Source organism: Mesorhizobium calcicola, assembly GCF_042682105.1.
In the GTDB taxonomy this organism is placed as follows: Bacteria; Pseudomonadota; Alphaproteobacteria; order Rhizobiales; family Rhizobiaceae; genus Mesorhizobium; species Mesorhizobium calcicola.
Window position 1 is genome coordinate 229,252 of the sequence record NZ_JBHUGY010000003.1, and the last position, 81,365, is coordinate 310,616.

Genomic DNA, 81,365 nt, shown 5'->3' on the forward strand with positions numbered 1-81,365 from the left:
ATGCGAAACCCGCAGCACGTCCAGCGTCCTTGCCGATATCTTCGTGGACGAAGCAGAGCCGCCAATCGAGCTTCAGCCCGCGATCGAGGAAATCGAGACGTCCAATGGGGATGCGCGCTTCGACGGACTGGAGCGACGCTATGCGTGGCTTCTGTCGCAACTGATCGAGCAGGAAACCTGGACGGCTTCGGATTTTGAGCGTTTGGTGCGCAATGCCGACCTGATGCCGGGCGCGGCGAAGCAAATACTGAACGATTGGTCGCTCGACCGCTTCGACGAACTAGTCCTGGATGGCGAGGACCCTGTCATCGTCAACGCCAGCCTGTCTTCCGAGGCTACTCCCCAATCTCCGTCGCTTACCGTATCCGTCGAAGGAATGTCAGCATGACGACAAAACCCCCGCCTATCAAACCGAGAGATCGAGACACCATTATCAGCGCCTTGCGCGCCGGTGTCGTGCCGCGCATCGGTCTCCAGCATATTCAGGTGGGGCGCCAGCGCGAGATCGAAGCGCTGATCCAGGACATCGAGCGGATCAGCAAGGGCGGGTCGAGTATCCGTCTCGTCATCGGCGCCTATGGTGCCGGCAAGACCTTCTTCCTGTTTCTCATCAGGCAAATCGCACTTCAGCGCAAGCTCGCTGTCTGCCAGGCCGACCTTTCTCCGGATCGCCGCATCCACGCCACCGGCGGGCAGGCGCGCACGCTCTATGCCGAGCTCGTCACCAGCCTTGCGACCCGCACGGCACCAGACGGAGGCGCGCTCAGAAACATTCTGGAAAGTTACATACAAAAGGCATCCGAACGCGCTTCCTCAAACGGGACGACTATTGAAATCGCCATCAAGGAAGGCCTTGGCGATCTTCGCGAGATGGTCGGTGGCTATGATTTCGCAACCGTCATCGTTGCCTATGCGCGGGGCTATGAGGAAGGAAATAGCAATTTGCAGGACGCCGCGCTGCGTTGGTTGCGCGGCGAATACACGACCAAGACAGAGGCGCGAGGCGATCTGGGCGTCCGCACCATCATCGATGACGCGTCCTTCTACGATGGCCTGAGACTGCTCGCTCGCTTCACAAGGCTGGCTGGCTTCGGCGGCCTGTTGGTCTGCCTCGACGAACTCGTCAACCTCTACAAGCTGCAGAGCGCCCAAGCCCGCAAACAGAATTACGAACAGATCCTGCGCATCTTTAACGATGTCCTGCAGGGTACGACGCAGGGTATCGGTTTCATTCTGGGCGGCACACCGGAATTTCTGCTCGACACACGGCGCGGCCTTTACTCCTACGAGGCCTTGCAATCCCGCCTTGCCGGGAACAGTTTTGCCGGGAATGGCCTGGCCGACTATTCCGGACCGGTGGTCAATCTGCCGAACCTGACGCCGGAGGAACTCTACCATCTCCTGGAGCGGCTACGCGACGTCTTCGCGGCCGGCGATCAGGAAAAATGGCTGGTGCCGGACGCGGCACTCCATGCCTTTATGGACCATTGCGCCAACCGGATCGGCGAGGCTTATTTTCGGACTCCGCGTAACACGGTGAAAGCCTTTGTCGATCTGCTCGCGATCCTCCAGCAAAACCCCGGCACAGATTGGAAAGACATGCTCGGCACAATGGACGTCGCGGAAGATCGAGGCGGTGCAGGTGATCAGCCAATCGATGACGCCGAAGGCGGAGCGGACGACGAGCTTGCAACCCTCCGCATTTGACACGCTTTCCGAGCCCGTCAGGCGCTGGATTTGGCAGCGGAAATGGCCGTCGCTACGGGATGTCCAGGAAAAAGCTATTCCGGCCATACTCGCGGGCGGCGATGTCGTGATCTCCGCACGCACCGCCGCCGGCAAGACTGAAGCCGCCTTCCTGCCGTTGTTGACCCGGCATGCCGAGCATGCAGTCAGTGCCGATGGGTTCGCCATCCTCTATGTCAGCCCGTTGAAGGCGCTGATCAACGATCAGCACCGGCGGCTGGAAAGCCTGTGCGAAGGGAGCGGCGTCCTCCTGCACAAATGGCATGGCGACGTGTCGGCGGACGCCAAAACCCGTGCACGAAAGCGACCGTCGGGTGTCGTGCTAATCACCCCGGAATCGCTTGAGGCGTTGCTCGTCCGCAGGGGCGGGGAGGTTGCGCAGATGTTTTCGCGCCTCGATGCGGTGGTCATCGATGAGTTACATGCCTTCATTGGCACCGAGCGAGGCATGCAGCTGCAGTCGATCCTGAACAGGATCGAAGTGGCGACCGCGCGAGACCGCATCGATCGAATTGGGCTGTCGGCAACACTTGGCGACATGAGCCTGGCTGCCGAGGCGCTGCGGCCCGGCAAGGGCGCTAGCGTCACGATCGTGGAAGGCAAGGACGAGGGAAACGGGGTCCGTTTGCAGATCCGCGGTTACCTGCTGGACGGCACCGCTCCAGGCGATCTCACGGCTACCGCAGACGATAGCGATCCGCCGGGAAAGCCGCCCGAACCTTTTGAACAATCGACGGTCCCAGCGGCGCTTGCGTCCGACTTGTTTCGTCTGCTGCGCGGCCAGAGCAATCTGCTGTTTGCCGGATCTCGCGCCAATGTCGAGGTCTATGCCGACATGCTGCGTTCGATGTGCGACGAAGCGAGCTTTCCAAATGAGTTCTTCCCCCATCATGGCAATCTCGCAAGGGCCATGCGCGAGGAGGTCGAAGCGCGGCTTCGAGACGATCCGCGCCCGACCACTGCGGTCGCGACCACCACCTTGGAACTCGGAATCGACATTGGCGAGGTGGAGACAATCGCCCAGATCGGGCCGGGTTTTTCGGTTGCGTCACTTCGCCAGCGCCTCGGCCGATCCGGCCGCAGGGCCGGAAAGCCCGCAGCGCTGCGCATGTTCGTCATCGAGCCTCCCATTGGTAAGGGGCGACATCCAATCGACCGGCTTCGCCTGGATCTGGTTCAGTCGATTGCGATGGTTGAGTGCCTGCGGGCGGGATGGTGTGAGCCGCCATTGCCAGCTGGCCTGCATCTTTCAACGCTCCTCCATCAAGTGATGGCACTGATAGTGCAGACAGGGGGCGTAAGCCCGACGGTCGCCTGGAACCTGTTATGCGAGCGCGGCCCTTTCCAAGCCGTGGACAGGACGCTGTTTGCCGAATTGCTTCGGTGCATGGCTACGCCTGAAAACCGGTTGCTTGAGCAATCTCCGCAAGGCTTGCTCATGATCGGAGAGACCGGGGAAAAGATCACGGAATCGTACGAATTCTATGCTGTTTTCGCCACGGAACGAGAGTACCGCATCATTCACGATGCACGCACGCTCGGCACCTATCCGCTGAGTTCCCCGGTTGCACGTGGCGAAACCATCATTTTTGCGGGGCGCCGCTGGCAAGTCAGCGAAATCGACGATCGCGCTAGGGTCATCATGGTCAAGCCGACACGGGCGGGAAAACCACCGCATTTCAATGGCAAGGGGGCGGCCGTCCACGATCACGTGGTGGCAACAATGCGCGCGGTTCTCGCATCCGATGAGGCGTACCCTTATCTCGATCCTGCCGCCAACCGGCTGCTGGATGAGGCGCGCAGTTCTTTCCTCGACCTGCAGCTGGATAGCCGTTCAATCATAGCGCATGGGGAGGGCGTCCTGATTTTCCCCTGGGTCGGAACCAGGAAATTACAGACGCTAACCCTGGCATTGCTGTCGCGCGAGTTCAAAGCATCGCATCTCGGGCATGGGATTGAACTTCAGGAATGCGAGGCCGAGAAAACCGTCGAAACTCTGCAGGACATAGCTGATTCGCCGGCGCCAGACGGTAAAGAACTTGCTGCACGACTGGCGCAACCGGCATTGGCAAAGTTCGACACGTTCCTGAGCGATCACCTGATGACATTGGTCACAATGGCGGAAAGAATCAGCGCCAAGGACTTGCCACTGATCGCCGCCAACGCACTGGGAATCGATACGACGCATGAAGTCTCATAACCGCCGGGATCGGTTGCTCGCACTCGGCGCTGGCAGCCTTTCGCATATGTCGAAGGCTGCCAGAGCGGACGCATCGGCAATTGACCGGGTTCTGCGTGCGCCAATTGCCGCCACTCAGCGGCACACAAGAGCGTCTCGTTTGGGGGCCGGAAGGGGAATGGCAGGTTTCGCGAGATCAACCTGGGAAGCTGCCTTCGACGAATAGACAAGCGGTTCCTTTTCGCAGCTTTTGAGTCGCTCAATTACCGAAGCTCCCAACCACGAGCCCTCGCTGGCTACAAAATATACATGAAGGGATCTATGCAGGCACGGCTTAGTCCCGATGGTTAAAACGAGTGAGACAGTTTTTGATCCGCCCAAACTGAGCGACGTCCAATCGATGGCTGTCCCTTTCAATCGCGGCTAGATAGTCGCGCCCGCGCGGAGTTCCGCTCAATCGACGCAACGTCTCGCTTTGGATACCTGCGGCAAGCGACGTGAGAAGCAGATCCGCCGGAGGCCACGACGAATACAGATAGGCGTCGACCAACTCGTGTCGCGCCGGTTTGGCGCGGTCCCAGTCGATGAAGATGCTGAGTGGTAGCGCCAGAAGAGCGGGTAATCGTTTGAAATCTTCTTCACCCGTCGATCTGAGGAGCTCGGCGTACACTGGCGGAAACGCCACACCGATAAGGGCACTGACCGGCCAGTCTCGCTTTCCCATCGCGAACGGTAGCGTGGGCAACGAAGCACGAAGCTGCATGTTGGGAGAGACTTTTCCCGACTCTCTCAGGATGGCGGCCCAAGCATTGTAGCCGGCTTCGCACAAGTTCTCGCCATACCGATGGATTAATCTCTCGCAGAGATCCTCGATGGCCGCGGCGGCCATACGACGGACGGGTTCGGATACCGTGCTCAGCAGCACAAGGTTTGCAGCCACCCGCTGCGTGGGTGCGCCATTTGGCGTCGCCAGAAGCACTAGTTGCCGAGGCGATACGATGCCGTGCGAATCCTCGACCACGGACGCGACTCGCGCGTCGCCCGGATCCGCTTGGGCCAACGCCCGAGCGAGCAATTCCAAAACGAATTTATCCCGCTGCTCAGACGCAAGGAAAGGCAGCACGGCTCGACCGATGTCCAGATAGCGATCGACGAGCAGGTCGCTCGAGCTACCTACACGGATCACCTGTTCCGCCGAGCCGGCTGGGTCCTCCATCAACAGCGCGAGAATACGATCTCTGTTTGTCGGATCGCGAAGAACCGAGACGAGCGCCTTCGATGATGCATTTTCGAGGAGTCGGCGCAGCAGCTCGACGGCTCTCGTTTTTTCCACTTCGCCGTCGAGCCATGCGAGGTCCGCAGCGGACAGATCCAAGGTCCACAGCAAAAAGCGATTGGCGTCCGCGCCGCGGAAGTTGGACACGATCGAAGCGCGAAGCGCGTTGAGCGATTCCGCATTCCGCGCGGCGTTCGCCATCGGTTCGTCGAACGCTGCGATACCGAAGCCAGTCTGCTTCCCGATCGCTACGGCAAAGCTCGCCAGATCGTCTCCGGATACGCCGTCGAGGGCTGCCACCATCATCGGCGCCTGGGCTTCCGTTTTCATCCACGCGGGAATCCTTCGGAGAAGATCCGCTCTCTCCTGCGAGCTCATCACACCGATCGCAGCCGTCGTTGCGGGCACCCATCCCGAAGCATCCGCCGCGCACCTTTCCCAGACTTCCCGCGCGTACGCATTGCTGCGCGAAATCATGACCGATGACAGGTCGGGAGGTAGCTGCAACAGGAAGTCCGAGGTCTCATCGTCGAAGTGCTGCTCACCGAGACCGTCGGCTATTCCCGCGACGATCGGAATTACAGGATCGCGACCGGCTTCGATTTCCGACCGAAGATACGACAACGCACGATGCGGCGAACGCCTGGTCAGATCCTTTGCCAAACGGGACAGACCGAGGTCGTCCAGCATTCCAATGTCGAAGTTCGCGACCTTGGCCGAAAGTGTCGCGAGGAAACGTAAGGCTTCGGCTTCGTCCGGCTCACTGACGGCGATCCGAGCCGCTCCTTGAACGACGTCCTGAAATCGGCTGCTGTCGAATTGAGGCCATGCACGGGAATTGAGGATATCCAACATGCCGAGAACGGCGGACGGCGTCGTACGCGACTTCGCAGCCAAGTCCTTCCACATCAACGCCAGTCTCAAGACGCCCTCGTCGCCCCTCCGGTCCGCTCGCAGCGCACCGAGCGTGTCGATCGTCCGTAGATCTGGATTCTCGGCGTCGAATATCTTTTCGGAGACCAAACGAGACCACGGATGCCGTTCCGACTTGGATCCGGCGTCGATGCGTCGGCCGCTCCAGTCGGAGAACCGAGCGCGTGCACCTCTCGGTGCGAAGATGAGGTCGAACGGTCGTCCCTCGATCTTGCGCGGCGCCAGCGCATAGGTTGAGACGGAGAAGTTCTGCTTCAGCGCCGGCCAGAACGCGGCGAGAAGTCGCTCGACGATCAACTCAGCCTCCGCGCTGTCGAAGACGACGATAGGTTGACGGGGCTCGAAGAACAAAGCCTCGGCCAATTCCGCCCGCCGTGGATCGGAAACCGTTCGTATCAACGGGAAAGAATCTGCCGGTGCCAGTTTTGCTGGCTTCTCGTCGAACTCCACCGGCACCAGCAGGGGCAAGAGAGAGCGGATACCTTCCATCAATAGCCATTCCGCCATCGGAACGATCAGGCTTCGGGTGCGGACGCAACCGGACCTCGGTGCGCTGAGATCCTGCCACGTGCGGGCAACAACGTAATCGCTTCCGGTCGGTAACGGATACGCGGACAGATAGGGCCTGAATGTTTCGCCCGGCCGCAATTGGCCACCGATGTCGGAAAGACGATCGATCAGATCCTGATCTTGACGCGGCAGACGCCTGGTCGACGCGATCAACTGATGGCCGCTTCGGTAGCCGTGGATCTGTTGGTCTATGAAGAGCGATTGCATCTAGCCCGCTTGATGCACGGCGATCGGCTTTCGGCGGCCTGCATGGCGATCTGGCCGCCCTCGGAGTGCATTTTGACAAGCCTCGTCGGGCGCCGGCGATGATCCGTCGTGGTGGAAGGCGGGGGTTTGCGGGTTGAGGTCGGCGGGTTTGTTTCGGGACGTCTGCGCCCCATCGTTTATGTCGCGAGTTGCGGGATGCGGCTGAGGACGATGCGCAGAATACGCTGGTCGGGGCAGGATGTCGGCAGGTGCAGGCGGATCTGGGTTTTCATCTCGACCACGCGGGCGGCGATCTTGATGAGGCGCAATCGCAGCGTGTCGAATTGGGCGACGGCAAAGCTCGAGCGTTTCGGCATCGCGGCGCGCAGGCCCCACATCAGCCAGTAGGCGCCGGCATGCAGGAACAGCCGGAACTGGTTGGCCGTCGCTCTTGTGCAGGAGGTGCGGTCGGCGGCGAGATGCGTCTTCCACGACTTGATGTGGTTCTCGGCAGCGCCGCGCCGGCAGTAGACATCCTCGTAGAGCGCCTTGGCCTTGCCACTTGCAAGGTTGGTGACGATGAAGCGGGTATCGGCACCTTGGGCGCCGACCTCGACGCGGGCGATGATGCGCTCTACGCGGCTCCAACTGGCGGCGCCGTCAAAAAACTCCTTGAAGCGGCGGACCTTGTTCGTCTTCGATGCTTCAAAGCGCGCCATCGTGCTGGTTTCCAGGTCCGCGACATGCTTGCGCAGGGTCGTGGTGGGCGCCACGCCGAGGATGAAGTCGACATCGTTGGCGCGGCACCAGTCGATGACCTGCGGGCTGCAGTAATGCCCGTCGGCCCGGATAAGGATGCCGGTGTCCGGCCAGTTGCTCCGGATCGCCCGCACCAGGCGGCGCAGGTGGGGGCGGATTTCTGCCCCGCTCGGCCGCTTCGCTGGTCGCAGGACCGCACCGACGAACCGGCCGTCGCCATCGAACACAACAATCGGCTGGAAGCCGTATTCGTCGTGATGGGCATTGAACAGGCGGAGCTGCTGGCCGCCATGCACGGCGTCAAAAGTGTCGTCAATGTCGAGCACGATCCGCTTCGGAACCTGGCGGAAGGAAGCGCAATAGAGGTCGACCATCGCCCGGCCCATAACGACCAGTTCCCGCACGCCAGGCAGGTTCTCAAGCCGGCACATCGTCGATTGCGAGGCCAGATCCCGACCCGAAGGCAGCGCATCCTGGGCCATCTTGAAGACCGGATCGCAGCGCAGCCGGTTGGCGTCGTTGCCATCCTCATAACCGGCGGCGATCATCTTCATGCGAAAGCCGATCATGTCCGCCAGGCTGTGGATGATCTGGTCCGGGCGGCGCGGATCGTCGATGCAACGCGCCACACGGTCGGCCACACGCAGCCGCTTTTCCACCTCGGCCAGAGCCAGAACACCACTGTTCGAGGACAACATGCCGCCGTCAAAACGGGCGACGACGGACTTGCCGCCGACTGATGACAAACCGCTCAGCGGCAGCGTAAGATCATTCATGGCGGGTGTGGTCTCCGGGAAATGGTTCGGATCGGCTTAAGCAACCAAATCCTACGTCATTTCAACGGCTTGCACCACATCCGCCAACCCCCATGAATTTTCCGGGCTAGCTCGTCATCACCCAGGAGACCGGCAGTGTCAGGTCCGAAACGAACTCGGCTGGCTTGTCGTCGGTGACGACGTATCCCGAGTTCTTTAGACCCTTTTCGAAGAATTCCGCCTTGAACACCGGATCGGAAAAATCGCCCGAGACGACGCTGACACCGAAGGTCTTCACATCAAGCGTTTCGATATCTTCGACGCGTCCCGCGAACATCGGATATTGAGTCCGCAGATACGCCATGGGGCCCTTCACCCGTTTCTCCTTGTCGAGCCTGTCCCACGCCGTGACGAGTACGGCGACGCGTGCCTTCGGTCCGACCGGTGTTCTCTTTAATCCGAATTCGAGAAATCGCAGGAATTCGCACAGGGCGATCTGCGTCGGTATTTTGATAGGCTTGCCTTCGTCATCGCCCGGATGGTCGGTCTGCGCCTGGCGGGCGCCGCGAGTTTCGGAACGAGCGGGCGGCTCTTTACTCGCCTCGGCTGGCGCGGCGGCACCTTCGCCGGCGCCGTCGTTGTCGGCATCGCTGGCCGCGTCGTCGCCAGCAGCGTTCCTGGCGTTGCGGGCCGCCCGCGCCTTCGCACGCTGGGCAAGAAATTTGCCACATGTCACCCAGTCGAGAGCCACCTCGTTCTCTTCAGAACCTTCGCGGACGAACAGCAAGGCCCCCGATGCGCCTTCGAGGCTTTGCATCCAGTCCTTGGGTATTTCGTACGTCTCGAGCGTCTTCTTCCACAATTCTCCCGTCACGTCGGGCACGACGATGTCCGAAAGCGGCCCGTTCGGATCGCTCGCATTACGCACCGATATCTCGAAGCTGTGGGTGGATTCCGCCACGTCCCGATTGGAGCGAGGAGCAAATTCACCCTTCAGAAGAAACTCCAGCGCCTTCTCAACGAATTCGACGTTCTGCGGCGGATGAGGTGCGACCAGCGCGCCGGCCTTCGAGCGGATCGACTCCCACAAGCGCGCGATGTAGTTCGTCTTGCCGCAGTCTGGCCCTCCGACCAGAATGTAGGTTCTTTCGTTCATCCCCGGTGCTCCAGGTGCCGGTAGCGCAGCATCGCCCTACTCTCCTCGATATCCGATCCCGATGCAGGCCAGGTCGGCGTGCTGTCCGGGGCGATGGCCCGGCAGTCCCGCATCAGAGCCTCGATGCCGTAGCCGGGATCGACCTTGCCTTGGTCGCCGAACGAAGCAATCTGAGCGACGGAAATCTTCAGGTTCTGTTGCTCAGCTTCCTGAATGATCGGCTCGACGAATGACGCTTGCACCTCGCCGCCGTCCCGCCTAGTCAGCACCAGCACCAGCGGCGGCACAGGATCGACCGAAGCGCGAAGGCGGTCGATGAGAAGCTGCATCCGGTGCACAACATATTGGCGTGTAGACGGCTCGCGAAGCTGCGATCCGTCCATCATTAGCCAGATGACGTCCGCTCTGCTCAGAAATTGAAGTCGATCCTTTCTGTTCTTGTCTATGAAGGACTGCGACCATTCGCCTGGCAAATCCGGTAGCAAGAAGTCGATCTTCTCTTCTCCTCGCCGCAAGCGCAAATGCAGAAAACCGGGCATCCGGTCGTCGGCCAGCTCAGTATGTTGCGTGAACTGCTGCGGCGGGTCGTCTTCGTTCCAGTCGAGAGCGCCTTGGCTGATTTCGTTGAACGCCATCAGGGTGCGGCTGTCAGCGAAGGAGAATTCCTTGAGTTTGGCCTTGGAGGCTAGCAGATAGAGGCTAACCAACGCTGCCGTCTTCCCGGCGTCCGGATCTCCCAGGATGCCGACTAGCGTGCAGTAACGCTCGCACATCAGGTCCTGCGCCAACTCGGGAGTCAGAGCCCGACTGTGAGGCAGGCTCGGATTCCGCTCGGGCTTCGGAAGCGGTGGCTCCGGCGACACCGGTACGTCGTCCGCCAGCTCCTTCATCCTGAACGAACACGTCGCCGGCGGATTCTCGGCGATGCAGATGCCGGTCTCCGCAACGGTGCAGTTGTCCTTGGTGCAGCCACGGGCCATCACACAGACACGCCGTTATGGTTGGAGCAGAAATGCGCGAGCGAGCTTTCCAGCAGAGCACGCGAGGCCCAATCGCCCAGCGGACGTTTGATCTTCGCGAGCGCATCAGTGGCCGCGCCGGTTTGCAAGGCCGTCGAGAGCGGGAAGACCGCAGGGCACTGCGAGATGTAACTTTGTGCCTCGGCAGGCGCGAGGGCGGCTCGATCTTTGCCGATCGCGGCCAGAAGTTCCTGCAACGACAGATCCTTTCCGTCTTGAACGTTGCGCAGGACCAGATGACGGTGTGATTCCGCAGGAGCCCTTCGAATCATGCGCCCGGCCTCGAGGCCCGAGGCAACCGCAACCGCCGCGCCGTTACTACCGTCGGAGAAGCGCCGTCCAAGCAGCGAACTCCAACCTGACAACACCCACCACAAGAGGTCGATCTCTTCGCGATCGATGGCGGCGTTCGACCTGAGATCGGCGATCGCGTCCTTGAAAGGCTTGAGACCGTCGTTCACCACCAAAGCGTCGAGAGAGGTTTCCGGGTCTCCTTCCTTTTTCTTGGCCGCGTCCTTGAATTCGGGGTTGAGCACTTTGATTCGTTGCCGGCTATCGCGCGCAACGGCGACGCAATGAGCCTGCGCGGCCTGCAAAAGTTCGCTGCGAAGCAGTTCCACTTTCGGGTCGGTCTGCGGCTTCTGGAACGAAAGCGCCGACCACAGTCCGAACGACAACACATCGGGAGTCGATAGGGCACCGTTATGCAGGGCCGAGCTACCCGATACCGATTGCAGAGCGCCCGACATGCCGCAGGCCAACATTTCGAGTCCATGTCCATCGGCGACGAATGCACTCGACGTCTTGCGGATAGCTCCCTCGATGGTCGCGGTGAGCGCCGCCGGAAGTTGCCCGCCCTGTTGAACGGCGACGGCAAGATCGTTCGCGGTCTGAAGCAACTCATTGATGTTTCGACGCGCCTTGAATAACCCTGCGATTTCACCAATCGCGGCTGTGCGCTTCTCGACAAGTTCGTCCGACGGATCGGCCGCAAAAATTCGGATGTGGGTGGCTATGTGCGACATGAAGTTCCCCCCGAAGGTATTCTTAATGTTGGTTACGTTCGATCGAGCTCTTATTAGCGTCAAGACGCCCGTCTTTCACAAGATCCTCAATGAGATTCCGCTCCATCATGAGGGTCAGCTCTTCATTCCAGTCGTCAGGCAGCGCATCGAGATCAATCAGGACCTTGAGGCGTTGAGCGGCCGTCAGGTCGCGGAAGAACTTGAGCAGGACAAGCTGAAATGCGGCGTCATTCATCGCGGCCACCGGCGCACTTTGAGACGGTGCGGGCTCGGGCGCCGCGACATATCCCGCAGGCAGGTCTTCGCGGCGCTCAAGTGCTGGATGTAGTGCATCGGGGACCAGTTGCACCGCCGGTTCAGCCTGGACTGCGACCACCGGCGGCGCCCCGCGACGAAAATTCGGACTCGCAAGCAGGTTTCGCGGTTTATGGCCTCCCAAACGAACATCGTCCGCCTCGAACCTCTTCTTGTCGTCGTTCCACGCTCGCGGCACGACTTCGACCGACAGCTTGTCCTCCTTCGAGCACCAGTCGAAAGTCAGCAGATTATATGTGTAAGTATATCCGTTCTCGACCTTCGGCGGAACGGTCGCCCCGGACGCAAGCATCATTAGGTCACATCCGTCTTCGATGGTTTCGATCTGCAGGTCCGGTTTGTGTTCGTGCCCGGAGATAAACACGCGCGCCCGATTGCGAACGTATTTCCGCGCGTCGACGCTATCTTGCAGACAGTGAAGAGGATGGTGACAGAGCACCACCAATTCGACGCCGGGGTCCATCGGCAAGACGCGCTGCGCAGCCCCCAGAATCAGCTTGCCTTCCTCGTCCTTTCTTTTCGAGCAGATCAGAGCGGAGTTAAGACCGAAGAAGCGGATGTAGCGGCCCGGAGCCAACTCCTCGCTCGAGTCGCTGGCGATGCCGCCGCCGGGATGAAGCGGGCAGTAGGTTTCGAGCGCAAACGGCTCATATCCGACGAAGCGATTGTAGAGGGCCTTGCAGTCGTCGGCGTCGGCGAGAAATTCGTCGAGCTTGGTCTCACCGCCGGTGAGGATCTCGTTGATCAGATAAGTACAGCCCGCGGAAATCCTGTCACGATCGATGTCATGGTTTCCCGGCACCAATTTGACGGCCGTGCGCGGACACCTGACGGCGCTCGCCAGGCGGTCCAGCCATTTCGCTGCGACGGCGTATTCTTCCGGCTTTCCTGCGTAGGCGATGTCGCCGGTCACAATCAGGCCTTTTGCGACTCCTCCGGCATGAATCCTCACCTGTTCCGCGGCATCCTCGATCAGCCGTTCTTTCGCGTCGTGATTAATGACGACGGCGGGTAATTATCCTTGCAAGTCATCGATTTGGTATGAACCGGGTGGCACCATCCCATCCGCAGCAGCTGGGCGATCCCGCGTGCATCTTTCCGGTCGGTCTTCACCGTCATAGCCGAGAGCGCCGCCTTCACGTGCCGCGTCTCGAGCAAAGCCGCATCGTGTCCGGCGGCCACAAGCCCGGCATGCAGCCATTGCGACAATGGCCCGGCCTCGAGCCCAATGCGACTAACAGACAATTCCAGTTCGTCGAAATAGCGGACCAGCGCCTCCGGCTCGCTGGCGATCTTGACCTCGCGCATGATCGTTCCGGTCGCGTCAACAATGCACACGCTGCTCTCTTCCAGAGAGACATCAATTCCCGCATAATATTCCATGGCTGTTCCTCTCGTGATGCGTGGAGCCGATCACTCGGACTCCGTTTCAACACCATCATTCTGAGGGAGGACAGCCACCCAACTTGGCTATGCTCGCGAAGGCCGGCCCATTACCGCATCTAGATGTCCAGCCAGGCATCCAGACCCACTTCATCGTATCGGGCCGAATTCCGCTCGGCAGGGTACCCGGTAGGACAATGCACCAACGAAGGAGGAGTTGATTTCTGCCGGAAAAGTTCGACGAACTCTCCAAGGTCGTTCAACAGGTTGAGAAGCCTCACTCTACTGACCTAAATGCGGCGGCCTAACGTTGTCCGCGAACAGAAGCGAGTGACCTACGGGGCGACATGCGAAAAAAATCAGGAGGAGCCTCACCTCAACGACCCAATCCCCAATCAGAGAAGGGTCTTTGGTATTATTTGCATGCCACAACTATGAGACGCGAGCTATCAGAAGTAAACGCTCCGCCTTCCTGCCCATAACATTCAACATTTTTGAACCCCGCAGTTTGCAACATGCGAACATAGTCAGAAAACCCATACTGCCTGAAGGAAAGGTACGTTCGTCGAACGCATCCATCGCGGACAACAATCCTTTCAATGTTCGAGCGATCGCTTAGCACATCGTCGCTATATATATCAATTCTTACATTGTCGTTACGACGCGTAACGTAACACATAGGCGACTTATGGCGCAGGAAATAATAGCGATTGGCGTGATCAATTAGCAGACGCCCGCCCTTTCGAAGTGAAGAAGCGGCTTCGCGAAGCACTCTCTCATTGTCCGCGTCATCGAAATAACCAAACGTCGTGAACCACAGAAAAGCCGCATCGAATCGGTCTCGCCAGGGAAGTGCGCGCATGTCGCCCAGAACATACTCAACTTTTACTCCACGTTCGGCCGCACCCTCTTCGGCTTCTTTGATCAATACCGGTGACAAATCAAGTCCGGTTACCTGCACTCCTTTTTCCGCCAACCGGTTAGTGATCCGCCCATAACCGCATCCAAGTTCGAGAACTTGGTCACCTTGTCTAAGGGCGAGAAGATCCACAATTAATTGGGCTTGTCGATCACTAATCTCCGGTGCATTTATTATGTCTCCAAAATATATATAGTCGTTACTGAAGTATGATCCAAGCTCATGTGACGACATAGTTCCGGAAATCTCGCTATTCATGTATGTTGCCTTCCTTCCAATGTCATGCTGTTGGGAGCGATATTGGCATTTCCAATTTTTTGTTTAAAGTATAAAATTGTAAATTTTTCAATACGATTTTTTTATCTTTTTGCAAAGTCATTCACCTCGTAGCGTTCGAGATTGTCGGGGCCAGTTGGGCGTCTCGCAGGACTGCTCCCAAAGCTTGACAAGATGACTGGGGATTTTGGTGCGAGCCGGACGACGCATACCGGCCTTGAGCATACGAGTTTGTTTCATCGCGCGGCGTAGCGAAGCGCACATTCCCATGTGCGTGTTACAACGACGCCCTGTCGCCGATGCCGTCGCAGCAACCCGACCGGACGATCCGGGGGGCGGAACAAGAGCAGTTCCCAACGACACGCCGCCTTTATCAACCAAAGACAGCATTTGTGTTGAGATCATTGCCTTTTCGTGCGAAACTTTCGCATGAGCTAAGGAGACGCAAATGCCTGAGACATTGATCGAATTGCTATCTGGCATCCGCACTGTCGAGGACATGGTCGCAGCCTTCAGCGATGAGGACCATTGCCGGCGGTTATTGGAGGGCATGGTATGGCCGGATGGTCGGGTCTGCTCGGCCTGTGGCTACAAGCGTTCGATCGCCATAGCCGGCCGGGACATGGGAAAACGCCGCGCCCGGCCTGGACTGTATCAATGCTCGAGCGGCGATTGCCGGTTCCAGTTCACGGTGACGACGCACACGCCTCTGCATTCCACAAAGTTGCCGCTGCGCACATGGCTGAAGGCGATGTGGTTGCTGCTGCAATCGGACAAGGGCCTGTCCTCGGTGCGGCTGGCGGAAACTCTTGGGGTGAGCCAACCGACCGCCTGGCGAATAGGCCACGCGTTGCGTCTCATGGTGGCGCGGGAAAACATGTTGGCCGGCACGGTGGAGATCGACCACTTCCATCTCGACGGCAGGCCAAGGAAGCGGCCCGACGAGCCGCCGCCGGGACGTGGCCGCAAAGGTCAGGCAAACACGGAGAAAACAACGGTTCTCGGCATGGTGCAGCGGCCCGCGGACAGGGTTCCCGGCACGCTTGCTGGCGATGCGCGCGCCGCGGTCGTCACCGGTCTCTCATTGCGAGCGGCAGAACGTGCGATCGAAACGCAGGTCTCGCCGGAGGCCCGTTTGATGAGCGATGAAGCGAAAGCATTCATGGCGATCGGCGAGGGCTTTACAGACCACGAGACGGTCAATCACTCCAGCCGCGAATATGTTCGCGACGCGGTTCACGTCAATTCGGTGGAAGGCTTCAATTCCCGGATCCGCCGCACTATCGCGGGAGTGTTTCATCACATCAGTCCACAGCATGCCGACCTCTATTTCCACGAGATGGGTTTCCGCTGGTCCCAGCGCATCGTTACCGGTCAGGCGGTCAGGAAGACACGGCGTGGCCGCCAGGTCGTGCGAACTCTTTGGTCACGTGTGTCGCCAGCGCTGCAATTGATGCAGGTCTTCCGATTCGCTACCGGGCGTCAGATGCGCCGAAGCCCGGATGGCGGAATCACCATCAAATCAGCAGTAGCTGTCTTTGGTTGATAAAGGCGCGACACGCTAAGGTCGAACGGAGCATGAACGTCATGCGGCGTGGCGCAACCGAGCTGGTAGTCTGAGCGACCGGAAGCCTTCAGGCATCTGATGTTCTGCATCCCAGGTGTAGATGCCGGTCAGATTGATGTGTTCCCAGCTCAGCGGCGATACGTGCTTGAGCAGGTGATCCGGAATCTCGCGATGCATTTTGCGCAAGTGGGTGACGGCCCGTTCGATATAGACCGTGTTCCAGTGTACGACCGCGCTGACGACGAGGTTGAGGCCGGATGCGCGGAACGCCTGGCTTTCGAACGATCGGTCACGGATCTCACCACGCTCGTGGAAGAAGACGGCCCGCTTCAGCTTATGCGCGGCCTCGCCCTTGTTGAGGCCGGCTTGGCACTGGGCTTGAGTACCATTCGATCATGAAGAGCGAGCGCTCGATTCGACCGAGTTCCCGTAGCGCCCTTGCGAGCTGGCTTTCCTTCGGAGATGCGGACAGCTTCTTCAGGATCGTAGACGGCACTACGGATCGCGTTGTGATCGACGCCGCCAGATGGAGCAGATCATCCCAGGGGTCGAGAATCAGAGTGGTGTTGATCGGCGCCCCGATGTGGTTCGACAGCGCCGGATATGCATCGCTTTTCTGGAACGTGTGGAACTTCCGATCTTTGAGATTGCGCAGTCGCGGTGCGAACCGTTTGCCGATCAGAACGAACAGCCCAAAGACGTGATCACTCGCGCCGCCCGTATCGGTAAAGTGTTCCTGGATGTCGAGGATTGTGTCCTGATCGAATAGCCCATCGAGCACATAGGCCGCCTCGCTTTCGGTCGGACTGATGGGCAGAATGCTGAAGTAGCCATACTGATCGGAAAGGTGGCTGTAGAATTTCGATCCGGGTTCGCTGCCGTAATGCAAATTGATGTCGCCGCGCTTTGCGGCTCGGTCGCTCGTGCGGAAGAATTGGCCGTCGGACGACGAGGTTGTTCCGTTGCCCCAAAGTCGAGAATGCGGATGCCGGGTGTGTGCATCGGTGATACATGCTTGCGCCGCGCGATAGGTCTCCGATCGAGCGTGGAACGTGCGCATCCAGCCGATCTGGTGAGCGCTGATCCCTTTGGCTGCGCTCGCCATTCGCTTCGGACCGAGGTTGGTAGCATCGGCCAGCACGCCGGCCAGCATGGCCGAGACATTTCTTGGGACGTCGCCGGTGCGAACATGCGTGAAGAAATCCGCAAAGCCGGTCCATTCATGCACCTCCCTCAGCAGGTCGGGAACCTCAACCAACGGATACATGTCGCTGATCTCGGCGTTCAGTTCCTCGGCGCCCGCCGGAACCTCGCCAGCCGTTGGCGTCACGATCAACGTCCCGGCCTCAAGACGAACACCTTCGAGCTTTCCGGACCGTGCTCTGTGCGCGAGGCGCTTCAGGTTGAAGTCGAGCATCTGACGCGCATCGGCAAGCCATTGCGCGCCGTCACCTTGGACGCCCAGTCCAAGGCGATCCTCCTCCTTCATGGTGGTGAATGTTGACCGCGGCATAAGATGCTCGTCGATCGGCCGGAAGGATCGGCTGCCATCGACCCAAATGTCCGCAGATCTAAGCCGGTCGCGCAAAGCCGCGAGCGTGGCGATCTCGTAAAGTCGGCGATCTGGTCTTCCCTGGCCGAAGACGAGCCTCCGATCAGTTTGGCTGAGGTGAGTGACCGGGACGCGATCCGGAAGTGTCCGCCGCTTCTCGGTGTAGAGCCGTTTCAGCAGCGAAATTGCCGCAAGAAGCGGATCGTGGCGGCGCGCTGAGCGGAACGTGAACGCCTGCAGGAACGCACCGGCATATTTGTTGACGGTCGCATATTGCTCTGCCGCCAAGGTCAAGGGCGACGCCTCGTTGTCTTCGACCATCGACTCAAGCTCAGGCTTGATCCGGAGCAACCGGTGCCACCCAACCTCTTGGTCGAGAACCTCCAATGCGTTCCGGTCATGGTCGTTCGCGGATTGCAGAGCAGTGATGGTCTGGAGGAACATGCGCAGCGCCTTGGCGGTATCCGGCCTGCAGTCCATGTGCCGTTGCTTCTTGCGGTTGTTGGCTTGGGAGAACAGCCGACCCATCAGCTTGATGAACATCGAAACTGCATCGTCCGTGAGCTTCTGGCCGAGCTTGATGACCTGTGCCACGATCAGAGCGTGCCGACGACTGGCATTGAAGTCGCAGGCCAGCCAGGCCGGCGTGGCGGTGCCCTCGCGGATCATCTGGTCCCATCGTCCCGACGAAATGCGCACCTGCAAATTCGGATCGATCTCCAATCTACGCAGGAAGGCAATACGGTCGGTCAGTGCGACCAGGATCGACGCACCTGGCGCATCCGGCGCCGATCGCAGCCAATGAAAGCGCGTCTGGCCGATGGCCGGGTCAACCTCCAACAGCCTGTCCAATGATGTAAGCCGATCGGGCGGGATACCTTCGACAAGTTCCTTCTCACCCCGTCGGCGAGCTATCGCGCGACCGCCGAGACCTATCTTCTCGATGGAATGCAACGACGGAAGGAGCGCATTTCGTTTCCGGAATTCGGCAATGACTGCTGTCGCGATCGGCAGTCCGTGATCCCCATTGGCGGCCGCATCGATTGCAGCCACAAGGGCGGCGCGACGATCGTCTCTGGAGGCAGTCCGCAGACAGAGGTACGCCATCAACGATCGGCTGTGATCGAAACGCGTCTGTACTCGATGTGCATATAAGGCGTAGAGGCGCGCGTCGATACCAAGCTGATCCGCAAGATAGTTGATCACAGCCGCGGGTGGCTGCTCGTTGTCCCACAAGATCCGTCCCGTTTGGCGCATTGTGCAGAGTTGAACGGCGAAGCCCAGTTTGTTCTGCGGTCGCCGGCGGAGTTCGCATTCCAACCGATCTGCCGGGTCCAGTGTAAAGTGACGGATCAGGCTATCCTCGTCCGTCGCTATGCCCAGGAGTATCGCCGCTTCCTTTGAACTGACAAGCTTTCTTCTACCCACTCGCGTTCTCCCTCGGAACACCAAATTCCCAGGGAAAGTGGTTCGCCATCGGCCGGAGGCTTTCAACCGGCCGGTGGCTTCATCTACAGATCAATGCGCATGTTCGCGCTTCGTTCGGTCTTAGCGTGTCTGCGGGAACAGTTCTTGTTCCGACCCCAGGCTGGCGCGGCAGCAAAGGCATTGGTCGGGATGATGATCGATGATGCGATCGGCATCCTCACTCATGGCGCGGCTGTGACCTTCATGACCCGCCTTGGCGCCGCCAGGCTTTGCCCTGTCCCGACGCGCCTTGCGATCGCTCGAAGGTGGCTTGGACGACGTGCGTGATGTCTTCTCTGGCCGCTGCATCCGCAGCACCAGATCGATCAACTCTTCCTTCGTCAGACGCTGCAAATCAGTGCGATCCATATCCCCATAGATTCAGGGATTCTTGCCCCTGACAAGGGCGTGGGTTGTCTAATCGCAGATCATTGATCAAGTCTTTTTTGAATAGCCCGAAGACGCCATTGCTGTTTTTTGGACAGACAGCGAACAGGAGGCGATGTTACGATCGCGCTGCCTGGTCTTCTTCGCGCTGTTGATGATCGTTTGCCGGGAGTCATGGTTGTCTTCGCGGTCGACATCTGTTCGCCGCATTATGGATATTCGCAAGGCGAGGCCTTCCAATGTAATTAACGCAGTTTGTGTGGACGTTACGCACCTGCAACCCACGATAGCGGAATGGCCCGACCTACGTCCCGGCAGGGACGTCTCGGCGTGTCCGAAGAAAGGACGCAATCTGGTTGTGGCTCAATTTCAAGTCATGAGTGGTCTCCCATGCCATGCGGTGCGATCTCAGGCGGTCGCGCCGGCGGACCGATCAAAAGGCTCGCCGGTTTTCAGCATTGTGTGCATGATGACAGCGAGTTTGCGCGCCACGGCGACCGCGGCCCGCTTGAAGCCGACCTTTTTCCTGAGCTTCAGTCCCCAGGTTCGAAGCGTGCTGTCAGCAAGGGTTCTCGTTAGGATCACCACGGCAGCTTGATAAAGCAGACCCCGCAGATGGTTGTCGCCACGCCGCGATATATGCCCGTCAAAATCAACTTCTCCCGACTGGTAGCGCCGGGTGGTGAGACCGAGCCACGCACCAACTGAACGAGATGTCCTGAAGTTTTCCGGAGCCTCGATCGCTGAAGCGAAGGAGGCTGCGACAACCGAGCCAACACCCGGTATCGACACCAGCAGCTGACATGGCGCGCTTTCCCGCGCAGCGGCGACAAGCTGCCGATCAAGTTCCGCCGCCCGGTCGCGCACGGTTCGCCAGGTCTCGAGCAGAGGCAGGATAATCCGCTCCAGTCCCTTGTTATCGACAATCAGGTTTCGGACATTGGCTTCGAATACGCGGCCGGCACCCTTGGGAACGACCAGCCCGAATGTCTTCATCAGCCCACGGATCTGATTGGACAGCTCGGTTACGATCTTGATCAGCTGGCTGCGCGCGGCTACCAGTGTGCGGGTCAGCATGCTGTCATACTGCTTGACCCGCACCTCCCGGTAAAAGCCAACTTCTGCAAGCTGCGCCAGACCGTCTGCATCGTTCGCATCGGTCTTGTTCGGCGCCATGTCGAGCGCCGCTTTGGCGTGACGGGCATCGATGCAGATCGCCGGCAGGCCTTCCCCCGTCAGCGCATGATAGAACCAGACCGATAAGGGGCCGGTCTCGAAGACGATCTTCTTCGCGTTGGGCGCACGCTTGCAGATCACTTCGGCCAGCAACTTCGGATCAGATGGGCATTTGCCGCGCCAGCTCCGCTTGCCATTCTGCCGCACCGAGATCGAGGTCTCTTTCAATGACACATCAAGGCCGATAAATTGGTCCATGGTTGTTGTTCTCCGATTGCTGCTGGGCCCGGGTCCGACTCGTGAGCCCGTTTTTCATCATATCGGGGAACAACCGCCGCCTATGCGCAAGGGCTACAAAGCGGCACGTGGACGCGGCTCCCGCGATTACCCCATGTAATTACGCAGCTTGGGCTGATTTGAGATCCGCTCCTGAAAGCCGATCTCGAGGGGCCTACCCTCATCTTTCACGCAGCTTCTCAGCATGTTGTCAGTTCACCATCGAACCTCCTTCTGCTTGCTGCAGCACACTATGGATGGAAACTAGACTAGCTACACTATGCAGGACCAGCCGTTATTGGCGGGATGAACAGCCGTGGCTATGCCGCTTGCATTTGAACATAAGAGTTCCAATGAGACGAAAATTGCGCCAAGATTGGTGCGAATAGCGGTCGGCGCTTGGGATCGGTCAGTGATAATTTGCGTGGCCACTCCCCATGGGATCTCTTTTCGTCAACCGACAGCACGATGGCATGCGCAGGCGGCGAGACGTAGAGCCCGACCACATCGTGAAGCTTCTCGGCAAAGGCTTTGTCGTTGGACAGCATGAAGCTGCGCCAGCGGAGGGGCGCAAGGCCGTGGTCGTGCCAGATCTTCACGACCGAGGACGCAGCAATACCAACCGCTCTTGCCATTGCGCGGACCGTCCAGTGGGTCGCCTCGTGGTCGGGCTGCTCCAGCGTCAGCGCCACGACCAGCGCGGTCTCGAGCGGCGCGATGCCCGGAGGCCGGGTCTTATCGCGCAGCAGGCCATCCACGCCCTCGGCCACGAACCGCTCCTGCCAGCGCCACACGCAGGTCTTCGACTTGGCCGTTGCCGCCATGTTCGCGACGGTGCCCAAGCCATCGTCGGTCAACAGGATGATCCGCGCCCTCCAAACGTGCTTTTGCGGCGAACCGCGCGCCGCGCAGAGCGCCTCAAGCCGGGCCCTATCCGATGCTGTGACGACGATGCTGATACCGGTACGCATCCCGCATCGTCGCACAGGCACGCAACATCGGGGATCCCCAATCGGACTCGTCTGTCCCGATCAATCCACTCTCATGATTGCTGACAATAGCCTTTGGCATAGGTCGCAGTCCGCCGAATCCGATCGGCGGCCGAGGTACTTGTACGGCGGATATGAGGTGCAAGAGGCGGGACTTGAACGTCGGTCAACAATCTCTCATCCGCGGGTCGAGCCGCATGACCTTGTTTCGTTTGGGGCTGCCTCTGTCTAGGTGGCGAGCGTCAAGGCTCATAGTGGAGACGAGGGCTCCCCGGCATTGTCCCGCCTCCAGCACCGTATATCGCGCCGAGGCTGATGTTGGATGTTGCGATCTCCTCTCCTGGCTGCCTGTCAAGTTGATGTCATGCCGCCTTTGGGGTGGATTGAACCGTGCAGGCGATCGACCAGATGAAGCCCACCATCTCGCGTGCGATGGCGACATTGACGACGTTGGCGTTCTTGCCGCGCGCGCTCAGCCGACGATATCGGGTGCACAGTCGAACTTGCGCTTTCCATCCGATGTCGCGAACGACTTTTGGCAGCGCCTCGATCCGATCGACCTTGTGACGGCCGATGCGCGGCCTCATCCGGTAAGCCCGGGCGCCTTCGACCAGCGCGCGCCGGGCATGGGTGTTGCCGGTCTTGGTGATGCCGCCGCGCCAGACGCTCTCGCCGCTCGATCGCTCGCCCGGGACCAAGCCGAAATAGGCCATGAGCTGACGTGGGTTTGAGAAGCGTGTGAAGTCACCGACCTCCGCGACCAGCACCACGGCATTGATCAGCGCGATCCCGCGCATCGCCTGCAAGGCGTCAACGACCGGGCGCTGGTCCCATTCCGGGAGAAGGCTGAGTATCTGTTCCTCGACCTGCCGCAGGCGCCGTTCCGCATCCATGACGGCATCGACGTAGTCCTGAAATGCGATCTGCTGAGCGGGATGTTCGAAGGCCAATGTCGAAAGCCATCGCCGATAAGCCATTCGCCAGGCGGTTCCCCGCTCGTGCTTGCGTCCGTGACGCAGCAGAAATCCTTGAAGATGTTGGCGCGCTCGCGTCACCACTTGTCGCACGACGCTGCGCAGCCGGATCAGGTCGCGCATGGCTTCATGATCGGCGTCGGGCACCCAGACCGGCGTCAACTCGCCGGCCCGGTGGAGGCGGGCGAGCATGGTCGCATCGCGACGGTTCGTCTTCACGCGATCGCCGGGCTTCTTCGGAATCAGTGACGGCGCCACCACGTCGCATCGATGGCCGAGGCTTGTCAGTTGGCGATGAACGCCATAGCCGCACGGTCCGGCCTCATAGCAAAACACCAGCGGTTTACCGGACTTCACGAGACGATCGCACAGCTTGCTGATGGCATCAGGGTCATTCGCAATCTCGCCAAGATACTCCACCGAACCGGAGCGCCCGTTCTCCGCCACCGCGATTGAAATCCGTTCTTTGTGAATATCCAAACCGACAAATCGGGTATGTTCCATGTGGCCCGTCTCCTATGCATGAGGCTCTGTGCCGGCCCAGCCGGCGTAACCCTCGTACCGTTGCATATCGGATGACGGGCCGCCCTCAGGCCCAGCAATCATAGGGACTAGGGCGCTACAGGCGCCCTAGTTGAGATGTTCACAATGCTATTTCCTTATCCAGTAAAATTCTCAAATTTTAGGTCGATAGCAAATTCAATCGAAATACCTTTCGCTAAGAAAATATCCTTCGTTGTCGGCCCAAACAATATTGGAAAATCTAATGTTCTTAGATTTCTGGCTATACTATTCAGAATACTGGATGCCGTCAGGCATTTCGCCCCAGTCGCCGCAAGGTGGTTCGGGAACCTCGTTGGGATCGGCAAGCGCTTTCAGCTCTTTCGCGCTCCCTTCGGCTGGCTTAAGAATCACTGGCAGCCCGATCTCCGCGGCAGAAGTCGAGAAGGGGAGCCAGGTCGACGAGTGAAACTTTGTCGAAGGAATGCCGCTGTACGCGAAGCCTGTCGTCGAGCTGTGTGACCATCGATTTAGCCATAGTATTGCATCCAAACTGAGTGGGTGTCGGCTTGCAGTTGTGAGGGGTTTGAAGCGCTGGAGCCCTTTATACAAAAGCGTCTCTCGGTTGCAGGGGAGAACTACGCTGCCCGATGCCACGCAGTCTTGGATTTCGGGAAGTTGAAGCCCTCCGCAAAGGCTTCATGGTCATCCGAACTCCTCATCGTGCGTATCGCCTCCATCACGTAGCCGACGGGATGACGCCTTAACGAGGACGAGGCGTGACAACCCTGGTGTCTCCTTGAACGCCCCCTTCACAGCACGGAAGAATTCATTCATCAGATCCAGGCCTCTCGCCAGCGGAAGGCGGTCGACCGCTAAGTGCATATCTTGCGACGGAAGGGCGCCGAGGAAGCCTGTTATATCCTGATTAGCAATCTCAAAGGCTTCGTCGACGGTCTTGCCGGCGATGAGTTCGGCAAACGCCGAGTAGGGGGTAACGGCCGACCCGCAGCCGAATGTGAGGAACTTGGCGGCAGTTATTGTCTCGCTCTTCGGGTCGATCCTCATCATGAACTTGAGATCGTCGCCGCAGGCGATCGCACCGATTTCGCCGGCCGCATTCGCAGTCTCCAGAATGTCCTCGTCGCTGTAGTCCCACATGGCGCCAATCTCAATCGTGTTGTTGGTGGGCCGTAGCTGCGCGCAGGCGCATTTTTCTGTACCTTCGGGTTGTCAACGGCAAACGATTCAACCCTCTGATTAAGTCGATGGTCATTCCAAAGACCTCGGGCTGGGAAGCGGCATCGATGTACACCTTGTTCGCCCTGCTTCGACAGCGATGTCGCCGGCACGCGAGGCGCCCGACGGCATTTTAAACTGGACAGTCGCCTTCGCGATCATGATGCATCATGGCGGCCGTCAGCGAGCATCGTCTTCTCGGCGGCATTTCGGTGAGCGTGATCACAGGAACGTCTCGCTAGAGTAATGCATTCCGGGACTTCAATGCAGGAGTCGTGCCCACAGAAAAAAATACGCTAAAGCAATGAGTTGCCGTGTTTGCTATCCTGTCGCATATCCGACATTGGCGGATATGCGACATTGACTCGCGTTGGGCGCAGTCGGGGACCTAAGGACCGGGAATAGGACATTGGTCTACCACCTCAGAAACTCATACCAACCGCAACGGCAGGCAAGCATGTAGCCGGGCTTCGGTTGCGGGACTGCGAGCCGCCCGTATTGTGCGGAAACCGTAGAACGCTTCTACTCCTCTGAGCGCGTCGCAACCGATCCCACGCCCCGTGCATATGCTAGCGGACTCAAATCTCACCGCCTTCTGACTTTCCTTAGCTGCCCGGTCATACCGCATTCAGCAGCTCCGTTTCACAGCGGACCGCTCACCCAAGCGGCGTCTTCGACAGTGTAGATCTGTTTGGGCGATGTGGTCATTCGGGCCGGCGCCGACGTCGGCCAGGATCATTTGGCCAGGATTATCCGCGCGGTCCGCCAGTCATGATCCCGGCCGGTGTGAAGGTGTTTGTCGCCAGCCATCCGGTTGATTTTAGAAAAGGTCCCGATGGCCTGTTGGCGCTGGTGCGTGATGCCGGCTCGGACCCCTTCAGTGGCGGGCCGATGGGCAAGGTCGGCTTGGAGCTTGAGCCGCTCGCCGAGTACGCACTGACCCGCATCAAGCAGGGCGAGCGGCTCTTTGCCGATGAGACCACGCTGCCCACGCTGGCGCCGGGATCGGGTAAGGCCAAGACGGCCTACCTCTGGACCTATCTGCGCGACGATCGGCCCTTCGGGGCAGCGGGCCGCCCATCGTCCCTATCGCTTCGAGGACAGTCGCGCCGGCGAATGTATGCCCGCCATATGGAAGGCTATCGCGGCATTCTGCAGGTCGATGGCTATGCCGCCTATAACCGGCTGGCCAAGCCCGAGCGGGCCAACGACAGCGTGACGCTGGCCGGATGTTGGAGCCACGTGCGGAGGAAGTTCTACGAACTGCATGTCGCAGGCTCGTCCGTCATCGCCACGCAGACGGTCGCGCAGATGGCTCCGCTCTGGGCGACTGAGGACCGTCCGCGGCAAGGATGCCGCAGCCCGGATGGAAGCCCGCCAGGACAAATCGGCATCGGTTGTCGCCGCGCTCTTTACCCGGTGGGAAAAGGAGCTGCCCAGGCTATCGGGCAAGTCGAAGCTTGCCGAGGCGATCCGCTATGCGCTGGGCCGCCGCGCTGCCATGTCGCCGACAGCACCTTGGTGACGGCGCTCTTGAGGCCCTCGTGGGCATCGGAGACGACGAGCTTGACGCCGCGCAGGCCGCGACGTGTCAGCTTGCGCAGGAACTCCGTCCAGATCAGCTCGGCCTCCGACGTGCCAATCTCCATGCCCAGAACCTCGCGCCGGCCGTCCGCGTTGACGCCGACGGCGATGATGACGGCGACCGAGACGATCCGGCCACCGCGGCGAACCTTAAGGTAAGTTGCATCGATCCACAGGTAGGGCCAATCGCCCTCGATCGGCCGCTCGAGGAAGGCCTTCACCTTGCCGTCGATCTCCTCGCACAGCCGCGAGACCTGGCTCTTGGAGATGCCGCTCATCCCCATGGCCTTGACCAGGTCGTCAACTGAGCGTGTCGAGATGCCTTGCACGTAGGCTTCCTGGATGACGGCGGTCAGCGCCTTCTCGGCCATGCGGCGCGGTTCGAGGAAACCCGGGAAGTAGCTTCCCTTCCTGAGCTTGGGGATGCGCAGCTCGACCGTGCCGGCCCGCGTCTCCCAGTCCCGCTCGTGGTAGCCATTGCGCTGGGCGAGCCGCAGCGGGTTCTTCTCGCCATAGGCGGCGCCGGTGGCCGCGCCCACCTCCATTTCCATCAGCCGCTCGGCGGCAAAGCCAATCATCTCCCGCAGCAGATCGGCATCCGCCGTTCACTCGCTACAGCGCTACTAACGGCGCGCTCGCGAGCGGCTTCGTAACCCCCAGCTACACCACCTGATGGGGCACGACCAGCAGAACCAGCAGATGCGTCAACTACCAGATGCCGTAGTTTCGCCGCTCACCCGACAACCCTAAAAATGAGCTCGTGTAAACCCACTGATCGAGAGGTTTCAGGATGCAGAGCAACATGACGACGGGAAAGAATCCTAAATGAATACCGACATTTTCACGGCCTATGAGTCCAATGTTCGCCGCTATGGGCGGTCGTTTCCCGCGGTCTTTACGAAGGCTCTTGGGGCGACAATCTGGGACGAGACGGGTAAGCCTCATATCGATTTCCTTGTAGGATCCGGCGCGCTCAACTACGGACACAACAATCCGCGCATTGTTGCACCAGCAATTGAATATCTTGTCGGCGAGAACATTCTTCTGTCGCTTGATATGTACACGGCGGCGAAGCGTGACTTCATTGAAGCCTTTGTCGACTCCATCCTGAAACCCAGAGGCCTCTCGTACAAGATACAGTTTCCCGGGCCGACCGGTACAAACGCCAACGAAGCGGCGCTGGCCCTGGCCCGAAAATATACCGGCCGCTCGAGCGTAATGGCCTTCACAAATGCGTTCCACGGCATGTCACTCGGCTCTCTGTCAGTGTCGGGTTCGGCGTCAACCAGGGAGCTGGGCGGCGTTGCTCGCCACGATGTGGTCCGTATCCCCTATCACGGCTATCCGGACGAGGCTTTCGATTCTGCGAGTTATATCGACTGGGTTTTGGACGACCCAGGGAGTGGCATAGAAAAGCCTGCCGCAATCATTCTGGAGACCATCCAGGCTGAAGGCGGCATGAACGCCGCATCCGCAGCTTGGCTCACAGAGATTCAGCGCATTTGCCGCAAGCACGGCGTCGTTTTCATCGTCGACGACATTCAGGCAGGTGCGGGGCGAACAGGCGACTTCTTTTCCTTCGAGTTCGCGAAAATCCAACCCGACATCGTCTGCCTGTCGAAGTCCTTAAGCGGATCAGGTAGTCCGTTCTCCATTGTTTTGATTCGCCCCGAAATGGACGTATGGAAACCCGGAGAACATAGCGGGACATTCAGAGGCAATAACTTTGCCTTCGTGACGGCGGGCGCTATGTGCAAAATGTGGACCGACAGCAAGTTTACTGAAGGCGTCGAGCGAACAGCCGTCAAACTGCAAGCACTCCTCGATCGCCTCGTTGCGAAATTTCCAAAGTGCATTGAACAAAAGCGCGGCCGCGGCCTCATGGCCGGCCTCAAGTGCCGTTCACCGGCCATTGTCGGCCGTGTGCACGATGTCGCGTTCGAAAAGGGCCTGCTGATCGAATCTTCAGGGCCAAATCGCGACGTCATCAAAGTCCTCCCGCCAATAACCATCAGCGATGACGAACTCCACGATGGCATCGCCATCCTCGATCAGGCACTCCAGGAGCAAGACAATGACGACTGACCAAATATCTCACGGGCTAACCATCTCGCCTCCTACGATTAGAGAACGAATCGGATCGATCAGCACGGCGGACATTATCTCGGTCCTTAAAGGGGCGCGCGGCATCTTGAGCGCCACCAGGCTGCTCTTGAGCGAAGACTGTACGATTCGGTCCAGATGTACGGCCGATCCACAAAACGGGCGCGGCGAAGCTACGAGGCCATCGGCTTTGTTGCCGAAGGCGTGGCGCGCAGCAGCGCTGTCTTCCGCCGCGGGCATCGCAACGTCAACTGGAACTGTCGCTGCTGAGGCCGGAATGGGATGCACAGTCGCGCAGGCCCCTGGAAGGTTGAAAAATTCATAGTTCACTTAACACCGCGGGGTTTGAAAGGCGCTAGCATCGAATTACATCGGTGGCGTTTCGGAAAATCAGCAATAACCTTGATAGAGCAGGTAGGCAGAATACAACTGGAAAGGATCGGATGTGGGTAACCATCGTAATATGTCAAAAAGTATCGTAAGAACAGTCGAGCACTCATATTTGTCTGAAAGTGATTTGCTCGATTCTGGCATCAAAGTGGTCGGAAGCAACGTTAGAATTTCAGAGTCATGTACAATTATGGGAGCAGAAAACGTTATTATTGGGAATAATGTAATAATAGATGCAGGAGTCGTCTTTAATTGCAAAACTGGGTCAATTACGATTGGAAATCACGTGCACGTTGCATCGGGGTGTTACCTGAGTGGGGCAGGGACAATTGCGCTCAGCGATTTTAGCGGCCTCGCCTCGGGTGTCCGCATTTATTCAGCGTCCGATGATTACATGGGAGAAACTCTGACGGGACCAACTGTTCCAGAAGAATTCGTTGGCGTTACTTATGCGCCAGTTCATCTTGGGAAGCATGTTATCATTGGATCAGGGACTGTCGTTCTCCCTGGGTGCGGTATAGGAGAGGGATCATCCGTTGGGGCGTTGTCTTTAGTTACAAAGGCTCTCGACAGCTGGGGTGTGTTCTGCGGCATTCCAGCGAAGCGCTTGAAGGACAGATCAAGAAAGCTTCTAGAGTTTGAACGATTGTGTACAGAGAGGGCAATCGGCTGACATTTCCTCGAGGGCTGGGTTCTACCTGCGTGTTCAGACGATCGTCAGCACGGCTTTCGGCGGAGAGAACGGTCGTTGCGATGTCGACGCAGCTCCATGTGACTGGCATATGTGCGGCGGACGCGTGCGATCCGATGAGCCGATGGTCAGCCCGTCTTGCGCTCGATGCCCGGAAGAAGGCCGTCAAGGAAATCTGCGCCCGCCTTACGAGATCGCACCTCGTGGCTTCCGCCATAACTCTCGAAGTGAATCATAGGGTCAAATGATCCGAACTGCAGTACGAATTGAGTTTTGCGAGAAACTTTGAACGGAATTTACAGAAACTTTACGCTCGCAGATCGGGGGTAATGGTAAGTTCGCCACAAGGATTGAGGTCACGCATGGCTTGAAAACCTAAAGCCGATGGACCCTCGGTTCTGCTGCAGAGCACGCAACGGAGGTCAACAGACAATGGCAAGAAGAGCGCTCATCTTGATTGAAGGCCATCCAAGGGGTAATGGTCTGCGATACGTTCAGGCAGCCAAGCATCTTGGCCTTTATCCAATTACCCTGACGGCCGATCCGGCCCAGTACGACTATTTGGCGGCGGAAGGGATTGAGTCAATCCACGTCGATACAGACAACCTAGATGCGCTTGCCCAACAATGTTCCCGGCTGCGTGCAACCTATGATATCGCTGGCATTACGGGTGCGTTGGACACCGTGTATGCGACAGTTGGCAAACTCTGCCGGCATTTCGATCTTCCGGGACCGAACCCCGCATCGATTGATCAATGTCTCGACAAATTCACTCAGCGCCATCTCCTCGCAGGCGGCGGCCTGCCGATACCTGCGTATCGCTTGGCAGCGAATGCAGCGGACGTGAAAAGCTCAGCCGCGGAGATCGGCCTGCCAGTGATTCTTAAGCCAGCCGAAGGCAGCGGTAGCTGCGGTGTCCGATTGTGCCGCAATGTGGATGAGTTGACTGAACATACGAGGTACCTGTTGAGTGGAAAGCACATAGGGCGGTCCCCTCCGAGGATACTCGTCGAAGAATTCGCAGAGGGCCCCTACTATTGCGCCCACACAATGGGAGATGAGGTCGTTGGGATCGAAAGCGGTGACTTGAGCCCTCCACCGTATTTCGTTTTTCACGGGACCGCCTGTCCGACCCTGCTAACCGATGATGAGCAAGAGCGCATCGCGAATGTTTCGCTGAGCTGCCTGCAAGCTCTCGGCCTTGGCTGGGGACCAGCCTGCATTGAATTCCGGTGGACGAAACGCGGCCCAGTCGTCATTGAAGTCAATCCTCGTCTAGGGGGTACGCCATCTCCTCAACTGATTGAGCTGGCTTACGGGGTCGACATCATCACGGAGCACGTCAAGCTTGTAATCGGCGACGAATGGGATCTGCGCAGAAAGCATTCCCATAATGCGGCGGCACGGTTCCTGGTTCCTGATCGCGATGGCACCCTCGATTGGATCAACGGCGACAGTCAGGCAGTTGCCGTACCAGGTGTAGCCGAGGTGAAATTGTATTTCCAACCCGCGACACGGATCGTCAGGAAAGGCGATATCGGGGACTGGATCGGACATATCACCGCCTCTTCACCCACGCTTGCTCAGACGGAGGCGGTACTTCAGCGTGCCGTCGACTTAATTGACTGGTCAATCACATCATGCCCTGACTAGGCAAAGGTGTATCTGCTCAACGAAAGTAGTTGGGGCCACGCAGGTTAGCGAGATCGACGAGGCCGCGCCTTCCATCTTGCCGGCGCAGGCGTGGAACTCGACGTAAGTGAACTTCGAAACTCTGTCGATGGCCAAGAACGTGGCCAGCTTGCCGTCCGTATGCCAGTTCGCAGCTGTCGATATGGACATAAGGCCTTTTTCAGGCATTTCATCCAGCGGGACGGTGCAGCCATATGTCCGGCCTTTCAACGCTGTCTAAGACCGCTGAAGGCCGCCGCGTAAAAGGGGACTAGCCATGCGGCGCTTTGTCGTCGCCTTTCACGCGTCCCAAGACCGCCGTCGCGCCACAAACGAGCAGCGAGCGGAGCGTCAGGTTGCTCATTTTCGATATGCCGCCGAGCCGCAGCCTCAAGCGTCCTGGATTGATCCGCAGGCAACCGGGCCTCGCGCGCAGCATTGAACTGCTCGTCGAACCCAATAGCCTACCTAGATGCCGTAATGGGCCGGCCTTCGCGAGCATAGCCAGGTTGGGTGGCTGTCCCTCAGAATGATGGTGTTGAAACGGAGGCCGAGCGATCGGCTCCAAACATCATGAGAGGAACAGCCATGGAACATTATGCGGGAATCGATGTCTCTCTGGAAGAGAGCAGCGTGTGCATTGTTGACGCGACCGGAACGATCATGCGCGAGGTCAAGATCGCCAGCGAGCCGGAGGCGCTGGTCCGCTATTTCGACGAACTGGAATTGTCTGTTAGTCGCATTGGGCTCGAGGCCGGGCCATTGTCGCAATGGCTGCATGCCGGGCTTGTGGCCGCCGGACGCGATGCGATTTTGCTCGAGACGCGGCACGTGAAGGCGGCGCTCTCGGCTATGACGGTGAAGACCGACCGGAAAGATGCACGCGGGATCGCCCAACTGCTGAGGATGGGATGGTACCGTCCGGTTCATGCCAAATCGGTGACTTGCAAGGATAGCCGAGCCCTTCTTGTTGGACGCAAGCTTCTGCAAGGCAAGCTTCTCGACGTCGAACTTAGCATCCGCGGGATCTTGCGCGGCTATGGGCTGAAGGTCGGAGAGGTCAGTCGTGGAAAGTTTGAGACGCGCATCCGGGAGCTGACAGCAGGCCACGTCACTTTGGAGACGGTGATTGGTGCGATGCTGGCGGCGCGGATGGCGTTGTGGTGCGAGTTCAGCAAGCTCCATCGCGAGATGCTGAAGATCGCGCGCGCTGATAAGGTCTGCCGGAGATTGATGAGCACACCTGGCGTTGGGGCCTTGGTCGCCCTGACCTATCGCTCGGCGGTGGACGACCCGATGCGGTTTGGGAAATCCAGTACGGTCGGAGCCTACTTCGGGCTTACGCCCAAAAAATATCAATCCGGTGAGACCGATCGGGACGGTGGTGTCAGCAAGGTCGGCGACGCCATGGTGCGAACTGCGCTCTTTGAAGCTGCGCACGTCATGCTGACGCGGGCGATCCGCTTCTCGAGCCTGAAGCACTGGGCGCTCGACGTGGCCAAACGTCGGGGCATGAAGCGCGCCAAGGTGGCCCTTGCCCGCAAGTTGGGCGTCGTGCTCCATCGCATGTGGGTGGATGCGACCGACTTCCGCTGGAGCAAGGCCGCAGCGATGGCATAGGAGATAGAGCGTTCGGAGCGAGCCGAAACGGCACCGCTCTCCTGGGGTCCCGTCGCCGGGACGAGGGCTTGGCAAGGTCGTGTGTAGTGCTGTGAATGCTTCGGCAAACCACGCTTCCTAGATTGACCTGTCAGCTCTGGATCTGATGGCATAGTGTGGCGGCCTTCGCGCTGACCACGGACAGAAGCATGATCCTGGCGACGAGATATCATTCAGAGGGGACTTGACGAACGAAGGCCCATTACAGAAGCACTACTTTGGCAGGTTTTTAGCGGCGGGCGCGTTTTTGGAATTCCCAAGAGAGAGTTTGCGTGATTCATAGGAGGTCGGCTTGTGGAGGGCCGATCAATGGATGTGGACTGGCAAGCCGATCTCGAGCGCTGGCTTCAACCGTTTTTGGCGGGTCTTTCGCATCCAGCTCGGCGCCGGATGTGTCCGCTGTACATTGCTGGTCTGATCGGGCCGGGCGACCGTAAGAGCGTACAACCGATGGCCGCGCGAGCGGGCGATGTCGGCTACGATCAGCTTCATCATTTTGTCGCGGCAGGGGTTTGGGACAGCGCTCCGCTCGAGGCCGCCCTGCTGAAGGAGGCAGATCGCCTGGTCGGCGATGAGGCGGGTTTTCTCGTCATTGACGACACAGCGTTACCGAAGAAGGGACAACATTCGGTTGGTGTCGCGCCTCAATACGCTTCGTCGCTTGGCAAGACGTCCAACTGCCAGTCGCTGGTGTCGGTGACCCTGGCCTCACGCGAAGTGCCGGTGATGGTGGGCCTTCGGCTCTTCTTGCCCGACACCTGGACGAATGATCCCGAGCGGATGATGCGGGCGCGCGTCCCGAAGGATCGACATGTCGCTCTGACAAAGCCGGAGATCGCCATCGAAGAGATCGATCGTGTCATCGCCTCCGGCGTGCGTTTCGGCTGCGTGCTTGCCGACGCGGGCTACGGGTCGAGCAGCTCTTTTCGTCAGGCTTTGAGTGAGCGCGGTCTGCTGTGGGCGGTAGGACTATCGCGGCGCCAAAACGTCTATCCGGCCGATGTTGATCTGATCTTCCCGGTCGCGACCACCGGCAGGCGCCGCCAATATCACATCCCGGACCAGCCGCCGGTCTCTGCCGAGGTGATGCTGTCTGGTGAGAGATGGCACAAGATAAGCTGGCGGCGCGGCACTAAAGGTCGGCTGACATGTTTGTTTGCGGCTCGCCGTGTCCGCGTTGCGGATGGTCATAAGCACCGGATGCTCGACAATCGCATGCAATGCATGCCAGGCGACGAGGTCTGGCTCGTCGGCGAACGCCGGTCGACTGGCGAGCAAAAATACTATGTGTCGAACTTACCGGCCGATGCGAGCCTCAAGATGCTCGCCGCCACGATCAAGGCCAGGTGGGTCTGTGAGCAGGCACATCAGCAATTGAAGGAGGAACTTGGCCTCGACCACTTTGAAGGCCGATCATGGACTGGATTACATCGACACGCCTTGATGTGTCGAAGACGGTCGAAACCCGCTGATAAACGACGACAAGATCTGAAGCGCTGGAAGAGCAAAGGCGGCCGCCCGCGCGCTCTTCAACTAGCGCTGTAGCGGGCGGCCGCCTTTGCGGCGCGGTGCTGATCATGGGAGGTTGAAGGGATAGACGCGGGGCACGTCTCCAGCCGCCCTGAGGCGGCTTTCGACGTACCCCGCCATGCGCGTGCCTTGTGGTAGATCTGCGGGTAATCAGCGCCGCAGAAACAATCCGGCGTAACACCGATCTCAACTGGCAAGTCCGGGCTCGGTGTCACGCTCCACTGACGGTGCGCGACTGCATTATCGCATTGTCAGCGCATTCCGTCGACCTTTTCCCCGAACTCCCAGCGGCGCTCCGAAAGGATCGTCGCGGATGCTCACGGGCCGCTTCTTTCTGTGCGGCCGCTGCCGTTCGCAGGTAGCGATCTGCCGCAGCTGCGACCGGGGACAGCGCTACTGCGGCCAGGACTGCGCCCGTGCTGCCCGCCGCGAGAGTGTGCGCGAGGCGGGGCGACGTTATCAGCGCAGCCGCCGGGGACGCCTGGCTCATGCGGTCCGGGCCCGACGATATCGGGCTCGGCACAATAAAGTGACGCATCATTCTCCACCTGCATCTCCTGCCGGTTCACTACTGGTCAGTCCCTCGAACGATGTCGTCGCTGCTTTTGCTGACGTCGCCGGGCGGGCGACGACATCGGTCATGCCCACGCCGTGCTGTCGGCGCTGCGACTGTCGACTGTCGCCGTTCGTTCGCACCGGCTTCGTGCGTCGCCGGGGGCCTCGTTATGCCCGTGAAGCTGACTACGCAGACGGAGAGCCCGTATCATGACCATCAGCCCCGAACTGGAAGCGCAGATCCTGCGCCTGTATCACGCCGAGAAGTGGCGCTGCGGCACCATCGCCAGGCAATTGCATGTCCATCACACGACGGTGCATCGCGTTCTGGCCCAGGCGGGATTGCCCCGGCACAAGCCGCTGCAGAGAGCCTCAATCATTGACCCGTATCTTCCATTCATTGAGCAGACGCTGGAAAAGTTCCCCTCGCTGACCGCCAGCCGCCTTTATGCGATGGTGCGCGAGCGCGGCTACCGGGGCTTGCCGACGCACTTTCGGCACCTGGTCGCCCTGCACCGTCCCCGCAAGCCGGCCGAGGCGTTCCTGCGGCTGCGCACATTGCCGGGCGAGCAGGGACAGGTCGACTGGGCCCACTTCGGTCACATCGAGATCGGCAACGCCCGCCGGCCGCTCATGGCGTTCGTGATGGTGCTTTCTTACTCACGCGACATCTACCTGCGCTTCTTCCTCGACGCGCGCATGGAAAACTTCCTGCGCGGTCACGTCGGCGCGTTCAACACATGGTGCGGGCTGCCCAGGGTCCTGCTCTACGACAATCTCAAGAGTGCGGTGCTCGAGCGCCAGGGCGATGCGATCCGCTTCCATCCGACGCTGCTTGCCTTCGCCGGCTTCTATCGGTTCGAGCCACGTCCTGTCGCGGTTGCCCGGGGCAACGAAAAAGGCCGCGTCGAGCGCGCCATACGGCATATAAGGGAAGCATTCTTCATCGCCCGCAAGTTCACCGATCTCGACGATCTGAACGCCCAGGCCGAACAGTGGTGCCGCAACCAGGCTGCCGACCGGCCATGCCCCGAGGACCGGACGATGACGGTCCGCCAGGCGTTTGCGCAAGAGCAGCCACTGCTTCTGCCGCTGCCCGCCAACCCATACCCCGTCGAGGAGCAGGTCGCCGCCAAGGTTGGCAAAACGCCCTATGTGCGCTTCGACCTCAACGATTACTCGGTACCGCATGCTCATGTCCGGCGCACGCTCAGCGTGCGCGCCGATCTCGGCCTGGTCCGCGTCTTCGACGGCGCAAAGATGATCGCCAGTCACCGTCGCAGCTATGATCGCGACCAGCAGATCGAGGACCCTCAGCACCTCAAGGCACTCGTCGCAATCAAGCGCGAGGCGCGCCAGCATCGCGGCCTCAACAGCCTGACCCGCGCCGTGCCGGCCTGCCAGACCCTGATGATCCGGGCCGCCGAGCGTGGCTCCAATATCGGTGCGATCACAAACGCGTTGCTGAAACTGCTTGACCTGTACGGCGCGCAGGAACTGCAGGCCGCCGTCGAGGAAGCTTTGCATGCCGGCGCCTCCCATTCGAGGTCGGTTCGCGACGTACTGGAACGCCGCCGGGTCGCCCGCGGTGCTCCGCCGCCGGTCGAAACGAGCCTGCCCGAACACGTGCGGCGCAAGGATACGACGGTACGGCCGCATCGCCTCGACAGCTACGACCAACTGACCCTTGGAGGCAAAGATGATGAATAATCCCGACATCCTGCTCAACCGGGCCAAGGCGTTGCGCCTCAATGGCCTGATCACCCATTGGGACGAAATCGCTGACGCGGACTGGCTGGCCGCCGTCCTTCAATGGGAAGAAGAGGAGCGCTCCGACCGTTCGATGCGGCGACGCACGCGTGCCGCCAGGCTCGGCCACTTCAAGCAACTGTCCGATTATGACTGGCACTGGCCTCGCCGCATCGACCGCGCCGCCGTCGAGGATCTGATGACCCTGTCCTTCATGAACGATGCCGCCAACATCGTCTTTATCGGCCCCAACGGCGTCGGGAAATCGACACTTGCTCGCAATGTCGCTCACCAGGCGCTCATCTGCGGTCACACCGTCGTCTTCCGAACCGCCAGCGAGATGCTCGGCGAACTCGCCGCCCTCGACAGCGACGCAGCCTTGCGCCGACGCCTTCACCACTACGCCGCCGCCGACGTTCTTGCGATCGACGAGGTCGGGTATCTGTCCTACTCGAACCGTCATGCGGACCTGCTGTTCGAACTCATCAGCCGGCGCTACGAAAAACGCTCAACCATCATCACCACCAACAGACCCTTCGCTGATTGGTCGGAGGTCTTTCCCAATGCCGCCTGCGTCGTCAGCCTCGTCGACCGCCTCATGCACCGATCCGAGGTGATCTCCATCGAAGGCGATTCCTACCGCTTCAAGGAAGCGGCCGAGCGATCAAAGGCACAGCGCGAAAAACGCACCAGCCGCTCCTCCGGCGAAAAGGTGCCCGCAGCATGAAACCAGATCCTCAACCGTCCGGCCTCAGTCGTGGTATCCACTTCCTCATCAATCCCGAATGGACACCCGAACAGGCGCTCGCTGTCTTCGAGCTCCTCAACGATCTCGCCGATAGCATCTGGTCTCACTACGGCGTCCAACTCCAGGAACTTATCCAGGAGCAGCAACGAACACCGACCGATCACAGCGATATCGAAAAAGCCCCGTCCTCGCTCTAAAGCACACATCCTCCACACTCGGCGGCCTGCAAAGGCCGCCTTTTTGTTCCGTCCACAAGCACCAAACGCTTGTCGTCGTTTAGACGCGCTTTTGAAAAGCCATCAACAGCCAATCCCAAACAACCCGGCCGCAGCCGTGGTCAGGGCCGCAACCGCCAAGCCAAAGCTAGGCGGCGCGGGGCTCAATTTTTGCAAATCCGGACCTGACATAGTTCTTGATCAGTTCAACGGCCAGATGGCGACAGCATTCGGGTCTTTGCCGAACGCCGAGGTCAGGTAGGTGGCCGAGAGCGTTTTCAGCGTGCCGTCCGCCGCCATTGCGCCTACGACCTTGTCTACGGCAGGCGTATTAGCCGAACCTTTCGGCGTGATGACATTGACACCCCATTTGGTTTCAAACTGGCCCACCACATCCAGCGCGCCCTTGGTGCCCGCCGTGGCAGTCAACAGAATCGCGGTGTCATTCATGATCGCATCGACCTGATCAGCCATAAGAGCGGCCACCATCTCGGGCACACCATGATACTGGCTGGCTGCAACATTAGGCTTCAGCGTGTTGATTACCCAATCGGCGCCAAGGCTGCCTAGCATCACGCCAATGCGCTTGTCTTTCAGGTTGGCCGCCGTGACATCGGCCCCGGTCTTCACCGCAACGCCCAGATTGGCCGCAAAGTAGTTCTGCGAGAAGTCGAATACTTCGCGGCGCTTGTCGGTGGCGCTGGCCGAGGCCATGGCGATGTCATAACCGGTCGCCGCGCCGCTGATGAACTGGTCCCAAGCAAGGTTCATCAGCTTCATGTGCTTCAGACCGGCGCGGTGGGCGATTTCAGCGGCAAGGCAATATTCGAAACCCTCCTTGGTTTCCTCGGGCGAGGTGCCGTTCCACCAGCCTGGGTTCGCCGCCTCGACCATCGCCGGCAAGCGTCGCGCCCTGGAGCGAAGTCTGGACGATATCTTCGCCACCACAACGTCGTGCGATCTGGCCCGCGACATCCAAAACAAGTTCAGGCGAGCTCGTGATCAACTTTTGACCTTTGCCCAATGGCCAGGAATGGTCGACGCGACGAACAACGCCTGCGAACGGGCGCTGAGACCCGCCGTCGTTCAACGGAAGATCACCAACGGCTATCGCGCCATGTGGGCCGCCCAGGGCGAAGCCGACATTCGAACCGTCGTCGACACGGCTCGTCTCGCGCCAGGCACGAACTCTTTCAAAATCATCCTTCAAACCGTCAGCGCCTGAAATCTGCGATGACTGAGCCCGCGACCTTGATCTTCCGAGCCTCTCTTCGGGCCCGGCTTTGTCGGGACATCGAGGTGTCGAGTTTGAGCACGCTGGCTGATCTGGCCGAAGCCATCGTAGCGGCATTTGGCTTCGACTTGGACCACGCCTACGGCTTCTATTCAAAGCTGACGGGAAAGCTGTTCGACTCGCCCCTGCGGTTCGAACTCTTCGCCGACATAGAGGGGAGCGGCTCTCGCAGCGTGAAGGGCACCCGCGTCAGCACAGCCTTCCAGAAGGTGGGCTCGGCAATGACCTTCTTGTACGACTACGGTGACGAGTGGCGCTTCCGCGTTGAACTTATTGGAACAGGGCAGGCGCAGCCCGATGCCAATTACCCGAGGATCGTCAGCAAGATCGGCAAGGCTCCCCCGCAGTACCCGGACATCGACGACGAGTGACGACGCACCGTGCCGCATCGAAAGGGTGGGTTGTCTAATCGCAGATCATTGATCAAGTCTTTTTTGAATAGCCCGAAGACGCCATTGCTGTTTGTTGGACAGACAGCGAACAGGAGGCGATGTTACGATCGCGCTGCCTGGTCTTCTTCGCGCTGTTGATGATCGTTTGCCGGGAGGCATGGTTGTCTTCGCGGTCGACATCTGTTCGCCGCATTATGGATATTCGCAAGGCGAGGCCTTCCAATGTAATTAACGCAGTTTGTGTGGACGTTACGCACCTGCAACCCACGATAGCGGAATGGCCCGACCTACGTCCCGGCAGGGACGTCTCGGCGTGTCCGAAGAAAGGACGCAATCTGGTTGTGGCTCAATTTCAAGTCATGAGTGGTCTCCCATGCCATGCGGTGCGATCTCAGGCGGTCGCGCCGGCGGACCGATCAAAAGGCTCGCCGGTTTTCAGCATTGTGTGCATGATGACAGCGAGTTTGCGCGCCACGGCGACCGCGGCCCGCTTGAAGCCGACCTTTTTCCTGAGCTTCAGTCCCCAGGTTCGAAGCGTGCTGTCAGCAAGGGTTCTCGTTAGGATCACCACGGCAGCTTGATAAAGCAGACCCCGCAGATGGTTGTCGCCACGCCGCGATATATGCCCGTCAAAATCAACTTCTCCCGACTGGTAGCGCCGGGTGGTGAGACCGAGCCACGCACCAACTGAACGAGATGTCCTGAAGTTTTCCGGAGCCTCGATCGCTGAAGCGAAGGAGGCTGCGACAACCGAGCCAACACCCGGTATCGACACCAGCAGCTGACATGGCGCGCTTTCCCGCGCAGCGGCGACAAGCTGCCGATCAAGTTCCGCCGCCCGGTCGCGCACGGTTCGCCAGGTCTCGAGCAGAGGCAGGATAATCCGCTCCAGTCCCTTGTTATCGACAATCAGGTTTCGGACATTGGCTTCGAATACGCGGCCGGCACCCTTGGGAACGACCAGCCCGAATGTCTTCATCAGCCCACGGATCTGATTGGACAGCTCGGTTACGATCTTGATCAGCTGGCTGCGCGCGGCTACCAGTGTGCGGGTCAGCATGCTGTCATACTGCTTGACCCGCACCTCCCGGTAAAAGCCAACTTCTGCAAGCTGCGCCAGACCGTCTGCATCGTTCGCATCGGTCTTGTTCGGCGCCATGTCGAGCGCCGCTTTGGCGTGACGGGCATCGATGCAGATCGCCGGCAGGCCTTCCCCCGTCAGCGCATGATAGAACCAGACCGATAAGGGGCCGGTCTCGAAGACGATCTTCTTCGCGTTGGGCGCACGCTTGCAGATCACTTCGGCCAGCAACTTCGGATCAGATGGGCATTTGCCGCGCCAGCTCCGCTTGCCATTCTGCCGCACCGAGATCGAGGTCTCTTTCAATGACACATCAAGGCCGATAAATTGGTCCATGGTTGTTGTTCTCCGATTGCTGCTGGGCCCGGGTCCGACTCGTGAGCCCGTTTTTCATCATATCGGGGAACAACCGCCGCCTATGCGCAAGGGCTACAAAGCGGCACGTGGACGCGGCTCCCGCGATTACCCCATGTAATTACCAGCGGCAGGCCGAATGTCGAACAACGGTCGCACAAGGGATTGAATAACCGGGCGGAGAATTCGCATGTGCCGCTGCGAAACCGGAGCGGATGATGCAGGGCCTCCGATCGCCAGGGACGCTGTTTCGATCTTCTCAGCACTCACAAATCTCTTCGTCGCAGCCCGCTCACAACTCACAACGCTCCACATTCGAAATTCACCACCACCGCCTCCAGGCCTGGCGGCGTGGAAAACCGTGGCTGGGGTCAGCTGAAATCAGCGCCGCAGGTCTTATCGCGTTCTTATCCACGTGACATCGCCCATGCGCTCGCTTGTTGAGAAGAGCGCGGATGCAGATTTATTGCGCGAGGTGATCGGCTTTGCCGCCGAGGGGCTGATGGAGCCGGACCGAGGCGTGCCAAGCCGGATCCGTGAAGGGGGCGCCACATCCGGCCAGGCAGCTGAAGGCGAGGATCATCCATGGATTGTAAAATCCAAGCCCCACAAGAACAGTCAGCATTATCGACGACAACGCGATTACGCACCAACCGAGCGCCATCACATTGCGACGGCTGAAATTGTCAGCAATGGCTCCGGCGAAAATCGACAGAATGAATACGGGCAGCGTCGTGGGGGTCTGCACCAGGGCGACCATCACGTCAGAGGTCGAGATGGTTGCCATCAGCCAGCTGGCCGCAACGGTCTGCAGCAGCCAGCCCAGGCTCGAGACCTGTGCGCCAAGCGCGCATCATGTGGACCATTAATGCCTGACAGGATGATGTTGGCGGGCGCCGGAGATTTGACGCCGAGCATCGGTCGCACACGGCGCTTGATGCGCCGATGGTCCTGAGTTCGCACGACCTAGCGGCCACGCCGTGTCTTTTGGAAGAGTTGCCGCATTCCTGGCATGCGGCCCTTGGCACCGACAGGTGGCTGGCGGGATCGTCGCCGACAACCACTACCGCAAGCGCTGCTTTCAAACCCGATGTCCGCTCGAGATCAGAGCCGTCATAGCTTAGCTCATGTGCTTAGAAGCGTAGCTTCCCGGGCTTGCCGGGAACACGACGACTCGGTTGCCGTTGATGAAGGTGCGGTGGTGGATATGCGCATGGACGGCACGGGCCAGCACCTGGCTTTCGACGTCGCGGCCCATGGAGACGTAATCCTCGGCCGACTGCGCGTGCGTGACTCGCACCGTGTCCTGCTCGATGATGGGGCCTTCGTCGAGATCGGCGGTGACGTAGTGGGCCGTTGCCCCGACCAGTTTGACGCCGCGCTGATAGGCCTGCTTGTAGGGATTGGCGCCTTTGAAGCTCGGCAGGAATGAATGGTGGATGTTGATAATGCGGCCGGACATCTTACGGCACACCTCGTCGGACAGCACCTGCATGTAGCGGGCGAGCACGATCAACTCGGCGCCGGTCTGCTGGATCAGGTCAAGGATCTTCGCTTCAGCCTGCGACTTATTCTCCTTCGTCACATGTATGTAATGGAAGGGGATATCGTCGTTGACCACCACCTTCTGGTAATCGAAATGGTTGGAGACCACGCCAACGATGTCGATCGGCAAAGCACCGATCTTCCAGCGATAGAGCAAGTCGTTCAGGCAATGGCCAAAGCGCGAAACCATCAGGAGTACTTTCATCGGCTTCTTGGCGTCGAGGATATCAACATCCATCGCAAACTTCTTGGCGATCGGCTTTACGCCTTCCACCAAGTCGGCCACGCCGATACATTCTTCGGAGATGAAGGAAATGCGCATGAAAAACTTGCCGGTGTCGAGATCGTCGAACTGCGAACTATCGACAATGTTACATCCCTGGTCAGCTAGGAATGTTGCAATCGCAGCGACGATACCGCGAGTCGATTTGCATGAAACGGTGAGTACGAAGTGCGTCATTTTTGAAACCGTTTTGATGAAATACCGGGAATGCATTTAAGCTAATGTCCATCTCGCCCCTCGCCGGATCGGAGTCCGTTGCCTGCCCCCCGGGTGCTTACATTTGAAGCCGCCTCCGATCCTAACCGCCTCAATCGAGCCAAGAGTGGGCTGGCAGCTGAGAACTTGAACCTGCATACCTGTGACGAGAGATGCGGAGAGGGTCAGTTGCGGTCAGCGACGCCATGCCAGCCAGTCATCACGATGCGTCGCCGGATGGGCCAAGTTCACGGCTACACCGCGAGTTTATGATGATTTACCAAAACCTGCAGAATGGGGAGAGTCATGACGCGTCTCAGATAACTAGCCCTGCCGGCGGGGAGGTGCACCGGCAGGGCTCGCCGCCCGCGGTCAAATGGGAGGACCGGACAGCAGGGCAAAAAGGCAGGTTGGTGCCCGCAAAGATTATAGTGCGCCTTCCACCTTCAAAGCGCGGAACGTCGTGTCAACTGATTTCGCAGTCGCTTCGACGATGATGTCCACCTCCTCCCTGGTGATGATCAGTGGCGGGGCAAAGCCGAGGATATCACCATGCGGCATGGCGCGCCCAATGACCCCATTTTCAAGCAGCGCGGCGGCGGCACGCGCCCCCACCTGAAGTTCGGGCTCAAACGGTACGCGCGCTTTCGGATCTCGCATCAGCTCTACGGCGGACAGGATTCCGACGCCGCGCACTTCGCCGACAATGGGATGTCCCTCCAGTTCGGCTTTCATACGGGAAAGCCAATAAGGCCCGACGTCCTGGACATGCTCAAGGATGTTTCTTTCCTTAAGGACCTGAATGTTGGCAAGTGCGGCCGCCGCGCACAGCGTATGGCCGGAATATGTCCAGCCATGGCCGAGAGGTCCGTGCTCCTCCGTTCCTTCTTCCAGGACCTTCCAGACGCGGTCGCCGATAATCGACCCTGAAATGGGGAGGTAGGCGGAACTCACGCCCTTGGCGATGGTGACGAAATCCGGACGCATGCCATAGAGGTGGGACCCGAATTTCTCACCGGTTCGCGCGAAACCGCACACCACTTCATCGGCAATTAGAAGGATCTCGTACTTGTCCAGCACCTCCTGGATGGCTGTCCAGTAGCCCTTTGGGGGCGGAACGATGCCGCCGGTCCCAAGGACCGGTTCTGCGATAAACGCCGCGACCGTATCTGGACCTTCAGCAAGAATGAGGGCTTCAAGTTCGTCGGCACAGCGCTTGGAGAAGGCCTCCTCGGTTTCGCCTTCGTGCGCCTGGCGATAGTAATGTGGCGTCGTTGTATGGCGCACCATGCTCAAAGGCAGGTCGAAGAACTTGTGAAAGAATGGAAGGCCTGTCAGGCTGCCGGTGACCAGCCCGGAACCGTGATAACCGCGATGCCGCGAGATGATTTTCTTCTTTTCGGGGCGACCGAGGATGTTGTTGTAGTACCAGACGAGCTTGATATTGGTTTCATTGGCATCGGAACCCGACAGGCCAAAATAAACCCTTTGCATGTTCTGTCCGAAATATTCGACGATAGCCTCGGCCAAACGGGCGACAGGCTCCGTGCCCTGGCTGGCATAGACATGCGCGAATGGCAGTTCGTACGCCTGCTTGGCAATGGCGTCGGCGATCTCCGTGCATCCATATCCCATATTGACGCAGTAAAGGCCGCCGAAACCATCGAGGCTCTTTCGGCCTTCGGTATCCCAGATGTAGACGCCTTCCGCTCCGGCCATGATCCGGTTGGGCGTCTCGCCGCGGCTGTGTTTTGCCAAGTGCGTGGACGGATGAAAGACGAAGCTCCGATCCTTCTCCTGAACTTGCTTGGTTCCCAGATTAGTCAGGCTCATTGCCGCTCTCCCCTTGATCGCCCGGCGGCAACACTCTGATCAGCCGCTCGTCAAGGATGAGTATACCGACGGACACTCCTCAAGTTCCACGGCAATGCGTGTCCGCGGCCGACGAATCCACGGAACTTGCGCCAATCTCCGTGGAAACGCCGGCTCCAGAAACTCAGCGCTCACTTAGTGCGGACGAGGGTATCGGCGCATTGGACTTCACGGATTTCGTCACCACAAGACTGTAATATTGGTCGATCCCGAGGCCTATCTGCAGCAATCCCTCCATGAATTCCTGATACGCAGCCATGGAAGGTGCCGCGACGCGCAGCAGGTAGTCGATCCGCCCTCCAATCGCCCAGCAGTCCAGGATTTCGGGGATGCCTTGAATTGCGGCCTCAAAGTGTCGTTGGTCTTCGAGGCGATGACGATCCAGCACCACCTCCACCATGACAAAGATCACGCCCCCAGTGAGGGACGGACTCAGCCGCGCGTAATAGCCTTCAATAGCTCCTGACGTTTCGAGGATGCGCAGCCGCTCGGAGCAAGCCGACGCCGAAAGATGGACGCGTTTCGCAAGCTCGCTTTTCGATATCCGACCGTCTGCTTGCAACTCGGAAAGAATCCGAAGGTCCCAGGCGTCGAGGCGTACAGTGTTGAGTTTCGCTTTCATGGCCTGCCGGAGCTGAATCACGGCTTTACGTTTAGGCTGCTTATGGGTCCGTGCCAATTGCATCTATGGTGCCGACGCGCCAACCAAGCGTTGCGTTCGTGGCAGGTGATGTGGCGCGTGCGTTTGCTCTTATTCGCACAGCAGCCCAAATGAGGCGCACAGCCTACTCGGATGAGTGAAGCAGAACGATCGCCTAACAGGACTATCAAATGCCGATGTTGCGCGCGATGCTATCGGCAGCCATGCGTTTACGCCACTCAATCGGCCCGGAAGTGTGAACCGAGTTTCCCTCAACATCGACAGCCATGATCACCGGCATATCCTGGACCTCGAATTCATAAATGGCTTCCATGCCGAGGTCTTCGAAGGCCACGAGCCGCGCCGCTTTGATCGATTTCGATATCAGGTACGCCGCGCCACCCACTGCAACCAAATAGGGCGTCCTGTGTCTGACAATCGATGCAATAGCCGTTGGCCCCCTCTCCGCCTTGCCGACCATCGCGATAAGCCCGGTTTGCGCCAGCAATCTTTCCGTAAAATCGTCCATGCGGCTGGAGGTTGTTGGGCCCGCCGGCCCCACGACCTCCTCCCTCACCGCGCGGACTGGTCCGACATAGTAGATCACGCGTCCCCGCAGGTCGACCGGAAGCGGTTCACCGGCTTCGATCAGCTCGACCATTCGCTTGTGGGCGGCGTCACGACCCGTCAGCATTTTTCCGGACAAAAGGAGGGTCTCCCCGCAGCGCCACGACGCCGTTTCTTCCTTTGTCAGCCCATCAAGGTTGACCCGGCGGACACCGCTTGTTTGCAAGTCCTCAGGACCGATATGAGGCCATTGGGAAAGGTCGGGCGGTTGGAGCTGCGCTGGCCCTTTGCCGTCCAAAGTGAACGTCAGGTGCCGGTTGGCTGCGCATTGCGGGATGAGTGCCACGGGCTTGGACGCCGCATGGGTTGGATAGGTTGCAACCTTGACATCGACGACCGTCGTAAGGCCGCCAAGGCCCTGGGCGCCGATCCCGAGAGCGTTGATGCGTTCATAGAGCTCAATGCGGAGCGCCTCCTCTGCGTTTGATGGCCCCCTGGCGATCAGATCAGTCATGTCGATAGGCTCGTTCATGGCCTCCTTGGCGAGCAGCATCGCCTTTTCGGCGCTGCCACCGACGCCGACCGAGATCAGGCCAGGCGGGCACCAGCCGCTGCCAAGGTTCGAAACGGTGTCGACCACCCAGTCGGCAACCGACGCGCTGGGGTTAAGGGTGGTGAAACGCGCCTTGTTTTCTGATCCACCGCCCTTTGCGGCGATTGTGATCTCGATCTGGTTGCCTTGCACGAGTGAGACGTGGACGACTGCCGGCGTGTTGTCGCGGGTGTTCAATCGTCCAGCCAGCGGATCCGAGACAATCGAGGGGCGAAGCGGGTTGTCCGGGTCGAGATAGGCCTGGCGGACGCCTTCATTCACGAGGTCCGCGAAACTGGCCGCAGAATTGATACGAACTCCCATCCCGACCTTGGCGAAGACCACCACGAGACCGGTGTCCTGGCAGATCGGCCGCCGCCCAAATGCGGCCATCCGCGAATTCAGCAGAATCTGCCCGATGGCGTTCTTGGCCGGCGGGCTCTGCTCGCGCGCGTATGCCTGTGTGAGGTACTGGATATAATCCGGGGGGTGGTAGTACGAGATATACTGGAGGGCGTCGGCAACGCTCCTTGCGACGTCCTCACCGGCAATGATGCGAGTTCTTTTACTCACCCAAGCTTACCCGAATGACCCGAGCCCGTTAACGAGTTTGAGGCTTTGGAAGCTCCGCATGCCCTGCTCGCCACCCTCATACCCATAGCCGCTCTGTTTGACGCCTCCGTACGGCGCATCCGCGGACACCCCTTTCAGGTAATTGACGCTGACAGCGCCCGCCGATACACCGCCAATCAGCGCCCGTTTCGTATCGTCGGCGCCGGTGAAGAAGTAGGCGGCCAAGCCATACTCGGTAGCGTTCGCTTCTTCGATCGCCTCCTCGAGCGTGTCGAAAGGCGCTACGGTGAGGATTGGCCCGAACGGCTCGTCATGAAGCACTTTCGCATCCTTTGCCACCCCTGTCAGGATTGTCGGCGGCCAATAAAAGCCTGGCTGGTCGAGGCGGGTGCCACCGGTCTCGATGCTTGCGCCGCGATCAACCGCGTCCTTGACCAGCCCCTGCATGGCCTCGATTCGCCGCGCGTTTGCCATCGGTCCCATCTCCGTCGTTGGGTCGTCCGGTGGGCCGATCTTGATCTTGCGAGCTGCTTCGGTCATTCGGGATAGAAACTCCTCATAACGGGTCCGCGCGACGAGGATTCTGCTGGGCGCGTTGCAGCTCTGGCCGGCGCACTCGAACTTGTATTCCGAAATTGCCGGGACAGCCTTCGCGAGATCCGCATCCTCGCAGACAACGACCGGGGAGTGCCCGCCGAGTTCAAGGACACAGCGCTGTAAGTTATTGGCGGCGAGCTTGGCCAGGTGTTTTCCAACCGCGGTGGAGCCCGTGAAGGTCAAGACCTTCACGATTGGCGAGTTAAGAAGGTGCTCCGAAATCTGCGCCGGGACGCCGAAGACAAGATTGACCACGCCGTCCGGGATACCCGCCTGGCGCAGGGCTTCGACGATGTGGACGGCCGCACTCGGTGTCTCTTCGGCCCCTTTGAGGATCACGGGACAACCTGCCGCCAGCGCAGGGGCAAGCTTGCGTGCGATAAGCACCGCGGGATAGTTCCACGGCGTGAAGGCTGCGACCACGCCCAGCGGCTCGGGGACGATCATTCGGTTCGGGCCATGCGGAACTGGGGCCGACAATTCTTCGGCGTGTGTGCCGTACCACTCCAGCGTTTCAACAGCGCGCGCATACTCGCCTGTTGCTTCGGCAATCGTCTTGCCCTGTTCTCTCGACAACTCCTTGGCTGCGTCTCCCACCTTCGTTGCCAGTATTCTGGACGCCGCAACAAGGATTTCGCCGCGCTCTTTTGCAGGCCTTGACGACCAGGCTCGGCGGCTTCGCTCTGCAGAAGCAAGGGCCTCGTCCAGATCCGAAGCCGACGCGGCGGCCACCGAGCCAAATACCGCCTCTGTCGCCGGGTTGGTCACCGTCAGAGTTCCACTACCGCCTCGCCAACTGCCATTGATTAAAAGCTGGTAGGTCGTGGCATTGGACATCGCATGCTCCGCTTCAGTGAATTTGCCAGGTACGAGGACGGCCGATATCGGACCGTGCCTAGCTCCCCTGCAATTTCATCGCGATAGTCGATGTGGTCAAATATTGAATGTCGCCCAAAACCATCTCGAATCCAGATTTGATACGCTCAAGCCGCGAAGAGCCATAGCACTGGAAGAACTTGGCTTGGGTTCCCTAAACCCGGTCCGGTACTGTCGCTGACCAGTGCTTGCCCTCAATCAAGGCTTTTGCGACCTTGGGGATCAGCTTACGAACCGCGGACACGGCCGGAGAGCGGTCATCTTTCGGGTTGACGGCAAGCACAACGGAACGGGTGATCACCGGATCGATGATCTTGACCGTTCGGACCTGGCCTTGAGACGCCTCTTTCTGGATGGCCGACGGGGTAAGGATGGAATACGCCTTTCCTTCCATGACCATATTAATGATCGTGGAAAGGGAGTCGACTTCGAATCTGACGTCCAGAACACAACCGTGTTGGGCAACGACATCAGCCACCGAACGCCTGACATTGTTGTTGCGCATGGGAACCGCCAGCGGAAACGCGTGGAGGTCGGCGAGCGGAATTGAATCTTCGAAAGGCGGTTCACCCGGCGGCACCACCAGGAAAAATTCCTCACGGGCCAGTACTGTCATTTGCCCCACGCTCTCGGCAGTGCGGTAGAGGACAGCCAGATTGAACCGGCCAGCAGCCATCCACTCCTCGAGCGGTCCCGTCATGCCCTCGATCATCTTAAGCGAGATCCTCGGCAATTCGCTTCTTACCGCTTCAAGCAAGGGACCGCTAAGGACGCGGGCGGCTCCGGACGGAATGCCAATGGTTACCTCTCCGGAAGGAGCGGCTACCGAGTTGGTCAGTTCGGCCTCAGTGAGCTGAATTTCCTTCAGGATGATCCGCGCTCGCTCAAGCAGCTTGTCTCCCGACGCCGTGACGCTGACACCGGTTCGATCGCGAACCAGGAGTTGGGTGCCGAATCCTTCCTCCAGCTGCCGCACATGCAGGCTTAGGGCGCTTTGAGCAACGTTGAGGGTCGCAGCTGCCTTCGTGAAACTGCCGGCTTCGACGACGCCGACAAAGTATCTTAACTGCCTGATGTCCACGATGAACAATTTCCAACCGGGGCATGATCCCCAGTGCCTTCATATCTATCTCGAAACGAGATGGCAGGCAAGTAACAAACCGTAGATTACGGCGAGAAAACCAGCCTGTCCGGTCGCTGGATTAAAGGCTCAGTTGCGGCTAGCGAGAGTCAGGATCTCGTGGGCGCGCCGCACCACTGGCGGATCGACCATCTTGCCATTCAATGAGAAAGCAGACAGGCCCCGCGCGGCGGCATCGTTTTCCGCCGCGACAACACGATCGGCCCACTCGAGTTCCTGGGCGCTTGGCGAGAATGCCACATTGAATATGGCGACCTGTGTCGGATGGATAGCCAAAGCTCCGGCAAAGCCAAGGCGCCGCGCATGCCTCGCGGCTTCCCGCAGTTTTTCAGTGTCGGAAAATTCGCTGATGCTTCCAACAAATCCTAAAGGAAGCAACCCAGCCGCACGGGCAGCGAACAGAACGGAAAGGTTCGGGGCCAACAGAAGGTCGAATTCCGGCGCGCCGCCGACAGCGGCGCTGAAGTCTTCAGGCCCCAGCGCCATTGCAACCATCCTTGGATGGGCCGACGCAATGGCAGCGAGCCGTTGCAAAGCGCCCGGGGTCTCGATCTGGGCAAGGAACCGGATGCGTCCCTGGACAAGATTTCTTTCTCGTTCAAGTTCCGATATCGCATTCGCAATCTCTAACACCCACTCCGCTGAATCCGTCTTCGGAAGAACAAGTGCGTCAACACCCGCTATGACGGCTGCATCGAGATCCGCCGCCAACGCGCGCAAACCACGATTGACCCGGACCAAAACCGAAGCACCCCTACGGCCCACCTTTGCCACGGAGTCAGGCAACTCCCGGCGGGCCCCGCCCTTCTGATCCTGGGGAACGGAGTCCTCCAGGTCGAGAATGACGCCATCCGCACCCCGCTCATGGGCCGTCTCCACAAAGCGTGGAACGTGAGCGGGCACGAAGAGTAGGGATCTCCAACGGGGTACAGACATCGCGCCTTCAACGGCCGGGAGGGTATCCTTAATCATAGGTCGCCTCTGCGGTCGACTTTAGCGAGGCCGGCAGCGGTAAGCTTGCTGGTCGGCCGATGACTGAGTGATCCGAGGTAAACAGGCTTTTCGTAAACCGCGAGCAGCCTCACCTTACTCAGACGCGCGCTCACGCTGACGCGGCTCTTTCGCGCAAAAGCCCCAGAACCTCATCGCGGATAGCCTCGGTGTGAGCGCCAAGAGCCGGAACTGGTCGCAACGAGGGGCGTTCAGAGTTGAAAATCGCGGCCGGCGCTATCGCGTCGACGGTTCCTTCCGGTGTGCCAACCTGCACCCTGCGAATGTGTGGATGCCTTGAAACATCCGCCACTTCGTTTAGTCGGCCATATGCCAGACCGGCCGCCTCGAGCTCATGCATTGCTTCGTGGCAGGACAGTTCGGAAAAGCGCTGTTCAATGATCTCATCAAGTTGCGCACGATGACCAAGGCGCTCCATGTTGTCGGCAAAACCCGGTGCGCGTGTGAGCTCGGGTCGCTTAAGAAACTTCTCGCAGAAATTTACCCATTCGCGGTCATTCTGGACCGAAAAGATGACTTCTTTGCCATCAGCGCAACGATATGCACCATATGGCGCCAGCGACGGATGTTTCACGCCCGCGCGTACCGTGTGGTAGTCGCTGTAGTCGTGTTGCAGAACCGGAACGTTCATCCAGTCGGCGACGGCATCGAACAGTGACACCTGGATGCTTGTCCCTTCGCCGGTGACCTCGCGATGATAAAGCGCCTGAAGAATCGCACTATGCGCTGTCATGCCCGCCGAGATATCGCAGACCGACACCCCCACGCGCGCGGGCCCTTGTTGGTTGCCGGTGATGGCGCATAGACCTGATTCGGCCTGGACGATGAGATCATAAGCCTTCAAATGGGAGTACGGCCCTGTCTCTCCGAAACCAGAGATGTCGCAGGTGATCAGCCGGGGATATCGTCGACGGAGATCCGCAGACCCAAATCCCAGTTTTTCGATGCTGCCCGGCTTCAGATTCTGGATAAAGACGTCAGCACTGGCAATGAGCGTTTCCAGGACGGCGCGGTCCGCTTCCGACCTCAGGTCTAAACAGACTGACTCCTTACCCCGGTTGAGCCAGACGAAGTAAGCGCTCTGTCCCCGCACCAGCTTGTCGTAGTTGCGGGCAAAGTCCCCCTCGGGCCGTTCGATCTTGATGACACGGGCGCCCGCGTCCGCAAGGCGCGACGATGCGTAAGGCGCGGCCACGGCCTGTTCCACCGCGACGACAGTGACCCCTTCAAGAGAGTTCTGCATGCGACACCCTGCTTTTCATCCCACGTTTTCGTTTTGAGTCCGACGACGGTTCAGCATCGCGAGCAATCGATTCTGTTCGTTCCCAACAATTGAGAATGCCTCGTCGACACCCATTCCGGGCTTTGCAAGCATCATGTCGGCCTGGGTCGCCACCGACACGTGGACAGAGGCTTGGGCGGAGAGGTCTGTCTCGGTACAGCTTCCCCCGACATACGCTCCGACCTGGTTTTCCTTGCAAAGGAGAACGGCTCGAGCTGTGTCGGCAATTGAGCCGACATCGGGCGTCTTGATTTGAACGAGATGCGTAGCCTTGGCTTCGGCAAAGAGCCGAATATCCTCAAGCGTATTGCATCTCTCATCCACGACAATGCGGGCGCTGGAACCCCGGTTGTCCAAGATCGATACGATCTTGGCGTAATTCTCAATTTGAGCTTGCGTCGAACCAAAATCCGCCGGGGACTCGATGTTGAGCCTGAAATCCGGGACGGTATCTGCAACCTTGCAGATAAAGTCGGCGATCCGTTGCGGCTCGAGGCCGATCTCCTGGCCGATCCAGCCATACACATCGAAATGCAGCACTGGATGATAGCCCGGGTGGCCGATTTCGCGCGTGCGGGTTGCAACCCACGTCACGAACTCAATGAAGGTTTGGCCGTCGACGCCGAATTTCTGCCGCGAGTTGATCAGGCCGTGGGGGAGCACATCCACGGCTTTCAATATCATTTTATCTACATTGATTTCGCGAGCATCGCCGCTCTGGCAGTAAATCGGGACTTTCCGTTGAGGCACCGGCAAGTTAAACTCAGCACATATTATCTCTGCCATCGTCATGCGGTGGAGATGAGCGGCTGCGCGAAGAAGAGCTTGGCTGACGCCATACTCTACCGCTAGAGGTAGCCGCCGATGTTCAACCGACTGAAAAACTTTCGTGCAAGAATCGCGAAACCGTGAGGCATCAACTTCAAGAAGACGCGGTACAACCAAGCGTGATATTAGACTTGAGATTTGATTGACGTCGAACAGAGGATCGCGTCCACCGGCACCAGAATACTGAACGTTCATCATGTCGCCCCACACAATGGTGTCGTCAGCAAGGACGAGCCCGACGCTGAGCGAAGATGCTGGAATGCGGATGGACTTGAACCCAGGCGTTGTCGGTGCTCCGACATAGATGAAGCCGTCCTGGAATGCGCCGGACCTAATGGCTTCCTGGTCGTCATAAAAGAATGCGCCGTTGCCGGGCGCGAGCAGGACATCTGTGATCTGCACTTTGTTTCGCTCGATTTGTTCCAAACACATTTGTGGCCAGATCTGGTCCACCATTAACTGTTCAACTATGCGTCACTTGGCATTGAGTTCGCCAATATAAAGTCAGGGTCGGTGCCATCGCGTTTTCAGATGGCCGGCGCCCGCCTCAAGAAGAGTCCTAAGCACCAAAGTCTTGGAGTAATCCCAAAAAACGGTACGCTGGAGTTTCCTTTGAGCCAGCTGACCTGGCCCTTGATGACCTGAACCACCTTGACCGCAGATGTGTGCGCAGAGTTGGTCCATCCGACGCATCAGATGCTCCTTCACAAATCTCATAGCCACTACACAGGGTCCGGCAGAAGCAAACGAGAGATAGCCCGTTCTTTTCAAGCATCATGATCCGCGTCCTGGCGTTTTCCCGCCAGAACGCTAGTGGTCGAAGATGGGCGATTCATCGTTTCAATATCCGGATTGACCGGCCATGAATTCGGTTCGGATCACTATCAATCAATAACGAAAAGCTTTCGGGGAACGTCAGCGAGGAATTCTGCATTCCCTTCGGTGATCAGGATGCTCTCGGTGATCTCGATTCCATAATCGTCATTCCAGATTCCTGTCATGAAATGGAACGTCATGCCCGGACGCAATTCGGTCTGGTCGCCTTCCCGGAAGCTTGCCGAGTGCTCGCCCCAGTCTGGTGGATAGGCAAGGCCAATAGAGTAGCCTGAGCGGCTCGTCTTGACGATGCCATAGTTCGCGAGAACGCTCGTGTACGCGTTCGAAATGTCTTCACAGGTGTTCCCGGCAACGGCCATTTCCAGGCCGGCCTCCATCCCCTCTAGGACACCCTTCTCAGCGTCAAGAATCTGCTGGCTCGGCTGGCCCAGGAAGTACGTCCGGGAAAGCGGGCTGTGGTACCGTTTGTGGACGCCTGCGAGTTCGAAGAAGATGCTCTCGTTGGCCCGTACCAGTTTGTCGCTCCAGGTCAGGTGGGGTGCTGCGGCGTCTGCGCCGGCGCCGATCATCGGCACAGCAGCAGGATAGTCACCCCAAAATCCATCCACACCACGCGTGGCAGCGTCGTAGATGCTGGCAACGATATCGGATTGTTTCACGCCTGGCCGGAGTACTTCCGTGATGCGCTCGTACATAGCCCCGACGATCTTGCCCGCGCCCCGCATATATTCGATTTCCCGCGGCGATTTTATGATCCGCTGCCAGTTGATCAGCCGGTAGGCGTTTTTGAATTTCGCGTTGGGGAGGGATGCCGACAGGGCTTCAAACGCGCGCGCGGTACAGAAGTAGTTGTCCTTCTCCAGGCCGATGGTAGCCGACGCATAACCCTCCACGGTGATGATTTCGGCAAGCACCTCCATCGGATGAATAGCGTCGTTCTGAACGTAATGGTCAGGATAGGTTTTGATCCGATCCTCGGAAAGGAACGCTGTGCGACGGCAGCCGTTGGCATCGATGCCACGGCCGAACCATAGGGGGTCATTGTTCTTGGACACCACGACGCACTGGGGAACGTAGAAAGACCAGCCGTCATACCCTGTAAGCCAGTTCATGTTGGACGGGTCTGTCACGACCAACAGATCGAGACCCGCCTGTTCCATCGCCTGGCGGGCTTTGCCGAGACGGTCCCTGTATTCTGCTAGCTCAAACCGTAAACTTTCCGCACTCATAATTTCCACCGTCTGGTTCCAAATGGGGACTTTCAAACACAACAACGCCCGCACGGCTTAGCTCGCAGTCCGTCGATATCCCATTGCCTCAGGCGGCCAAAATCGTCTCGGCTAGGTTGACCCAGTAGCCCAACCCGTAGGGCAGCGCCTCGTCGTCGAAATCGTAAGAAGGGTTATGGAGGCCTGCCGTCGCCCCGTTGCCAAGGAAGATCATGGCACCCGGACGAGCTTCCAACATGTAGGCGAAGTCCTCGGATCCCATCAAAGGCTTGGTCCTGTCGTTCACGGAGTTCTCCCCCACCAGACCACGGGCCGCCTTGAGTGCCCGGAGAGTGCCCTCGGCGTGGTTAAACGTGAGAGGCTCGAGGCGTCGGTGGCGATACTCGATTGCCGCCCCGAATCCATTGGCGATGCCTTCGGCACATGCCTTGATCCGATGCTCCGCAAAATCGCGCAACGTCGGCGACAGGCTCCGGACCGTACCACCCAGCACAACTTGGTTCGGGATCACATTATAAGCGTCGGCCGCATTGAACCGCGTGACCGAGATCACCAAAGCCTCGGTAGGGTCGGTATTGCGGGACACAAGGCTCTGGAGGCCTACGATAATCTGCGCTCCCACGACCACCGGGTCAACAGTCAGGTGGGGCGAGGCCGCGTGCCCCCCCTTCCCCTTGATAATCACATCAAACTCATCAAGGGCGGCTAGGATCGAACCGTCACAAATCGCGAACGTCCCGACATCAACACCTGGCATGTTGTGCATGCCATAGACCTGGGTGATCCCGTAACGCTCCATGAGGCCCTCCTGCACCATTTTCTGGGCACCCCGGCCATCTTCTTCCGCCGGCTGAAAGATCAGTACAACTGTCCCCTTGAAGTTTCGGGACGCCGCGAGGTGTTTAGCAGCGCCGAGTAACATGGCAGTGTGGCCATCGTGCCCACATGCATGCATGAGACCGACCTCGGTAGAAGTCCACGGCTTACCGGACTCCTCGGTGATGGGCAGGGCGTCCATGTCAGCCCTGAGCCCAATAGCCGGTCCTTCTCCGCCGACCCCCTGAATGACAGCGACAACACCTGTTTCCGCGATCCCGGTTTCGATATGGTTGATGCCGAACGACGCCAGTTTCTCCGCAACAAACCTAGCCGTGTTGTGAACTTGGTAGCCGAGTTCTGGATTTTGATGGAGGTAGTGACGCCAGTCGGCGACCTCGTTGCGCAGCCCCCGAAACTCTTCAATACTGCGCATATGCAACATCCATTCTGAATCTCCAACCGCTCGCCACAACTTCGCTGCCTACAGTCTGCGGTGTCTAGTCCTTGTTATCCCGTTATAAATCGGCGTTCGAACAAGCGCGGAGGGAAACTCGGCCGAAAGTTGCATACGACCTCGCGTTTCGTACAGTCGAGGATTAATCGACCGGGACCTTGGGTCAAATCCAGTTTTTGGATTGTCCTCATCTCGCCGCGAGATGGGGCCGACGCCACAGTCCCGACAAATTAGGTGTGGTTCGCATTGCCTCGCCTGAATTGTTCCTGCCATAGTCTGATTGGCTACGCCGCATTTGTATAGCACGATCGAATCAGATGACGTGGGGAAGCGGCGCGACGCGAACCGCGCTGGTGAGCGTAGTGGTGCTCTTCGAACTCATCTCGACAAGATAAGAGCGGCGCGTCGGGTGTAGCGCGCCGGCTCTACGAGGAGGCAGTTCATAGGGCGATCCCTATTCGCAAAAGCGTATGGAGCTCCTCCCGCACCGCGGCATTAAAAGGACTTGCATTACAAGACGGGGGCAAAGCCATTCATCCCTATTTGCGGCCATAGCCTTTCCAAATCGCGATGGCAAAATGGAGCGAATGCCTCTGCCTTGATCAGGACAGCACGTCGGTCGCAGTGACTGAGTTGAGTCAGAAAATGGCTCATGGTCGCGACCGTCCCTGGCTTTGAGCATAACGCTCTCAAGAAGGTCGATGCCGACGGACGGTGTCGTGCCGCGAAAAGGGTCGGAGCTGCTGCTTTCATCCGCCGAGTTCCCATTAGCTGATTGTCCCGATTCGAAACGCGGCTGTTGCCTACGCTGAAGAGGGCTGCGCGGTCAGATCAAATCAACGAAAAGGCGATAGCGGGTCACTGGGGGGGGCAGGTAGCGGCTGTCGTTAACCACACCGGCTCGGCGGCATTTGCGACCATCTCGCTTCCAGATGACGAGGGTGCAAAATCAGTATTTGACGACGGCATTCTCTCAAAAGATGCTCAATGGACACAAATCGGTAGTAGAAGTACACGCGGAGAGGAACGATGTGCGCTCACGACTTAAAGATTGGGGCAGCTGAGTGACGCCGCTGCTCCAGTCCAGCCCCCAGCTTGGCATCGGTAGCCTCATCTAGAGACCGTGTAGTTGGCGACAGTAGAGTTAAAGATGATGGTGAGATGCGGTGCCGTCCGAGATTCCAAATACACTCTAACTTCCGACAGATGCCGCAGGCAATCATAGCCAGCTGTAGCAACGCCAGCACAATGTTGTGGTTGAATTGATTGCTCGTACGATTGTCATTTATAAAGATGGAGAACTGCCAATGTCTGCATTTGGTCTGGACGAATATCGTGCACGAACAGCTCGACTTCGCAAAAAGATGGCCGATCGAGGAATTGATACGTTGCTCGTGCTAGAAGAGTCTAATTTGAACTATCTGACTGGATATGCGGGATATTCTGACTACGTTCCGCAAGTTGCTTTGATCTGCCAGGACGAAGAAGATCCTTGGCTCATTATGCGCGAACTCGATACTCACGGCGCAGCGGTCGAGTCGTATCTTCCGGAATCACGCATCCTTAGTTACGCAGAAAAATACATCGGTTCCAAAGAACTTACGGCGTGGCAGCCCATTGGGGAATTCGTTCGTGATCGCACAAAATCGACGCGTATCGGGGTCGAGATTTCCGGCAAAATGCTAGGGTTTAAGGGATATGCCGCTTTGAGCAAGAGCTTGGGTGTGGCGGAATTTATCGACGCTGATGGGTTGGTCTCCACTTTGAAGGCAATAAAATCGCCTGCTGAACTCACTTACATGGAGCAGGCGGGAAAAATCGTCGATAGGGCGATGAAAGAGGCTCGGAGTCTGATCGCAGTTGGAGTGCGCGAATGCGACGTCGCAGCTGCCGTGCAGCATGCCTTGACCAGCGGCACGCCTGAAATTCCAGGCGGCCCTGGTCCTATTTCAATGCCAAATATGGCGATCGGCGCACCTGCAAACCAATGCCATAGTAAGTGGGGCGACGGGGCCTACAAGATGGGCTGCCAGACCAATTTCGAGATGGGTGCTTTCCGCCATCGGTATGTCTGCGCCATGTCACGGAGCATATTTTTGGGTGAACCATCCGCTCGGTCACGCTACGTGCACGAAGCTTGCCGGGACGGGTGGCTTGCTGCCTTTGAAGCGTTGCGGCCTGGAGTTAAGAGCAGCGATGTCGAGCGAGCTTTTCGGCGCGAGTTTGGCCCCCGTGGAGTCCGGAAAGAGTCTAGGATTGGCTACTCCATCGGCCTCGACTGGGTGGATGGTGGCCCGAGCTTCATGGAGGGAGATGAGACTGAAATTCTGCCCAATATGACCTTCCATCTTCTTATTGGAATCTGGGAAAAAACGGACGGTTACATCTTTAGTGAGACCGTTCGAATAACCGAAAATGGGGCAAATTCTTTCAGCAGTATGCCGCGGGATATGCTGATAAATCATTGATCTTTGCTTTCTGCGGAGCGCCACCCTGCGCACCGACTGTCTGCCCGGAGACGCGCTGGCAAGTCAATTTCTTCAGGCGCAATTGGACAGATCGATTTGCCGTAGGCATATAGGCATACGACCAAGGCCGCCTACTGACGCGTACCTTGAGGCGTTAAGTGTCCGCTTGGATTAGGTGGACGCTTGGCGAATGAAGTCTCTAGCTATGAGCAGCCCTCGACGATGGAAGCGAGCACGTTTGCGGCTCTGCCGCGCCGCCGGTTCTGTCGCAAATCCTGACTTTGGTCACGAGGAGACGTTTTAACGCTATCATTCAGGCGGCGAGGATCTCGAACTGCTCGGCGATCGACGGACGTGGATTGTAGGCAAACCTCGCCTGTCGTTTGCGCATCATGTGAACCATCTCGATGCAAGCAAAAGAAATCACACCGCTTCCTTCACCGCACTCAAAAATTGCTGAGTGCGTTCCTTCTTTGGGTTCCCAAACAGTTCACTCGGTGTCCCTTGTTCCTCGATGTGGCCGCCGTAGAAGAAGCATACGCGATCAGATATATCCTTAGCAAACCCCATCTGGTGCGTAACCATGAGCATTGTCAGGTTTTGCTCGGAGACGAGCTTCCTGATCACGCTTGTTACTTCGCCGATCACTTCGGGGTCGAGCGCCGACGTGACCTCATCGAACAGCATCACTTTTGGCCGCATGGCAAGAGCGCGAGCGATCGCGACGCGCTGCTGCTGGCCACCTGATAGACGAGAGGGATGCTGATTGCGTTTGTCGGCCATGCCGACCATTGCCAGCAATTCCTCCGAACGCTCTCGTGCTTCCCTCTTCGAGAGTCCAAGGACATGCACGGGACCTTCCATGCAGTTCTCTAGAGCCGTCATGTGAGGGAACAGGTTGAAGTGCTGGAAGCACATGCCAATTTTAGAACGCATCTTGCGCAGGTGACGCTCATCGGCGGGTGCTAGATTGTTGCCATTCCGCATATGTGTGAGCGGCTTTCCGTCGACATAGATGACGCCACTGTTGATGGTTTCAAGTGTCATAAGCATGCGGAGAACGGTCGTCTTTCCCGATCCTGAGGGACCAATGATTGTGACCATCTCTCCCTCGGCGATGTCGAGATCGAGCGCATTCATCACCACCAGGTTGCCGTAGCTCTTTGAGACTTGCTTGAAACTAACCATTGGCACGGCGCTGCCTTGAAGTTCCAGCGGAAAATCGGACATAGATTGCCCCAGCATCAGTTCATTCCAAGTTTGCCCCGGATCCACACCTCGAAGAGGCGTATACCGGCGGCGGTGGGAAGCGAGATGGCCAAGAATATAAGACCCACCAGCGTGTAGGGCTCGAGGAAACGATAGGTTTCAGAGCCGATTGCATTCGCGGTGTGCATGAGCTCGGTGACGCCGATGACGGAGAGCATCGGCGTGTCTTTAAAAATTCCCACAAGATAGTTGCCCATGCCGGCAAGCGATGGCGGCAGCGCCTGGGGAATGATAACGCGCAAATAGGTGCGCCGAGTTGACAGGTTGAGTGAGGTCGCGGCCTCCCATTGCCCCTTGGGCACGCTGTCGATTCCGCCTCGATAGACCTCCGAGAGATAGGCAGCGTAGTGCAGGCCAATCGCAATCATCCCTGCGACCCAAGGCGAGAGCGTAAGTCCGAACTGAGGGCCGACATAAAACACAAAAAAAATCTGCAGCACGAGCGGCGTCGAGCGGATAAATTCCACGATCTCGCGCACGGCCACGGTAACCCCGTGGGAGCGCGTGCGTTGCGAAAGGGCGATTGCTAAGCCAAGCACAACTGCGATGGCATATCCCAGACCGGCCGCCAGCAAGGTGTTCCCTGTGGCGACTATCAGGCGGGGCAGAATATCCCAGGTGAAGTCCCATCGCCAATCGAACACGGTTCAGGCCCTTCCCATCTTCCGCAGCATTGATCGCTCGAACCAGCGCATGAACGGCGTTATCAGGAAGCGCGCAATGACATAGTAGATGATCAGCGCGGTACCGAACGCCTGCACCGACATGAATGTCGTTCCATTGATCTGCTTCACCTCAAACATCAAGTCGGTCACGGCGATGAGAGCCACAAGAGCGGTTGCCTTCAGTAGCTCAATCAGCAGATTGCCCCAAGCCGGCAACATAATCACGACGGCCTGAGGCAGGATGACCCGTCGCATTCGCTTGGCTGGAGACATATTGATTGCAAGCGCTGCTTCCCATTGACCTCGTGGGACGGAAAGGATCGCGCCACGCACGAGTTCAGCTCCGTAGGCGCCGAGATTCATGCCGACGGCTATGAAACCCGCCGTGAATTTCTCCAGCGTTATGCCGAAGAGCGGTAACACGAAGAAGATCCAATAAAGTTGCACGAGGAGAGAGGTGCCGCGGAAAACCTCAATATATATGGCGGATAAACCTCGGGTCAGCGTATTCGTTGACATTCGCATCAACCCGACCGCCACAGCGATTGAGACGGCCAAAATCGCAGCGAGGATAGTCAGCACTACCGTAACCAGCGTGCCGCTTAGAATCCGATCCCCGTATTTAAAGGCGAATTCAAAATAGGACATGCCGATCAAGTCTTTCCTCGGGTCCGGTGGGTGCAGGACCCAAAAGATGACGGGCCGGCGAAGCCGGCCCACCATGCTAAAGTCTAACGGTTAGCGCAGATCCATTCGGTTTTTGCTTCGCCCGGCAACCAATCCTTATCATAGCCGTATTTGGCCACCGCCGTCATCATCTCCTGCGAGCCTACATAATCCTTCAGCGCCGCATTGAATTCGTCTACGAAGTCTTGATCCGCCTTAGTGAAGGCGAGGCCGCCCCAGTTGAACGAATCCTTAGGCATCGCCGCCGAGTTGGTCGCCTCCAGTTTCCCACCGCTGCTATCGGCCAGCTGTTTCACGAGAATTGGCGTGCCTGCTCCTACGTCTGCGCGCCCGGCCTGCATAGCAGCCAAGATTTCGGTAGGGCCTGGCACCTCCATGATTTTCGTCGCGTCGACGCCCGCAGCTTTTGCGTGGGCGATGTTGGCATACCCAGACCCAGTGACCATCGTGGCACCCGTGTCATGAATGTGTTCATAGTTGACAAGGCCCTTTGGGTTGCCCTTCGGAACGAGGAAAGCGTCTCCCATCTTATAGATCGGCTCCGAGAACTTAACGTTCTCGCATCGCGCGGCCAGGATGAACATGCCGCCAGTAATGATGTCGAAACGCCCCGCATTCAGGCCAGGGATAAGACCGCCCCACTCCGTCTGCACCGGCTCGATCTTTTCATAACCCATTTTCTTTAAGACAGCGAGGGTGATGTCGTTGACGAACCCCGTAGGCTTTCCGTCCGCCGCTGAATATGCGGTCGGCACTTCATTAGAGTAGCCGATGCGAATCGACTGGCCGGCAGCGACGCGGTCTTTCAGTGGACCGGATGCTGCTGTAGAGGCAGCCATAGCGCTCAGTGCGATGGTGGCCACAAATGTCGTTATGATTGCCTTCATTTCAAGCTCCCATTATTGCGTGGTTTCCACGGACGGAGCAGAGATGCATGTGGTCCGCATCGGTGGATACCGATGCAATCCCACGAAACGCTTCATCTGAGCGGCCAACTCTGCATGGCCGGAGAATCAGACGGGCGGGGGGCTGAGTCAAATGCAGTGATCATATTGTGGCCATCTTAATACGAGATGACTCGTTCATTCGAGACGCAAAAAGGCCCGCTCCCGGTTCCTCAGCGGTATTATCACGGAAAGGCTGAGAAGCTAATTAGGTCAAGTTCAGGGCTGAGCCTCCTCCCGCTTCGATTATCCTCATAGAAAATTATAAGAGTTATGTCGTGTCGACTACAGATCTCTGGTCGATCTGTTGGTCTTACTCGGTGTCTTCCGCAATTCCTGAGAATATACTGTCGGAATGCCGGTCTCATGTAACTGCCCGCCGCGGCCCAGCCGTCGGTGGCTACGTTTAGGTCCGCTCCAAAAAACAATTGAACCTAATCTAAGCGGCATTCCCGCCACGACTTTAGCTTAGGATTGAACAAGGGGTGAGCGCAGCACGATAGTCAGTTTGGGCAAATTGCGTAGCTGAGCGGGCCGCTTGACTTGATATGCCATGCCGCTGACGCAAGGGGGTCGACGGCGGATCTCTATCTCAGAAGGCGAACAATCATCTGATAGCGGCGGAGACGTTGGAAATCCAATCCATTAGGCTTCTCGCGAAACTGCGCGGGACGAAGAGGTCGCACTGCGACGACCCGGTGCGCAACAGCAGAACGGACACGCGATGAAAACAAACTTGAACCCCCTCCCCCTCTGGCAGAGAGTCCCAATCAACAACGACGCATCGCTCCAACACATGCTTGATGTTTCGGCCGGAAAGCCGAAGACGCACCCTGCCTTCGCCAAGCGCGAGCTTACAGCCGAGCTCAGGATCGATATCAATGGGAGGCGGCGGTGCATCGGAGAGCAGCCAGAACCGGTTCGGCGCAATCCGCATAACAAACTTGCCGTCTTTGTATGCGGTCTTACCGACCTTCGTGGGGAGCTGCCCGCCGAGCTTGGTCGCGAGGTCGGCCTCAAAACGGGCCATGGCTTCGTCCCAGCCATGGAACTGAACGATCCCGCAATCCTGCGACGCTATCTCGAAGCCGGGTTGGTTAGTACCATTAGCCATGGAACCAATCTCCCTTCGGGTCGAGGAATGTGGGTGAGACTACACGGGCTCGCACCGCCTCGCCTTTCAGGGGATAATGAGCGATAAACTCGGCGCCCTCCTGCGCTGCGCTGGAGGCCAGCAGCCCCAACCCCACCCACGCGTCGAGTGTGGGACTGTATGTGGTCGAAGTAATACGGCCGAGCCCATGGCCCTGACCAGGTTCGTTAGGCCTGAACAGTATCGCGCCACCGCGCAACCGCTTGCCATCCTCAACGCAACGCAGCCCGACCAACCGTGGCCGCTCAGGGTCGCTGAACGCTTCGCGCCGACCAAGTACCTCGCCGACAAAGCCGCTGCGTTTGCCCTCCATGCGGCGTAGCCCGAGGTCGTCGAGCGTCGTCCTGCCATCGATCTCCGGCCCGGCGACATGACCCTTTTCGACCCGCAGAGCGCCCAAGGCCTCAATACCGTAGGGCTTGAGGCCGAAGAGCGCGCCGGCATCCAACAGATGACACCATGCTTCCCTGCCTACGGTCGCCCCCACATAGATTTCATAAGCCCGCTCGCCCGAAAAGCTGAGACGAATGATGCGAAGGGGCCTTTCTCTATACCGTCCTTCAAGAAGACCCATATGCGGCAATGCGTCATTGGACACGTCCAAATCGGCAAAGGCGGCGGCGAGGATATCGCGGCTCTTGGGACCAGCCACCGACATCGCCGCCCACTCGTCGGACACCGAGGTTACCGAAACGCGCAGGTTCGGCCAGGCGGTATCGAGCAGAAATTCGAGCCGAGACATTACGTCCGCGGCCCGAGCGGTTGATGTCGTCATAAAAAAGTGCTGGCCGCCAACCCGCGTGGCAGTGCCGTCGTCGAAGACGATGCCATCATCGCGCAACATTACGCCGTAACGCGCGCGACCGACCGGCAGCTTGGCAAAGCCGTTAACATAGACCCGGTCAAGGAATTCAGCCGCATCCGGCCCCTGAACAGCGATTTTGCCAAGTGTCGAAATGTCCATCAGGCCGGCCGCCCCCCCGCACATTTCGCATTTCCGCGACATACGCCTCGTTCACGTCGCGGCCAGAAGCGCGGTAAAACCAGGGTCGCATCCAGAGGCCGGTCTCGAGCATCTCCGCGTCATTGGAAACATGCCAGTCATGCATTGGCGTTCGGCGAAACGGCTTGTAATGATGGCCGTGACTGAGCCCAGCCAGCGCCCCGACGGCGACCGGCGTAAAGGGAGGCCGGAAAGTCGTTGTGCCAACTTCTGGGATTGCCATGCCGCGTAAGCCGGCCATTACGGAAAGCGCGTAGAAATTGCTTGTCTTTCCCTGATCGGTGCCCATCCCCAGGGTAGTGTAGCGCTTAAGATGCTCGACGGACTGATATCCCTCCTGATGCGCCAGCTCTATGTCCTTCACGGTTACGTCCATCTGCAGGTCGACGAACGCCTTGCCTCGGGCAAGGTCCATCTTCCTGCCAACCCCGTCGCCAACCTGCCTTGAGAACCTTTCATCCTCCGACGGAGGAGACAAAGGGGGTTTTGCCAGCAAACCTAGGTTCTCATCTCCCGCTACGCTAAGTCCGGCATTAGTCTTAGGAGGATCAAGCTGGACCCGCGCCTGCGATGATCTCGTTGCATCGCAGAACGTGAACGCTTCGTTCCCTGCACGATGCCCCTCGTCGACGGCAGTTCCCTGGGTGAAGTTTCCAGTTACTGCACCGGCCACGAACTGCCCCGCTCCGAGCTTGCCAGGAACGAAGGCCCGAATGTCTTCTCGATAAACCGGTTTGATCCCCAGATGAGAGGTCAGATGCACCGTTGGAGACCAACCGCCGGAAACCGCTAACAGATCGCATTCCAGCGTATGCCTACCGCTGGGTTCGAAAAGCATCACCGCACGGACACTTTGACCTCCAAGAGCCTTCGCGATCGTCGATTTCGCGCGGACGGCAACGCCTCCGCGGCGCGCCTGCTCCAGAAGTTGATGCGCAGGCTCGCTCCGGCTATCAGCTATCGTGACTTTCGCCCCAGCCGCTGCAAGATCGAAGGCCGCGCTGTAGGCGCTGTCGTTATCAGCCGCGACAAGCACCTTCTTGCCCGCAAGCACGCCGTATCTATTAAGATAGGTGCGCGCTGCCGAGGCGAGCATTATGCCGGGCCTGTCATTATTCGCAAAGGTGAGCGGACGTTCGATCGACCCCGTACAGTAGACAATCGATTTGGCGCGCAAAAGCGCCAATGTTTGGCGCGCTTCACCTCGTCTCGGGTCAGCGGATCTTGAGCTGTGCCGCTCCAAAAGCCCGAGCACATTGCCGTCATAGGTGCCGAACGCGCTGGTGCGCGTCATGAGGGTAACATTTGGCAGGTCTGCGAGCCGGGCCAACATTCCAGCAAGCAAAGCCCCAGCTTGGCCATCCGCAGGCTCTGATAAAAGGGAGCCGCCGGCGATAAAATCCTGCTCCGCGAGCACGACCTTGGCGCCTGCCTCCCCTGCAGCAAGCGCGGCCGACAGTCCCGCCGGTCCAGTCCCGACCACCGCCACATCGGCGAAAAGGTGACGGACTTCGTATTTGTCAGGATCGCGCTCTTCCCCGGCGCGGCCGAGTCCTGCCGCCTTGCGGATGAAGTGCTCGTAAAACATCCAGGAACGCCGAGTTGGTCCCATAAAGGTCTTGTAGTAGAAGCCGGCCGCTAAGAACGGCGAGAACCAACTATTGATGCTTTGTACGTCGAACTTCAGAGATGGCCAGCGATTCTGGCTTTCTGCCACCAAGCCGTCCACCAGTTCCACCGTGGTTGCCGGCAGGTTTGGCTCGCGCCGTCCGCCGGTTCCTAGAGTCACGAGCGCATTCGGCTCCTCGGATCCAGCCGTATATATTCCGCGCGGCCGATGATATTTGAAACTCCGGCCAACGATCTTAACTCCGTTGGCAAGCATGGCCGACGCCAGGCTGTCCCCGCGAAAGCCCGTCATCGCCTTGCCGTCAAAGGTAAATGCAACGGGTTGCGAACGATCGATCCGTCCGTGTTTGTTCAGCCGCTTCATGCCAGCGCTCCCCTGCTGAAATTCACTGAAAGGATCTTATGATTGACGGTATTGCGCTCGACGATTAGCCACTGCCGGCAGCCCATCACATGCTGCCAATATTCCCGATGGATCCCTGCCGGGTTGTCTCGCACGAACACGTAACGGTACCATCGCTCGAAATCGGGATCATTTTGGGCAGGACGAGGAACCGACGCGTCGCCGGCATAGCGAAACTCATCGTGATCGCGCGGACCGCAGCAGGGGCACTTGATTTGCAGCACTTGGGGTCAGTCCTATTATTGCAGCCAGGCGAACGGGCCGATGCCGGCTTCGTCGATGGTGCGTCCAGTGCGGAAGCGGTCGAGGCCGTATGGGGCGATAAGCGGATGAGGTGAGCCTGTGGCGAGTGTGTGGGCGAAGCACCAACCCGAGGCGGGAGTAGCCTTAAAGCCGCCATAACACCAACCGCCATTCAGGTAGAGGCCATCGATCGGCGTTGGACACATGATCGGGCTGGCGTCGGGCGTCATGTCCATCACCCCGCCCCAGTGGCGCAGAATGCGTAGGCGAGAAATGCAGGGCATCAGGGCGACCGCCGCCTCGGCGACGTCGCGCACGATGCCAAGATTGCCGCGCTGGGCATATGAATTGTAGCCGTCAAGCGCGCCACCAAATACAAGCCCGCCCTTGTCAGACTGACTGACGTAAAAATGGTCTGCACCATAAGCAACCGTCTGATGCACAAGCGGCTTGATCGGTTCGGTCACGAAAGCCTGAAGAATGTGGCTCTCGATCGGCAGTTCGAGGCCTGCCTTGCGGCCTAACGTCGAGGTGTGCCCCGCCACGGCAAGCCCAACCCTGCCAGCGCCGATTTGCCCCCTCGTCGTTTCAACGCCAACTATACGCTCACCTTGACGGATGAAGCCCGTCACTTCGCAATTCTGGATGATGTCGACACCATGGGCATCGGCGGCACGCGCATATCCCCAGGCCACTGCATCGTGACGCGCCGTTCCAGCGCGGCTTTGCCAGTGCGCGCCGTAAATCGGAAAGCGCGCGGTCTCCGAGTAGTCGAGATAGGGCACCATCCGCCGGACCTCGTCTCGGTCGAGCACTTCCGCGTCGATCCCGTTCAGCCGCATCACGTTGGCGCGATGACTAAAGGCGTCGAGTTGATCAGGCGAGTGGGCAGCGATTAACTGACCGCGCTGTGAGAACATCACGTTGTAGTTGAGCGTCCGCGACAGGTCCTCCCACAACTTCAACGAAAATTCATAGAACTGGGTGTTGCCGTCGAGCAAATAGTTGGACCGAATGATTGTTGTATTCCGGCCGACGTTACCGCCACCAATATAACCCTTCTCAACGACGGCTATATTACGTATACCATGGTTCTCGGCGAGGTAGAACGCGGCCGCCAACCCGTGTCCACCGCCGCCCACGATGATGACATCATAGTTCGACTTCGGGTTGGACGCGCGCCAGGCGAGAGGCCAGTGCTTTTGCCCCGTGAGGCCATTGCGCAGAATGGAGAAAACCGAATAGCCGTGCATGCCGAACCCGCTATCTTATGAGCAGCAGACGAAAAGAACTGCAGAGTTTTTCCGCGCCCCGCTTGATGATGAATAGAGATTTGCGCCCCGGCCCGGCGCAAGACGGAAATTGTTTTTCGGCACAGGGTTTCGACTTTGTGTTCAAGGGGCCGTCAATTTGGACCACTTCCACCTGTATGCGCCATTCGGGCTATGGTACACCAACATAGAGTCTCGAAAGGTGCCATCGCGTTTTAAGATGGCCACGACGCAGTCGAAATGAGATCGTTTCTTGGATCACCCGCTGCTAAGCCACAGGCTGACCTCCTTCTTCCACAACCTCCGTGTCGAACTGGAGATCGCCGAGATGGACACTGCGTAGCCCGCCAAGTGAAAATATCGACCGATCAATTCTTTTGGCAGATCTCGAAAATCGCTCTCGGAGTTTTCGTTAGAAAAACGGCACCGGCCTTTTCGACGACAACGCAGTCAGAGAGAAAATGGTCATTCTGCCCATCGGTTACCCAGGTCAGCAGGTGGAATACCATCGACTCGCGGATTGGCATCAAGCTCGCCTCATGCAAACTCTGCACGCCAGGGCCGCCAGTCCAAGTGGGTGGAAAGGAAAGGCCGACCATATATCCGCAGTGAGGGGCTCGGGGGCTAACATTCGCAGGGTCAAGGCATGCCTTCCAAGCGGAATAAACGTCGCGAGCAACACGATCGGGCTTAAGAGCGGCCAGGGCGGCCAAATGGGCTTGGTGGCTCACTTCGCTTAATCGCTTGGCTGACGCGGATGCGGAACCAATGTAGCCAAACCTCGCCATCGGCGCATGATAGCGATTTACGCAGCCCGACAATTCCAGAAGAAGCGGAGCACCATCTTTGAGAGGCTGGTCGGTCCACGAGGTGTGTGGCTCTGATATCCTGTCCCCAGATCTCAGGAATGGGGGGAAGCCTGGGCATTGTCCTCCCGCAGCGATCATCGCACTGTAGATCTTGGCAGCAACAGTGTTTTCGACCACCCCCTCACCGGCTTCACGCAGACCGGTGGAAATCATGAGATCTGAAATCTCCGCAGCGCGCCTTATCTGCTCTAACTCGAAGGGCGATTTTACTTCTCGCAGACTCTCTACTAAACCCGATGCATCGGTGATATGAGCTTTGGGAAGATACGATTGGAGGGGGGCGTCAATTTTAGCCGTAACGGCACTGTTTCGCTGAAGCCCAATGCGCGCGTCCTCCCCTGCAGACGAGACAATTTTCGCCGCTATTAGCGCGGAGACATCATCCGTGTCAGTGTATCCAGCAAATTCAACGCCTGTAGTCTGCCGAGAAACCGTCGGTGCCTCAATGTAGCGTGCGAATAAAATTGACCCAGTATCTGGAAACACGAGCAAAGCATGAAGGGCAAAATAACCCTCATAATCAAGACCGATAAGGTAATAGATATTCTCCGGGCTTGTGAATACAGCTACATCAATTTTGCGCTCCCGGCAGGCCTGCTTGACCTTTATTATCCGACGCTCATGCTCAATACGTGCTGAAATGGCGTATTGATCCATCTCGGGCTCCCCCCATTGAGTGAAATTATTAATAGCGGCCCTTTGGGCCGACTGTGTTTTAGATTTAGTTTTTACAAACACGCTTATAGGCGGATAAAGGACCATCTAGTTGCCCGAATTCCATGACGGCGAGCCCTTGTGCCGCTTGGAACGAATATGAGGAGGCATAGTGGAACCGGTCAAATGCTGTATTGATATAGGCCCCATCTAGCGTCTAGATCGCTTTAGGGGCCGCCCGCATCGTCTGAGCCACGGAGCTTCGGAGCGGGATGCGGTCACGCCGCGAGCTTTGTCTCGACAAGTCTGATCCAGTAGGATGTCCCGTAAAGGATGGCATCGTCATTAAAGTCGTACGCCGGGTGGTGCAAACCAGCACTATCGCCGTTGCCACAAAGGATATACGCGCCTGGGCGAGCTTCGAGCATATAAGCGAAGTCTTCTGCTCCCATGACTGGTCGGTTTTCCGAAACGTTTGCATCGCCAGCTACTTTCCGAGCAATGCTCCGTGCGAATTCGGTCTGCTCGGCATGATTGAAAGTGACAGGGCTTCCGCCCGTGAACGCCAACTCCAGTTTCGCGCCGCTCATCTGGGACGCTGCGGCAACAATGTCGGCAAGGCGGGTTTTGATAAGCTGGTGCACTTCAGGCGAGAGTGAGCGTATAGAACCCCGCAGGACTGCTGACTGAGGAATGACGCCTGGCATGGTGCCAGCGTGAAATTCGGTGATTGAAACCCCTGCCGCTTCGAGTGGATCAATGTTTCGGGCCACGATTTGCTGCAGCGCTGTGATGAGCTGGGCACCCACAAGCACAGGATCTATACAGTCTTGCGGCGTGGACGCATGTCCCCCGCGGCCCTCAATGTTGATTTCCAGGGCGTCATAGGCCGCCATCATGGGACCGGACCGAATCCCGAATGTGCCTATCGCCATTCCCGGCCAATTATGCATCCCAAACACTTCGGATATAGAGAAGCGCTCCATGAGCCCATCCTTGATCATGGCAGCAGCGCCTGCTTCCTCTTCTTCAGCAGGTTGGAAAATGAGAACGGCATTGCCCACGAAATTTCGCGTTTCAGCGAGGTAGCGCGCCGCACCCAGCAACATCGCTGTATGCCCGTCATGACCGCAGGCGTGCATCTTTCCCGGTACCGTGGAGGCATACGGGAGGCCGGTTGCTTCCGGTATCGGCAAGGCATCCATATCCGCCCTTAGTCCAATAGACGGGGGGGCCTCCAAGCCGCTTGTCAATTGACCTTTGACCACGCCAACAACGCCTGTTCGCCCGATTCCTTCTACAACCTGGTCGCAGCCGAATTCACGGAGACGGTCAGCAACAAAAGCCGCGGTCCGCTGAACATCGTAAAGAAGCTCGGGATGTTGATGGAGATCTCGCCGCCACCCAATGATATCCGGTTGCAGATCCGCCACGCGATTGACAATGGGCATGTGACGCCTCTCTGACCTACGGCCTGCAGGATGGCCCAATCGACCCCAGAAGGGTATACACCCATCCCGCTATTCCTGCAGAAATGAAGCGTCAAATTCCGTGTATAGATGGGTATGATCTGGAATTAAGATCGTTTGCTGCCGATAGACTGCCAACATTGGTTCCCGCCCTGATACTTAAGGGCGATTGCGCGAACATGCCCCTCTTCGGGAACGCCAGGATGACGTCAGCTGGCATTGTACTCTGAAGACGGGCGACTTCACGCCACATCTGCTCGCGGCTCCTCGCAGCTCGCGATGATGGTGCCGCCACGAGCGTGCGGGTCAGCATGCTATCAAATCCTTTCACCCCCACCTCACGGAAGAACCCCACCTCTGCAAGATGCGCCAAACCGTCGGCGTCGTTCGCGTCGGTCTTATTCGGCGCCATATCGGGCGCAGCTTTGGTATGGCGGGCATCGATATCGCTGGCACCCCTTCCGCGCGTAGCGCGTGATAGAGCGGCAAGACGACGGTAGGCCGCATCATCACCAAGCTTGCCCAACCGACAGGCGGCAGGTTGCTCCTCGAGGGCCGCGACATGACGTCGGTTCAAGGCTCGACGGCGGGAGAGGACTATGAAGTGGTTCAAGTCAGCGCGACAGCTTTTAGAGCTTCGTCTCCATCCACGATCCCATCGCCAACCTTTTTCACATTCCCCGCCACGCACCCCGCTGGTCTGGATCACCACCGAACTTTCCAACCAGATTCGTGGAATCATGAAAACGTTCGGCGCCTTCTTATCGATCACGAGGAACTTGCTCTCATCGTGCTGCCGATGTTGGAGGCCTGGCGCGGACATCCGTGCCGCCGAGCTTGGGCGCCAGCTCGTCGCAGAGGCACGTCAGAGCCAGGCATGCCGCATGCTCATGTCGACCCTGGCATCGGCGCCATCACCGCAACCTCGTTCGCCACTGCCATTGAGATCCCAACAACTTCAAGAAATCCCGCTCTGTTGGCGCTTAGCTTAGTCTGACGACCCGCTGCCAAGCAGGAGAGGTAGATCATGACGGCCACATATCCCCGGCGTGACGACCGTCATTTGCGAGGGCTTTCTCTACGAAGCCGCAACGGTGATCCTGAACCGCAGCACTGCCTGAAGGCGTGAGCTAACTTTGGCGATCTGAATCCAAGATGGATGCAATATCGAAAATATTCTTGTCAAGCGGGTTTGCGACAGCGCTTCATTCCACTACGTCAAAACATAAGGGGAACAGTGACATGTTTAAAGATCCGGTATCGCGACGAAAATTCCTGAAAGATGCAGCGTCGGCTACGGCGCTAAGCACTCTCGGCCCGTTGGTGGCGAGCAGAGCGTATGCCGCCGACACAATCACGGCCACTGAATGGGGTGGATCATACGTCGACGGGATCAAGTTGATCGCGGCCAAACAGGATATCCAAGTTAATTGGCAACTGTATTCGGGCGGGGCCGCAGCTGTCCTGCCCAAGATCAAGGCCACATGGCCGAACCCTGGAATAGACCTTCTGGCGGGTTGGGACCTTGTGCTCCAAGAAGTAGCCAGGGAGGGATGGGCAGAGCCGGTCACGGTCGAGAGGGTACCGAATTTGGCAGATATCCCAACCAAGCTGTTGATTAAAGATAGTGCCGGGAATATCATAAACATACCTCGGTCTATAGTGTCGATCTCCTGGTTTTATCGGGAAGATAATGCTCCATTTGAGATTAGGAAGATTGATGACCTTCTGGACCCTCGGCTGAAAGGTAAAGTCTGTTTTCCGTCTCCGGCGTGCAACTCCAATCTACAGATGGTTGCCCTCGCGCTTCACAGAGGTGGTGATGAACGGAACATGGAGCCGGCTTGGGACTTCGTGAAAGAGCTGGCGCGCAGCGGAAATATCGGCCGCGTGGCTACCGCAGATACTGATATCACGAATTCCATCAGTTCCGGCGAAACTTGCATAAGTTTTCAGGGCGGCTCCTACGTGATTGGCCTGGCACGAGACTTCAAAATTAAATACCTAACCAAAATGGATCCCGAAACAGGATTCCGGACGTTCCTTTACCAGGAGGCATGGTGCGTACTCAAGGGAAAGCATGCTGATGCGGCGTTCGAATTCGCCAACTTTGCCATCAACGCAGAAAACAACACGGAATTTAACCGCAGCATTGCAGGTATCCCTGCAAATGTAAAAGCGACAACGTCGGACGAAGTGAAGCCGATGATTTTCAACAACGAAGAAATGGAACGGTATATCCACATTCCAGACTGGGCTTATGTTTCCGAGCAGGCTGATGCGTGGCTGAAGCGATGGGAGCAGGAGATTGTGCCTCTTCTCTAGGGCAACATCGCGCTGCCCGAGCTGAACGCAGATCCGGAGAGAGTGGATGAGGAGTACGAGGACCAACATGCTGCTGCTGCTTCCCGCAGTGGTGTCATTGTTCCTATTCCTTGTGCTGCCGATGTTGGCGGTGCTTGACCAGAGCTTTCGCATCTTTGAGCCCGGGCGGATCGGCTCGAGGGAAGGAGCTCCGCTTACCACCGTAAATTATACACAGCTCATTCTCCCGGTTTATGCGCGATACTTTATTCAGACCTATCTTTTGGCCTTCTGCGCCGCAGCGATCGCAATTCTCATTGCCTTTCCGATCTCATATTGCGTTGCCAGGCGCGCATCGCCGTTAGTAAGAAAGACGGCGATTTCAACCCTCATCGGCCTTATGTTCCTGAGCGCTCTAGTTCGTGTCTATTCGATTGACTTGACCTTCGGCTCAGTGGGGATATTCGCGCGCCTCATGTCTGCCCTGGGGACAAATACCAATAGCTATCTGTACATTGACTTCGTTGTCATCGCGGGGTTGCTCCACTACGCAATTCCAATGTCAATATTGGTTTTAATTGGGGCCATACAAAATCTCAACCCGCGCCTCGCAGAGGCGGCTCAGTCCCTTGGTGCATCGGCAGCCACGACCCATCTAACGGTAACGTTGCCATTGTGCATCCGCGGGCTTGCCTCTGCTTTTCTGGTGTCAATGACGATAGGCGTCAGCGCCTTTGTTATCCCGTTGATCCTGGGCCGAGGGCGCGTGCTGTTTATATCAAATCTTATATACAGCCGCTTCGGTGAGGTTGCAAATTACCCGAGTGGAGCAGCAATTTCGATTGTTATGTTGGTTCTTTCTCTGGCTTTGATTTTTGTCATGTCCAGGATCGCCACATCATTTGATCGGCGGTGAAAAGAATGCTCAGCAAAAGAAATGCAGATGCCATTCTCGTCTTGTGCATAGGGGCGATTATCTGCGGAACAGCAATATTTCTTCTGTTTCCGGTAATTGTTACCGTGTTCATGGCGTTTGACGGACGTGAGTTCATGGGCCCGTTCCCTCCCCCGAGTCTGTCGATAAAGTGGTTCGAAAGGCTTTTTAGCAATTCCTATTTGTGGTCAGGGTTCCAGACCAGCTTGCTGCTAGCGATTGCGACGACGGCTCTTGCAACGACTATTGGCACGTCGGCGGCAGTGGCGATCAGCAAGATGTCCCCGAGAGCGCGTGACGTAACAACCACTATGTTTTTGTCACCTTTGGTAATGCCGGGGGTAATTGTCGGGTTCGCGTTGCTTATGTTTTTCTCTGTATTGGATGTAGTCCCGTCATTTTTTAGACTTATCGCCGGACATCTAATCATAGCATTGCCTTATACAATAAGGATGACATTGAACGGACTTAATGGCATAAGCGAAACGCTGGGCGAAGCCGCTTTGAGCCTCGGCGCTAATGCGCGACAGGCATTCTTCACGGTCACCTTGCCTCTCGCCAGGAGCAGCATTTGGGCCGGTTCGATTTTTGCATTTGCGTTCTCTATGGACGACGTCGCAATAAGTATATTTTTGTGCGACTACAATACGTACACCCTGCCTGTTGCACTAATCAGTTTAATGAGGTCCCATTTGGATCTCACAATCGCTGCGGCGGCAGTCGCCCTGATGGGGCTGACATTCGCTTTACTGGTCGTGCTGGACCGCGTTATTGGCCTTGAGCGAGCAATCGGTCAGGGCGTTTATAAGGCTTGATCGAATGAATGTTCTGGAACTGAAAGACGTCACCAAAAGATACGGAGAATTCACCGCAGTTGATGCGGTGTCTCTGAAAATCGAAAAGGGAAAGGTGCTTTCTCTTTTGGGGCCAAGCGGTTGCGGCAAGACGACTACTCTCCGCATCATTGCAGGTTTCACGTCGCCGGACACGGGGGCCGTGGAAATCTCTGGCGCCAATGTTGGTCGCTTGAAGCCGTATGAACGCAACGTCGGACTGCTGTTCCAAGATTACGCGCTGTTCCCTCACATGACCGTCGCTCAGAATGTCGCTTACGGAATGCGGTATCGCGGAACTCCGAAATCGGAGATACCCTCGCGCGTCAAACAGATGATGTCACTTGTTCAACTGGCCGGCATGGAGGCGAGATATCCGAGCCAGCTAAGCGGCGGACAGCAGCAGCGCGTCGCGCTTGCGCGAGCACTTGCAACCGACCCCCAGATAGTTCTTCTAGACGAGCCATTGTCCGCGCTTGATGCGAAGCTTCGCCTTGAACTGCGTATTGAGTTGAAGGAGATTCTCCGATCGGTCAACGCGACCACCATCGTCGTCACTCACGATCAGGAGGAAGCTCTTAGCTTAGGCGACGAGGTCGTCGTCATGCGGGGGGGGAAAATCGTTCAGCGTGGATCGCCCACGCAGATATACGCGGAGCCCGCCGACAAATTCGTCGCCGAGTTTGTCGGGAGGTCAAACTGGTTTCATGGATCAAGGCGCGGCAGTTCAAGTGAGGGCGTCTGCACCTATGTCACAAGCGAAGGATTAGCGATCCACGCAAGAACTCCGCTATCCAATCAACGAGACGTTGTTGATTTATGCGTCAGGCCCGAAAACATCGTGCTCATGGGCGGGGCAACGAGCGATGTAGCGCAAGACGTAAAAAGCAATGTCTTAGCGGGTGTCGTCCTCGACGTGGCACCGCTGGGTGCCGACATGCACGTGGTCGTCGAGCTTCCAGGAAAGGGCAGATTGCTGGCTATCCGCAAGAATGTGGGGAGCACTCCGGGATTTATAGCGGGACAACCCGTACACGCCCATTTTTCAGCGTCGGATGTCCTCGCATTTTAGGCCGGAGGCATTATCCGAGTTGAAGGAATGTCGGTCGGAACTGAGATTGGCTGAATCAAATTCTATCAACCTCGCAGGTACATGCTCTTGGCATGCGAATTGCGCGACAAGTCTTACCAGCCATCGGACACGGACCCCTGTCATTCTGCCGCAACAGCGTGGTCAAGCGAGTTAACAAGGAGGAAATGACAAATGAAAATAAAAAGCATATCAGTATATGAGATCGTGTCGCCGTTTCCACAAGGTTACAGACTATCGCGGGGTCGAAAATGGACATCCTTCGAGAGCACAATTGTAGCAATCAAGACTGACGCGGGGCTCGTCGGATGGGGCGAATTACAGACGGTTGGAGCGAATTATCTGCCGGCGTTCGCAAAGGGGGCCATAGCGGCCATTGATGTTTTAGGTCCTCAGCTCATTGGGAAAGATCCGCTCCATCTCGATCGAATCAATTACTTCATGGATCATCTTTTGTATGGCCATCCGTATGCGAAATCGGCGATCGACATGGCTTGCTGGGACATCCTCGGCAAAGCAACGGGAATGCCGCTATGCGTTCTTCTAGGCGGAAGGTTCGAAGGTGGATTAGATCTTATGGCCGCCCCTTACTTCGGGTCGAAAGAAGAGATGTTGGCGTTGACCCAGGACTTGCGTGAGAAAGGGTACCGGCGCTTGTCCGTGAAGTTGGGCGGAGATGTTGCCGAAGACGTGTCAACATTACGGGCAATTCTCGAGAATGCCCAACCCGGCGAGGAATTCTACGCCGACTGCAATCGCGGTTGGACACGGGATCAGGCCCTGCGAGTGATGCGGCAAATTCGCGATCTCGACGTCTACATAGAGCAGCCTTGTGCTTCGTACGAGGACTGCCTCGCGGTGAGACGTCGGACTGATCATCCAATTATCCTTGACGAAATCATTGATTCGCCCGAGATGGTGATGCGGATTATCGCCGATGACGCAGCGGATTTGATCAATATCAAGATTTCGAGAGTGGGTGGCCTGACGAAGGCGCGTCGCGCCCGTGATATGTGTGTCACGGCAGGAATTCCGATGACTCTTCAAGACGTAGGGGGTAGCGGGATCGTACAGGCAGCAATTTTCCATTTGGCACAGTCCACCCCGAAGGAGTTCCGGCACTCTGTTTTCGACCCGCTAAGCGTTGTATCCGACCCATTAACGGATGCACCGATCTTGGTGCGGGACGGAGCAGTGGTGGAAGCTTCGGATAGGCCCGGCCTTGGTCAAGACATCTTGCCGGGCAGCCTCAGCGATCCGATAGCTGTGTACGGCGAGAGGGGCTAAGAGCGGTATCTTGCCCTGCCTTGGCCGGCCAGTTCAGCTCAATGTTGTTTTTAAGGCTGAACTAGCGAATTGGGACTTCGTTGACGTGCGCCGCCTTTTGATGGCGCACGTCGTCTCCGTCCTCCGTCGCAATTAGCCGATGACGGCTTACGCCCCCCTGACGATAGGATGCAGAGACTTATACCAACGGTCTCGGGTTGCTGATGTTGTGAACGCGGTAAATTCTCCGGGTCGGATATGGGTTATTAGGTCCGACCGGTCCACGACCATCGCTTTGTTCAAGAACGCGATGGTGGTGGTGGAATGGCCAATCACATTAGCGAGAGATGCCTCTGTGCTGATTTTCGTAGACGAGAGATGGGGTATTCGGCTTGCCCCCCTTTTTCAACGGTGATGCTAGAAGGTACTGCGCTTCGAGCTGATGATAGAACCTGGTCTGTCCAAACAGCCACAAGCATCGGGGAAGGAAGCGCAGCATGAAGCACTTTATCGGCCTCGATGTCGCTGTGAAAGATGGAGTGGTTGCCGCCCTCCCCAGATGGCATCGCAATGTGCCAGGATAGTGGTGTTTACAGCCACTGAGCGGAAAGGACGGCAACCGTGACGAAAGATACAATGATCGGGGTGGATTTGGCAAAGACGGTTTTTCAGCTCCACGGGGCGTCGATGACGGGAGAGCTGAAGTTCCGGAAGAAATTGTCACGGGGGAGTTTTGCCAAATTTATGGCCGATCAGCCGCCAGCGGTGATCGTGATGGAAGCCTGTGGCAGCGCGCATTATTGGGCCCGCGAGATGAGCAGGTATGGCCATGAGGTGAAGTTGATCGCCCCGCATTACGTGAAGCCTTTTGTAAAGTTATGCTCACCTCGCCATAACTTTACTAGGACTAACCCGCTCCGCCACGGCGGAGCGGCAAGGGGGGTGTACGCCGACGGCGCGGTCTTGATGGCGTCCTCTGTCGTGCCGGTCAGGCGTTCAATAGGAGCTCCAACTGCGCGAGCATGGGGTGGCTGCTTGCAGCCCATTCCATCGGACAAAGGAGCTTGTCATGACCCAACTTCGGCAACGCATGAGCGAGGACATGCAGGTGCGCAACTTCGCGCTCAACACCCAGCTCTCCTATCTGCAACAGGTGTCGCTGTTCGCCCGCCACTTCGGCAAGTCGCCGGACGTGCTCGGGCGCGAGGACATTCGGACCTATCAGGTCTATCTGACCAACGAGAAGAAGCTGGCGTCCGGTTCGATCCACACCGCCATCGCTGCGCTGCGCTTTCTCTACAGTGTGACGCTCGAAAGGGACTGGGCGCCTGAAGAGGTCCTCCCGTTTCCCAAGAAGCCGCAGAAGCTGCCGATCATCCTCAGCCCCGAGGAAGTTCAGCAATTCCTCGGCTGCGTCCTCAACGTCAAACACCACGCCATCCTGACCACCTGCTATGCCGCCGGCTTGCGCATCTCGGAGGCGGTTCAGCTGAAGACCACGGACATCGACAGCCAGAGAATGGTCATCCGCGTCGAGCAGGGCAAAGGCCAGAAGGACCGCTACGTGATGCTGTCGCCCAAGCTGCTGGAGATCCTGCGCAGCTATTGGAAGGTGTGCCGGCCAGAGGCGAGGCTCTTCCCCGGCGATCGCGCCGGCCAGCCGATCACCAGGGATGCGGTGGGACAAGCCTGCGCGAAAGCGCGCGACCTCTCCCGCTTGCCCAAACCGGTCACGCCGCACAGCCTGCGGCACGCCTTTGCCGTCCATCTATTGGAGGCCGGCGCCGACGTGCGCACCATTCAACTGCTGCTCGGTCACCGCAGCCTCGCGACCACCGCCCATTACCTGCGGATTGCCACCAACAAGGTCTGCGCCACGTCGAGCCCGTACGAGCTCTTACCGCGTCCGGCCCCCACCCCGCCGCCGCCGGCCAAGCCTCAGTACTTCTGAGCTCAAGCCGATGGCCCGCTCGGGGCCGGAGGTGGCGGATATATTCCGCCGCTATGGCGAAGCCTATCGCGTGCAGCATGACGCGTCGCTCAGCACCGCGCAGCGTCGCGTCATGACGGCGATCGAACTCTGCCGCACCGCCGCGCTCGGCGGGCATATCGAGCAGTGCGATCAATGCGGCCACCAGCGCATCGCCTTCAACAGCTGCCGCGACAGACATTGTCCCCGCTGCCAATCGCTGGCCCGCGCGCAATGGCTGGAGGACCGTCGCGCCGAGCTTCTCGACACACAGTACTTCCACGTCGTCTTCACGCTGCCGGGTGACATTGCCGCCATCGCCTATCAGAACAAGGCGCTCGTCTACGGTCTGCTCTTCCGCGCCACCGCCGAGACACTGCGCACCATTGCCGCCGATCCCAAACACCTGGGTGCCGAGATCGGCTTCTTCGCCGTGCTGCACACCTGGGGCCAGAACTTGCTGCACCATCCCCACCTGCACTGCGTCGTCCCAGGCGGTGGCCTTTCTGCCGACGGCACGCGATGGATTGCCTGCAAACCCGGCTTCTTCCTGCCGGTCCGGGTGCTCTCACGCCTGTTCCGACGCTTGTTTCTGGAGCACCTGGAGAAAGCCTTCGCGGCCGGCCAGTTGAAGTTCTTCTCTAGCTTGCAGGCCTTGAGCGAGCGCGACGCCTTCCGGCGCTATCTGGCGCCCCTTCGAAAGGCCGAGTGGGTGATCTTCGCCAAGCCGCCCTTCGCCGGACCCGAACAGGTCCTCGACTACGTCGGCCGCTATACGCACCGCGTCGCCATTTCCAACAATCGCCTCGTCGCCATCGAGGATGGCACCGTTCGTTTCCGCTGGAAGGACTATCGGCACGGCAATCGGCAAAAGGTCATGACCGTCTCGGCCGACGAGTTCATGCGCCGCTTCCTGCTGCATGTCCTGCCCGACGGCTTCCATCGCATCCGCTATTACGGCTTCCTCGGCAATCGCCATCGCGCGCAAAAGCTCGCCCACTGCCGCGACCTGCTCGGCATGCCGGCTCCAGAGGCGTCGAACAGCTGCTCGGCGAAGGACTACCGCGACCGCTACGAGGACCTTACCGGGCATTCCCTCCGGCAATGCCCGGCCTGTCATCAGGGGCGGATGATCGTCATCGAAACGTTCGACGGCGTCACCGGACCCCCGCCATACCGGGATTACAGATCGTGCGGGGCAATTCCCGATCACGTCGCCTGAGCATCACCGAAGCTGCCTTGAGCGCTCAGCCACCGTCTACACCGTGCTTTTCAGCTTGATCGGAGCCATCGATGAATCAGGTCCGGAACGGCCGACTGTCGATGTATTAGCCCGACCCGCCCGGCAGATACTTCATGAACAGGTCCCTGACATTCGTCATCGCCCCAGTCGAGCATGAACGCCGGCCTGCTCCCGACCCGCGTAGAATTTTTGCATCGCTGCTGTCTTCATTTCTCCGGACGTTAGAGCACGGATCTGAATTCGTGCAGGATCCTTTGTAGGCAGGGAGGCAAAGTACGGAAGATTCCGGCCTTTGGGCCGTTGGAATCATTGTTTGTCGTGTCCTCTAGTTGAAATCCGCGCCTGTTCGGGCGAGGTATATGTCGGGGACCGAACAGATATGGGGTTGGGGTTTTCGATGTGGCGTTTTGGCCCGCGATGGATGTACATCTCGTACGCCGCGGCTTACAATACAGTGCGCTGCTGATGTCGTGGGCGTGAATTTGGTTCGAATCCGTGTACGACAACGAGCTGGTTGTTTCCGGGCATATGCATCGTGGGGCCGACTTGGCGTCGATGAGTGATGGGTCTGATCGCACCTTGTGAGAGTTTTCCATGCTTTGAGGGTATTCGGTCACGCGTTGGCCTTGTGCCTCTATATTGGTTCGAGGGCGCGTGGCCATCACCAGTTGCTTCGGGCTTCAGTGTGATGTCCTTGCCGTCGCTTGATGGAAACGAGACGGCGCATTTACTTGGCCTTCGGTCGGAAGAGGGAACCCCCCCCCAGTATTCAGCTCCATCACCTTGGTGTACATTTCGCCAGTCGCCTGATCGTTGTCCTTTTGGGGACGGAGAAGACCGGCCCAGTTCTTCGGGAAATCGATTATAGGGCAAATGGTCCTCGTGTACCAGACTCGGTATCATGCAGGCAGAGCGACTTGTTACACATGTCTTTTGCGCGCGCTTGTCCGCCAGGTGGCCCCTTCGTTTTCTTTCTCGATGATATTGTGGAACGCCAGCTGCCGCCAGCCGCGCACC

56 protein-coding genes and 18 pseudogenes (1 of these 74 running past the window's edge) are annotated in these 81,365 nt (G+C 58.3%); 30 read left to right on the plus strand and 44 right to left on the minus strand.

The window, feature by feature from the left end; genetic code table 11:
- The 3 genes in view from ACFSQT_RS02335 to ACFSQT_RS02345 are tightly spaced (each overlapping or abutting the next) and all read left to right on the plus strand, a layout consistent with a single transcriptional unit that may run on beyond the window.
- Window positions 1–388 carry the 3' end of a tellurite resistance TerB family protein gene (locus tag ACFSQT_RS02335; protein ID WP_379016880.1) on the plus strand. It extends 1,712 nt beyond the left edge of the window, so the window shows 388 of its 2,100 coding nt (coding positions 1,713–2,100); its start codon lies off the left edge, out of view; the stop codon is at window positions 386–388.
- Window positions 385–1,707 carry an ATP-binding protein gene (locus ACFSQT_RS02340; protein ID WP_379016823.1) on the plus strand — a complete coding sequence of 441 codons (1,323 nt, stop codon included), beginning with the start codon at window positions 385–387 and terminating at the stop codon, window positions 1,705–1,707. Before ACFSQT_RS02335 ends, ACFSQT_RS02340 begins: the two co-directional genes overlap by 4 nt.
- Window positions 1,637–3,946, plus strand: coding sequence for a DEAD/DEAH box helicase (locus ACFSQT_RS02345; RefSeq protein ID WP_379016824.1), 2,310 nt, complete (start codon window positions 1,637–1,639; stop codon window positions 3,944–3,946). The genes ACFSQT_RS02340 and ACFSQT_RS02345 overlap by 71 nt, the downstream gene beginning before the upstream one ends.
- A gap of 313 nt (window positions 3,947–4,259) precedes the next feature.
- Here ACFSQT_RS02345 and ACFSQT_RS02350 read toward each other — a convergent pair whose 3' ends face one another.
- The 8 genes and pseudogenes from ACFSQT_RS02350 to ACFSQT_RS02385 form a co-directional block, all read right to left on the minus strand.
- Entirely contained in the window at window positions 4,260–6,911 is a 2,652-nt protein-coding gene (locus tag ACFSQT_RS02350) for a GAP1-N1 domain-containing protein (RefSeq protein WP_379016825.1), read from the minus strand.
- 176 nt (window positions 6,912–7,087) lie between these two features.
- A complete protein-coding gene (locus tag ACFSQT_RS02355) occupies window positions 7,088–8,425 on the minus strand; it encodes an IS1380 family transposase (protein ID WP_379016826.1) in 1,338 nt (445 codons plus the stop codon).
- A gap of 106 nt (window positions 8,426–8,531) precedes the next feature.
- Window positions 8,532–9,560, minus strand: coding sequence for a TRAFAC clade GTPase domain-containing protein (locus ACFSQT_RS02360; RefSeq protein WP_379016827.1), 1,029 nt, complete (start codon window positions 9,558–9,560; stop codon window positions 8,532–8,534).
- Window positions 9,557–10,540, minus strand: a complete 984-nt coding sequence (locus ACFSQT_RS02365) for a TRAFAC clade GTPase domain-containing protein (protein ID WP_379016828.1) — start codon at window positions 10,538–10,540, stop codon at window positions 9,557–9,559. Before ACFSQT_RS02365 ends, ACFSQT_RS02360 begins: the two co-directional genes overlap by 4 nt.
- A complete protein-coding gene (locus tag ACFSQT_RS02370; protein ID WP_379016830.1) occupies window positions 10,540–11,604 on the minus strand; it encodes a GTPase-associated system all-helical protein GASH in 1,065 nt (354 codons plus the stop codon). Before ACFSQT_RS02370 ends, ACFSQT_RS02365 begins: the two co-directional genes overlap by 1 nt.
- A 22-nt stretch (window positions 11,605–11,626) precedes the next feature.
- Window positions 11,627–12,871, minus strand: coding sequence for a metallophosphoesterase (locus ACFSQT_RS02375; RefSeq protein ID WP_379016832.1), 1,245 nt, complete (start codon window positions 12,869–12,871; stop codon window positions 11,627–11,629).
- Between the two features lie 65 nt (window positions 12,872–12,936).
- Window positions 12,937–13,302, minus strand: a pseudogene (locus tag ACFSQT_RS02380) (IS110 family transposase); the annotation flags it as partial.
- 415 nt (window positions 13,303–13,717) lie between these two features.
- Window positions 13,718–14,479 (minus strand): class I SAM-dependent methyltransferase, encoded by a 762-nt coding sequence (locus ACFSQT_RS02385; protein WP_379016833.1) that lies wholly within the window; start codon window positions 14,477–14,479, stop codon window positions 13,718–13,720.
- Between the two features lie 517 nt (window positions 14,480–14,996).
- Here ACFSQT_RS02385 and ACFSQT_RS02390 point away from each other — a divergent pair.
- On the plus strand, window positions 14,997–16,043 hold the full coding sequence (locus ACFSQT_RS02390) for an IS1595 family transposase (RefSeq protein WP_465264321.1): 1,047 nt from the start codon (window positions 14,997–14,999) through the stop codon (window positions 16,041–16,043).
- 39 nt (window positions 16,044–16,082) lie between these two features.
- Here ACFSQT_RS02390 and ACFSQT_RS02395 read toward each other — a convergent pair.
- From ACFSQT_RS02395 to ACFSQT_RS02415, 5 genes and pseudogenes are all read right to left on the minus strand, one after another.
- A pseudogene (locus ACFSQT_RS02395) lies at window positions 16,083–19,044 on the minus strand (Tn3 family transposase).
- Between the two features lie 156 nt (window positions 19,045–19,200).
- Window positions 19,201–19,452, minus strand: a pseudogene (locus ACFSQT_RS02400) (IS66 family transposase); the annotation flags it as partial.
- A gap of 426 nt (window positions 19,453–19,878) precedes the next feature.
- The gene (locus ACFSQT_RS02405) at window positions 19,879–20,904 is read right to left on the minus strand and encodes an IS110 family RNA-guided transposase (protein WP_095090353.1); all 1,026 of its coding nucleotides are present in this window, start codon (window positions 20,902–20,904) and stop codon (window positions 19,879–19,881) included.
- Between the two features lie 464 nt (window positions 20,905–21,368).
- Window positions 21,369–21,893 (minus strand): annotated as a pseudogene (locus ACFSQT_RS02410) (helix-turn-helix domain-containing protein); the annotation flags it as partial.
- 380 nt (window positions 21,894–22,273) lie between these two features.
- A complete protein-coding gene (locus ACFSQT_RS02415) occupies window positions 22,274–23,389 on the minus strand; it encodes an IS110 family RNA-guided transposase (protein ID WP_379016834.1) in 1,116 nt (371 codons plus the stop codon).
- A gap of 144 nt (window positions 23,390–23,533) precedes the next feature.
- Here ACFSQT_RS02415 and ACFSQT_RS02420 point away from each other — a divergent pair, with 144 nt between their 5' ends.
- Entirely contained in the window at window positions 23,534–23,908 is a 375-nt protein-coding gene (locus ACFSQT_RS02420; protein WP_379016835.1) for an AAA family ATPase, read from the plus strand.
- Between the two features lie 183 nt (window positions 23,909–24,091).
- On the opposite strand, the gene ACFSQT_RS02425 is transcribed toward ACFSQT_RS02420, so the two are convergent.
- Window positions 24,092–24,547, minus strand: coding sequence for an iron-sulfur cluster assembly scaffold protein (locus tag ACFSQT_RS02425; RefSeq protein ID WP_379016836.1), 456 nt, complete (start codon window positions 24,545–24,547; stop codon window positions 24,092–24,094).
- Between the two features lie 969 nt (window positions 24,548–25,516).
- Here ACFSQT_RS02425 and ACFSQT_RS02430 point away from each other — a divergent pair.
- Together ACFSQT_RS02430 and ACFSQT_RS02435 are read left to right on the plus strand one after the other, a co-directional pair.
- Window positions 25,517–25,952, plus strand: a pseudogene (locus tag ACFSQT_RS02430) (IS66 family transposase); the annotation flags it as partial.
- A gap of 39 nt (window positions 25,953–25,991) precedes the next feature.
- Entirely contained in the window at window positions 25,992–26,150 is a 159-nt protein-coding gene (locus ACFSQT_RS02435) for an IS66 family transposase (protein ID WP_379016837.1), read from the plus strand.
- On the opposite strand, the pseudogene ACFSQT_RS02440 reads toward ACFSQT_RS02435, so the two are convergent.
- A pseudogene (locus tag ACFSQT_RS02440) lies at window positions 26,119–26,799 on the minus strand (IS256 family transposase); the annotation flags it as partial. The gene ACFSQT_RS02435 and the pseudogene ACFSQT_RS02440 sit on opposite strands and share 32 nt — an antisense overlap.
- Window positions 26,800–27,034: 235 nt before the next feature.
- Between ACFSQT_RS02440 and ectB the strand changes: the two are divergent.
- The 3 genes from ectB (at window position 27,035) to ACFSQT_RS02455 (ending at window position 31,046) form a co-directional block, all read left to right on the plus strand.
- Entirely contained in the window at window positions 27,035–28,294 is a 1,260-nt protein-coding gene (gene ectB, locus ACFSQT_RS02445) for a diaminobutyrate--2-oxoglutarate transaminase (RefSeq protein ID WP_379016839.1), read from the plus strand.
- 520 nt (window positions 28,295–28,814) lie between these two features.
- Entirely contained in the window at window positions 28,815–29,375 is a 561-nt protein-coding gene (locus ACFSQT_RS02450; RefSeq protein WP_379016841.1) for an acyltransferase, read from the plus strand.
- Window positions 29,376–29,825: 450 nt separating this feature from the next.
- Window positions 29,826–31,046, plus strand: a complete 1,221-nt coding sequence (locus ACFSQT_RS02455; RefSeq protein ID WP_379016842.1) for an ATP-grasp domain-containing protein — start codon at window positions 29,826–29,828, stop codon at window positions 31,044–31,046.
- 30 nt (window positions 31,047–31,076) lie between these two features.
- Here the strand turns inward: ACFSQT_RS02455 and ACFSQT_RS02460 are convergent.
- Window positions 31,077–31,236 (minus strand): annotated as a pseudogene (locus ACFSQT_RS02460) (IS481 family transposase); the annotation flags it as partial.
- 416 nt (window positions 31,237–31,652) lie between these two features.
- Here ACFSQT_RS02460 and ACFSQT_RS02465 point away from each other — a divergent pair.
- From ACFSQT_RS02465 to ACFSQT_RS02485, 5 genes and pseudogenes are all read left to right on the plus strand, one after another.
- Window positions 31,653–32,684 (plus strand): IS110 family RNA-guided transposase, encoded by a 1,032-nt coding sequence (locus tag ACFSQT_RS02465; protein ID WP_379016843.1) that lies wholly within the window; start codon window positions 31,653–31,655, stop codon window positions 32,682–32,684.
- Between the two features lie 311 nt (window positions 32,685–32,995).
- A pseudogene (locus ACFSQT_RS02470) lies at window positions 32,996–34,268 on the plus strand (IS701 family transposase).
- 750 nt (window positions 34,269–35,018) lie between these two features.
- Window positions 35,019–36,518 carry an IS21 family transposase gene (istA, locus tag ACFSQT_RS02475; RefSeq protein WP_095085188.1) on the plus strand — a complete coding sequence of 500 codons (1,500 nt, stop codon included), beginning with the start codon at window positions 35,019–35,021 and terminating at the stop codon, window positions 36,516–36,518.
- The gene (istB, locus tag ACFSQT_RS02480) at window positions 36,508–37,284 is read left to right on the plus strand and encodes an IS21-like element helper ATPase IstB (protein ID WP_206073656.1); all 777 of its coding nucleotides are present in this window, start codon (window positions 36,508–36,510) and stop codon (window positions 37,282–37,284) included. The genes istA and istB overlap by 11 nt, the downstream gene beginning before the upstream one ends.
- The gene (locus ACFSQT_RS02485) at window positions 37,281–37,502 is read left to right on the plus strand and encodes a hypothetical protein (RefSeq protein ID WP_095085189.1); all 222 of its coding nucleotides are present in this window, start codon (window positions 37,281–37,283) and stop codon (window positions 37,500–37,502) included. Before istB ends, ACFSQT_RS02485 begins: the two co-directional genes overlap by 4 nt.
- 219 nt (window positions 37,503–37,721) lie before the next feature.
- Here ACFSQT_RS02485 and ACFSQT_RS02490 read toward each other — a convergent pair whose 3' ends face one another.
- Complete coding sequence (locus ACFSQT_RS02490) at window positions 37,722–38,414, minus strand: ABC transporter substrate-binding protein (protein WP_379016882.1); 693 nt, start codon at window positions 38,412–38,414, stop codon at window positions 37,722–37,724.
- Here ACFSQT_RS02490 and ACFSQT_RS02495 point away from each other — a divergent pair.
- Together ACFSQT_RS02495 and ACFSQT_RS02500 are read left to right on the plus strand one after the other, a co-directional pair.
- Window positions 38,401–38,745, plus strand: a pseudogene (locus ACFSQT_RS02495) (IS66 family transposase); the annotation flags it as partial. The gene ACFSQT_RS02490 and the pseudogene ACFSQT_RS02495 sit on opposite strands and share 14 nt — an antisense overlap.
- 8 nt (window positions 38,746–38,753) lie before the next feature.
- The gene (locus ACFSQT_RS02500; RefSeq protein ID WP_379016844.1) at window positions 38,754–39,185 is read left to right on the plus strand and encodes an IS1096 element passenger TnpR family protein; all 432 of its coding nucleotides are present in this window, start codon (window positions 38,754–38,756) and stop codon (window positions 39,183–39,185) included.
- 412 nt (window positions 39,186–39,597) lie between these two features.
- On the opposite strand, the gene ACFSQT_RS02505 is transcribed toward ACFSQT_RS02500, so the two are convergent.
- A complete protein-coding gene (locus tag ACFSQT_RS02505) occupies window positions 39,598–40,623 on the minus strand; it encodes an IS110 family RNA-guided transposase (protein ID WP_095090353.1) in 1,026 nt (341 codons plus the stop codon).
- 153 nt (window positions 40,624–40,776) lie between these two features.
- On the opposite strand from ACFSQT_RS02505, the pseudogene ACFSQT_RS02510 reads away from it, so the two are divergent.
- Both ACFSQT_RS02510 and ACFSQT_RS02515 read left to right on the plus strand, forming a co-directional pair.
- Window positions 40,777–41,020, plus strand: a pseudogene (locus ACFSQT_RS02510) (DDE-type integrase/transposase/recombinase); the annotation flags it as partial.
- A gap of 48 nt (window positions 41,021–41,068) precedes the next feature.
- Window positions 41,069–41,218 (plus strand): annotated as a pseudogene (locus ACFSQT_RS02515) (IS256 family transposase); the annotation flags it as partial.
- Here the strand turns inward: ACFSQT_RS02515 and ACFSQT_RS02520 are convergent.
- The 13 genes and pseudogenes from ACFSQT_RS02520 to ACFSQT_RS02580 form a co-directional block, all read right to left on the minus strand.
- Window positions 41,153–41,467, minus strand: a pseudogene (locus ACFSQT_RS02520) (MFS transporter); the annotation flags it as partial. The pseudogenes ACFSQT_RS02515 and ACFSQT_RS02520 overlap by 66 nt on opposite strands.
- A gap of 22 nt (window positions 41,468–41,489) precedes the next feature.
- Window positions 41,490–41,595, minus strand: a pseudogene (locus tag ACFSQT_RS02525) (IS6 family transposase); the annotation flags it as partial.
- A 166-nt stretch (window positions 41,596–41,761) separates the two neighbouring features.
- Window positions 41,762–42,646 carry a formyltetrahydrofolate deformylase gene (purU, locus tag ACFSQT_RS02530; protein ID WP_379016845.1) on the minus strand — a complete coding sequence of 295 codons (885 nt, stop codon included), beginning with the start codon at window positions 42,644–42,646 and terminating at the stop codon, window positions 41,762–41,764.
- Between the two features lie 444 nt (window positions 42,647–43,090).
- Window positions 43,091–44,497 (minus strand): aminotransferase, encoded by a 1,407-nt coding sequence (locus tag ACFSQT_RS02535; protein ID WP_379016846.1) that lies wholly within the window; start codon window positions 44,495–44,497, stop codon window positions 43,091–43,093.
- A gap of 163 nt (window positions 44,498–44,660) precedes the next feature.
- On the minus strand, window positions 44,661–45,158 hold the full coding sequence (locus ACFSQT_RS02540; RefSeq protein ID WP_379016884.1) for an Lrp/AsnC family transcriptional regulator: 498 nt from the start codon (window positions 45,156–45,158) through the stop codon (window positions 44,661–44,663).
- 205 nt (window positions 45,159–45,363) lie between these two features.
- Window positions 45,364–46,908 (minus strand): fumarate hydratase, encoded by a 1,545-nt coding sequence (locus ACFSQT_RS02545; protein ID WP_379016847.1) that lies wholly within the window; start codon window positions 46,906–46,908, stop codon window positions 45,364–45,366.
- Window positions 46,909–46,914: 6 nt separating this feature from the next.
- Window positions 46,915–48,342: an NAD-dependent succinate-semialdehyde dehydrogenase gene (locus tag ACFSQT_RS02550; RefSeq protein WP_379016848.1), complete on the minus strand. Its 1,428-nt coding sequence runs from the start codon at window positions 48,340–48,342 to the stop codon at window positions 46,915–46,917.
- A gap of 193 nt (window positions 48,343–48,535) precedes the next feature.
- Window positions 48,536–49,462 (minus strand): LysR family transcriptional regulator, encoded by a 927-nt coding sequence (locus ACFSQT_RS02555; RefSeq protein ID WP_379016849.1) that lies wholly within the window; start codon window positions 49,460–49,462, stop codon window positions 48,536–48,538.
- A 129-nt stretch (window positions 49,463–49,591) separates the two neighbouring features.
- Complete coding sequence (locus tag ACFSQT_RS02560) at window positions 49,592–50,494, minus strand: HpcH/HpaI aldolase/citrate lyase family protein (protein WP_379016850.1); 903 nt, start codon at window positions 50,492–50,494, stop codon at window positions 49,592–49,594.
- Window positions 50,495–50,624: 130 nt separating this feature from the next.
- On the minus strand, window positions 50,625–51,776 hold the full coding sequence (locus ACFSQT_RS02565) for a CaiB/BaiF CoA transferase family protein (protein WP_379016851.1): 1,152 nt from the start codon (window positions 51,774–51,776) through the stop codon (window positions 50,625–50,627).
- Window positions 51,777–51,791: 15 nt separating this feature from the next.
- A complete protein-coding gene (locus ACFSQT_RS02570; protein ID WP_379016885.1) occupies window positions 51,792–53,045 on the minus strand; it encodes a methylaspartate ammonia-lyase in 1,254 nt (417 codons plus the stop codon).
- Window positions 53,046–53,527: 482 nt separating this feature from the next.
- Entirely contained in the window at window positions 53,528–54,709 is a 1,182-nt protein-coding gene (locus ACFSQT_RS02575; protein ID WP_379016887.1) for a M24 family metallopeptidase, read from the minus strand.
- A gap of 88 nt (window positions 54,710–54,797) precedes the next feature.
- Window positions 54,798–55,961, minus strand: a complete 1,164-nt coding sequence (locus ACFSQT_RS02580; RefSeq protein WP_379016852.1) for a M20 aminoacylase family protein — start codon at window positions 55,959–55,961, stop codon at window positions 54,798–54,800.
- Window positions 55,962–57,289: 1,328 nt separating this feature from the next.
- Between ACFSQT_RS02580 and ACFSQT_RS02585 the strand changes: the two genes are divergently transcribed.
- Window positions 57,290–58,450 (plus strand): M24 family metallopeptidase, encoded by a 1,161-nt coding sequence (locus ACFSQT_RS02585; RefSeq protein ID WP_379016854.1) that lies wholly within the window; start codon window positions 57,290–57,292, stop codon window positions 58,448–58,450.
- Between the two features lie 313 nt (window positions 58,451–58,763).
- Here the strand turns inward: ACFSQT_RS02585 and ACFSQT_RS02590 are convergent.
- From ACFSQT_RS02590 to ACFSQT_RS02650, 13 genes and pseudogenes are all read right to left on the minus strand, one after another.
- Window positions 58,764–58,859 (minus strand): annotated as a pseudogene (locus ACFSQT_RS02590) (IS6 family transposase); the annotation flags it as partial.
- Between the two features lie 14 nt (window positions 58,860–58,873).
- The gene (ehuA, locus tag ACFSQT_RS02595; protein WP_379016855.1) at window positions 58,874–59,695 is read right to left on the minus strand and encodes an ectoine/hydroxyectoine ABC transporter ATP-binding protein EhuA; all 822 of its coding nucleotides are present in this window, start codon (window positions 59,693–59,695) and stop codon (window positions 58,874–58,876) included.
- Window positions 59,695–60,363 (minus strand): ectoine/hydroxyectoine ABC transporter permease subunit EhuD, encoded by a 669-nt coding sequence (ehuD, locus tag ACFSQT_RS02600; RefSeq protein ID WP_379016857.1) that lies wholly within the window; start codon window positions 60,361–60,363, stop codon window positions 59,695–59,697. Before ehuD ends, ehuA begins: the two co-directional genes overlap by 1 nt.
- A gap of 3 nt (window positions 60,364–60,366) precedes the next feature.
- Window positions 60,367–61,032 carry an ectoine/hydroxyectoine ABC transporter permease subunit EhuC gene (ehuC, locus tag ACFSQT_RS02605; RefSeq protein WP_379016889.1) on the minus strand — a complete coding sequence of 222 codons (666 nt, stop codon included), beginning with the start codon at window positions 61,030–61,032 and terminating at the stop codon, window positions 60,367–60,369.
- A gap of 83 nt (window positions 61,033–61,115) precedes the next feature.
- Window positions 61,116–61,958, minus strand: a complete 843-nt coding sequence (ehuB, locus tag ACFSQT_RS02610; RefSeq protein WP_379016859.1) for an ectoine/hydroxyectoine ABC transporter substrate-binding protein EhuB — start codon at window positions 61,956–61,958, stop codon at window positions 61,116–61,118.
- A 664-nt stretch (window positions 61,959–62,622) separates the two neighbouring features.
- A complete protein-coding gene (locus ACFSQT_RS02615) occupies window positions 62,623–63,129 on the minus strand; it encodes a sarcosine oxidase subunit gamma family protein (RefSeq protein ID WP_379016861.1) in 507 nt (168 codons plus the stop codon).
- On the minus strand, window positions 63,122–64,132 hold the full coding sequence (locus ACFSQT_RS02620) for an aminomethyl transferase family protein (protein WP_379016863.1): 1,011 nt from the start codon (window positions 64,130–64,132) through the stop codon (window positions 63,122–63,124). Before ACFSQT_RS02620 ends, ACFSQT_RS02615 begins: the two co-directional genes overlap by 8 nt.
- Window positions 64,080–66,164 (minus strand): 2Fe-2S iron-sulfur cluster-binding protein, encoded by a 2,085-nt coding sequence (locus ACFSQT_RS02625; RefSeq protein WP_379016864.1) that lies wholly within the window; start codon window positions 66,162–66,164, stop codon window positions 64,080–64,082. The genes ACFSQT_RS02620 and ACFSQT_RS02625 overlap by 53 nt, the downstream gene beginning before the upstream one ends.
- Window positions 66,161–66,427, minus strand: a complete 267-nt coding sequence (locus tag ACFSQT_RS02630) for a sarcosine oxidase subunit delta (protein ID WP_379016865.1) — start codon at window positions 66,425–66,427, stop codon at window positions 66,161–66,163. The genes ACFSQT_RS02625 and ACFSQT_RS02630 overlap by 4 nt, the downstream gene beginning before the upstream one ends.
- 15 nt (window positions 66,428–66,442) lie before the next feature.
- Window positions 66,443–67,699, minus strand: a complete 1,257-nt coding sequence (locus ACFSQT_RS02635; RefSeq protein ID WP_379016867.1) for a sarcosine oxidase subunit beta family protein — start codon at window positions 67,697–67,699, stop codon at window positions 66,443–66,445.
- Between the two features lie 386 nt (window positions 67,700–68,085).
- Window positions 68,086–69,243: a M24 family metallopeptidase gene (locus ACFSQT_RS02640; RefSeq protein WP_379016868.1), complete on the minus strand. Its 1,158-nt coding sequence runs from the start codon at window positions 69,241–69,243 to the stop codon at window positions 68,086–68,088.
- 275 nt (window positions 69,244–69,518) lie between these two features.
- A complete protein-coding gene (locus tag ACFSQT_RS02645; RefSeq protein WP_379016869.1) occupies window positions 69,519–70,691 on the minus strand; it encodes a M20 aminoacylase family protein in 1,173 nt (390 codons plus the stop codon).
- Between the two features lie 298 nt (window positions 70,692–70,989).
- A pseudogene (locus ACFSQT_RS02650) lies at window positions 70,990–71,189 on the minus strand (IS110 family transposase); the annotation flags it as partial.
- Window positions 71,190–71,290: 101 nt separating this feature from the next.
- Here ACFSQT_RS02650 and ACFSQT_RS02655 point away from each other — a divergent pair.
- From ACFSQT_RS02655 to ACFSQT_RS02700, 10 genes and pseudogenes are all read left to right on the plus strand, one after another.
- Window positions 71,291–71,396: pseudogene (locus ACFSQT_RS02655) on the plus strand (IS6 family transposase); the annotation flags it as partial.
- A pseudogene (locus ACFSQT_RS02660) lies at window positions 71,396–71,821 on the plus strand (transposase); the annotation flags it as partial. The pseudogenes ACFSQT_RS02655 and ACFSQT_RS02660, both read left to right, overlap by 1 nt.
- Before the next feature lie 130 nt (window positions 71,822–71,951).
- Window positions 71,952–73,034, plus strand: coding sequence for an ABC transporter substrate-binding protein (locus ACFSQT_RS02665; protein ID WP_379016870.1), 1,083 nt, complete (start codon window positions 71,952–71,954; stop codon window positions 73,032–73,034).
- 67 nt (window positions 73,035–73,101) lie between these two features.
- On the plus strand, window positions 73,102–73,929 hold the full coding sequence (locus tag ACFSQT_RS02670; protein WP_379016871.1) for an ABC transporter permease: 828 nt from the start codon (window positions 73,102–73,104) through the stop codon (window positions 73,927–73,929).
- A gap of 5 nt (window positions 73,930–73,934) precedes the next feature.
- Window positions 73,935–74,762, plus strand: coding sequence for an ABC transporter permease (locus ACFSQT_RS02675; protein WP_379016872.1), 828 nt, complete (start codon window positions 73,935–73,937; stop codon window positions 74,760–74,762).
- 4 nt (window positions 74,763–74,766) lie between these two features.
- A complete protein-coding gene (locus ACFSQT_RS02680; RefSeq protein ID WP_379016873.1) occupies window positions 74,767–75,852 on the plus strand; it encodes an ABC transporter ATP-binding protein in 1,086 nt (361 codons plus the stop codon).
- Between the two features lie 192 nt (window positions 75,853–76,044).
- On the plus strand, window positions 76,045–77,157 hold the full coding sequence (locus ACFSQT_RS02685) for a mandelate racemase/muconate lactonizing enzyme family protein (protein ID WP_379016875.1): 1,113 nt from the start codon (window positions 76,045–76,047) through the stop codon (window positions 77,155–77,157).
- Window positions 77,158–77,757: 600 nt separating this feature from the next.
- Window positions 77,758–78,012: pseudogene (locus ACFSQT_RS02690) on the plus strand (IS110 family RNA-guided transposase); the annotation flags it as partial.
- Between the two features lie 193 nt (window positions 78,013–78,205).
- Window positions 78,206–79,087: a tyrosine-type recombinase/integrase gene (locus ACFSQT_RS02695; RefSeq protein ID WP_172235051.1), complete on the plus strand. Its 882-nt coding sequence runs from the start codon at window positions 78,206–78,208 to the stop codon at window positions 79,085–79,087.
- A gap of 10 nt (window positions 79,088–79,097) precedes the next feature.
- Complete coding sequence (locus tag ACFSQT_RS02700; RefSeq protein WP_379016876.1) at window positions 79,098–80,327, plus strand: IS91 family transposase; 1,230 nt, start codon at window positions 79,098–79,100, stop codon at window positions 80,325–80,327.
- The last annotated feature ends 1,038 nt before the right edge of the window (window positions 80,328–81,365 follow it).

What these genes read in the sequence shown, in the direction of transcription:
- ACFSQT_RS02340 (WP_379016823.1), top strand. Translation starts at nt 385, where the DNA reads ATGACGACAAAACCCCCGCCTATCAAACCGAGAGATCGAGACACCATT.
- ACFSQT_RS02350 (WP_379016825.1), bottom strand. Translation starts at nt 6,911, where the DNA reads ATGCAATCGCTCTTCATAGACCAACAGATCCACGGCTACCGAAGCGGC.
- ACFSQT_RS02355 (WP_379016826.1), bottom strand. Translation starts at nt 8,425, where the DNA reads ATGAATGATCTTACGCTGCCGCTGAGCGGTTTGTCATCAGTCGGCGGC.
- ACFSQT_RS02360 (WP_379016827.1), bottom strand. Translation starts at nt 9,560, where the DNA reads ATGAACGAAAGAACCTACATTCTGGTCGGAGGGCCAGACTGCGGCAAG.
- ACFSQT_RS02365 (WP_379016828.1), bottom strand. Translation starts at nt 10,540, where the DNA reads ATGGCCCGTGGCTGCACCAAGGACAACTGCACCGTTGCGGAGACCGGC.
- ACFSQT_RS02370 (WP_379016830.1), bottom strand. Translation starts at nt 11,604, where the DNA reads ATGTCGCACATAGCCACCCACATCCGAATTTTTGCGGCCGATCCGTCG.
- ACFSQT_RS02385 (WP_379016833.1), bottom strand. Translation starts at nt 14,479, where the DNA reads ATGAATAGCGAGATTTCCGGAACTATGTCGTCACATGAGCTTGGATCA.
- ACFSQT_RS02390 (WP_465264321.1), top strand. Translation starts at nt 14,997, where the DNA reads ATGGTCGCAGCCTTCAGCGATGAGGACCATTGCCGGCGGTTATTGGAG.
- ACFSQT_RS02405 (WP_095090353.1), bottom strand. Translation starts at nt 20,904, where the DNA reads ATGGACCAATTTATCGGCCTTGATGTGTCATTGAAAGAGACCTCGATC.
- ACFSQT_RS02415 (WP_379016834.1), bottom strand. Translation starts at nt 23,389, where the DNA reads ATGGAACATACCCGATTTGTCGGTTTGGATATTCACAAAGAACGGATT.
- ACFSQT_RS02420 (WP_379016835.1), top strand. Translation starts at nt 23,534, where the DNA reads ATGCTATTTCCTTATCCAGTAAAATTCTCAAATTTTAGGTCGATAGCA.
- ACFSQT_RS02425 (WP_379016836.1), bottom strand. Translation starts at nt 24,547, where the DNA reads ATGTGGGACTACAGCGACGAGGACATTCTGGAGACTGCGAATGCGGCC.
- ACFSQT_RS02435 (WP_379016837.1), top strand. Translation starts at nt 25,992, where the DNA reads ATGGAAGCCCGCCAGGACAAATCGGCATCGGTTGTCGCCGCGCTCTTT.
- ectB (WP_379016839.1), top strand. Translation starts at nt 27,035, where the DNA reads ATGAATACCGACATTTTCACGGCCTATGAGTCCAATGTTCGCCGCTAT.
- ACFSQT_RS02455 (WP_379016842.1), top strand. Translation starts at nt 29,826, where the DNA reads ATGGCAAGAAGAGCGCTCATCTTGATTGAAGGCCATCCAAGGGGTAAT.
- ACFSQT_RS02465 (WP_379016843.1), top strand. Translation starts at nt 31,653, where the DNA reads ATGGAACATTATGCGGGAATCGATGTCTCTCTGGAAGAGAGCAGCGTG.
- istA (WP_095085188.1), top strand. Translation starts at nt 35,019, where the DNA reads ATGACCATCAGCCCCGAACTGGAAGCGCAGATCCTGCGCCTGTATCAC.
- istB (WP_206073656.1), top strand. Translation starts at nt 36,508, where the DNA reads ATGATGAATAATCCCGACATCCTGCTCAACCGGGCCAAGGCGTTGCGC.
- ACFSQT_RS02485 (WP_095085189.1), top strand. Translation starts at nt 37,281, where the DNA reads ATGAAACCAGATCCTCAACCGTCCGGCCTCAGTCGTGGTATCCACTTC.
- ACFSQT_RS02490 (WP_379016882.1), bottom strand. Translation starts at nt 38,414, where the DNA reads ATGGTCGAGGCGGCGAACCCAGGCTGGTGGAACGGCACCTCGCCCGAG.
- ACFSQT_RS02500 (WP_379016844.1), top strand. Translation starts at nt 38,754, where the DNA reads ATGACTGAGCCCGCGACCTTGATCTTCCGAGCCTCTCTTCGGGCCCGG.
- ACFSQT_RS02505 (WP_095090353.1), bottom strand. Translation starts at nt 40,623, where the DNA reads ATGGACCAATTTATCGGCCTTGATGTGTCATTGAAAGAGACCTCGATC.
- purU (WP_379016845.1), bottom strand. Translation starts at nt 42,646, where the DNA reads ATGACGCACTTCGTACTCACCGTTTCATGCAAATCGACTCGCGGTATC.
- ACFSQT_RS02535 (WP_379016846.1), bottom strand. Translation starts at nt 44,497, where the DNA reads ATGAGCCTGACTAATCTGGGAACCAAGCAAGTTCAGGAGAAGGATCGG.
- ACFSQT_RS02540 (WP_379016884.1), bottom strand. Translation starts at nt 45,158, where the DNA reads ATGAAAGCGAAACTCAACACTGTACGCCTCGACGCCTGGGACCTTCGG.
- ACFSQT_RS02550 (WP_379016848.1), bottom strand. Translation starts at nt 48,342, where the DNA reads ATGTCCAATGCCACGACCTACCAGCTTTTAATCAATGGCAGTTGGCGA.
- ACFSQT_RS02560 (WP_379016850.1), bottom strand. Translation starts at nt 50,494, where the DNA reads ATGATTAAGGATACCCTCCCGGCCGTTGAAGGCGCGATGTCTGTACCC.
- ACFSQT_RS02565 (WP_379016851.1), bottom strand. Translation starts at nt 51,776, where the DNA reads ATGCAGAACTCTCTTGAAGGGGTCACTGTCGTCGCGGTGGAACAGGCC.
- ACFSQT_RS02575 (WP_379016887.1), bottom strand. Translation starts at nt 54,709, where the DNA reads ATGAGTGCGGAAAGTTTACGGTTTGAGCTAGCAGAATACAGGGACCGT.
- ACFSQT_RS02580 (WP_379016852.1), bottom strand. Translation starts at nt 55,961, where the DNA reads ATGCGCAGTATTGAAGAGTTTCGGGGGCTGCGCAACGAGGTCGCCGAC.
- ACFSQT_RS02585 (WP_379016854.1), top strand. Translation starts at nt 57,290, where the DNA reads ATGTCTGCATTTGGTCTGGACGAATATCGTGCACGAACAGCTCGACTT.
- ehuA (WP_379016855.1), bottom strand. Translation starts at nt 59,695, where the DNA reads ATGCTGGGGCAATCTATGTCCGATTTTCCGCTGGAACTTCAAGGCAGC.
- ehuC (WP_379016889.1), bottom strand. Translation starts at nt 61,032, where the DNA reads ATGTCCTATTTTGAATTCGCCTTTAAATACGGGGATCGGATTCTAAGC.
- ehuB (WP_379016859.1), bottom strand. Translation starts at nt 61,958, where the DNA reads ATGAAGGCAATCATAACGACATTTGTGGCCACCATCGCACTGAGCGCT.
- ACFSQT_RS02615 (WP_379016861.1), bottom strand. Translation starts at nt 63,129, where the DNA reads ATGGCTAATGGTACTAACCAACCCGGCTTCGAGATAGCGTCGCAGGAT.
- ACFSQT_RS02620 (WP_379016863.1), bottom strand. Translation starts at nt 64,132, where the DNA reads ATGGACATTTCGACACTTGGCAAAATCGCTGTTCAGGGGCCGGATGCG.
- ACFSQT_RS02625 (WP_379016864.1), bottom strand. Translation starts at nt 66,164, where the DNA reads ATGAAGCGGCTGAACAAACACGGACGGATCGATCGTTCGCAACCCGTT.
- ACFSQT_RS02635 (WP_379016867.1), bottom strand. Translation starts at nt 67,699, where the DNA reads ATGCACGGCTATTCGGTTTTCTCCATTCTGCGCAATGGCCTCACGGGG.
- ACFSQT_RS02640 (WP_379016868.1), bottom strand. Translation starts at nt 69,243, where the DNA reads ATGGATCAATACGCCATTTCAGCACGTATTGAGCATGAGCGTCGGATA.
- ACFSQT_RS02645 (WP_379016869.1), bottom strand. Translation starts at nt 70,691, where the DNA reads ATGCCCATTGTCAATCGCGTGGCGGATCTGCAACCGGATATCATTGGG.
- ACFSQT_RS02665 (WP_379016870.1), top strand. Translation starts at nt 71,952, where the DNA reads ATGTTTAAAGATCCGGTATCGCGACGAAAATTCCTGAAAGATGCAGCG.
- ACFSQT_RS02670 (WP_379016871.1), top strand. Translation starts at nt 73,102, where the DNA reads ATGCTGCTGCTGCTTCCCGCAGTGGTGTCATTGTTCCTATTCCTTGTG.
- ACFSQT_RS02675 (WP_379016872.1), top strand. Translation starts at nt 73,935, where the DNA reads ATGCTCAGCAAAAGAAATGCAGATGCCATTCTCGTCTTGTGCATAGGG.
- ACFSQT_RS02680 (WP_379016873.1), top strand. Translation starts at nt 74,767, where the DNA reads ATGAATGTTCTGGAACTGAAAGACGTCACCAAAAGATACGGAGAATTC.
- ACFSQT_RS02685 (WP_379016875.1), top strand. Translation starts at nt 76,045, where the DNA reads ATGAAAATAAAAAGCATATCAGTATATGAGATCGTGTCGCCGTTTCCA.
- ACFSQT_RS02695 (WP_172235051.1), top strand. Translation starts at nt 78,206, where the DNA reads ATGACCCAACTTCGGCAACGCATGAGCGAGGACATGCAGGTGCGCAAC.
- ACFSQT_RS02700 (WP_379016876.1), top strand. Translation starts at nt 79,098, where the DNA reads ATGGCCCGCTCGGGGCCGGAGGTGGCGGATATATTCCGCCGCTATGGC.